The organism is Sulfitobacter sp. M85 (assembly GCF_029285915.1).
Classification (GTDB): Bacteria; Pseudomonadota; Alphaproteobacteria; order Rhodobacterales; family Rhodobacteraceae; genus Sulfitobacter; species Sulfitobacter faviae.
The window spans coordinates 393,794-492,276 of the sequence record NZ_JABECQ010000002.1 but is presented as its reverse complement, the minus strand read 5'-3'; the positions used below and the strand labels follow the sequence as shown (position 1 = coordinate 492,276).

Genomic DNA, 98,483 nt, shown 5'->3' with positions numbered 1-98,483 from the left:
TCTGCTCGTTCTCATCGTCCAGCTTGGGGCTGTACCGATAGCACGTCTCACTGACGTCGAACGCCCGGCACGCCAGCGCAATGCTGACCCCCTTCATCGCCACCGCTTTCACGGCCAACTCTCGGCGTTGAGCTGGCCGCTTCATTTTTTTCCGAGCGCCTCCTTCAGCAGGTCGTTTTGCATGCTGACATCAGCAAACATACGCTTCAGGCGGCGGTTCTCCTCGGCCATCGCCTTCATCTCGCTGATCAGGCTCGCATCCATACCGCCATATTTGGCCCGCCATTTGTAAAGCGTGGCACTGCTCATGCCATGTTCACGGCACAACTCGGCAGCAGGAACGCCGCCTTCCATCTGGCGCAGCACGCCCATGATCTGGGCCTCCGTAAAACGTGTCTTCTTCATCGGAATCTCCTCGTTCATCCTGCCGAGAAAATTCTACTTCCGCATCCCCTTAACATCGGGGGGGATTACCCCCTCTGGCCGGCATGGTGCAATTGGCTACCGAGTGCTGCGTGGGGAAACCGGTAAGAACGCCGCTGACATACTTGTGGCACTGGATGCGCTGGAATTGGTGCTATCCAAAGATATACGTTGTTTCGTAATCGCATGTTTTGATGGTGGTTTTACCCAACTTACCGCCAGACTTCAGTAGCACGGAACAAAGGTCATAGGGCTGGAGCTGTGCGGGGGATAATCATCTGACCTTCGCTCCAGAACTCTGCTTTACTTTTCTCTCCGAGAGATAGATTTCGAATAGATCGAGAAATTAGTTGTGCTGCCTCATCTAAATCTATTGCGCCGGTAAGAATATGGGCTACGTCAATATCGATACTCGCGCCCCAATCCTCTAACGTCCGTGTATTGCCACAGATTTTGATGGTCGGCGCAAGCGGCATTCCTGAAGGATTAAAGACGCCCATAGCAAACAAGGAAACCTGTGCACCTCCCAATATCATTCCAGACAATGACACTGGGCTAAAGAACGGGGTATCCATAAAGAATAACCCCTGCCCTTCTGGCGCTTCGGCGAAATCAAGACAGCCAGAAAACCGATTTTTACCGATTTTACACAAGGCGCCCATAGTCTTTTCTGTAAGCGTAGTCAGACCAGCTTCGATATTTTCCTGCGTAGGATTTACACCTCTATAATCGTGTCCATCGGCCAGCATCAGATTCTCAACAGATTGAATTCGCGCGATTATTTCCTTAGCAATAGCAGGACTATCGCAAGACTGCTCAACCACATGTTCGCCACCTAAGAACTCGGCTGTTTCTGACACTATCGCGCGACCACCTCTGGACAAAAGATGGTCGACAAAACGCCCGATAGCAGGATTGGCGCAAATCGCAGAAGTGGCATCCGACCCACCGCATTCCAAAGCAACAGTCAAATCTCTCCATTGAAGTTCGACCTTTTCATTCTGTGCTGCCTGATCAGATAGAAATTCCAGCAAATTCGCCATTTCAGAAACGGCACTTTCCATACCGCTGAAGCCCATTAACGCACAAACTTTTATAGGCTTCGGAAGGACTGAAAACTCAGCTTCCAACGCAAGTGCAGCAGCGCGATCATGAGTGACAACGAGAGCGGCGCCAACATTGGGATGCTGCACAACTCGTTTTATGACCTCCGCCTGCAGTGTTGCATCATTTCCACGAAGCCCTCGTTCAAATTGTGGCAGCAGTTCAAGCGACCCGGGAACCCTCTCCGCGGCCATCGCCACCGCACGGTCAGCCAGTGCCACCGTTGAGAAAGCAATGACATGATTTCTGATACCTGGCGCGCTATCGGTTCGCGCCCAACCCAAACCGGGTTCAGGCCACATTATGGACATGCACGTGCTCTCCAATGCAGATATCTTCGCTCGCGGTACCAATGGTGATACCGTACTTAATGATCGGTTCTCCCTTCCGAATTGCGCAGATTGCGACTTTGTGACCAAAGGGGACACCTAATGCACAGTCTTTACCGTCAGCCAAACGGTTTACCGTCTCTTTCGCATCAAGCACTGTCGTCACATTATCTGCGGTATGCACAGTTAAGGACATACGCCCCCCCCGAGTGATTGCCCGTTCTTCAGTCATGCGCGGTCTTTCCGGTAGACAGCATGCTCAGTAGTATAGAATTGAATGGTCGATGCCCCGTTTGATCCACCCACGCCGAGAGCACTGTCCTTGACACCCACAAACGGCATGTGGTTTTCGGGAAAGCTTCCAGCATTAACGTGGATCATTCCGCTTTCGCTACAATTAACAAATGCTTCGATCACTGGGCTCTGTTCGGAGTACAGACACGAAGATAGACCGAAAGCAACGCCATTGGCGATTTGGAGAGCCTCGTCGATATCTTTATAGCGAAGTACAGCGACAACCGGCCCAAAAACCTCATCGCGGGCGATCTCCATATCGGGCGTCACGCCCGAAATCAAAGTCGCCGGGTAGTAATGGCCGCCGGAGTTCGTATCTACTAAGGTTCCGCCGACTTCTATTGTTGCACCGGCAGCACGGGCTCGATCGACAAAACCAGCAACATCCTCCAGGTGTTGGCCTGAAGACAAGGGTGCGAGGCCGCTATTCGGGTCGGTACCATCGCCGGGTTTGAGAGCGCTAAAGCGGCGTGTCAGCCCGTCGATAACTGAATCAAAAATTTCCTCACGTACAATGACTCGGCTGATTGCTGTACACCTCTGACCCGACACTGCCATAGCTGCAGCAGTTATCTGGTCCAGCGCAGATCCAATATCCGAGGTGTCATTTAGGATGACTGGGTTTTTCCCCCCAAGCTCCAAGCTTACTTCGGACAAATGCGATACTGCCGCGATCGCAACTTTCTTGCCTACTTCTACGGAGCCGGTAAAGCTGACCGCATCAATACCTGGGTGCTCGCAAAGAAACTGTCCCATTCGTCCGGGACCAATTACAACTGTCAGTAATCCCTGAGGGAGAAAATCACGCGCGACTTCTTCGATGAGGACCACTGCCCCAGGGCATAGGCTGGCTGGTTTTAATATGATCGCATTACCATAGAGGAGCGCGGGCGCCAATTTGCGTATTGGAGTAGAGAATGGAAAATTCCATGGGTTAATTCCAAGAACGACACCGCGTGGCCGTCGAGTTGAATATGCTCCCACGCCGTGGGTTTGTGACGGCAGCACCTCTCCCAGAGGAGCGCCAGCTCGTGAAATCGTTGCACGGGCCTCTGCGAGACCCTTACCAATCTCACCTTTGGATTCGCGAAGCAATTTACCCATTTCCAACGTGATCCTCTCCGCAATCTCATCCGTACGTGCCTCCAGTGCATCAAAGAATGCACCCAAGATGCGACCACGTTCAGGTTGAGGAACCCGCGCCCAAGTCAATTGAGCTTCCCGAGCTCTATCTACTATTGCGTCAAGTTCACTGGCTTCGGTTTCGTCGTAATGCGCAACAATTTTTTCGGGGTGCGCTGGATTAGAAATTTTAAGTTTAGACATAACCTACCTGAGAGATCTAAGGGTTTCTGGCAGCCACAGACTGATCTGGGGAATGATAATTAAGATCAGCATGGCGATGACCAATGTTGCCACGTAGGGCAAAATTGCTACGGCGACCTTTTCAAACCGGATTTTGGCCAGCGAACTCGCAACGAAAAGATTTACGCCGAGGGGAGGAGTTAAGAACGCGATTTCGACTGTCACGATCAGAATGATTCCGAAATGAACAGGATCAATCCCATAGCTTTTTACCAGCGGAACGAGAATCGGCGCCAAAATGATGATAGCACTCATGGTTTCCATGAAAGTACCAATTACGATTAGTAACGCACAAATCAGGATAAGCAGTTTTACCGGACTATCAGTGAGGCCTCCAAACACATCCACCACGTCCTGCGGTATACGCTCCAAAGTTATTACTGTCGCAAAAAGTGTGGAACATGCTACAATGATCATCAAGGCGCCGGAAAGGCGCACCGCATTTTCGAAAGCTTCCATCAACCGCGCCCAAGTTAACTCGCGATACACTACAACACTTACAATCAGGGCGTAGACTACGGCGCAAACTGCGGCTTCGACAGGTGTGAAAAGCCCAAGATAAATACCGCCGAGGATAAAAAGTGGTAGAAAAAGCGCGAATTTCGCATTCCAGACAAGCTTGAGGATACGAGGTTTCGGTTCTTCGCCCGGTTCGTCAACTGGCGCCTGCATAACAGCCCCCGTACGGAGCGCCATAACATAAGCTACTACGGCAAGGAGTAGTGCAACCAGGATACCTGGAATGAGCCCGGCAGCGAAAAGATCCGCAATTGAGACATTAGCAATAATACCGTAAATGATCAGGGGGTTCGAAGGTGGGATCATTACACCGAGTGTCCCGCCAGTAGCCGAAACGCTCGCGGCATATGCAGGCGGGTAGCCGTACTTGACCATCGCCGGAATCATGATCGCGCCAATCGCTGCAACTGTTCCGGGGCCTGAGCCCGATATTGCCGCAAAAAACATACACGAAAAAATCGTTACCAGACCGAGACTGCCTGGAATATGGCCAAACGCGCTTCGGAATAGGCCGATGATGTCTCCAGTGATTCCACCCCTTTCCATGATGTTACCTGCAAGGATAAACCCTGGAATGGCGAGAAGCGGAAATTTATCCAATCCATTTAGTACATTCTGGGTGGCAAAGACCAATGGCGCATCGGTCATGTAGCTGATTACCAATCCTGTAATCCCAAGCCCGGCATAAATCGGTAGGCCGATCAGTAGTAAAATCGGGAACAGTGTCAGAAGCACTATGACGACATCACTCATGAAGAGTACCCCCAGTCATAAGTACCAATAGGTCTCTAAGGTGGATAAGGAATATGACAACGAACCCAGTACACATCGCCACGAATAGGTGGTTTTGATTGAACCCAATGGCCGGAGAAATATTGGGATACTTTAGCCCATCAAGGAAATTGAGCCCTGAAAATACCACCATAACCCCGGCGAAGCAGAGTAAGATGATTGTGTGCACAAATTGAATTGGACGCTTACCAATCCACTTTATCATTAACTCTGCGAATACGGTCACACGAAGGTGCGAGCGAGTCAGCGTGCTGTATGCAGCTGCAAAAAATACCATGGATATAAAGGCGAACCGGCTAATCTCTTCAGTCCAGTCAACTGCCAAATTTAATTCTCGCGCCGACACTTGCAGAAAAAGAGAAGCCACCATTAGGGCAATCCCAGCTGCAGATATTATGAACAAGATTGTCCTCAGGATTGCCATTTAGCAGATCTCCATCATTCGAGTTCCCGTCAGCCCGGATGGGCTGACGAAATTTCGTTTATGTAGGCTTCATTCGTCGCCGGGGTAACCGTCGAGGATTTCGCGTGCCTTCTCGACAACTTGTTCGCCATCCGGTCCGATCGCGTCATAGTAATCCGGCCAGATGGCCCGAGCCTTCTCCATCCACTCGGTCTCATCCTCAATCTTTGTTATTTCGATCCCGGCCTCGCGTGCCATGTCCCAATAACGCTCGGCATCTAAAGGTTGCCACCAGCGAATATACTGCGTTGCCTCTTCACCCGCTCGCAAGATTGCCTCTTGATGGTCTTCTGACAGACCTTGGAACCACCGTTCAGAAACCATGATGGGGTGAGTTAAGATTGTGTAATGAAAGGTGGTCATACGGTTGACTACCTCATTGAACTTCATGCCCATGACGTCGGGCACCGGGTTGTCTCCCCCTTCGACGACACCCTGTTGAAGGGCACTATACAGCTCCGACCACGCGATTGGCGTTGGTTTGCCGCCCCAAGCCTCATACGAGGCAATCATAATCGGGTTAGGGGGTACACGCATCTTCAAGTCGGCAAGGTCAGCGGGCTTTTCTATTGGATTGTCGGACTTGTAAAAGAACGACCGCCAGCCCGAATTTTCCCATCCGACGATGCGAACACCTGCCTCTTTAATGACGCGCGGCACGAGATAGGGCGTCAACTCGTCCTGAAGATAGTTTACTTGGTCAGTTGACGTCGCGAGATACGGCAGAATGAACACGTTAAGTGAAGGCGCGAGAGCTGCCGCGTTGTTGGTCGCGGGTAAGGTAACATGCAATGCACCTTGACGTGCCTGTTGCAACATTTCGCGCTCTCCACCCAACTGTGCGCCGGGGTAAATTTCGCCGCGAATCTCGTTGTCGGTATAGATTGCTACCAATTCTGCAAACCTTTTCAGCGTTGCAGTATGTGACGACCATTCCATGTTTACCGAATGGCCAATCTTCATTGTGATCTGATCTTCCTGCTCAGGGATCGAGCGCCAGTCGAACGGATTGTGCTCCTGAGCCATAGCTGGCAGCGCGAATATCGCTCCCGCAAGACCAACTGCCGCAGCATTAAAGAAATGTTTCATTATTTTCCTCCTCCTGTTAAATTTTACTGGGCAAATGGGTTGCTCCAGCTTCTCCCAGAATGATTGCGGCTCCCTTCTCCGCGATCATGTACGTCGGCGCATTGGTATTTGCGGAAGTGATTTTCGGCATGACTGAGGCATCCACAACGCGGAGCCCTCTTACGCCCCGCACTCTGAGCTGAGGATCAACGACCGAGCAATCGTCTGAGCCCATGCGGCAAGTGCCAACAAGATGGTATACCGTACCAGCCATACGCCGGACCGCTGCCAAGATCTCTTCGTCAGTCTGGACCTCAGACCCCGGCACGACTTCATTTTTCCAACGATCGCGGAAAGGCTGCTCATTATACAGCTGTCGAACGATCCGGACACCCTCGACTATGACATCCCGATCACGCTGGGTACTAAGGTAATTGAGTCGTATCTCGGGATCGGCAAACGGATCGGCTGACGTAATTTGGATGCTACCTCGGCTTTCAGGATGACATTGCCATAGCGAAGTGGTGAAACCGGAATAGCGGTGAAGAGGCGCACCCGGTTTATCTACCGACAGAGGCATTACAAACAGCTGAAGATCAGGGCGATCGCCTTGTGCATACTTTGTTCGCACCGCACCACCGACCTGCCCGGCCCCAACAGTCAAGGGCCCCCGCGCATTAAAAAGCCAATCCAGTCCGATGCCCGCAAGCTTAAGCGGATTCCACACATGATCGTTTAGAGAGTCTTTTTTGTCCGATAATTCAACTATGGTACGCATCTGGAGGTGGTCTTGCAGGTTCCTCCCCACCTCTGGCGAGACATGTTGCGGCTTAATTCCCGCCTTTTCGAGAACGGTTTCAGGCCCTATGCCCGAGAGCTGGAGCAGCTGAGGAGTTTGCACAGCTCCACCGCAAAGCAGCACTTCTTGGTCAGCGCGTACCTCATACTCCCTTCCCTCTTTTAAGTAGGCCACTCCAACCGCGCGATCGCCTTCAAATAGGATCCGCGTAACCTGAGCTCGCGTTCGAAGGGTCAAATTTTTGCGGGTTAACGCTGGCTTTAGAAATGCCGTAGCTGCACTATCACGCCATCTTCCCCGCAGCGTCAGTTGATAGCTTCCCACGCCATAGGACTCAGCACCATTAAAGTCTAAATTACTGGGGTAGCCCGCATTTCTTGCGGCTTCGAGCCAGTCATGACAGGCAGGATTCTCATTACGAAGGTCCGAAATGCTTAGAGGTCCATGAGCTCCACGGAACTGGGAAGGCGGACCTTGATAAGACTCTACGCTTCGAAAATAGGGCAGCACGTCTCCGTAGCCCCATCCATCTGCGCCAAGGGCGGCCCAATCGTCGTAATCTTCGCGCTGACCCCGGATATAAATAAGCCCATTTATCGAAGAGGAGCCGCCTACCACCCTACCACGAGGGCAATCCATTTGCCGTCCAGCGATCCCATCATCAGGTTGGCTTCGGTAAAGGTGTGAAACACGCTCATTATATATTGAACGAAAATAGCCAACTGGAAGTTTGAGCCAAAATCCGCGATCCTCCCCACCCGCTTCAAGAACGAGGACGCTGAAGTGACCGCCTGCGGAGAGGCGGTTCGCAAGGGTGGAGCCTGCGGTACCCGACCCAACTATGACATAGTCATATCCCTGCACTGCCTCGACCCCGCGATTAATTCTAAAGTTCTACTTATAGACATAAGTGCGATTCGGGGTTGCATACAAGCATAAAGTGCTAACAATAGGACTATACAACTTTTTTGACCACGAGGCCTCTTTGAAATGAGCCAAACGCCATTGAGACAGGGACGATCCCCTCTCTATCTCCAACTGACAGAAGTATTGCGACAGCGGCTTGCTCGCGGCGTTTGGGCGGAAGGCGAAAAGCTGCCAACCATCGAACAGCTTACCTCAGAGTACAAAGTCTCGAGAGTTACAGTACGCCAAGCAATTAAAATACTTGAAGAAGAAGGACTGGTTTTTGCACAACGTGGCCGCGGGACTACCGTTCTCGCGAGACCAGATGGCCTTCGCCCACTCAAGGTCGAAACCAGCCTAACAGACCTTGTAGAGATGTATCGCGGTGACGAGGCCGACCTTATCCTCTTGGATGACACAGAGGCAAACCTTCCAGAAGGTGACTACGATGGGTCAATATGCGATAGCGGATATCACATGCTGCGCCGCGTGCATGCGCGTAAAGCAAAGCCATATTGCATTATTACCCTCTACTTCGCTAAGCCCATTTTCGAAAAGCATGAAGCTCGGTTGCGGAAAGACCTTGCTCTACCAGTGCTTTGGGATGAACCCGAAATTAACGTCGCAACAGCGCGTCAAACGCTGCTCATCGATCGGTGTGACATGGAAACCGCGAAGCTGATCGATCTGGAAATAGGTGCGCCGATCGCCGAAGTACGCCGAGTGTTGTGTGACAACGATGGAACCATAATATATTTGGCAGATGTGGTCTATCGAGGCGACTATATCCGCTTAGATATGGACCTCTTGGCATGAATACGGGAATGTCTATTACCCGGATTAATGCTTTCGCATATCGCGCTCCGATCGACACTCCCGTGGAGACTTCATTCGGAATCATGCGGGACCGGCCGGCTGTCTTTGTTCGCCTTGAAACGGAAGATGGGGCATTCGGCTGGGGAGAAGTCTTTGCAAACTGGCCGTCTGCGGGAGCCGAACACCGGGTCAACTTGTTACGCGATGATATCGCGCCGCTTATCATGGGGCGACGATTTGAAGCGCCAGGGGACCTGTTCAAGTTTTTGGATCGCGCAACCCAAATAAGAGCCTTGCAATGCGGCGAGGAAGGGCCGTTCAGACAGGTGATTGCCGGGCTCGACATAGCGATGTGGGATCTGTTTTCAAGAAGGGCAAGTTTGCCAGTCCGGGAACTATTGAACGGTAATGCGCCCGCTGCTGTTCCAATTTACGCCAGTGGAATACACCTACATGCAGCTCAGGAAATTATCCAGAATGCTGCTTCCAACGGTTTCAGCATCTTCAAAGTGAAAGTTGGGTTTGGGCCCGATGAGACCGCTGCCGTTAAGGAAATCCTGTCGGAGCTTGCTTCGGACCAAACTTTAGCCATCGATGCGAACCAGGGATGGTCAATTGCTGAAGCAAGTGCCTTTTTGCAAAGTTTCAGCGCAGATGAGCTTATGTGGGCAGAGGAGCCTATGCCAGCTTACGCGCCGCTTTCGGACTTGGATCGGTTAGCGGATATGATTGATGTTCCGCTTGCGGGCGGTGAGAATATTTCGGGTTATCGAAATTTCGCACATGCAATTACGAAGAGTCCCATGGCCGTGCTTCAGCCGGATGTCATCAAGTGGGGCGGCCTTAGCGGATGCTACCGAATCGGATCAGCCACGTTAGCCTATGGCAAACGGTACTGCCCTCATTACTTAGGCGGCGGAATTGGATTGGCGGCCTCAGCAGAGCTGCTGGCCAGCGTGGGTGGAGATGGAATTCTGGAACTTGATGTTAATCCTAACCCGTTACGGGAAGAGATCGTGTCGACCACCCACCATGTGAAAGATGGAAAATGGAAACTGCAACATAGCCCTGGATTAGGGATCGATGAACTTCCTAAATCCCTTCTGCGCTACAGGACTTCGTCTATAGAGCTAACTAAAGGCGGTTAAGGTAGGTTTGGCAGCGTTTATACTTCGGCGTCGCAGTGAGAGATGATCTCGTCGGCCCATCGGGCGAAACACACTCAGCTGCCTTTATAGCACCCGGACGACCGAAGCCTTGGTGAATGACACTTCAAGGACACACCCAGCGGCGTGGGACACCCATCTCATAGACCATTGAATTCTATAGGCTTCGTTAAGGGAGGGCGTGGGACACTGTGTTGTTAAAAATCAGCTACTTATGCTCAGGGTTCGATTCCCCTACGGGCTGCCACTTTTCTTCTCCAGAATTCAAAGACAAGCCTCCAGAGGCACTAAAGAATCCCCTCGGAATCGCGCAGCTGATCCGGGGTTTTGGCGCTTGCCCGCCTGCGCCCTGCGCCCAACTGTCGCCCATTTATCGCCCTGACATTATTGTGAGAATTGCGCGATGGCTGGTGGCTTGTGCCTCTGCAACCTCGCTATCCGAAGGCACATAAGCTTAGTGGCCGACACCTAAGACAGATGATTACCCGGAACTTCAGAACCCTATAAGTCTCATATTTATTAACGACTTAATATCTCATCTACGCCTGCGCACGCCCTCCCCTCCACCATCGAACGCCACACATCTGCACCCCATGGCGCCCCCATAAGGCCCTCAACTCACTCCTAAATTCCCACCTGCCCGCCGCCCCGCGAAACAGTCTGTTTCTGAGAAAAAGGATCGAATAAGGCGAAAAGGTGGTAACAAATGATACATATCCTACCTGAACGTATAGGCCGGATAGGTCGTTGAGACGGAGCGGTGCGAAGGCGCCGTGGCCGAAACGGTCCGAATGAATGCGATTGAACCCTGGGGGGTTTGGAATGAAGTACTTTGACGCACACAGCCATGCCTATGGCTCGATGGAAGTGATCGCCGGTCCTGTGCTGGGCCGTGCACAGCCCGCCATGGCGGGGACTGCGGTGCTGCCCGCGCCGCGGGCGCTGGCGGCCCTTCGTCTGCGTTCGACCGGCCTTTATGGCCGCTACGCGAAACCGCTTCTCGACCGGCTGCTGATCCTCGCGTCCCTGCCCATCGCCCTGCCGATCATCGCGCTTTGCGCGCTGGCGCTGTGGATCGAAAGCGGTCAGCCCTTCTATACGCAAAAGCGCCTTGGCCGGGGGGGCAAAGGATTCTCCATCCTGAAGCTGCGCACCATGGTGCGCGATGCCGACGCGGTGCTGGAGAGCTACCTTGCCGCGAACCCCGCGATACGGGCCGAATGGGACGAGATGCAAAAGCTCAAGGACGATCCGCGCATTACGCGGGTCGGCGCTTTTCTGCGCGCCACCTCGCTGGATGAGCTGCCGCAGCTGTGGAACGTGTTCAAAGGTGACATGAGCCTGATCGGCCCGCGCCCGATGATGCCCGACCAGCTTGAAATGTACGGCGATGCGAAAGCCTATTTCGCGCTGCGCCCTGGCATCACTGGGCTGTGGCAGGTCTCGGCCCGTAACAACAGCCGTTTCACCTATCGCAATGAGGTCGACGCCGCCTATCGCCGCAATCTGTCGCTGCCGATGGACCTGACCATTTTGCTGAAAACCGTCGGCGTCGTCTTGCGCCGAACCGGGTGCTGAGCGATGCTCGCCGCGCCCGGCAATTACGAGAAATCCAGCGCCTCATGTTCAAGAAATCGAAAGGGAAGACGATGAGAGACCTCTACGCATCCGATGCCCTCGGCGCGGACAACAGCGATGTGACGGCGCAGTTCGGCGGCCCGGGGATGCGCCACAGCATCCGCCCGCGCCGCACCGTGATCGACCATGAAGATGAGTTCGACGGCGATTTCTCCGAAGGCGACCTGACCTTTGAAGACAGCCTGCCCGCCGCCCCTGCCGTTTCCCGCTACATCGGTGACGACCGCGCGCCGCGCTGGCAAGATTTGCCCATCGCCACCCCCGGCCCCGGCGGCGACATGCCGCTGGTCGACGATCATCGCAACAGCGCCGCCGCGCGGGCCTTTGACCTGCTGCGCACGCGCCTGCGTCAAACCACGTTAGAGCATCGCTGGCTCAATATCGCCATCACCGCCCCCACCTCGGGCTGCGGCAACAGCTTTTCGGCCACCAATCTGGCGCTGAGCCTGTCGCGCGTGCCGGGATCGCGCACCGTGCTAATGGACATGAACATGCGCAGCCCCGGTCTGGCCCGTGCGTTCGACATGCAGGCCCCCGGCGCGATGAGCGATCTGCTCAGTGGCCGTGCCGACCTCGGCAAGGGGATGCTGCGGGTAAGCGATACGCTTGCCCTCGGCCTGAACGACCGGGCCGAAGTGAACGCCGCCGAAATCTTGCAAGACAGCGCCACGGCGGAGACCCTGCTGCGCCTGCGGGCCTCCCTCCAGCCGGAAATCGTCCTTTACGACATGCCGCCGATGCTGGAGCATGACGATCTCTCGGCCTTCTTGCCGCAACTAGACGGTGTTTTGCTGATCTCAGACGGCAGCCAGACCATGGCGCGTCACCTGCGCGAGTGCGAACGGATGCTCGAAGGTCAGGTTCCGCTTTTGGGCATTGTGCTGAACCGGGCGCGGGCCTCTAGCCTGCCGAAATATGCCTGACACCCCCTGTCGCCGTCCTTGCTTGCGCCCTATTATCGCCCAAGTCATCTGATCTAGGCGGGGAAACTCCGCCGGGCAACGGTCGGGGGCTTTGGGCAGGTTGGAAAGAGGCACATGGGACCGATCTATACATTCGATGACTTCATCGACATGATCCGCCGCCGCGCGGGCGTGATCATTTTGATCACGCTTCTGGGCTGTATCGCCTCGGTCTATTGGGCGCTTGCGACGCCGCATGTCTACCAATCCTCCGAAGTCATCCAGATCGAGCAGCCCAAGATCGCCAATGATCTGGCCCCCTCTACGGTCGAAGGGTCTTCGGCGCGGCGTTTGCAATTGATCGAACAGCAGTTGATGGCGCGCGGCACTTTGGTCGATATCATACAACGCTTTGATCTTTATGACGATCTGACCGCATTGCGCATGTCCGAAAAAGTCGATCTGCTACGCCGTTCGGTCACCATCACCGGCGTCGCCGCCCCGCGCGAAGGCTATGCGGATGACGGGACCATCTCGGTCATGACCTTCACCGCCGAGATGGACAACCCCGCCGATGCGCAGGCCGTGGCCCGCGAATTCGCCGACCGCACGCGTCAGATGTCCGCCGCCCGACGCCAGAGCCAGACGCAAGAAACCTTGGAGTTTTTCCAGCGCCAAGAGCAGAACCTGATCCGCGACATTTCGGAGCTTGAGGCCGAACTGGCCGATTACCGGGCCGAAAACGACCTGTCGCTCGAAGGCAGTCTTGAGTTTCGCCGCGGCGAGATCAGCAGCCTCAATGACGCCATTCTTGAACTTGACCGTGAAATCATCGCCACGCGGCTGGCGCGCGATCGGGTCAACCCCGATGCCCGCGCCGCCACCATCGCCCGCGAACAGGCCGAGCTGGATGCCACGCTCGAAAGCCTGACCACGCAGCGCGATCTGCTGCAAGAACAGCGCGAGACCCTGACCGCCAGCCTACAAACCTCGCCCGAGGTCGAGCGGGAGCTGGCCCGGTTCGAACGCCGTCTGACCCAGTTGCAAGACCAGTTGGAGGTGATCACCGCCCGCCGGAATGAGGCGGAGGTGGGATTCTCTCTCGAATCCGATCAGCGGGGCGAGAAGCTGATCACCTTGGAGCAGGCCGAACTGCCTGATTACCCCGTATCGCTCAGCCGCAAGAAACGCGCGGCGGTGGGCGGGATGGCCAGCTTGGCGCTGGCGCTGATCGTGGCCTTCCTGCTGGAACTGCGCCGCCCGGTGATCCGCTCAGCCCGGCAAATGACGCGCGAGACGGGGTTGATCCCTGTCGTCTCGATCCCCGACCTCAGCCCCCGCGAAAAGCGCCGCACCTTGGGCAAGGTATGGCAGGAACGCTTGAAGGCCGGCAAAGAGGGCCGCGCCGCGCGCATGGCCCGCAAACAAAAGGGCTGAACCGCTTAGACTGTGGCGCTCAGCCCCAGCACCCGATCCCAATGCAACCAAAGCGCCAGCGCACCGAGCGCCAGCCCTAAGAGGGCGAAGGTCAGATCATGCCGCGCGTCCCAGACGCCATGCGCCCTTGCGAGCCAGATCAGCACTAGATGCGACAGCACCATCGCGGCCCCCAACCCGATCAGCGCTCCCGGCAGACCGGCGGTGATCACCCCCGCCAGCAGTAGCCCCACTTGCAGGCTGGCCCTTGAGGCCGAAGAGATGAAGAACCGCCGCGAATCCCCCGCGGCCAAAGCCGCTTGATCATAGGTCATCCCGATCACCTGCGGCATCAACGCCAGCGCCAGCATCACCAGAATCGCGCCGCTTTGCAGATAGCGCGGGTCATAGAGGATTGAGACCAACCAAGGCCCCGCCAGCGCCATGACCACCAAAAGCGCCAGTAACCCGCCGCTTAGCCCATAGCGCATCCGCTTGAGCTTGGGATGATCGCCGCCCCCCGCCTCTCGGTAGATTGGGATCATCACCCGCCCGGTGACATTCTGGCCCAGCAGCAGCGGAAAGCTGGCCAGAAAATAGCCGATATTGTAGATGCCCAACCCTTCGAGCGAGAGGAACTTGCCCAAGATCGCCTTGTCGCCCTGACTGGCAAAGAACCAGAACATGGTCGACAGGAAGATCCATTTGCCGAAATGCACCAATTCGCGCACCGCCGGACGCTCCCAGCGAAAGCGGTTGCCCGGCCCCGGCAGGAAGGCATGGGTCAGCGCCAGTTTCGCCAAGGCGCTCACCACACCGCCGACCACCAGCGCCGCCACCGATTTATAGAGCGCCGCGCCCAAGATCATCACCGCGATGCCCATTACCTGCGATGTCAGGTCCAGCAGCGTCAGCCGCCCCATTTGCAGATGCCGATGCGCCGTTTCGATCCGCGTTGGGTTGAACCCGGCCACCACAAGGCTCAGCGCCGCGATGGGGAGATAGGTCAGCAGGAGCGGCTCGTCGTAACCCGCCGCCACTGGCCATGCTAATGCAGAGGCGGCCAGCCACAGACACGCCCCCCGGATCGCTTGGATTGTCCAAGCGGTGTTCAGGAAATCCGGATCATCGCCACGCTTGCTCTGCGCGATGGAGGGGGCGATGCCCACGTCCGAGAACAGCGTCAGCCCGACAATCACCACCTGTATCAGCGCCATCAGGCCAAAGGCTTCGGGGAACAGCAGCCGCGTCAGGATCAGGTTCGACGCCAGCCGGATCGCCTGCGACCCGCCGTAGCCCAAGATGATCCACGAGGTCGAGCGCAGCGCCCGTGCCATCAGGCGATTGCCCGTTACCGCTTGGGAAAGCTTGGAAAACACCCGTTGCTGCGCCTCTGCCAGTTCTCTGCGAGAGCCTAAAGCCTTGCCCGCCCTTGTGCCAGTGGCAAGCGGGCGGGTAACAAGGTTTATCAGCCCCAAGCCAAGGCCGCACCGCCCGTGAAGATCGCCTATATTCTGAACACCTATCCGCAGCCCTCGCATTCCTTCATCCGGCGCGAGATCGCGGCGCTGGAAGCGGCAGGCCATGAGGTGAAACGTTTCGCCATGCGTGGCCCCGATGTGCCGCTGGTCGATCCACAAGACAAGGCCGAGATGGCAGCCACGCACTATGTGCTGGCCGCCGGTGGCAGCGTCCTCGCCCGTGCCAGTTTGCGCATGATGCTGCGCGCGCCGCGGCGGTTCGGCCAAGCGCTGCGCGATGTCTGGCAAGCCGCCCGGCGGGCCGAGACGGGGCGCGCGCGCCATCTGATCTATCTGGCCGAGGCCTGTTATCTGCGCGCCCGGCTTGAGGGCAGCGACATCCAACATCTGCACGCCCATTTCGGCACCAACGCCGCGATGGTCGCGATGCTTTGCCACAGGTTGGGCGGGCCGCGCTATAGTTTCACCACCCACGGGCCCGAGGAATTCGACAGCCCGCGCGCCCTTTCGCTCGGTGCGAAAACCCACCACGCGGCCTTTGCCGTGGCGATCAGCCAGTTCGGGCGCAGCCAGCTGTGCCGTTGGGCCGACCCGGCGGATTGGCCGCGCATCAAGGTCGTGCATTGCGGCATTGAGCCCGCCAAATTCACGGCCCCCGCCCCCCTGCCCGATGGCCCGCGCCGCCTCGTCTCCATCGGACGTTTCGTGGAACAAAAAGGCCAGCTTGCCTTGATCGATGCCATGGCCCGGCTCCGCGAGAGCCACCCCGCTCTGCATCTGACCCTGATCGGCGACGGCCCCCTGCGCGGCGCGATCGAGGCCGAAATCGCCCGCCACGGCCTGCAAGAACGCGTCACCCTGACCGGCTGGGTCGATGAAGCCCGCGTGACGGCGGAACTCGGCGCCGCCCATGCGCTTGTGATGCCCAGTTTCGCCGAAGGCCTGCCCATCGTGGTGATGGAGGCGATGGCCGCCGCGCGCCCGGTGATCGCTACCTATATCGCAGGCACGCCGGAATTGGTGCAGCCGGGCGAGACCGGATGGCTGGTGCCCGCAGGCGATGTGGCGGCCTTGGCCGAGGCGATGGCCGCCCTGCACGACGCCCCCCTCCCCGCGTTAGAGGAAATGGGGACGAAAGCCCGCACGCGGGTCTTTGCACGCCATGATGTCGCCCGCGAGGCGGCGAAACTCGCCCAGCACATGCAAGAAGCCGCCCGCTAGCGCCCCCGCACCCAACGGTTGGAGCTGCGCAAAACCGGCGCATGGATCGTAAGCCGCACGGCAACAAAGACCAGCGCGCCCAAGGGATCGGCCAGCGCCCGCCGCCAAAAGGGGTGCAGTCGGTCATGGGGATCGTCATTGCGCATCAATTCAGGGAACAGCCGCGCGACCTCGGCCACGCCTGCATCCTGCCGCCGGCGCACCAGCACCAGTGGCGCGAAACCTTCGATCATCGGCCAGTCATAGCGGGCGGGCACGGCGATACGCTCCTCGGGGCGAAAGTTCAGCCGCGCGAAAGTGTCGTCCGAGATGATATCGGGCCACGCCCCCCACCGCGCCCGCCCGGCGCGGTTCATCGCAAAGACACCAAAGCCCGGCACGCCATGGGTCATGAAACCGGTCGTCCGCCAGAACCGCGTGTAATGGCGCGTCACCCAATCGCCCAAGGTCGTCACCCGTGGCACCCCGCTGCCATAGCGCGGCGCGTCCCCCGCCAGCGCCTCTTCTAACTGGCTCAGCAAGGGCGGTGACACCAGCACATCGGCGTCGAGATAGACCAGAACCGCCCCCCGCGCCGCCGCCTCGCCCGCGTTCCACGCGCCCAGCTTGCCGCCTTGGGCTAGTTCCAGCACCCGCAACACCCAGCCCCGCACCTCGAATGACGGGATCGCCGCGCGGGCAAGTTCGGCAGTGTTGTCCGAGCAGCCATTGGCCACGACGATCACCTCAACCGGCCCTGCCAGCGGCGCGGAAGCGCAGAGCGCATCAAGGCAGGCGGGCAGCCAGTCGGCCTCATCATGGGCGGGGATCAACACGCTCACCCCGTGGAACGCGCCGTTGTTCAATTCCATGCGGCCAAAGCGTGCCAACGCGGATTGTCGTCCGCCAGATAGCGCAGCGCCCCCCAAGAGCCCCATTTCGTCGGGGCGTAGACGTCGGAGTAATGGGTGAAAAGCTGCCCGCCAACAGCCCGCCAGCCCGCCATCAGATCGGTATAGAGCGCGCCCATCTCTGCGGAGTAATTCAGATGGTGAAAGAACTCGGTCAGTCCTTCGTCATTCACCTGCGCCCCAAGGCCAACCACATGGCTGCCGCCTTCGTACATCACCAGATCGAGGTCATGCGCCCGCGCCACGGCAGCGTGATGGGGCCAAACGCGGCCAATGAGATCGGCCAGCGTGTCGGTCTCCAAACCGCTGGTGCCCCCGTTGCGCAGGTCCTGCGCCGCAAGGGCTGTTGCCGCATCAAAGCGGTGGGCCGCGATATAATCGGCCAAAGCCGCGCCGCTCAGCCCCTGCGCCTCCCCCTCGGCGCGGGCCTTGGCAAGGCTATCGGCCAGCCAGCCGCTGACCAATTCGGCATTCTCCTCCAACCCCAGCACGCCGCCGAAATACCCGGTGATCGCATAGGCATCGAAGGCCGTGGCGGGGGCGCTGTTGCCCGCCTGCTCGGCCACGTAAAGCGGCGCGTCCAAGACTTCGCGCTCAAGCCCTAACCACCCGGTTTGGCTCGCGATCACATTGCGCAACCGCGCCTCGGCCTCACCGCCGAAAACATCCGTCCAGATGCGCGCCACTTCGGCGGCCCGCAGGCCGTAGAACTGCATCCCCTTCTCGGCCTCATCCCAGCGGGCCTGCGCCATCTCATCGGCCCATTGGGTCTGGGCGAATTGCCAGTTCCACACCTCGTTCGAGAACTCCACATAGGCTTTGCGCTCGCCCTCCAACGCCTCTTCGACATAGGTCGCAAAGGCGGTCACATAGCCATCATCCGCCAGATGCGGCATGTTGAACCACGGGTCGATCCCCAGTTCATTGGCCAATGCGACCATCACCTCCACCGGGACGCCGCGCAGGGCATAGGTTACGTCCTCGGGGCGCGGACTGTCCTCCCAAGTGGCGATGGGGCTGTCGTTGGTGGCCATCCAATCCATGAAGCGCAGCACCTTCATCCCCGTCAGATGCCGCGTCCAATCAGGGTTGAAACGCGCCCCGGCGTCGTAATCGGCGACGCGGTCTTCGCGGACCACGGTGATCTCACGCGGCGGGTCGCTGCGGTGCATGCGTTGAATGCGAATGTCGACACTGCCCGGCCCCGGCGCATAGTCGAACCGCACCTCGTTCTTGCCATAGCGTACATTCTCGGCCCGGCCCGTGACCTCAATCACGCCTTGCCCTTCGAAGCGCAGCAGATAGCGGCCCTTGAGCGTCGTCGCCTGTGCCGGCATGTCGGTGAGGATCAGCGTGCCGATGCTGCCAAGTTCGCGCGGCATCTTCACCGGCCAGCCCTCGGCATCGAGATAGCCGCCTTCGACCAACTGCGCATATTCCATCCCGCCAAAGCGCCCGGCCACATGGCCAAGCCACGGGCGGGCGGTTTTCATCAGGTCGAGGAAAGGCGCCTGCACGCTCCAATCCGCAATGGCGGCGAGGCCGATGCCCATGTCGCGGGTGCCCGCAACGGCCTCTTCCGGGGTCGTAATTTCAAATGGCGTTGGCGGATCGAGGGGCTTCGCGGTCTTGGGCGCATCGCTGACCGGGGTCTGCGCAGGCGGGCCGGTCGGGGCAATCGGCGCGGTCTGCGCGTTGTCCTCGGCGACGGGCCGCGTCGCGGGGGGCGCTGGCATCACGGCACCGCCCTGATAGTCCTGCACCGCCTCCCAGGCCACCCGTTGCAGGGCACGGGCAAGATCAGGCTGGGGCGTGTCGAAAGCCTTGCCCCAGCGATCGTTAAAATCCGTCGGGAGACCCAGCGGGTCTTTGCCCGTCAGCGTGGCATATTGCACCATGGCGACGAAGTAGTGGCCGAGGTCGTTCAGATGGATGTCATCCGCGAAGAGCGCGTCGATCCCGGTCAGCCCGGGGAGGTTTTCGGCAGCGAGCTCATCATACAGCCGGGCCATCGCTTGCCCGGCTGGGATCACCTCGATCGTCGCTTTCTCCGAACTGCGCCCCGCGCGCACCGCCGATGCGATCCCCTCCCACGCGGGCAGATCGCTCTCCAACCTCTCGCGCCACGGGATATGGGCGTGATCGTCATAGGCCACCGCCTCCCCGCTGCCGCTTTTCAGCGAATGCCATGTCTCTTGCAGATAGACTTTCACTTCCGGATTGGCCGCCGCCGCAAGATCAAAGAAGGCCTGCGCATAGACTTCGGTGTCCGACCAGCGGGTGTGATTGGCCAGCGGGATCGCCTCGGTCAGGATGAGATGGGTGATGTCCCCCTCGGGCAGCAGCGCACGGGCATCTACCCCCTCGGCCCGGTCCGATTCATCCCAATTGTAGCGCAGGGGCGCGCCGTTGATGATCTGCGCGCGCACTTCGCCTTGGCCCACCCCGGCGCGCAGCGCCTCTTGCAGCATATCCGGCCCGTCGGCCCCGAAAAGACTGTGGCCCACCATCAAGACCGAGAACAGCCCGCCCAGACCGCTCATGCCGCGACCCCGCTGTCTGGATGGGCGCGGACCACGTCCCAGACCACCCGCTGCATCAGCCGTGCGGCCTCCGCGCTTGGCGCCTGCGCCGGGGTGCCATCGGCGCGCAGCAGTTCGTGCGGCAGCCCCGCCGGGTCGCGGTGATAGAGGGTCGCGTAATGGGTCAGCGCCACGAGGTAAGCCCCCTGATCGTTAAAGTGGATCGTATCGGGGCGGCCATTCTCATCGCGCGAAAAGAGGTCATGCAGGCTGATGATACCACCCACCCCGCCAGCGGCGTCGACCGCCCGGACAAAGGCCGCCATGACCTGCCCCGCGGGGATCAGATGAATGGGCACCTCCGCTTCCTGCAAGGCGGGGTAGATCACCTGCCGCCGCCAGTATTTCTCCAAGTCCCGGTCGATGCGCTTCAGCCACCCGTAGCCGTCATCTGTATGGTGCCATGTCTCATAGAGGTAAACGCGGGTGTCGGGCCGGGCGGCATGGGCCAGCCGCGCCCAATGGGCAAGGTAGTCGGGGCTGTCGTGATAGCGGATGGCATCGGCAATTTCGACCATCTCGGTCAGCACCACCGCGTCGTAATCGCCCGAGCCGATGGCCGCCCGGGCGGGCCGATGCTGCGCGTGATCGTTGGACCGCGCGAACCCGTTCACAGGCACATCCGGCTCCCAATGGTCGCGCAGCGAACTGCCCCACCCGGTCTGGCTGTGATAGCTATGCCCCGCCCCCGCCAACTGCGCCAACATCGCGGGCATGTCGCGGCCCACCAGCGAATGCCCCAGATGATAGACCTGCATTGGCCCCGAAGGCGCGCTCAGCGGCGGGGCATAGAGTTCCTCCGCCCGGCCCTGCAACTGTGCCCGGCGAAAGACCCAAGACCCGCCGCCGAGGCTGGCAAGCGCGGCGCCCCCCAAAAAGAGACGGCGTGAGAGTGCGACCATGAGATCAAGCTCCTTTGCGATCAATCTGCCCAATCGCCACCCCGCTGACAAGGTGGCCCGCCACCGACGCGATCCGCCCCCGCAGCTTATCGCCGCGGCTAAAGCCCTCTGTGTCTTGGGTAAATCGCGCGTCGAAGGTGGTATTACCGCCAGATAGGGTGACCTCAAGCCGATCAAAGCCAAAAAGCGCCTTGGTCGCTGGGTACTGCGCCTTATAGGCCGCCTCCTTGGCGCAAAAGATACGTTTCGCAGCCGCTAGGTCCGCACCGCCGAGGCGGGTGATTTCCGCCGGAAGGCAGATTTCGGTGAGCAGGTCTGCGGCCAGCGGGCTGTCGTCTTCGATATCGACGCCGAGGGTCTCCACCTCTGCCCTGCGCGCCAGAACCGCGATGCACCAATCGGCACAGTGGCTGATTGAGCCGGTCAGGCCGGGTGGCCAAATCGGCGCGCGGTCGGGGCTGGCCAGCACCGGCGCGGGCGGATGGCCAAGCGCCTGCATCGCCTCCCGCGCGGCGTGGCGTCCGGCGGTAAACTCGGCGACCCGTTTGGGCTGTGCCCGTGCGATGAGGGCGGCTTCGCCCGCCAGCAAGGGCGGATAGGCTCTGCCGGGGCGGGTCACGGCGACGGCGACCGGCAGATCGAAAAGAGCCTGAACGGCCGTCCTGATCTCGCCCTCCGCCGTCACCTCAACCCCGCCCGCGGCCACGCGCGGCCCGCATGAGGCGACGTTTCGACATGGTCTCGGACCGCGCGGGGGGCTCGGCGGCAGAAGGCGTCTTGGCCGGTGCGGCGATCTTGCCCCCCAGCCCGTCGATATGTGCCGCCAGTCCGGCAAGGGTCGGGAAACGGAAGATATCGGTGATCGACAGCGCGCTGACGCCCAAAGCCGCCTTGATGTCGCGATGCGCCTGTACCGCCAGCAGCGAGTGGCCGCCGAGGGCAAAGAAGTTATCCTCGTCGCGAATGTCCCCTACCCCCAAAAGTGCGCTCCAGACCTGCGCGATCGCCGCTTGGCTGCCGACCGCGGGCGTCTCGGCCTGCGGCGTGGCATTTGTGGGCGCGCTTTGTCGGGTCGGGGCGGGCAACGCCTTGCGGTCGATTTTCTTGTTCGGCGTCAGTGGCATGGCAGAGAGTGTGACGATGGCCTGCGGCACCATGATATCAGGCAGATGCGCGGCCAATTGCCGCCGCGCGGCGTCGCTATCAACCGTCTTTTCCGCAACCACATAGCCGATCAACTGCGCGCTGCCCTGCCCGGCATCCTCGCGCAGCACCGCCACGGCTTGGCGCACGCCCGGCAATTCGGCGAGACGCGCCTCAACCTCGCCCAGCTCAATCCGGTGGCCACGGATCTTGACCTGCGCATCGGCGCGGCCCTCGAAATGCAGCACGCCCTCGGCGTCCATCCGCACCAGATCGCCCGTGCCGTAAAGGTGGCCCCTGCCGGTGAAAGAATCGTCGATGAAACGCGCCGCCGTCATCTCGGCCCGTTGCCAATAGCCCTGCGTGACGCCATCGCCCCCGATCCAAAGCTCCCCCGAAGCACCGATGGGCAGCGGCTGCCGCGCGGGGTCGAGGATATGAACCCGCGTATTGGCAATTGGCCTGCCGATGGGCGCGGTGCTGGCCTCGGCACTCTCGAGCATATGGGTCGTGGACCAGATCGTCGTCTCAGTCGGGCCATACATGTTCTGGATCTGCGCCGGGGTCGCCGCGCGCAGCCCGCGCAGCAGGGTGCCGGGCAGCGCCTCCCCCCCGATCATCAGCGACTTGATCCGCGCCAAAGCGCCGCGCGCCTCGTCGTTCATCACCATCATCTGCGCCATCGAAGGCGTGCATTGCAGATGGGTCACCCCGTGGCGGATGATCTGCGCGGCGATGGAGTGGTCATCCGCCGCCGGTTGCCCGCCCGCATTGGCGCGGTGCAACACCTCGGCCAAGGGCGCAAGCCCCGCCATCACCTTGTCGGTCGGAATGCCATAGTCGATCAGACAGGCGATCTCATCCACGCCGATGCGCTTGAGTTGCTCGGCCCGCGCCAGACCATCGGCCACGGTGCCGAACATGCCGCTGTCGTTGAAATAGCGTTGAAAGGCAAACTCGAGGATCGCGTCCATTTCCTCGGACGAGAGGCCATCGAGGTCGATCTCAAACGGGTTCGTCGTGCCCGCCGGTTTCTTGAAGGCCGGGAAGGCCCAAGCGTATTGTTTGATCAGCCCCGCCGCCGAGCGCAGGTAGTCCTTCATCGGCTCGCGCGCCGTCTTTTCAGCCTCGGCGCGGGTCTCGGCGAGATAGCTGTGCAGCATGACGGTAACCCGATGGTCCGCCGGATCATGGCCCGCCGCGCGCAGGGCGTCATGGTAAATCTTGATCTTCTCGGCAACCTCTTCCACGGACTGGCCCAGTAGGTGGGTCAGCACATTGGCCCCGATCTCCCCCGCTTCCTTCCACGTCTGCGGATTGCCCGCCGTGGTCACCCAGATCGGCAGTTTGTCAGAGACGGGGCGCGGCTGGGTCACCACCGCGTGGGGCGTGCCATCGGCGCGGGGAAACTCTACCGGCTCCCCGGCCCAGAGCCTGCGCAACTGGTCAATGGCGTCATACATCGCGGGCTTGTTTTCGGGCGGCGTGTTCTCGGGGCGCAGCACGAAATCGTCGGGCTGCCAGCCGCTGGCGATGGCCAGGCCGACGCGCCCATTGGTCAGATTGTCGATCACCGCCCATTCCTCGGCAATCCGTGCGGGATGGTGCAGCGGCGCCACGCAAGACCCCGCCCGCACGTCGAGGTTTTGCGTCACCGCCGCCACCGCCGCGCCGGTGACGGAGGGGTTGGGGTAAGGGCCGCCAAAAGCATGAAAGTGCCGCTCGGGCGTCCAGACCGCGTTGAACCCGTGGGCATCGGCGAATTTCGCCCCTTCAAGCAGCAACTCGTATTTCTTGGGGCCGACGCCATCGTCATTGCCCCAATAGAACAGGTTAAAGTCGATCCTACGGTCGCTCGTGGCAATTGGGCCGTTCGACATGAGCGCCCGGCTGTCATCGCCCGCCAGCACCAGTTTGAAGCCTCGCGCGAGGGTCCAGAAAAGCTCCAAGACCGAAATATCGAAGCTGAGGCTTGTCACGGCGAGCCAGACCGCCCCCGCCTCATGATCGATCCGGTCGTCCATCCCGGCAAAGAAATTCGCCACATTGCCATGGCTGACCATCACCCCCTTGGGCGTCCCGGTCGAGCCGGAGGTGTAGATCAGATAGGCGAGGTCATCCGGCCCGGCGATGGCGGCGGGGTTCGCCGTCGGTGCCGTGGCAAGGCGCTTGTCGCGGTCGATCTCAACCACCTGCGCGTCATGCGACGGCAGGCTGGCGATGAGGGCCGATTGCGTGACCACAATAGATGCGCCGCTGTCCGAGAGGTAATGCGCCAGACGGTCCGCCGGATAGGCTGGATCAAGCGGCACATAGGCGGCCCCGGCTTTCAGGATGCCAAGCGTGCCGACCAGCAGGTCTACGCCCCGTGCGACGCAAAGCGCCACCGGCATCCCCGGCCCCGCCCCCCTATCACGCAGCAGATGCGCCAATTGGTTGGCGCGGGCGTTCAATGCGGCGTAGCTCAGCGTCTCACCTTCAAAGACCAGCGCGAGCGCGTCGGGGGTGCGCTCCACCTGCGCCTCGAAAGCGGCGTGGATGGTGTGGGGGGCATAGTCGCGCGTCGTCGCGTTGACGCGGGTTAGAAGCTGCGCCTCGGTATCTGGAAGCGCCCAGACGGTGCTGCAGTCCGAGGCGTCGGTGATCTTGGCAAAGGCCGCCTCAAAGCGCGCGGCAAGGAGGTCGACCGCGGCGTCGGACAGCCGCGCACCGTCGGCACGGAGCCGCGCGCCCTGTGGGGTGAGGCAGAGGGTCAGCGCCGCCCCCACAAGCGGTTCATCGCTAAAGGAGATCGCGAAATCCGGGGCGGCAGCCATATCAATTGCCGGATCGCGCAGCGGCAGGTCGCGGGCAAAACCCGCGGCATCCTTCGCGCGGGTGAGTTGCGGGTCCAACTGAGCCAGTAACTCCGCCACCGGTGTCTCCGCCTCTGCCGAGATGGTGATCGGCAGCCAATCGGCGATGAGCGGCGCGGGCGCGCCTTCACGCAGCATCGCGATACCGCCTTCGGTGGCCCCGGCGCTGCGCAGCGCGACGAGGGCTGCGGCGGCGACTTGGTGCAACGGGTCGCTTCCCTGCGGCAAGGTGATCTCTCGCGCCCCCCCTGTCTTCGGCGATTCGCTTGCGGTGGCCAAGGGGACCGGCAGCGCGTCGAAGCTGGTGAGAGCGCGCCGCCAATATGCCTCATCAGCCGGAGCCGGAACCGGGCCTGCCGTCTGGGGCAACATATCCCCGAGGGCGAAAAACTGCGCAGGTGCAACGCTTTCGCCCGCCATATCGCGCAGATCATGGAGGGCGATATGCCCGTCCTGCGCCGCCACGATCACCCGCGCCTCGTTGACCTCAACAACCTCGCCGGGCGTGCCGCCCTGCCCCGCCGCGCGTTCCACGCGGGGCACGGAGAGCACCGCGCCACCCGTGCCCAGAATTTTCGCCGTGGTCAGCGGGTTCCAATAGCTTCCGAAATCAAGGCCGCGGACCAGCGCGCCGATCTCCTCCGCCGTTGTGGTAAAATCGATCAGCCCGCCGTTCTCGGGCCGTTTGTCCTTCGCGAAATAGCTGCGCTGGCTCAGGTCTTGGGCGGTGCCTTGCAGGCTGCCGCTTTCCAACTGGGCCAGAACCTCGCCAAAGCTTTCCATCCCGGCGGCGTAGCATTTGGAATTGAGGCTAAAGGCCGTCTCATCGGCTGCGATATCAACCTCCCGCTGCGCCAGCAGGTCGCCGGTATCGACGCCGGTCTCGATCAGATGCCAACTGACCCCATGCCGCGCCTCGCCATTGATGATCGCCCAAGCGGGTGTGTTAAGCCCGGCATAGCGCGGCAGCGGACCATCGTGAAAGTTGACCGCCCCGCGTTTGGGCAGCGCCAGAACCGTCTCGGGGATCAACCGCAGGTTGGCGATGCTCAACAGCCAGTCGGCGGACAGCCCCATCGGCAAGAGTTCCTCGGCATCGCGGCAAAGCGCCACCCCCTGCCCCTCGGCCCAAGCACGCACCGCGTCGTCGCGGGTGATCACGGCAGCGATCCGGTGTCCGCCCGCCAGCAGCATGTCGCCGCAGGCGATGGTCAGGGATTCGTCGCCCATCAAGAGGGCGGTGAACGGGTCTGTCTTGAAGCTGACGGTCATCAACGGTCCTCCGTGGCGGGGCTACGGCTTGGGTCTTGAACGGCGGGGGCCGCGCGCCGCGCGGTGAGCGCATGGGCCGCAAGGTCGCGATAGAAACCCGGCGCGTCTTCCGGGCGGCGCCCGGTGAGCAGGCAGCGCAGATGGTGCGACCCGCCCCCGGCAAGCCGCGCAAGCGTGGCCAGTGCGGCATAGGCGCGGCCATGGTTCTTGGCGAAATAGCGGTGGCGGCTGTCGAACCAATAGCGCGGCATGCGCCGCCATTCCTTCATCCCGGTCGAGACTGAGCCGACATGCACGCAGCGCGCCTGCGGCACATACCAGCAGTCCCAACCCGCCCGCGCGGCCCGCAGACAAAGGTCGGTTTCCTCGTAATAGAGGAAATAGGCTTCGTCGAAGAGGCCGATCTCGGCCAGCATGTCCCACCGCATCATGACACTGGCCCCGGCCACCCAATCGACCTGCGCCGCCTTTTCAGGCAGAGGCGGCGCCACGACCGAGGCAGAGAGCAGCCGCGTCAGCGGGCCAAAGCGCGCAGCGGCCTCCAACTCTCCGGCGGCAGAGGGAAAACGAAAGGCCGTGGCATGGGGCAGATCATCCTCCCCGCGCACATGGCTTCCGGCCAATCCGGCGCGGGGGTGGTTTTGCAGATGATTTAAGAGCGCCCCGATACAGCCGCGATCGAGGAAGGCATCCGAGTTCACCACATGCACGAAATCCGGCGCGGACCCGTCCGACATCCCCGCCCGCATGGCCAAGTTGTTGCCCGCGCCAAAGCCGCCATTGCGGGGCGAAGCGATCAGCCGCACCCGGTTGCCCGCGCCCCAGCCCCGCGCGGCGATCTCCTGCGCCAGTAGCGCGGCAGAGCCATCGCCGCTGTCATTGTCGACGATCACCAATTCGGCACCCGCATCGGGCATATCGGCCAAAGCGGCCTCAGCCGCGCGCAGGGTCATCTCTGCGGTCCGGTAATTGAGGATGACGACCAACAGGCGGGGCGGTTGTTGCATCATTCCGCCGCCGTGGCTTGGGTGTGGTCTTGGCCTGCGCCTTCGGGCAGGGCTGCCGCAATCACCTCGGCCAGTTCTTGCGCCAGCACGGTCACATTCGGGGCCAGCACCATGCTGACGTGATCGCCCGGCACTTCGATCACCTGCAAGCGCGGCGCATATTGCCGCCACTGGTTGTCCTCATAGACATATTCCTTTTCCGCCGTGACATACTGCCCGTCAGAGACCGCCCAATGGCGATCCAGCGGCGGGCGGAACAGGGTCATCGGCCCGTCCCACTGCGGGGTTTCATACCGTCCCACCGCGCGGAGGAACGCCGCCTGAATGCGCAGACTGTTGAAGGACACCCCCTCACCTTCGCCGCTCGTCTCTTGCGGCGCCCGACGCCGCTCACGCTCCCACGCCCAGCGGTTGCGCGCCCATTCCAGCAGATAGGCCGGGCCTTTGCGGCGCAGTTCGGCCAATTTGATATGCGCCTTGTCGATCTTGCTGAGCGACGGGCGTACGGGCAACGGCGTGTCGAGCATCGCAAGAACGGCCACCTCCTGCCCCGCGGCCTTCAACTGCTGCGCCATCTCATAGGCCGTGATCCCACCGCCAGAGTATCCAGCCAGCAAATAAGGCCCTTGGGGCTGCAAGGCGCGGATTTCGGTGATGTAATCCGCCGCGGCGGTCTGCACCTCTTCATGGGGGGCCGCGTCACCGATCAGCCCACGGGCCTGCACCCCGTAGACCGGCCGCTCATTGCTAAACGGCAGGGCAAGATGGCGTAGGTTCAGCACATTGCCGAACATCCCCGCGACCACGAACAGCGGCGTCGCGTCTCGCGAGGACTGGTTGAGCGGCACGAGGTAGTCAAAGCGCTGTTGCGAGCCCGCCGCGTCTGTCTCGACCGCCTCCGCCTGCGCCACATCCCCGCGCTCCGCCGCGATGAGCGCTGCGCATTTGGCGATGGTCGGCGCTTCGAAAAGGACGGAGATCGGGAACTCCACCTTGAACTCCCGTTTGACCGCCGCGAAGAGGCGCACCGCGATCAGGGAATGGCCGCCGAGGTCAAAGAAACTGTCCTCGACCCCCACGGGGCTGACGCCCAAAAGGTTCGACCAAATCTCGGCCAATCTCTCTTCGATCCCATTGCGCGGGGCCACGAAGGAGCCGTCGAGATCGGGCCGCTCAAAGCTCTGCCCTTGGGTGGCGGCATCGGTCAGCGGCGCATCGGCCTGCGCGATCAGCCCTTGCAGGGGCAGCGAAGAGACTATGACCTGCGGCGCCTCCAGCGCCAGCGCGCGGCGCAGCGCCTCTGGCCCCTCCTGCGTGCGGATGCCTTGGCGCACCAGACGGGCCAGACGCTCTTCGGCGGGGCTGAGGCTCCCGCTGCTGTCAGCATCTTCAAAGGTCACTTCGCGGGCGTCAGGCGGGGGCACATCGGCAAAGGCCCCTTCAAGCCGCTTCATCGCGAAATCGCGGACCTTGACCAGAACCGTGCCCTGCGGATCGGTGATCGTGACGTCGAAACGGGCCAAACCCTCGGCCCCCGTGCCCTCGGCCAGCCGGACATGCGAGCGGACTTCGGCAGGCAGCGGCGCGTGGAGCGTGATTTCCCCATAGGACAGCGGCACCCAGAGGTGGCGCGCGGCATAGCCGGGGATCAGCGCCATGGCCCAACCGGTGGCGATATCCATCAGACCGGGGTGCATCAGGTAGCCATCGGTCAGATCAGCCTGTGCTGCCTCGGGCAGGTGCAACGTGGCGATGCCCTCACCCTGCCCGAGGGAAGTGCATTGCAGCACATGCCAGCGCGGGCCGAACTTCAAATGCGCTTCTTGAACCGCGGGCAGATGGCGCCCGGGGGCGGCCTCGGCCACATCCTCGCAACGGGCGGCGATGGCCGCGAGGTCAAGCGGTTCGGCACTGCCGTCTGCCGGAGACAGCCGCGCTTGGACATGCAACTGCCACGCAGGCTTGCCGTTGACCACACAGGCGCTGTGCAACTCGGCGGCGAAACCTTTGCCCTCCGGGGTCAGGGTGATCTTGATTTTGCGCCGCGCCCCATCGGCCAGCGGCAGTGGGCGCAGGAAGTAGAGGTCTTGAAGGGTGAAGCCGTCTAGCCCTTGGGCCGCCGCCGCTTCGGCCAAAAGCTCGATATAGCCCGTGCCGGGCATGATCGCGCGGCCATCCAAGGTGCGGTGTTGGGCGAGCAGCCAATGCGAGGCTGCAACCTCGGTCGTGAATTCGGGCGCGCCGCTCTCGCCCGACCCGGCGGTTTCCAGCAGCGCCGCCTTGATCGGGCGGGCGGGCAGCGCCACGGCACCGCCGCCGCCAAGGCTCTCTGCCGCCATGCCGACATCGCCCCAAACGCCCCAGTTCACCGCCACCACGCGGGTCTGCGCCGCGCGCCGCGATTGCGCAAAGGCGTTGAGCCAGGCATTGGCCGCCACATAATCCACCTGCCCCGCCGCGCGGGTCGCGGTGGAGGTCGAGGAGAAGAGCACCATGAGGTCGAGCGTGCCATCGGGCAGCAGTTGATCCAAGACCCGCAGCCCCTGCACCTTGGGCGCAAGCACCGCGTCAATATCCGCATCCGTCTTGGCCAAGAGCGGCGCGTCATCCAGCACCCCCGCGGCATGAATCACCCCCGTCAGCCCGCCGTGGCGCGCGGTCAGGTCCTCGATCACCCGGCGCATCTGCGCAAGGTTGGCGACGTCGGCCCGGGCCACTTCGACCGCGCCGCCGGATTGCGCCGCCTTGGCCTCAAGCCGCAGGACAGCCCGCAGACGCCGCGCCGTGGCATCCGCCGGGCCGTGGCTGGCAAGGTAGCTGTCCCATTCATGGCGCATCGGGAGGGCCGCGCGGCTCAGCAGGATCACGCGGGTGCCGGGCGTCTCCAAAATATCCGCCGCGAGGGTCAGGCCGATGCCCCCGAAACCGCCGGTGATGAGGTAGGTGCCCTGCGACTTCCAGCCCGGCAGATCAGCCTCGGGCAGCGCGGCGGCGCGGTAACCCAGCTCATAGCGCCGGCCAGCACGGTGGGCGACTTGGAGGTTGGCGGGGGTCGCCAAAAGCTCTTCGATCAGGTCCGCGGGGTCAATCACCGGCGCGGGCGCCACCGGTTTCGCGAACCACCCGGAAGGCGCGGCAGGGGCGGCCTCGGGCAGGTCAATCTGCGCCGCCGTCAGCTCCGGCACCTCGCGCGCCATGGCCCCGACGGGGCCGGAAATGAGGGCTTTTTCGGGATAGGCCAGCCCCTCCTCTGCCACCAGTGCCGCGCCGGTGGTGAAGACGCTGAGGTGCAGCGGCCCGGGGTTCTCGGCCTCGGCCAAGGACTGGGCGAGCCACGTCAGGCTCCAGAACCCCTGTTCGACATTGCGGTCAAACCGACTGGAGCCGGGGCGCGGGGCGGCCTGATCATCGGTCAGCCAGAAATGCGCGATCCGGTCGGGCCTCTGCCCATCGGCGTCAAGCGCCGCGATCAACTGGTCATAGCCCGACCGCCCCTGTTCGGCGGCCAGCGTGAAATGATCGGCGCTGACGCAGTCAAAGGCATCCCCCGCCGTAACCTCGACCACCCGGTGCCCTTCGGCCCGCAACCGTGCCGCGGCCTCGGCCCCCAGCCCCGCCGTGTCGGAAAAGACGAGCCAGTTCAACGGGCCGGAGAGGTCCAAATCCCGTTCGGCATAGCGCGGTTGCCAATGCGGCAGCGCGCCCCAGTCGCCGATATCGTCTATCCGTTGCAGCGTTTTTTCGGCAGGGCGCGCCGCCGCCTCACCCGGCGCGATGAAATAGCGCGCGCGTTGGAATTGATAGGTCGGCAGCACCACGCGGTTGCGCCGTGCCTCGCCCCAAATCTGCGCCCAATCGGCCTCGGCCCCGCAGGCCCAGAGCCGCCCGATCACCCCGAGGAAATAGGCATCATCCGCGATCTCTTGCTCGGGGTGGCGCAGCGAAGACATCACCTGCCCCGGAGCCACATTAGCGTGCATCTGCGCCAAGGCGGAAAGCGCCTTGCCCGGCCCGACCTCAAGGAAAACCCGCGGCGCATCGCGGCTCAAAGTGTTGATGCAATCGGCGAAATTCACCGTGTGGCGGAGCTGTTCAACCCAATAGTCGGGGTCCATCGCCATCTGCGCCGTGATCACCTCGCCACTGCGGTTCGACAGGAAGGGCATCTGCGGCGCGCGCAGGTCAAGCGTGGCGAGGAAGGCGCGGTATCGGTCAAGGATTGGGTCCAACATCCGCGAGTGCGCGGCGATGTCGATGGCGATGCGCTGATGGTCAAGACCGGCGGCGTCGAGCCGCTCTTGCAGCGCCTCCAGCGCGTCTTCGGGGCCGGAAACGGCGATCAGTTCCGGGCCGTTTACGCTGGCGATATCAAGGGCCTCGCCCAGAAGCGGCGTGATCCGCTCCAGCGGCGCGGCGATACTAATCATCCCGTCCGATGGCACCTCATCAAAAAGCCGCCCGCGCAGCAGAACGAGGTCGATACAGTCTTCAAAACGCATCACCCCGGCAAGACAGGCGGCGACATTCTCGCCCATGGAATGCCCGACCATTGCGGCGGGTTTCACGCCCCATGACAGCCAAAGCTGCGCCAGCGCATATTCGACGATCATGATTAGCGGCAGTTGCACCGAGGGGCGTTTCAGCTTGGCTTCGGCTGCTGCGCGGCCCTCAGGCTCCGGCAGCCAGATCGCGCGAATGTCGTAGTCGAGTTGCGGGGTCAGATGGGCCAGCCCCCGGTCCATCCATTCGGCAAAGACCGGCTCAGTCTCGTAAAGATCGCGGGCCATATCGGCATATTGCGCGCCGCCGCCGGGGAACATGAAAACGACCTCGGGATCGGGGCCGAGGTGGTCATGGGTAAAGACACGGCGGCTGTTGCCCGCCTCTAGCAGGGCCGCGGCTTCCTCATGGCTTTCGGCCACCAAGACGCGGCGTTTGTCAAAACCGCGACGGCCCTCTTTCAGGGTGAAGGCCACATCGGCCAAGGGCTGTTCGGGATGCGCGCGCATATGCGCCGCGAGCGCGGCGCTATTGGCGTCCAAGGCCGCCTTGCTGCGCCCCGAGAGGCAGAGCACATGGAAAGGGAAATCGCTGTCTTCCGAGGCCGCGCGGGCCGGTGCCTCTTCCAAGATCATATGCGCATTGGTGCCGCCCACGCCAAGCGCATTGACGGCGGCGCGGCGCGGGGTGCTTTGGCCGGGCCAGTCGTAAAGCCGGTCATTGACGCGGAAGGGCGAGCCCTCAAAAGGGATCGCGGGGTTCGGCGCCTCATAGCCCAGCGAGGGCGGGATCTGTTGGTGGTGCAGCGACAGAGCCGCCTTGGCCAGCCCCGCCACCCCCGCCGCGGTGTCGAGATGGCCGATGTTGGTCTTGACCGATCCGATGCGGCAGAAATCTTCGGCCTGCGTCTCGGCGCGGTAGGCTTGGGTCAGCGCGGCCACCTCGATCGGGTCGCCCAGATAGGTGCCGGTGCCGTGGCATTCGACCATGCCGATGCTCTGCGCCGCCACGCCCGCATCATCCAGCGCGCGGGCGATGGCGGCGGTCTGCCCGTCCACGGAAGGTGCCAGATAGCCCGCCTTGGCCGCCCCGTCGTTGTTCACCGCCGAACCTTTGATGACCGCCCAGATGTGGTCACCATCCGCGACTGCATCCTCCAACCGCCGCAGCGCCACGGCGCCTGCGCCAGAGCCAAAGACGGTGCCCTGCGCGCGGTGGTCGAAGGCATGGCATTCGCCGTCGGGCGAGAGGATCTCGTTTTCCTTGAATTCATAGCCGCGCCCCTGCGGCAGTTCGATCGTCACCCCGCCTGCCAGCGCCATGTCGATCTCACCCGCGCGCAGCGCTTGGGCCGCGTAGTGAATTGCCACCAGTGAAGTCGAACAGGCGGTTTGCAGGTTGATCGACGGGCCTTTGAGGTCAAGCACATGGCTCACCCGGGTCGAGAGGAAATCCTTGTCGTTCCCGGTATGGCGCAGCAAAAACATGCCCACATCGTCGACGAGGTCCGGGTTCGAGCAGATGTTGAAATAAAAATAGCTCCCCATGCCGCAGCCGGCATAGACACCCACCGGGCCGGAGAGGCTTTCGGGCATATGCCCCGCCTGTTCCATCGCCTCCCAAGCGATCTCAAGAAACTTGCGGTGCTGCGGGTCAAGGATGGCGGCGTCTTTTGGCGAAAAGCCAAAGAACTCCGCATCGAACATGTCATAGCCGGGCATATCGGCGGTGACGGGCACATAGTTTGGCCGGGCCATCCGCTCGGCGCTCTCTCCGGCGGCGCGCAGCTCTGCCGCGTCGCGGCGCTTGAGCGCGCTCACCCCATCGCGCAGGTTCGCCCAATAGGCATCAATCCCTTCGGCGCCGGGCACCGTCACCGACATGCCGACGATCGCGATGTCACCGCGCGAAAGAGTGTTGTCCGTGCTATTCATTGCGACACATGTCCCACCGCCCGCTTGGCCAGAGTGCGGCACCCTTGAGGTTCAATTTAAGCTTCGGGTGAAGCATACAACAGGCAAATCTGGCGAAAATGAGCCGATAACGTGCCCTAGGGTCACTTTCGGCCAAAATCACTTCACAGCGCCGTGAATGGGTCGCGGTTTAGAAAACCGTCCGCTTTGCGTTCAACGCGGGGGCGTCGATCCTGTTCCGCCCCTTGCGCGCCGCCGCCAACCCTTCGGCATGGCCAAGGATCGCCCCAGCCGTGAGCCAAGTAAGCGGCGTCAGCGTGGCATTAAGCAACATGTCCATCATGGTAATCCCAAGGATCAAGAGCAACGGTGCGAGCCATGGGGATAGGGCCGCATCGCCCTTCCGGTAGAGGTGCAGCCCCACAAGGATGATCGGCAGCGCCAGAAGGCCCATCTCACATAGGTAGCCCAGCCAGCCGAACGTGCCGAAAACGATGATCCAGCGCCCATCGGGGATCGACAGTATATTGCCGTTCGTCGCATCGCGGATCAGGTTGCGCCCCCATCCACCCCAGCCGAACCACGGTTTCTCGGCGGCCCGCGCCAGCAGTTGCTCTTCGTTCATGAAGCGGTAGCCAAGCGATTGTGCCCGGTCCGCGCTGATCGCCTCGGCCTGTGCAAGGATCGCATCGAGCGGCACCAGACCGGCGTTGCGCAGCATCGGATAGATCACCGCCACGATGGCAAAAACCACCGCCAGCCGGATCTGCCACCGCGCCGGGGTCAGCAGCACCATCGGCACCAAAAGCAGCGCATAGGCCAGCGAGGCAAGGCTTTTGCAAAGCAGCAGAACCACGGCGAGATAGCCCGCCAGCAAGAGCATCTTCCAGCGGTCGATCACCGGGGTCTGCCGCGCCAGCGCCACCGCCGACAGCAGCGCGATACACATAAACAGCGCCAGCCACAGCGCATGGGGCAGGAACACGATGGGGCGAAAGCCCCCATTGCGCATCATCTGTTCAAAGGAGTGCTGGAAGAACCCGTAGATCCATGTGTTGAGCTGCGGTGAGAAACGGATCTCGAACAGCGAAGGCACCGAGTAGATCACCCCGCCTACCATGAAGGCCAAGAGCAATTCCCGCAGCCCCTTTTCATCCGCAAGGAACTGCCGCGCCAGCAGGAAGGGCACCAGCATCAGCACCTGCCCGATCAGCACCGAGCCGATGTCCCGGATCGAAAGCCCCGGCAGCGTGTCGACGGGGAAAAGGATCGGCTCAAAGCCGCGGATCGACTGGAACAGGATCGGATCGCCATTGGTCAGCACCGTGGGCACCGCCGAAAATACCAGCCCCAGCACCAAAAGCCCCGCCAGACGGGAGGCGGGCCAAAGCTGCAGTTTCTCTTGCGTGCCCAGCCAGATGATCAGCAAGACACTCAGGTTCGGGATCGACACTTTGTCGAGCCCCGGCACCAGCGGCAGGTTGAACTCCGCCAGCGGGGGCAGGAATAGATAGCCGCCAAGGATCGACCAGATCAGCGCCCGCTGGAGCGGCAGGTTGCGAAACAGGGCCAGACAGACGATGGGCCAGATCAGCAACATCAGATAGGCGACGGGATTTGGCATGACGTCCTTCGCGAAAGCCGCCTCGGGGCGCGGCAGGATGGGGCCGGGCGAAAATACCATCTGGCCCCGGCCCTGTCATCCCGCTAGTTTTGCCGCAGGTTCACTTTGGCGCGGGCTTGTTTGATAGATGGCACATGAAATCAATGGCATAGAGCGCGCAGCTTATGTTCCTTCGCCTGCCAGCGTCGGCGTGACAGCGGAGGGCGCGGCATGAAGTATGGCACGGGCACTGCCGCCGTGGAGGTCAATGTGGCGACGCGGGCCGCATTGTTTCAGGCCCTGCGCGCGCGCTTTGCCACGGATCAGGGATTCGCCCTTGCTACGCTCAACCTCGACCATCTGACCAAATTGCCCCGCGATGCGGGCTTCGCCGCCGCCTATCGCGCGCAGGATTTCATCGTGGCCGATGGCCGCCCCGTGGTCTGGCTTTCGCAACTCGCCAACCAGCCGGTCGAGCTGATGCCCGGCTCCGATCTGATTTTGCCGCTCTGCGAATTGGCCGCCGCACACTCGCTGCCTGTCGCCTTTTTCGGCAGCGATGAGGGCGCGCTGCAAGGGGCCGCAGCGGCCCTGCGGACCCACCTGCCGGGGTTGGAGATTTGCCATATCGCCGCCCCGCCCATGGGCTTTGACCCCGAAAGTGCCGAGGCGGATACCGCCCTGTGGGAGATCGCCCAAAGCGGCGCGCGTCTTTGTTTTCTGGCCCTTGGCGCGCCCAAGCAAGAGATCCTTGCCGCACGGGGGCGCGACATAGCGCCGGGGGTGGGCTTTGCCTCGATCGGGGCGGGGTTGGACTTCCTCGCCGGGCGGCAGCGCCGCGCGCCGAAATGGATGCGGATGCTGGCTTTGGAGTGGCTTTGGCGGGCTATGCAAAGCCCGCAGCGGATGGTGCCGCGCTATGCCCGTTGTTTCGCGATCCTGCCGCGATTGACGCTGGCGGCATGGCGCGCGCGCTAGCCCTCAGCGGTATTCGATGATCCGCCCGTCGCGGCGCATGTGGTATTTGAGCACGCCCAAGGCTTCGGGGAATTTGCCCAGCAGGGTGAAGAAGCCCCAAGCCACCCCGCCCCGCCGCATCAACCGCAACAGTTGCAGCGGATAAAGCAATGCCAGCCCAAGCCCGGCCCAAGGGAGCACCAGCGCCAAGAGCAGGATCACGGCGGGCAGAAGCGCCCCCCAGAGCAGCGCGCGGCGCGTTTCGGCCACCCAATGCCGATCCGGCCCGCGGCCATGTAGCGCGGCTCCTTCGGCAAAGGCATGGCCCGCCCGCAGGCTGCGCCGCCACCACTGACCGACCTTAGTGATCTGCGCGTCGTGCCATGTCATCTCGGCGTCGAGCCGCCATATCTGCCAGCCCGCGCGGCGCAGCCTTTGGCAAAGCTCCGGCTCTTCCCCGGCGATCATCTCGGCCCGGTAGCCGTCCACGGCGCGCAGCGCGTCCAAGCGCATCAGCGCGTCACCGCCACAAGCAAGCGCCTCGCCCACGGGCGTATCCCACTCGCGGTCGATCAGCCTGTTGTAGACGGAAGCCTCGGGGTTTTCCTCACGTCGTCTGCCGCAGACCACGGCGACCTGCGGATGGGCGCTCAGATGGGCCTCCGCCACCGCCAGCCAACCGTCTCGAAGGATGCAATCCCCGTCGAGGAACTGCACCAGCGTGATCCCCTCACCCAATGCCGCCATGCCCGCATTGCGCGCCCGCGCGGCGGTGAAGGGCTGCTGCATGTCAAGCTCGATCACCTCGGCCCCCAGCCCCCGCGCCATGGCGACCGAGCCATCGGTCGAGCCGCTGTCGACATAGACGATCTGCGTCACCTGCCCTGCCAGTCCTTGCAAGGACCGCTCCAACCGCGCGCCCTCATTCCGGCCGATGACGACAGCACCGATGCTCATGCGGCATGCTCATCACGCCAAGCGGCGACATGGGCGCTATAGGCCTCCGACGGCACCAGAAAGCCCGCACGATAGAGAAGTTCGACCCGGTTCCAGCGCCGCGCGTCCAGCGAGAAGAGCGACACATCAGGGTTCTGCCCGATCACCGCCATGCGCCGCGCGTCTTCGCCATGAGACAGGTTGCCCGCGCCCAGCGTCTCGGCATCCCGCGCGGCGGCGTCATTGGCGAAATTATAGTGCTTGATCACCGCCGTCATATCCGCCACCCGCACCCCCGAAGAGAGATGCGGATGCGGCGCGGGCGTGACCTCTGGCCCATTGAAAATCAGCGGATGTTTCGTCAGGCAGCAGTCTTCGCCAAAGACCTTGCCACGCACGCCGCCGAAAGCGAATTTCACCGCCTCGTTAGAAAGCGCATTGTCGGCCAGCAGGGCGGAGAACGGAATCTCCGGGCTGTGGTAATCGATTTTGCGCACCGCGCTGATGTCGTAATACAGGAAGGATTGCAGCGCCTGTTTGTAGGGCATCCCCGCCGCCGCCGCGAGGCTGGTTTTGGGAAACATCTCAAGCATCTGCGCGGCCAAGGCGGTATAGCCTTGCCGGTCGAGATAGGTGGTCAGCCCCTTGATGCCGATCTGGCTGCGCCCTTCGAAATCGAAAATCTCGTCCATACCGACATAGAGACACCAGCGGTCCTTGCCATAGGTCTGCGCGGGGTATTGGCGGATCAGGTCTTCGTATTCGGCCAACGGCAGAGTGCAACGGTCGATCACCGTGCCCTTTTGGGCCTTGACCCGGGCGATGGTGTCATCACGTGAGCCGTTGTCGATAAAGACGAAATGCTGCACCCCCATCGCGCGGTAATGGCGAAAGAAAGCGTCGAGGTAATAGCTGCCGTCGCGCACCAAGGCGATCAGCACCACCTCGGCCGGGGCGGTGTCGAGTTTGCTCGGCCCATGCAAATGCTGCAAGGAGGCGGCAAAACGCGCGCGACGGCGGGCGTTGTGCAGGCGTTGGCGCAGGCGGCGGAACAGATGCAGGGGCGATTTCATGCCCTTGTGATACGCCAGCCGCTCTGCGCGGTCCACTGCCCCCGTGCCCTTCCGCCCTGCCCCGCAGCGCCCCCGAGCGATTAGCCGCCGCCCTTTTCGACAGGTGCGGCGACCATCCCGCCCCCCGCGCGCAGGGCGGGGTCAAAGAAGGTATGCCGCGCCCGGCCTGCGTGTTTCGAGGCATAGAGCGCGGCATCGGCATTGGCCAAGACCACGTCGCGCGATCGCCGGTCCCCCCGCTGAATCCAGACCGTGCCGATGCTGGCAGAGACTTTGCAGACCTCGCCCTTAAAGTGAATGGGCTCTTCGAGCCGGTCGATGATCCGCTGGCCGATCCCGCGCAGGATGCCCTCGCTGCGCACATCGGGCAGAACCACGGTGAACTCATCCCCGCCCAAACGCACCACCATGTCAGAGCTGCGCGTCTCTTGCTGCATGATCCGGGCGACGACTTGCAGCACATGATCGCCCGCCGCATGGCCCAATCGGTCATTCACCGCTTTGAAATAGTCGAGATCGACATGCATCACGGCAAACCCCTCACCGGCGGTGATCAACCTCTCCAGCACCGCGTTGAGCGCGCGCCGGTTTTTCAGCCCCGTCAGCGTATCGGTAAAGGCCTGTTCCTCCGCCGCGATCCGCGCCTCTTGCAGGCGCAGGTTCAAACGGCGCGAGGCTTCCATCGCGGCGGATTTCGCCTCCATCAGGTACAACATCTCGATCGCCAGATCGGTGGCGGCGAAATCCGCATTGGTCAGCGCATAGTCCTGCACCCCGTCGAAAATCGAAATCCCGAAAGAGAGGTTCACGATCAACCGCCGATCCCCCAGCGGCACCAGCAGGCCCTTCAACTCGGTCCGCGGCGCATCGCGAAAAGCGAGGTGCAGCTTGACCCCTGCCGCCCGGCGCAGGTCCTCCATCCCCGCTATGCCACGGGGCCGTTTGACGGTGACCGTATCCAGAAACCGCCGCCCCGCCAGCGGCGTCCGCGGGCGCAACTTCTGGATCGTGGGCCCAGCGTGGCGAATTCTGCCGCTGGCTGAGAGCAGCAGATGCATCGGGCAAAGCTTGTCCAGAACCGCCGGATCGTGGCCTGCGCCACTCATGCCCGCGCCCCAAGCTCAAACCGGCGCCCTTCGGAGAATTCGGCCACGACCAGAATGATTTTCAACGCTTCGACGCCTTCGGATCGCCCGCAATGCTCCAACAGCACCAGCGCGCCATAGTCGTCGGCCATAGCACGCAGAACCCCCATCATCAGATAGCCGTATCCCACGAGCGGCGCCTCACAGATCAGGGAATACTGGCCATCGGGGTCTTCGCGCAGTTCGACCGGGGGCAGATGCAGTTCCGACAGGGCAAGGCGGGTCCGGTCCGGCAGATCGTCGAGCGATTGCAGGAAATCGCTGAAGCTGACCCCGCCGAACCGCAGCAAGCGCCGCACGGCCTCATAGCCCGGCTGCGCCACGAGGAAGGTGCCGACATCCTCCATCACCTCGGCCAGGGGCCGGTCCAGCACGGCACAGACCGCTTCGAGCACCGCCGGGGTGACGTGATCCGGATAGGTCATCATCGCCTCGAATTCGGTGAAATCCAACCCGGCCCGCGCGGCCACATCGGCCCAGAGCCTCTGCCCGTAGTTCGCGCAAAAGTAGTTTTGAATGCTGCGGTTGATAAGCCCGTGCATGATTGCCTCATTCCCATTTTCCCAACCCCAGATTGCGGGGGCAGTGGTTAAGATTGACCTGATGAATACAGTTGTCGGGAAATTGCCTTGGCCCCGCCCCGCCCCGCCCCGCGCGCGGAACCGCCGCCATATGCTGCGCGTTCGGTAAAGGAAGAAGAGGCGATGCCCCGTCTCTCCCCAGCCTGAGGAGACTTTCCATGAGCGATGATCCCAAACACCCCAAGGACGAGAACAAGACACCGCCCAAGAAACCTCAAGAAGACCTGCACCGCCCTGAGGCCACATTGGACGAAGCCCCCGCCGGCAGCCCCAACGCCGAAGAACGCTCACGACTTTCGGATTGATACTTTGGGTCCGACCACGGGGTCGGACCTTTGACCGACTAAGGCGGCCAAGAAGGGTTACGCAACATGAACAATGACGTCACAGCACCCCGGCAGCACAGCGCGCCGGGGTTTATGGTCTGTCTGGGCTGGGTGGCCATTCTTGGCTGTGTGATATTCGCCGTATCGATCCTGATCGCGGATTTCGTCGTGCCGGATCACGATTGGATCGCCGACACGATCAGCGATTTGGGCGCGGGACGGTATGAGTTCATTGTCGACATCGGCATCTATGCCTTCTCTGCCGCGCTCATCGCCTGCGCCCTGCTTTGCGCCCATGTGCATTTCGGCGACCGCTGGTGGAGCATCGCCACCATCGGGCTCGCCCTGCTGGGGCTCATCGTCTTTCTGGTCGGCGCGCGCAACGAATACGGAGACCGCGATTCCGATGGTGTGGTGATCCATATCTATCTGGTCTACGCGCTCGGCCTGATCATGCTCACCGTGCCTTGGCTGCTGTCGAAGGGGTTCGCCGATATATCAAGCTTTCTTGCCAAATCGCTCAAGGTGATCTCGCTCCTCTGGCTGGTCTCGGCCCCGCCGTTCTTTTTTCTGCCCACCGGCATTGATGGCGTCTATGAGCGCTATCTGGGCCTGATTGCCATGGCGATGGTGGTGCTTCTGGGGCGGTTCTTTATCCAACGGGGCCGGGCATTGAATGGGGGGCATGGCTGATGTTCTTTGATCACCTCTCGCTGGATATCCTCGCCCGGGCGCTGCTGCTTTCGGCCATTGCGCTGACTTGGGTGATCATCGTTGTCCGGGTCATCGGGCTGCGCACCTTTTCAAAGATGACCGCTTTTGACTTTGTCGCCACGGTCGCCACCGGCTCGCTGCTAGCCGGCGCCTGTCAGGCCACCACTTGGCCGGAGTTTGCGCAGCCGACCTTGGCCATCTCCGCCCTGCTCGGCGCGCAATTCGTCATCGCGAAAATACGGCAGGCTTCCGACAGCTTTGAGCAGGCCGTGCAGAACGAACCCGTGATCCTGATGCGGGAGGGTGAGATTTTCGATGCCGCCCTCAGCGAGACCCGCGTCGCGCGCGCCGATCTGATCGCCAAGTTGCGAGAGGCCAATGCACTGCGCTTCTCGGATGTGCGCGCGGTGGTCTTGGAGACCACGGGCGATATCTCGGTCCTGCATGGCGATACCCTTGAAGAGGGGCTGCTCGAAGGCGCGCGCATGGTCGAAAAATAAAGCGTCCTCAGGTCAAGCGCTCCGCCAAATGGCTGATATCCGGCAAGACCAAATCAGCATAGGGGGCGAGGTCTTCCGCCGTGGCGGGGCCGGTCAGCACCGCGACCCGCAGCATCCCCGCCACCCGCGCGGCTTCCAGATCGTGAACACTGTCTCCGATCATCGCGACAGAGGCGGCGGGAAGGTTCACATGGGCGGCAAAGGCGTGCAACTGCCCCGGCGACGGCTTGCCCCCATGGCCGCTGTCAAATCCTGCGATAAAGTCGAACATATCGACCACCCCCGCGGCCAGCAGATGGGCCCGCGCGGGGTGTTCGGCATCATTCGTCGCCACGCCAAGGCGCAGACCCCGGTCGCGGAGCCCTTGCAGAAACGGTTTCAGCGGCACCGCCTCGCGCTGTGGCGCGGCGCTGGCTTCGGCGTTGATGATGTCCAACAGATCCGCTGGCAGCAGGTCTGGGAAATGCGGGACCAAGGCATCGACCACCTCATGCGGCGTGCCGGCGATGGCGATGCTGTCCGGTGCGAAACGGCGCGTGGCGAGGTCAAAGCCGATGTCCGCGCCCACCCGTGCGGCCAGCCCGCGATCCCCCTCGCAGACCCGCAGCAAGAAGGCCTCGGCCCAAGGCTCCCAAGTCGCGGCGAAGTCGAAAAGCGTGCCATCCTTGTCGAACAGCAGCGCTTTAACATTTCTTAAGTCCAATGCACCTGCTCCCCCCCGGGCAGCGCCGCGCGGGCTTGCATGATCCGCTCATAGGGGATCGCCAGATGGTCGCAAAACCCGATCACCCACGCGTCGTCCATCATCAGGAAATCCAGCACAGCGCCCAGAAAAATAGGGTCGCTTGCCTGCGTTTTGAGGTCCGCTTCGGAGGCACCGGTGCTGCCCAGAAACACCGGCAACAGATCACCATTCGCCGCCAGCCAGCCCAGCGCCTGAAGCGCCAAAGTCTCGGCGGTGTCTTGGGTATAGGACATTGGAAAACCGTCTTTTGCTGAAGGTTGGAAACCCTTTGTTAACCATTAGGGGGCAAAGACTCTCGCATCAAACTGATTTGTACGGTGAAGGAGTTGTCGTGCAAGGGACCATCCTTATTGCAGATGCGATCGCGACCAATCGCATCGCCCTCAAGGTCAAGCTTTGTGCGGCATACTATCACGTCGTTCAGGCCGAAGACATGGAAGAGGCTTTGGCCTGCCTGCGGGAAAACCCGCCGGATCTGGTGATCTGCGCGCTGACATTGCCGGGTGGCGGCGCGGCGGACCTCTGTCGCGTGCTCAAAGCCTCTCCCGATACCGCGCAGCTACCGGTCTTGGCCATCGGGAATAGCGATCAGGCCGTCGACCGCTTTACAGCACTCGAAGCGGGGGCGAGCGATGTGCTGCTGAAACCGCTTGATTGCACGTTGCTGTTGGGCCAGACCCGCAGCCTCATCCGCGCCCGCAACGCGGCGGACGAATGGGAAATGCGCGAGGATACGACCCGCGCGCTAGGGCTGGCGGAGCCTGCGGCGGAATTCACCGCCCGCAGCCACTGTGTGATCATCCATTCCGACAGCGCGGTAAGCGTGAATTGGGCCAAACAACTCCGCCCTCAGTTGCGCGCGCGCCTCACCCTCGCCAATCCGGAAGAGGCCATTCGCGCCGCCGCCAATGGACCGCCCGACGCATTCGTTTTGGTTCTGCCCAAAGACCCTGTGCCCGCCACGGCAGCCTTGCGTCTGATCTCGACCCTGCGGGCCAACGCCCAGACCCGCCACACCGGGCTGCTGGTGGTGCAGCTGGCCCCGGATGCAGCGCTTGCTGCCACCGCCCTTGATCTGGGGGCGGATGATTTGATGACCGAAGGTTTCAACCCGGCGGAAATGGCGCTGCGCCTGCATGCGATCTTGCGCCGCAAGCGAATGACGGACCAACTGCGCGACACGGTGCGCACGGGGCTGAAGGCCGCCGTTTTCGACCCGCTGACAGGGCTGCACAACCGCCGCTATGCCCTGCCCCATCTGGACCATATCGCGGAACATGCCGTTGCGACCGCCCGCCCCTTTTCGGTAATGGTCGCCGATCTGGACCACTTCAAAGGCATCAATGACCGTTACGGCCATGCCGCGGGGGATTCCGTTCTGGTGCAAACGGCGGAACGGCTGCGCAACAACCTGCGTGGCATGGACCTTGTGGCCCGGATCGGGGGGGAGGAATTTCTGATCGTCATGCCCGGCACCGGCCTTGCGGATGCAGAGAAGACGGCGGCGGCCATCTGTGCCGATATCGGCAACCGCGGCTTTGTCGTTCCCGGCACGCCCCAGCCGATCCATGTGACCATCAGCATCGGTCTTTCCGTCGGCCCAGTGGAAGAGGAAGGCCACCCGCTGTCAGCCGAAGCCTTGATGGCGCGGGCGGATCGGGCGCTTTACACGGCAAAAACCCATGGCCGGAACCGGGTGAACCTGAGCCGCCCCGCGGCCTGAGGTTCGGACAGGCGGGGCGCGTTGCCGCTGGAAGTTGGGCAAGGTCCTCTGCCTTCAAGAGCGAGGTGTTGATCGTGCCTTTGCCTCTGCCTCTGCCTCTGCCTCTGCCTCTGCCTCTGCCTCTGCCTCTGCCTCTGCCTCTGCCTCTGCCTCTGCCTCTGCCTCTGCCTCTGCCTCTGCCTCTGCCTCTGCCTCTGCCTCTGAGAAAAAGCACGAGACAACAGCAATCAAACTTCAACCAAAGATTGCATTTGCACCAAAGCTTCCTTAGCGTAACGCAATGCAACAGGATCGGCCCCTCATCGGAATAGCCCTCATGATGGGCTTCTGCATCGTCGCCCCCGTGGGCGATGCGGTGGCCAAATTACTGGGCGCTTCGGTCCCCTTGGGGCAGGTGGTGCTGCTCCGCTTTGTCATTCAGGCGCTGATCCTGATCCCCATCGTCTGGTACTCCGGGCGCATCTGGCGGATGCGGGGCCGGGTGTTACGGCTGACCTTTCTACGCTCCCTTTTGCATATGGCGGGCATCGCGGCGATGTTCACCGCGCTGAAATACCTGCCCCTCGCCGATGCGGTTGCCATTGCATTCGTCATGCCTTTTTTCATGCTGCTGCTCGGCAAGTTCATCCTGAACGAAGAGGTCGGCCCCAGACGTTTGGGCGCGAGCATCGTGGGCTTTCTCGGCACGCTTTTGATCGTGCAGCCGAGCTTTGCCAATGTCGGCTGGCCCGCGCTGCTGCCCGTCGTCGTGGCGGTCGTCTTTTCTTTCTTCATGCTGGTGACGCGCCAAATCGCGAAAGAGACCGATCCGATCAGCCTGCAGGCCGTCAGCGGGGTCATGGCGGTGGTGATGATCCTGCCGCTCCTTGCGCTTGGCACCATGACACAGATTGCGCCGCTTCGGCTCATCCAACCCGATGCGCTCGACTGGACCCTCCTGCTCGGCATCGGGGTGCTCGGCACGGTGGCGCATCTTTTGATGACCTGGTCCCTGCGCTTTGCCCCCTCGGCCACTTTGGCGCCGATGCAATATCTGGAAATTCCCTTTGCCACGCTGCTTGGGCTGTTGATCTTCTCCGACTTGCCCAACCCATTGGCGGGCCTCGGCATTCTGATCACCGTGGGCGCGGGGCTTTACATCGTCATGCGCGAGCGGGCCACGGCGCGTGCTCTGGCCGCAGCAGTTGCGCCGCCAGTGGCGCCATAAGACGGCGCGGCAGAATCAGCAGCATATCAGGGCCATCGATCTCAAGCGTGACCGGCCCCAAGGCGCGGTTCGACGTGCCGGTCCGGCCACCCGGCGCGAAATCCAGCCCGTCGATCGGCCATTCCAACCCTTGGCTGCGCCCCGTCACCGGGGTCAGAGGCATGAGTGAGACCACATCCCCCGCCGCCGTCGGCAGCGTGATCCGCGGCGGGGCCAGCAGCACGATCTCATGCGCACCCAGCAAGATGCAGGAGCGATGTGGATGGGTGGCGAGCGTGTTAAAAGCCGCAAGCTGATGATCCAACCGCGCCCCGGTAAAACCGACCCCGAGCACCAGCGGCGCGTCGATCCGCGTCAGCGCCTTGTCGAAATCGGTGCTCTCTTGCTCGGCGATGCGGTGGCGCCGCGCGGCCGGGATTTGGGCCAACACCTCTGCCGGGGCGGAATCAAGATCGCCGATAACCGCGGCCAGTTCCACCCCCGCCGCCACGCCCACCGCAGCCCCGCTGTCTGCCGCCACGCAGGTCGGGGCCAGCGCCAGCGCCGCCTCAATGTCCCCCGCGAAGACCTCTCCGCCGCCCAGCAGCGTAACTGGCCCCTCCTCCCTTACGATATGCTCTGAAGTGGTCAATTAATGCCCCTTTTGGAAATCTGCCTTAATCTTGCCTTGAAATCATACGTTGAATGGCACAGATTCGAGCCGCTTTGGTCTTGGACATCGTGGTAAACGATACCTGCAACACCGCAGAGGACGAGCATCCGATGATGAACAGCAACAAAATCTTGACGGTCTCCTATGGCACTTTTTCGTGCACGCTGGAAGGCTTCGACGATTCCTTCGGCACGATGAAGGCCATTGCCGAGTATTTCCGCGATCTGGCCTCGGATGACCGCTACTTCGGTGCCGAACCACCGCAACCCGATGCCGAGATGCTCGCCCGGATCGCGCAGCGCGAAGTTTCCCGCCGGGTGCAAGCCCGCGAGCAAGAAGGCAAGATCGTACTGAGCGCGCTGGAGAACCAAAGCGCCGAAGCTCCGGCCCAAGCGCCTCCAGCGGCGGCCCCCGCCGCCGTGCCGGCTCAAGCTGAGGCCGCAGCGCCGCAAGCCCCCGTCGCAGCACAGCCTGCACCGGTAGAGGAAGAGGCCCCCGCCCCCCTCAAGGCCGAGATCGCCGACACCGCCGCCGTGGAAGCGCCCGCCACACCGGAACCCCAGATCGCAGAGACCGCTGAAGAGCCCGCGCCTGCCCCAGAGCCTGCACCGGCTGCCGAGGCCGAGGACACCAGCGAAGCCGAAGCCTTCTTTGCCGCCAGCCCGCAGCCGCAGACTCATTTCGAGGACGAAGCGCAGGAGGCCAGCGTCGAAGAGCTGCCCACCGCAAGCGCCGCCCCTGCCGACAGCATCGCCGCGAAGCTGCAGCGCATCCGCGCCGTCGTCGCCCAGCAGGACGAAGACGAAGCGGCTGGCTATGACGAAGAAGAAGCCGCGCCCGTGGCCCGCGCCACCGCTGAAACGCAAGCCGCGCCGGAAGAGAGCCAAGCCGCCATCGCCGCCGCCCGCCGTGACATCGAAGACGCGCTGGAGGCCGATGAAGCGACCGAAATGGCGCAGGAGGCTGCGGAGGATGAGGACGACGATCTCGCCGATATCCTCTACCGGCTTGAGGCCGAAGAGGAGGATGAGGCCAAAAGCGCCGAGACGGACGAGAGCCTGTTCGACGCCGAGGCCGATGAGCAGCCTGAGTCCGAAGCCCAAGCCGAAGCCGCACCGGAAATCGACGCCGCCGACCTGCCGCGCAAAGGGCGCGTGATCAAGGTCAAGCGCGCGCATCTCGAAGCTGCCGTGGCGCGGGGCGATCTTGAAGAGGTCTCGGACCCTGCACCGCAAGAGGCACCTGCCGCGAAGACAGAGGAAAAGCGCAGCTCTTCCCTGTCGCCCGAGGATGAAGACGAGCTGGCCCGCGAATTGGCCGCATTGGAAGCCGAACTCGGTGCCGCCGCTCCGCAAGAGGCCGAAGAGACGCCTGCGCCTGCGGTTGAAATGGCCGAGCCGGAAGCGGCGCCCGCTCAGGAAGAGCCCGAAGAGGTCGAAGCCGCCGCGGAGCCAGTCGAAGAGCAGCCCGAGCCTGCGCAAGCGGCCCGTCACAGCCTGCCCACCATCGACGATGAGACCGGCCCCGACATGTCGCGCCTGATGGCGGAAACCGACAGCAAGATGGATGAGGCCGAAAGCACCACGCGCCGCGATGCCTTTGCCCATCTGCGCGCCGCCGTGGCCGCCAAGAAAGCCGACGAAGCAATGGGGGGCCGCGCCACCACCGCGACCTCGGATGACGCCTACCGCGAAGACTTGGCCGATGTGGTCCGCCCGCGCCGCCCCGTCACCCGCCCGGCCCGGACCGAGCGGCCCAAGGCCGATGCCCGCTCCGCCCCGCTGAAACTGGTGGCCGAACAGCGCATCGATGTCGACAAGCTGCGCAGCGCGGGCCCCGTGCGTCCGCGCCGAGTGGCCGCCGTGGTGGAGCCGGTCAAAACCAACCCCGATGCCGAAAGCTTTGCCGATTTCGCCGCCGACATGGGTGCCACCAAGCTGCCCGAACTGCTTGAGGCGGCGGCATCATACATGTCTTTCGTCGAGGGACGTGACCAATTCTCTCGCCCGCAGTTGATGGGCAAGGTCCGCTCGATCGGCCTGCCGGATTTCACCCGCGAAGACGGGCTGCGCTCCTTCGGTCAACTGCTGCGCGCAGGTAAAATCGAAAAGATCAAAGGCGGGCGTTTCACCGTCTCGGATGAGATCGGTTATCGCCCCGATCACCGCGCCGTGGGTTAAACCACGGCCCACCGCTGATTACGAAAAAGCGCCCCGCGGGGCGCTTTTTTATTGGGTTTTAACGATCGTCTTCCGCATCGGGGTCGGCCTGTCCGATGCCCCGAAAGACAAATTTGAACGGCAGCGCCCAAACGATGCCAAGGGCGACATAGATGCCAAGCTCAAGCAGCACCGGCGGGCGGTCGAACTGGGCCACCGTCCAGACCGCCACGGCGATATAGCTCGGCAGCCCGATCAGCAGGATCACCAGCGCCCAACGGCGACGCGCCTTGTAGCTCAGCGCCATCAGATCAATCCGCGAAAGGGTCGGTCACCAGAATGGTGTCCTCCCGCTCCGGCGAGGTCGAGACGAGGGCCACGGGGCATTGGATCAACTCTTCGACCCGGCGCACATATTTGATCGCATTGGCCGGAAGGTCGGCCCAACTGCGCGCGCCTTCGGTCGATTCGGACCAGCCCGGCAGTTCTTCGTAGATCGGCGTGCAACGGGCCTGCTGTTCGGCCGCGGTGGGCAGATAGTCGAGCCGTTCACCGTCCAACTCATAGCCCACGCAGACCTTCAGCGTCTCGAAGCCGTCAAGCACGTCAAGCTTGGTCAGACAAATGCCAGTGATGCCGGAGGTGGCGCAGGTCTGGCGCAGCAGCGCCGCGTCGAACCAACCACAGCGGCGTTTGCGCCCGGTGGTGGTGCCGAACTCATGGCCGCGCTCGCCCAGACGTTGACCGTCCGCATCTTCAAGCTCGGTCGGGAAGGGGCCTTCGCCAACGCGTGTGGTGTAAGCCTTCACGATGCCAAGCACGTAGTCGATGGCGGTGGGGCCGAGGCCCACACCGGTCGCCGCTTGCCCCGCGATCACGTTTGAGGAGGTGACGAAGGGATAGGTGCCAAAGTCGATGTCCAAAAGCGCGCCCTGTGCGCCCTCAAAAAGGATGCGCTTGCCCGCTTTGCGCTTCTCTGCCAGCACCTTCCAGACGGGGGCAGCGAAACGCAGGATTTTCGGTGCGATTTCTTGCAGTTGCGCGATCAGCGCGTCGCGGTCGATGGCCTCGACACCCAGCCCCTTGCGCAGCGGGTCGTGGTGCTGCAGCGCGCGGTCGACGCGGGCCTCCAATGTCGCGGCGTCGGCCAGATCGGCCACGCGGATGGCGCGGCGGCCAACTTTGTCCTCATAGCACGGCCCGATGCCGCGCCCGGTGGTGCCGATCTTGGTGCCCTTGCTCGCCGCCTCTTCGCGGGCGCGGTCAAGCTCACCGTGGAAGGGCAGGATCAGCGGCGTGTTTTCCGCGATCATCAGGTTCTCGGGGTTGATCTCAACCCCCTGCCCTTCGATCGTCTCGATCTCTTTCAGCAGGTGCCACGGGTCCAGCACCACGCCATTGCCGATGACAGACAGCTTGCCGCCGCGCACAACACCCGAAGGCAGCGCATGCAGCTTGTAGACCTTGCCGTCGATGACCAGAGTGTGGCCCGCGTTATGCCCGCCTTGGAAGCGTGCGATCACATCGGCGCGTTCGCTGAGCCAGTCAACGATCTTGCCTTTTCCCTCGTCACCCCATTGGGCGCCGACAACGACGACATTGGCCATGATATATTCCTTTGCGATGTCCCGCGCCCGTATAGCGACAGTGGCAGGCGTGTGAAACTCGAAAAAACGCGGGAGCGGATTTAGACGCTTTGCCCCGCCTTCAGATGCACCGGCTCGCCATGCGGGGTGCTGAGATAGGCGGCCTCCCACCCGTCGCGCAGGGCGCGCAGATCACCGGGGCGGGCATGGCCCGCGTCGATCAGCAGGGTTTCGAGGGTTTCGAGCCAAGCGTTGAAATAGTCCTCCCCGCCGTTCAACGCGCGCGCCAGCCCGTGGCGCGCCAAAGTCGCGCCAAAGCGGGCGGCCCAGAAGGGCCAGTCGAAAAGGCCGCTTTCGTTAAGATGCACCGTCAGCGCGAAAAGCTGCGCGTGCCATGGCGCCTCGAACACGGGCTCCGGGGCGCTCATGGGGCCTCCAGATAGCTTTGCCAGAGGTCGAGCACGACCTCATCGCGGGGATGTTCAGGGTGCGCCCAAAGCTCAGAGGCCGGGAAGGCCACCGCGTAAAGCGGCTCAGGCGCTTCGCCCAGATCATGGGCGTTGCTATCAGGCAGAACATGGGTGCCATGCAACCGCAGCACCCGCCCCGAAGCACCCGCGGCATAGGCGGGCAGCCGGGTGTGCCCGCCCGGAACAATGGCGTTTTCCGGCTGCTTGCGGGTGACGACCCTGTCGCCCGGCGCAAAGAGCGGCGTGACGTCCGAGGGGCGATCCGCCGGACCACCACGGGCCAGCACCCCGGCCACCTGCGGCGCTTTCAGCGCCTTTTCCGCCAGCGGGCTGGGCGTGGGCGCGGTTTCGCCCGAGAGTTCCTCGCGGCTGACCACCCCGCGCGCGACCAGCATATCAGCCACCCCGGCGATCCATTTCTCGTAATAGCTGAACCGCATGTAATCGGTCGGGGCCAGACATTCGCGTGCGTGGCGCGACACGTCGATGTTCCATTGGCCCAACGTCCCCGTGGCCAAGGTCAGCGCCAGCGCGCGGCGGTGCCAATCGGCGTGAAAGACCACGTCTTCGCCCTCAGGCGTCACCGCGCCATCACCGAAACGCCCGCCCATGTCATGCACGCGGGTCATGGCGCTTTGGCCAATCCGGTGCCGATCATACTGTCGCGGGTGACAAGATCAGCCAGCGCGGCGACATCCATGCCGTCGCTCCCCGCAGGGCGTTGCGGGATCACCAGATAACGCACCTCAGCCGTCGAATCCCAAACGCGCACGGCGGTCTCTTCAAGCAGGTCGACGCCGAATTCAGCCAGCACTTTGCGCGGCTCGCGCACCACGCGGGCGCGGTAGGCATCGGATTTATACCAGCCCGGCGGGATGCCTAAAAGCGGCCAAGGGTAGCAAGAGCACAGAGTGCAAACGACGATATTATGCACCTCATCCGTATTCTCGACCGCGACCATATGCTCGCCCTGCCGCCCGAAGAACCCCATCTCGGCCACCACGGCGGTCGCATCCTCGAGCAGCGCCGCGCGGAAATCAGGATCGCTCCAGGCGCGGGCGACGACCTCGGCCCCGTTGCGCGGGCCGATGCGGTTTTCATAGGTGTCGATGATCTCATCCAAGGCGGCGGGGTCGATAAGCCCCTTGGCCGTCAGCAGTGTCTCCAACGCTTTGACCCTGAGCGCGGGCTCGGGCGGCAGGAGGGCATGGGGGTGGTCGTGGTCCGAATGATCATGTGGCATGCCGGCAGACTGCCCCAGCGGCACTCGGCTGTCCATCGCCGATCACGGGCAATCCCTTCATTTCTCTGCAAAGAAAATGGGCGAATTTACCCGCATTTCATGCTATAGTATTCCTACGAAGCGAGTCTGCACCACCTTAATTCCAGGATAACCCTCTTACATATTGTGGTTGAGTACTGCTTCAAAAGACCGTCGCCCCCATGCGGCGGTCTTTGCTCGTGCCTTTGATCCCTTAGGCCGCCCCCTCCCGATCCGATCATCACCCGGCGGCAATCCACCCTTGCCCCCATGGGCAAAGACGAATAGATACCCGCCAACCAAAACCGAAAGCTGTCGTACCCATGGAAAATGTCGTTCTGATCATTCACCTGATTCTGGCTCTTGGCCTGATCGCCGTGGTACTTCTGCAACGGTCCGAGGGCGGTGGCCTTGGCATGGGCGGTGGTGGCGGCGGTGCCGTTTCGGGCCGCGCGGCGGCCACGGCATTGGGCAAAGTGACATGGGCGCTCGCCGCCGGTTTCATCGCCACATCGATCACGCTGACCATCATCGCGGCGGAAAAATCCGCAGGCTCGTCGGTCATCGACCGGCTGAGTGCTACACCGCCCGCCCAGAGCCAAGATGGCAGCCCGGCCCTGCCCGCGGGCGACGACCTGCTGCCGCCTTCCGCGGATGGCAACACACCGCTGGTCCCTGCGGCCGATTAACCTAACGAACACAAAACCTTGAGGCACGGACCGGTTCCGCAACTGTATGTTGCGGCGGGCCTTGCCTCAAACGCACGAATCCTGTAAGGCTTAAATCCCGTGGTGTTGCGGTTTTCCGCAGCGCGTTTGGCTGGTTTTTGCCTGCAACAAACTTTGAATTCACGGGGGTCTCCGATCACATGGCACGCTATATCTTCATCACAGGCGGTGTGGTCTCGTCGCTGGGCAAGGGTCTGGCCTCGGCGGCTTTGGGTGCCTTGCTTCAGGCACGCGGTTTTTCGGTGCGTCTGCGCAAGCTGGACCCCTATCTGAACGTCGATCCCGGCACGATGTCGCCTTTCGAGCATGGCGAAGTCTTCGTCACCGATGATGGCGCAGAAACCGACCTCGACCTTGGGCATTACGAACGTTTCACCGGTGTTGCTGCGCGCAAGACCGACAGCATCAGCTCGGGCCGGGTTTACTCCACCGTGCTAGAGAAAGAGCGCCGCGGCGATTATCTGGGCAAGACCATTCAGGTGATCCCCCACGTTACCAATGAAATCAAAGACTTCATCGACATCGGCGATGATGAGGTCGACTTCATGCTTTGCGAAATCGGCGGCACCGTGGGCGATATCGAGGGGCTGCCCTTCTTCGAGGCAATCCGCCAGTTCAGCCAAGACAAGCCGCGCGGCCAGTGTATTTTCATGCACCTCACGCTGCTGCCCTACGTCAAAGCCAGCGGCGAATTGAAGACCAAGCCGACGCAGCACTCGGTCAAAGAACTCCGCTCCATCGGCATCGCGCCCGACATTCTGGTTTGCCGCTCCGAAGGGCCGATCCCCGCCAAAGAGCGTGAGAAGCTGGCGCTCTTCTGCAACGTGCGCCCGGATTCGGTGATCGCCGCGCAGGATTTGAAATCGATCTACGAAGCCCCGCTCGCCTATCACCGCGAAGGGCTGGATCAGGCGGTTCTGGATGCCTTCCAGATCACACCCGCGCCCAAGCCGAACCTGTCGCGTTGGGAAGATGTGGCCGACCGCATTTACAACCCCGAGGGCGAAGTCAAAGTTGCCATCGTCGGCAAATACACCCAGCTTGAAGACGCCTATAAATCCATCGCCGAAGCGCTCACCCATGGCGGCATGGCGAACCGGGTGAAGGTCAAGGTCGAATGGGTCGACGCCGAGATTTTTGACAGCGAAGACCCCGGTCCGCATCTCGAAGGGTTCCACGCGATCCTCGTCCCCGGCGGCTTTGGTGAGCGCGGGACCGAGGGCAAGATCAAGGCCGCGCAATATGCGCGCGAGCATAAGGTGCCCTATCTGGGCATCTGCCTTGGCATGCAGATGGCCGTGATCGAAGCGGCGCGCAACGTGGCGGGCCTGAAGACGGCGGGGTCGGAGGAATTCGACCATGAAGCCGGGAAAAAGCGTTTTGAACCGGTGGTTTACCACCTCAAGGAATGGGTTCAGGGCAACCACAAAGTGGCGCGCAAAGTCGATGACGACAAGGGCGGCACCATGCGCTTGGGCGCCTATGACGCGACGCTGGTCGAAGGGTCGCGCGTGGCCGAAGCCTATGGAACCACCACCATCGACGAGCGTCACCGTCACCGCTACGAGGTCGACATCGCCTATAAGGACCAGCTTGAGAAGGCCGGGCTGAAGTTCTCGGGCATGTCCCCCGATGGCAATCTGCCTGAGATCGTCGAATGGTCGGATCACCCGTGGTTCATCGGCGTTCAGTTCCACCCTGAGCTGAAGTCCAAGCCCTTCGACCCGCACCCCCTGTTCAAGGATTTCGTGCGCGCCGCCAAGGATGTGTCGCGGTTGGTATAAGCTTTTGAGGCCCGTGCGTTTTGCGCCGGGCCTTTTTTCTGCCGGGCAACCACTAAAAGGCCCGGAATCAAGCCGCAGGCGCCGGGCCATCGCCTGCCCGCCCGCCACGCCGTAGGCGTGCCATCATTCATTCGGCGCACCTGCGTTGCGTCGGGTAGGCGATTTCGCGACGGGCGCGTACTTCTGCGAGAACACATCATGGTAGCACCATAAAGTGGCATGGATCGCGGTTTGGTTCGCCCACCCGCGGACAGGCGCTGGCCCTCCCCCCTCTTTCACGTTGCACCCGCCAACCACTCCGCTACAGCTAGGCCATGCTGAGCTATCAACACATCTACCACGCCGGAAACCTTGCAGACGTGCAGAAACACGCGCTTTTGGCGTGGATGCTGTCTTATCTTACCCGCAAGGACAAACCGCTCACCTATCTGGAAACCCATGCAGGGCGGGCGCTTTATGACCTGTCGGATGCGGCGGCGGAAAAGACCGGCGAAGCGCGGCAGGGCATCGACAAGGTGCGCGATTGGTTCGCTGCCAATCACCCCTACAGGCAGGTTCTGGAAGCGCTGCGCGAGGCCCACGGCCCGCGCGCCTACCCCGGCTCTCCCCTGCTGGCCGCCAAACTGCTGCGCCCCGATGACCGCATCCATCTGGCCGAGTTGCACCCGCAAGAACACAGCGCCCTTGATTTGGCGATGTCGCCCTACCCGGCGAAATGCCACCTCAGCGACGGGTTCGAGATGGCCTTTGCCCTCACCCCGCCAACACCGCGCCGGGGGATGCTGCTGATCGACCCCTCTTACGAGATCAAAACCGATTACGAGACCATTCCGCGCCAGATCGCCAAACTCAACCGCGCTTGGAACGTGGGCATCATCGCGCTGTGGTATCCGATCCTGACCAATCGCGCGCATGAGCCGATGCTCGACACGCTCACCGCCAACCACCCCGATGCGCTGCGCCACGAAGTGCGCTTTCCGCCCGCGCGGCCCGGGCATGGCATGGTCGGCTCGGGCATGTTCGTGATCAATCCCCCCTACGGGCTCGACAATGAGGCACAGAACCTCACCGCCCGTTTCGCCACCTTGACCCAACAGGAGAGATAACAAATGCCAAAGGGCTATTGGATCGCCACCATGGATATCCACGACACTGCGATTTACGACAAATACCGTGCTGCCAATGCCAAACCCTTTGCGGATTACGGCGCGCGCTTCCTTGTCCGCGGCGGCACCCAGCAGATCCGCGAAGGGCAGATGCGCGCCCGCACCGTTGTTTTGGAATTCGACAGCTACGCCGATGCGGTCGCCTGTTACGAAAGCCCCGGCTACCAGCGGGCAAAAGACATTCGCCTGAACGTGGCGGACGGGTCTTTGGTCATCGTCGAGGGCTATGACGGCTAAGCCCATGTGGCCCCTTGCAGGAACCTGCGCCCCCGATGCGCAGTTTCCTCTATGGCGACCCTGTTTCCTGCGATAAGTGAGCCCCATGCTGAACCGACTGTTCCCCCGCCGCAAGGCACAGCCGAAACCCTTGCCGCAGCCCAATGCCCAACTGGCACTTGGCGCGCTTTTGGTGCGTGTGGCCTTTGCCGATCGCAACTACCGCGCCTCCGAGATCGGCCAGATCGACCGCATTCTGGCGCAGACCTTTGGCCTCAAACCCATCGAGGCGGCGAAACTGCGCGCCACTTGCGAAGCGCTTGAGCGCGACGCCCCCGGCACGCCGGAGTTCACCCGCATCCTGCGCGAAGAGGTCGACTATGCCGACCGCAAGGCATTGGGCGAAGCGATGTGGCAGGTGGCCCTTTCGGACGGGGCGCGCAACGATGACGAGGAAATTCAGCTTGTCGCCATCGAAACCGCCCTTGGCCTGTCGGATGAGGATATGGCCGCAGCCCGAGCTAACGCTTTGAACACGCTATGACATTCCCTTTTCCCGCAGCAGGATGATGACGCATATATGTTTGGTGACTTTCTCAGACGGCTGACCCAGCCCGAACCCGATCCATTGGCCGATAATGACGCCCGCCTTGCGCTGACCGCGCTTTTGGTGCGCATCGCCCGGTCCGACAATGACTACGCAATGAGCGAGCGGCGCCTGATCGACCGGATCGCCGCCGAGCGCTACGGCCTGAACGAGGCCGACGCCATCGCCCTGCGTAAAGAGGCCGAAGAGCTTGAGGCCCAAGCCCCCGACACCGTGCGCTTTACCCGCGCGATCAAGGATGCGGTGCCCTATGAGCACCGGCTGGAGGTCATCGAGGCACTTTGGCAGGTGGTTCTGGCCGACGGCAGCCGTTCCGACGAAGAAGACGCGCTGCTGCGGCTGGTGTCGAACCTATTGGGCGTCACCGATACCGACAGCGCCATGGCGCGCCAGCGTGTTGCCAAAGAAAACTGACCTAGCGTCAGCACCGGGACTGTGATGCAACGCGGGGCAAACTCTGCGTTGCAATTTCCGTCGATTCGTCGCTTTATAGCGCACTGAAATGACAGATTGGCGACAGTTTCCGTGACCACAGACACCCCGGTTATCCAGATCAAGAACCTCCACAAGGCCTATGGCGCGCTGGAGGTTCTCAAAGGGGTAGATCTGACCGCCCCGCGTGGCCATGTGATCTCGCTCATCGGGTCGTCCGGCTCGGGCAAATCGACGCTTCTGCGCTGCTGCAACCTGTTGGAAGACAGCCAACAGGGCGAGGTGATCTTTAAGGGCGAACCGGTGCGTTGGAAGGGCGACGGCCACCAGCGCTGTCCGGCGGACGCCAAACAGGTGCTGCGCATCCGCACCAACCTGTCGATGGTCTTCCAGCAGTTCAATCTCTGGGCGCATATGTCGATCCTACAAAACGTGATGGAAGCGCCGCTGACCGTGCTGGGCCGCGACCGGGCGGAGGTGGAGCGCGCCGCGCGTGGCTATCTGGAAAAGGTCGGCATCGGCGACAAATGCGATGTCTACCCTGCCCAGCTTTCTGGCGGGCAGCAACAGCGCGCCGCCATTGCCCGCGCGCTCTGCATGGAGCCCGAGGCGCTGCTGTTCGATGAGCCCACCAGCGCGCTCGACCCCGAGTTGGAGCAGGAAGTCGTCAAGGTTATCAAGGATCTGGCCGCAGAGGGGCGCACGATGGTGATCGTGACCCATGACATGAAACTGGCCGCCGATGTCAGCGATCATGTCGTCTTTTTGCACCAAGGTCTGATCGAGGAACAAGGGACGCCCGAAGAGGTCTTCGGCGCGCCCAAATCGGAACGTCTGCGTGGGTTCCTTTCGGCAACCCAGCCTGCGTAAACAAGAACCAAAGGGAGTTACCAAATGAAAAAGATCCTACTGGCAAGCGTCGCGCTCAGCATGACCGCTGGCTTCGCGATGGCCGAAGCCCATGGCAAAACCATCCGCATGGGCACCGAGGGCGCCTACCCCCCCTACAACTTCATCAACGACGCCGGCGAAGTCGACGGGTTCGAGCGTGAGCTGGGCGACGAGCTGTGCGAGCGCGCCGAGCTGACCTGCGAATGGGTCAAGAACGACTGGGACAGCATCATCCCCAACCTCGTGTCGGGCAACTACGACACCATCATGGCGGGCATGAGCATCACCGACGAGCGTAAGGAAGTCATCGCCTTCACGCAGAACTACTATCCGCCCACCGCCTCGGCCTATGTCGCGGCTTCTGAGGACGCGGACCTCGAAGGCGGCGTTGTCGCCGGTCAGACCGCAACCATCCAGGCGGGCTATGTCGCCGAAAGCGGCGCCACGCTGATCGAATTCGCAACCCCGGAAGAGACCGTCGCCGCCGTGCGCAACGGTGAGGCCGATGCGGTCTTCGCCGACAAGGATTACCTCGTGCCGATCGTCGAGGAATCCGGCGGTGAGCTGATGTTCGTGGGCGACGATGTGCCGCTCGGCGGTGGCATCGGCATGGGCCTGCGCCAGTCCGACACCGAACTGCGCGACACCTTCGACGCCGTCATCACAGAGATGAAGGAAGACGGTACGCTCAACGAGATGCTCAAGAAGTGGTTCGGCGAAGACACCACCACCTACGAGTGATTCCATCTCAGGCGCGCCCGTCGCGGCGCGCCTGACCACGCCTGCGCGGGCCCCGCGCGCAGATCAGCCCACGGGGGCCCATGTTCTCTTTCTGCACCGATCCGTCGACCCTGAATGACTGGCTCTGGACCGCCTGTTACCTGACCACCGGCGTCCATATGTCCTTCTACCTGTCCTTCCTGAAGGTCCTGCTGCTTTTGGCGGTTACCGCCCCCGTGGCGCTGGCCTTCGGCTTTGGCGGGGCCATGATGGCACGCGCGCGTTTCGCGCCGCTCAGCTGGGTCGGCAAGGGCTATATCGCGCTGGTGCGTGGTGTGCCGGATATCGCCTTCTTCCTGTTTTTCGTGATCGCGCTCGATCAGGGCATCGAGTACCTGCGCCACAAGGTGCTTTGCCCCGATTGGGATATGCCGATCCGCCAAGGCAGCGACTTCGTCGTCTGCCAAGAAGCCAAGATGCCCTTGGGCAATGCCGCCCAATGGGTGCATGAGACCTATGGCTTCGGCCTCGCCGTCTTTACCTTTGCCATCGTTTTCGGGGCCTTCGCGGCCAATGTGCTTTTCGGGGCCATGCGCGCCGTGCCGCGCCCGCAACTCGAAACCGCCGAAGCCTATGGCATGACCCACCGCCAAACCTTCTGGCGGGTGCTGGTGCCGCAGATGTGGGTCTATGCCCTGCCCGGCCTCAGCAACCTGTGGATGGTGCTGATCAAGGCCACGCCGCTGCTGTTCCTGCTAGGCGTCGAAGACATCGTCTATTGGGCGCGTGAGTTGGGCGGCACCAAGACGCCGCGCTTTACCGATTACCCGCACCCTGACTGGCGCATGTGGTACTTCCTCGCGCTGCTGGTGTTCTACCTGCTCTTCACCCGCATTTCCGAGATCACGTTGGACCGTCTGATGAAACGACTGACACGCGGCCAAGCCACCACCGGCGGCGAAGCCCAGCGGAGGGCTGGCGCATGAGCTGTCTGCAAACGATTCAGGACTACGGCCTGCGGTCCTTGGGCTATGGCGAGCGGCTGCTGCCGCGCGAAGGTTTCACGCTTTGCGAGCAGTTCACGCTGATTGGCTCGGGCATGATCTGGAACGTATATTTTGGCGTCGTCGCTTTGCTGACCGGCTTTTTCTTTGCGACGGCGCTCGGCGTTGGCAAGGCCAGCGCGAACCCGTGGTTCCGCAAACCGGCGGAGTGGTTCATCTTTATCTTCCGCGGCTCGCCGCTCTTCATTCAGTTCTTCTTTGGCTACTTCCTGTTTCTGTCGCTGAAATCGGAATACGCCTTCTTCGCCCCCTTCACCGCGGCATGGCTGGGCGCGTTGATCGTGCTCTTTCTCAACACTGCCGCATATTCGGGCGAAATTTTTTACGGCGCGCTGCAATCCATCCCCAAGGGCGATGTGGAGGCCGCGGATGCCTATGGTCTGTCCGGCTGGTCGCGCTTTCGCCGGGTGATCTGGCCCACCTCGCTGCGGCTCGCTTGGCCCGCCTATACGAATGAGGCGATTTTCCTGTTTCACGCCACGACACTGGTGTTTTTCAGCGGTTTCCCGGCATGGCAACAGCGCGGTGACGCGCTCTATTACGCCAGCTATTTCGCGGATAAGACCTTCAACCCCTTCGTCCCCTATCCCATTCTTGCCGGTTATTTCATCCTTCTGACGCTCTGCATCATCGGCGTCTTCGGTTTGATCAATTCCCGCCTCAACCGCCACCTGCCCCAAGCGCAACGCCGTAAAATTCGCTTGCGTCCTAATTTGATCCGGTAGTATCCATTATTTGATCAAATTACGCGGCGCGTGGGCGCCTACCGCTTTTGCCCCCGGGCGAACCGCTTTGTGACATGCCCACCGCCCATTCAGGTGATGTATGAACAACTGGCTTCGCAAAAATCCTCAGGTCCGCACCATTCGTGTGGCCGCTGCCGACCTCAATGGCCAAGCGCGGGGCAAGCGCATCCCCTCGCGCTTTGCCGATAAGGTCACGACCGAAGGCACCCGCTTTCCCGTCTCGGTGCTGAACCTCGACATCTGGGGCGAGGATATCGACGACAGCCCGCTGGTGTTTGAAACGGGCGATGCGGATGGCGTACTGAAACCGACCGAACGGGGCTTCATGCCGATGCCATGGCTCGACGCGCCCTCGGCCCTGTTGCCCATCTGGATGTTCCGCGAAGATGGCCGCCCCTATCCCGGCGATCCGCGCCATGCGCTGCGCGCGGTGCTGGATCGCTACAAGGCGCGCGGGCTGACGCCGGTCTGCGCCGTTGAGCTGGAATTCTTCCTGATCGACGATTCGGGCCGCAACCTTCAGGTGCCCGTCTCCCCCCGGTCGGGCAAGCGGCGCAAGGCGGCCGAAACCATGTCGATCCGCGCGCTCGACCAGTTCGATCTGTTCTTCACCGATCTTTATGACGCCTGCGAAGAGATGGACATCCCCGCCGACACCGCCATTTCCGAGGCGGGTCTGGGTCAGTTCGAGATCAACCTCATGCATTGCGATGACGCCCTGCGCGCCGCCGATGACGCATGGCTGTTCAAGATGCTGGTTAAGGGTCTGGCACGGCGGCACGGCTTTGCCGCAAGCTTTATGGCGAAACCTTACGAGGATTACTCCGGCTCCGGCCTGCACACGCATTTCTCGGTATTGGATGAGAAGGGCGACAACATCTTCGACGATGGCGGGCCGAAAGGGACCGACACATTGCGCCATGCAGTGGCGGGCTGCATGAACGCGATGCAGGGCTCGGCGCTGGTCTTCTGCCCGCATGCCAATAGCTTTGACCGGATGGTGCCAGAATCCCACGCGCCTACCGGGGTTTGCTGGGCCTATGAGAACCGCACCGCCGCGATCCGCATCCCCTCGGGCAGCCACAAGGCGCGGCGCATCGAACACCGCGTCTCGGGCGGGGATGTGAACCCCTATCTGATGCTCGCCGCCGTGTTGGGTGCCGCGCTCAACGGGATCGAAGACGCGCTTGAGCCGCCCGCCCCGATCACCGGCAACGCCTATGCCGCCGAATTGCCGCGCATGCCGAGCGATTGGAAAACCGCCATCGACCTGTTTGAAAGCTGCCCCCATGTCGCGCGCATCTTCGCCCCCGAGATGATCCGCAACTTCGTGCTGACCAAACGCCAAGAATTGCATTACATGCAGGAATTGACCCCAGAGGAACAGGTCGAGATCTATCTCGACACTGTGTAACAGGTGACACATGAAAATCGGCATTCTGCAAACCGGCCACTCCCCCGATGACTTTCGCGAACAGCTCGGCGACTATGGGGAGATGTTCACCAAACTGCTGGATGGTCACGGGTTTGACTTTCAAATCTGGTCGGTCGTCGATGGCATCCTGCCCGACAGCGTGACAGAGGCCGACGGCTGGCTGATCACCGGATCGAAACACGGCGCCTATGAGGATCACGATTGGATCCCGCCGCTGGAGGAGTTCATCCGCCAGACCTATGCCGATGGCCGCCCCCTGATCGGCGTTTGTTTCGGGCATCAGATCATCGCCCAAGCGCTTGGCGGCAAGGTTGAGAAGTTTACCAACGGCTGGTCCATTGGTCGCACTGAATACGATATGGACGGTGACAAACTGGCGCTGAATGCATGGCATCAGGACCAGATTGTGGAACTGCCCGAAGGGGCCCGCGTCGTTGCCTCGTCGGACTTTTGCGCCTATGCGGCGCTGGCCTATGACGACCGCATCTGGACAGTGCAGCCACATCCCGAATTCGGCCATGACTTCATCGACGGCTTGATCAAAACCCGTGGCAAGGGCGTGGTGCCCGAGCATCTGCTGGAGCAGGCCACCGCCGCCTTGGGCGGCCCCATCGACAACCAAAAAATCGCGGACCAAATGGCCGCATTCTTTAAAGACAACAGGAAAGAGAGGGCCTGATGGCCGAGGATTGGACAGAAGCACTACCCGAAGCGGCGCGCGCCTATCTTGAGGGCCGGCGTCTGGACGAAGTGGAATGTATCATCCCCGACCTGCCCGGCATCGCCCGGGGCAAGGCCGTCCCGGCGTCGAAATTCGCGCGGCAAGAATATTTCCACCTGCCCGACAGCATCTTCTACCAGACCATCACCGGCGAATGGGGCGAAGCGGCGGGCGATGACGGTTTCATCGAAAAAGACATGATCCTGCGCCCGGATATGGACACGGCCACCGCCGCACCTTGGACCGGGGACTGGACGCTTCAGGTCATCCACGACGCCTATGACCGCAACGACAAGCCGGTGGCCTATTCGCCGCGCAATGTGCTCAAACGCGTGGTGCAACTTTACCGCGACAAGGGGTGGGAGCCGGTCGTGGCCCCCGAGATGGAATTTTTCCTCGTGGCCCGCAACATCGACCCGGCCAAGGAAATCCTGCCGATGATGGGCCGCTCGGGCCGCCCGGCGGCGGCGCGTCAGGCCTATTCGATGACGGCGGTGGATGAATTCGGCCCCGTGATCGACGACATCTACGACTTTGCCGAGGCGCAGGGTTTCGAGATCGACGGCATCACCCAAGAGGGCGGCGCGGGCCAGCTTGAGATCAACTTGCAACATGGGGATCCGGTGCGGCTGGCCGATGAGGTGTTCTATTTCAAACGGCTGATCCGCGAAGCGGCGATGCGGCATGAGTGCTACGCCACCTTCATGGCCAAGCCCATCGCTGATGAGCCGGGCAGCGCCATGCATATCCACCATTCGGTGCTGGACGTGAAAACCGGCGAGAACATCTTTGTCGATGCCGAAGGGGAAGAGACCGCCCCCTTCCGCCATTTCATCGCCGGTTTGCAAAACCACATGCCAAGCGCGCTCGCCGTGATCGCACCCTACGTCAATTCCTACCGCCGCTACGTCAAGGATCACGCCGCGCCGATCAACCTTGAATGGGGCCGCGACAACCGCACCACGGGCATTCGCGTGCCGCTCTCGGGGCCCAAGTCGCGCCGGGTGGAAAACCGTCTCGCCGGGATGGACTGCAATCCCTACCTCGGCATCGCCGCGAGCCTCGCCTGCGGCTATCTGGGGCTAATCCAGCAGAAAGACCCGCTGCCCGAATTCAAAGGCGATGCCTATGTCGGCGAAGGGGATATTCCGCAGGTTCTGGGCCAAGCGCTTGATCTCTTTGAAGAAGCGACGGAATTGCACGAGGCGTTGGGCCCCGATTTCGCCCGCGTCTACTCCATCGTCAAACGGGCGGAATATGAGGAGTTCCTACAGGTCATCTCGCCTTGGGAACGTGAACATCTGCTGATGAACGTCTGAAGCCCGGAGGCCCGATGAACCTGCTCTACGCCAATGACACGCCCGGCCAGTACCCTACCAGCTGGTACGCCGCCACCGCCACGAAACATGCGGCCTACCCGCCGCTTCAGGGCGATACCAAGGCCGATGTCTGTGTCGTTGGCGGCGGCTACACCGGGCTTTCCGCCGCTCTGCATCTGGCCGAGGCGGGCTATGACGTGGTGCTTTTGGACGCGCAACGCGTCGGCTTTGGCGCCTCGGGCCGCAATGGCGGACAATTGGGCTCGGGCCAACGGGTCGAGCAAGATGGGCTCGAAAAGATGCTGGGCGAAGACCATGCCGCCAAGCTGTGGCAGATGGGCGAAGAGGCGAAGGAACTGGTCAAATCCCTCATCGCGAAACATGAGATCGATTGCCACCTGAAGCCCGGCGTGGCCTGGACCGGCTCCACCACATCTGACGTGCGGCATCTGCATGATTATGCAGAGCATCTGCAAAAGCGCTATGGCTATGATGAGATCGAAGTGTTGGATCACGCCGCGCTGCAATCGGTCTGCCCCTCGCCCGACTACAAGGGCGGCGTGCTCGACATGGGGGCCGCGCATTTGCACCCCTTGAACTACGCCCTCGGCCTTGCCCGCGCCGCTGCCGCCGCAGGTGTGCGCATTCATGAGACAAGCCCCGCCGAGAACATCGTCGAGGGCAGCAAGGCGCTGGTGCAAACCGCCACCGGCAGCGTCAGCGCCGATCATGTGGTGCTGGCTTGCAATGGCTATCTGGGCAAACTGAACGGTGACGTGGCCGCCAGGGTCATGCCGATCAACAATTTCATCGCCGCGACCGAACCTTTGGGCGACCGCGTGAACGATGTGCTGCCCCGCGACGTGGCCGTGGCCGACAGCCGGTTTGTGGTGAACTACTTCCGGCTGTCCCACGACGGGCGGCTGCTTTTCGGTGGCGGCGAAAGCTATGGCTATCGCTTCCCGCAGGACATCGCCGCCAAGGTGCGCAAACCGATGTCGCAGGTCTTCCCGCAGTTGAAGGACGTCAAGATCGACTACGCTTGGGGCGGCACCCTTGGCATCACGATGAAGCGCCTGCCCTATGTGGCCCGACTCGCGCCGAACATCTTCTCGGCCTCGGGCTATTCTGGTCACGGGGTTGGTACGGCGTCCCATGCGGGCTATCTGATGGCCAAGGCGATCGAAGGCGATGCCGCGGGTTTCGACACGATGGCCGCAATCCCGACACAGGCCTTCCCCGGTGGCGCCTCTCTGCGCAGCCCGCTTTTGGTGCTTGCGATGCTTTGGTATGCGACGCGGGATCGGTTGGGGCTGTGATTTTGCTCTGAGCGGTGTTGCGGGTTGGCTGGTTGGTGGAGTGCGGGGGCGCTGCCCCCATCGCGCCTTAGGCGCGATTCCCCCGAGGGTATTTAGGAAAGGATGAAGGGGAAGAGGGGGTGGCCTGTTGTGGGGGCATCCCCCTTGGTTTGCGCGGGCGTTTGTTTTACTATTCTGGAAATAATTATTCAGGATTTTGAAATATGGCTTTGCCCGACATGCACTGTGCCGAACCGATCCCTGCCGAAGCGGAAGCCGCCATTGCGGAGCTTTTGCAAAGTGGCGATCTTTTTCGCTATACTGCGGCTAAGGACGCGCCTGTTTCCCTGTTGGAGGTCGAATTTGCGCAGATGATGGGCAGTGAATATGCGCTGGCCGTGTCCTCCTGCTCGGCCGCGCTGTTTCTGTCCTTGCTTGCTTTGGACTTGCCGGATGGGGCGCCGGTGTTGATCCCGGGTTTCACCTTTGCTGCCGTGCCTTCTGCAGTGATCCACGCAGGCTGCAAGCCGGTGCTTTGTGAGGTGGGCGAGAATTACCGTGTGGATTTGGAGGATTTCGCCGCCAAACTGCCGAGCGTTCGGGGGGTGATCATCAGCCATATGCGGGGGCATACTTCGGATATGGATGCGATCATGGGGCTTTGCGAGGCCGCTGGCGTGCCGGTGATCGAAGACGCGGCCCATTCGCTGGGCACGCTTTGGCGGGGGCGGAAAATCGGGACGATTGGCAAGATCGGCTGTTTTTCCTTCCAGTCCTACAAGATGATTAACGCAGGCGAAGGCGGCATCCTGATCACCGATGACGCCGATCTGGTGGCGCGGGCGATCATCATGTCGGGCGCTTATGAGCATAATTGGAAGAAACACGCGGCCCTGCAAGACAGTTTTGCCAAATGGCAGAACCGGCTGCCGCTGTACAATCTGCGCATGTCCAACCTCTCGGCTGCGATCATCCGGCCGCAATTGCCGCATTTGCCGCGCCGGGTGGCCGATGGGCTGCGCAATCACGATCACATGGCGGCGCGGCTGGCGGCCTCCCCCTTGATCGAGGTGCCGAGCCCCCTGCCCGGTGAGACCCGCGCGCCGGATTCGATCCAGTTCAATCTGGTGGGCCTCTCTGATGCCAGCATCTGCGCTTTCGCGGCGGCGGCGGAGGCGGTGGGGGTGAAGGTGCAGGTCTTTGGCCAAAGCACCGACAACGCCCGCGCCTTTTGGAACTGGCAATTCATCGAAGACCTGCCCGAGCTGCCGCGCACCCGCGCCATGCTGATGCGGGCCTGCGACGTGCGGCTGCCGGTACAATTGACGCTGGAGGAGATCGACGCCGTGGCGGATGTGATTTTGGGCGCGCTGAGGGATGTGGCCGAGGCGCAGGCGGCCTGAGGCGGGCGCGCGACGCCCGCTTCTTCTGGGGTTAGTTCAGCTTTGACAGTTTATCCTGCAATTCTGCCAACTGCTTTTTGATCGCGTCCAGATCGTCGCCCTGTTCGGCCTGTTGTTTGGGCGGCTCTGGCGTGGTTGATTTGGCCCAGCCACCGGTCATCGCCTTCATAAAGGCTTCTTGCTGCGCCTGCATCGCTTCCATGCCCGGCATCTTGGCCATCGGGTTCATCGCGCTCATGTTTTCGATCGCCTTGGACTGGCCATCGCGCAGCATGTCGAAGGAGGCTTGCAAGAACTGCGGCACCACCGAGACATTGCCTGACATATAGCTGCGCACCAGATCGGTCAGCACATCGACCGGCAAGACGGCCTCGCCCCGGCTTTCGTGTTCGGCGATGATTTGCAACAGATATTGCCGTGTCAGGTCATCGCCGGACTTCAGATCGACGATCTGAACCTCGCGGCCATCGCGGATGAAACCGGCGATATCTTCCAGCGTGACATAATCGCTTGTTTCGGTGTTGTAGAGCCTGCGGCTGGCGTAGCGTTTTATCAGCAAGGGCTTCGGTTTGTCCGCCATGATGTTACTCCCGACCAATGGTGCTGCATCGCAGCTTAGGACAGGGATTGGCAAATAGAAAGAGCGCATGACAAAAGGGCAGGCCCGTCTGGACCTGCCCTTTCTTTAAGCATTCCTTGGCGCTGGAGAGCCCAGCGTCAAATTTACTTCACTGTCGCTTTTTTGGCGGCAGCCTGTGCGGTGGCCACGCCTTCGGTGGTGGCGGCTTTGGCGTCGCTTTGCAGGTCTTTACCAGCCGACATCATCAGCTCGACGGTGTCCATCTGAACCTTTTTCGCGATCTCGGCGAAGGCAGCCATATGCTCGGCCGCGGATTCGGCGGAGGCGGAGGCGAAATCGGTCATCGCTTTGGCATAGTCTGTGGGCTCGGCTTTGACCTTGGTCATCTCGGTCAGGCGGGCCAGCGTCTCTTTGGTCCAAGCGGTGGAGATGTCGGCGGATTTTTCAGCCGCGTCGAAGGCAACGCCGGAGAGTTTTTCGTTCAGGGTGGCGGTGTTTTTGAATGCGTCTTGCATGGCGGCGTTATCCACCGGGAAAGCGCCCAGAACGTCTTTGAACATCGCGGTCATGTCAGGTGTCTTGGTCATGTCTCAATCCTTTTAATGCTACTGTGGCAAGGGAGCGGGGAGACCCGTCCGTTTCGCGTCTGACCACAACATAGATGCCGCAGCGCAGCATTTCAAGGTTTTTTCTGCATTGCAGCATGAGCCCGAAGGGTGTTTGGATTACCCAAGGTAATCAGTCGTTTGCCTTGCGGGTCACATAGCTGCCCGGGGCATCGGCGAGAATTTCCCGGCCATCGTCGCCGGGAAACCGTGCGGGAATCATTGCCCCTGCCCGTTTGGTGAGCCACTTGCCCCACCGTGGCCACCATGACCCTTCGTGAAAGGCGGCGGCCTCGCGCCATGCGGCGTAGTCCTGCGTGAGATCGCCGTTCACATAGTGGCCGTATTTCTTCCGATTGGGTGGATTGACGATGCCCGCGATATGGCCCGATTGCGCCATGATGAAGGTCTTGTCCTTCGACCCCATCTGCTGCACCCCGCGGTAGCAGTCTTTCCACGGCGCGATGTGATCCGTCTCACAGGCCACGGCGCAGAGCGGCACCTCGATATCATCCAGCGTCAGCCGCTCTCCGAGCAGTTTGAAACCGCCCTCGGCCAATTCGTTTCGCTGGCAGAGACCGCGCAGGTATTGCATTGCCATCTGCCCCGGCAGATTGGCCCCGTCGCCGTTCCAATAGAGCAGGTCAAAGGCCGGGGGCGTCTCGCCCATCATGTAGCTGCGCACGGCGGGGCCATAGACCAGATCGTTGGAGCGCAGGAATGAGAAGGTGCGCGCCATGACGACCGAGGGCAGAATGCCCTTATCCGCCGTCTCGGCCTCGATTCCGTCGATGAAGTCATTGGTGAGGAAGGGCTGAAACTCCCCCTGATCCGAAAAATCGGTGAGCGCGGTGAAGAAGGTGGCGGATTTGATCGAGCTATCGCCACGTTTTTTCAACAGCGACAGGGTCAGCGCCAGCGTGGTGCCGGCGATGCAATAGCCCACCACGTTGAGGCGCTTTTCCTGAGTGATCGCCTTCACCTCTTCAATCGCGGCGAGGTAGCCCTCTTCGACGTAATCCTCCATGCCGATTTGGGCATAGCTGGCATCGGGGTTCACCCATGAGACGATGAACAGCGTGTGCCCCTGATCGACCAGCCATTTGACGAGGCTGTTCTGCGCCTTGAGGTCGAGAATGTAGAACTTGTTGATCCACGGCGGGAAGATCAGCAGCGGGGTTTTATGGACCTCTTCGGTGCTGGGGGTGTATTGGATCAACTCGAACATGCGGTTGCGAAACACCACCTTGCCCGGCGTGGTGGCGATGTTGCGGCCCAGCTCAAAAGCGCTGTCATCCGCCAGTTTCACGACCAACTCGCCATTGTTGGCCTCCAGATCCGCGATCAGGTTTTCTAGACCTTTCACGAGGCTCTCGCCCTCGGTCTCAACCGCGCGTTCCAGCACGTCGGGATTGGTGGCGAGGAAGTTGGTCGGGGACATCATCGCGATGATCTGCTGGCTGAAATAGACCAGCCGCTTTTTCTCGGCCGGGTCCATGTCTTGGGCATCTTCGACCGCTTGGCGCAGCGCCTCGGCGTTGATCAGATACTGCTGTTTGATGAAGTTGAAATAGGGATGCGTCTGCCACAGCGGATTGACGAAACGTTTGTCGGTCGGCGCGTCCTTTTCAACCGGGGCCAAACCGCCCTTGGCCAGCGCCTGCTGCGCCTCGACGAAATGGGCGACCGATTTGGTCCAATAGCCCATCTGATGCTCCATCAAACGGGCCGGATTGGTCATCGCTTCGGCCCAGTAAGACTGTGCCGCCTTGGCGAAAAGCTGTTGGTTCGGACCGTCGAGCGCGGGCTGATGGCCCTCGCGCTGCGCCATCACACGGGTCAGGCGCTGGCTTAATTCTTCAACCTTTTTCAAGTTTTGCGCCATACGAGACAGGGCTGGAGGCTCGGCAATCTCGGGATTTTCGGATTCTGTTGTCATCTTAACCCTTACCTCCTATCTTCGCAGGTGCAGCATAAAGGAGCCCCCACATGCGCTATATGGCCACCTACGACATGATGGAGTCCATCCGGAACACCAATCAATGGCTCGGCGCTTCTGCGCTTGCTATGGCATCCTACCCGGCTTTCTCTCTGTTTCCAAACCCTGCGATGGAATGGCTCGCCGCTTGGGGTGAGGTGACGGAACGGACCTTTGCCCGCATGGTCGTCAAACCCGATTGGGACATCCCGCCGGTGGTCGGCCCCAAGGGGCAGGACTGTCTGGTCAGCATCGAGCCGGTGATGGAACGGCCCTTTGGCGATTTGCTGAAATTCTCGGTCCAAGGCCGCGAAGAGACGGGCCGCAAGGTTCTTTTGGTCGCGCCAATGTCGGGTCATTACGCCACGCTGCTCCGTTCCACTGTGATCTCCCTGCTGCCTGATTGCGACGTCTATGTGACGGACTGGCACAATGCGCGTGATATTCCAGTTAGTGCGGGCAAGTTCGACATCGAGGATTATACGCTCTACCTCGTTGATTTCATGCATCACCTTGGGCCGGACACCCATGTGATCGCGGTCTGCCAGCCTGCGCCGCTGACGCTGGCCGCCACCGCCTATCTGGCCGAGGAAGCGCCCGAAGCGCAGCCGCGCACGCTGACGCTGATCGGCGGGCCGATTGATCCCGATGCCGCGCCCACGGATGTGACCGATTTCGGGCATAGCGTGACCATGGGTCAGCTTGAGCAGATGATGATCCAACAGGTCGGCTTCAAATACGCGGGCGTGGGGCGCAAGGTCTATCCGGGGCTGTTGCAGCTTACCTCTTTCATCTCGATGAACAATGACACCCACCGCGATGCCTTTGCCAATCAGATCACCCGCGTGGCACAAAAGACGGCGCATGAGCATGACAAGCACAATAAGTTCTACGACGAATACCTTGCCGTGATGGACATGCCGGCGGAGTTCTACCTCTCGACCGTGCAACGCATTTTCAAAGAGCGCGAGATCGCGCGCAACGTCTTCACCGTGGCGGGCCGTCAGGTCGACATCGGCAAGATCACCACCGTCGCCGTCAAAACGGTCGAGGGCAGCAAGGACGACATTTCGGCCCCCGGCCAGTGCATCGCCGCTCTTGATCTGCTGACTGGACTGCCGGATGCCAAGAAGGCCAGCCATCTTGAGCAGGGCGCGGGCCATTACGGGATCTTCGCGGGCAAAAGCTGGCGCAACAACATCCGGCCCTTGGTGCTCGACTTTATCGACGCGAACAACGGCACGCCCGCGCCACAAAACCCCGAGCCGCAGAAGCCTGCGCCTCAGAAATCCGAGACCAAGAAGACCGGTAAACCGGCAGCGGCCTGACCCGCTGCCCTATTGCAGTACCAGAGGTTGATGTAGCCAGTCGCGCAGCGCGGCTGTGGTCGCCTCTGGCTGCTCTAGGCTGGGCAGATGGCCCGCGTCTTCGAGCACCGTCAGCTTGGCATAGGGGATCATCTCGGCCATGAAGGCATGGCGTTTGACCGGGCAGAGCGTGTCATGCTCCCCACAAAGCACCAGCGCGGGCACCTTGCACTTGCGCAGCACCGCCTGTTGATCGCGCCGCCGTTGCAGGGCGCGGGATTGGCGGACGAAGACATCGCCGCCCAGCGTCTCGGCCATCTCCATCGCGCGGGTCAGCACCTCCCCCCGCCCCTTGCCGGGGGCGAGGAAACCATTGGCCATCCGCGCCTGCATCGCCTCCCCCAGCTTGCCCGACTGCGCCATGATGATCTGCGGTTCACGGTCCGCGGCAATGGCGGGCAGTTCGGCCAGCACATGGGTCGCCAGCAGGGCGATGCGGCTGATCCGGTCGGGCGCGCGGCGCAGCAGTTCCAGCGCCACCACACCGCCCATGCCCTGCCCCACCAGCGCGAAACGCGGCGGCAGTTGATCCAACAGGCCCGAGGCGATCTCTTCGATCCGTTCGCCTTGGGTGATCGGGGCCAGCACCACGGTCCCGCGCGGCGAGAGCGCTTGAATCTGCGGCGTGAAGACACGCGCGTCGCACATCATGCCGGGCAGCAGAACGATCGGCTCAGCCATTGGCCAGGCTCCGGTGCGGTATGCGGTTGAAATGACGTGGTTTCATGCCGTCCCCCTTGGGTTTGGCAGTCTCTTAGCATGGGCGGTTTCGGGGGACAGCGGGGCGCAGGCGCGTCGGCGGTTCCATGCCCGCGCCCTTGGTCACTCCGTGTCGCCGGAGACCGCGTTGATCGCCTCGACGATCATCGCCAGACAGCCCGCGTCCGAGAAACGGTGATCGGCATCCTTGACCAGCGTCAGTTGCATGTCGGGGCTTTGCGCATGCTCCAACAGCCGCACCGCCGTGGCCGTGCTGACGGCGGTGTCCGCCGTGCCCTGCAACAGCCGCACCGGGAACGGCAGGTTCAGCGGATCGCGCAGCACCAACCGCTGGCGCCCGTCCTCGATCATCCGGCGGGTGATGACATAGGGCTCCATATAGTCCGACGGCAACTCGACCTGCCCGACCTCTTCCAAGGTCTGTTTTTGCGCCTCGGTAAAATTCGCCCAATAGCCATCCTCGGTGAAATCGGGGGCCGCGGCGATACCGACCAGCCCGGCGACCCGCTCAGGCAGATGCCGCGCCAAGAGCAGCGCCTGCCAGCCGCCCATGGAGGAGCCGACGACGATCAGCTGCCCCTCGGTCAGCGCCGCGACCGCGGCCAGCGTGTCTTCGTGCCAATCGCCGATGCACCCTTCGGTAAATAGGCCCGACGATTCCCCATGGCCCGAATAGTCGAAGCGCAGAAAGGCGCGCCCCTCGGCCCGCGCCCAGTCTTCGAGATAGACCGCCTTGGTCCCCATCATGTCGGACTTCAGCCCGCCCAGAAACATCACGCAGGGCCCCGCCCCTTCGGTCTTGTGATAGGCGATACGCCGCCCTTGCGGCGTGTCGATGTATTTGCTGTCTGCCATGCTGCCTCCGTCTTTTGTCCAATCATGAGCATCGCGGCGGATGAGGGCAAGTCAGTCCTCGGACAGATGCTCAACCTCCGGCAGCCAATGGGCCAACACGGCGGCGGCCAGCGCCATGACGGTAAATAGGATCAGCGTCGCCTGCGCCCCGATCAGCGCGGCCCCGCCGCCCAGCACGCCCGCCAGCAGCAAGAGCAGCCCGATCACCGTATTGCTCACCGCCGCATAGGCGGCGCGCTGGTCTTTCGGGGCCATGTCGACCAGATAGGTCGACCGCCCCTGCCGCACGCCGTGATAGGCGATCATCAGGATGAAGAGCACGGCAGGCATCGCCCAGACCGCCTGCGCCAGATTAAGGAACCACAGCCCCACCGCCAGCGCCATCGACACTGCGCCAACGACACCGGTCAGCATCAGCACACGGCGGCTCGACATATCCGACAGGCGCCCCCAGACGTAGGAGCTGACCAAAGACGCCAGCGCCGAGGCCAGCACCAAGGCGCCCAATTGCCCCGACTGCCCGCTCTCTGACGAACCGGCAAGCACCACCAAATAGGGCGGCGCCAGCGCGGTAGAGACCAAGAGCCCGCGCACCAGAATGAAAAGCCACAGATCGCGGTTGCCGCGCAGCAGTTTAAAATCCACGCCATCGGCCTCTTCGGTCTCGCTCGGCGTTTCCATGATCGTCGAAAACAACAGCGCCGCGCCGATCCACAGGGCCGCCGCCAGCGCGATGGCTGCCACGACGACACCCCGACTTTGAAACAGCCCCGACATCAAAAGCCCGGCGAAAATCACCACCCCGACGGAGGAGACCGACCCCGCCAAACCGGTCACCGATCCGCGCCGGGTCTTGCCCACGGTCTTGCCCAGAATTTCCTTGAACGACACCGAACAGGCCGCGCGGCAAACGCCGAGCAACGCCAGCGCGGCGCAGACCGCATAGCCCGCCGTGGCCCCCTCAAGGCTCAGCGCAGCAAGGGCGATCAGCCCCGCCGCCACCCCCTGCCCGACCGAGCCCCAGACCCAAGCCCATTTTCGCCGCGCCATGCGCTGCACCACGCCCGCCAGCGCGATCTGCGGCAAAAGCGACCCGGCCTCGCGGATCGGCACCAAGGCGCCCGCGAAAACCGCAGGCGCGCCAAGAGCGCTCAACAGCCACGCCAAGACCAATTTCGGGTCGATCAGACCATCGGCCACTTTGGTCATCGACAGCGACACGATATGGCGCAGTCCGTTGCGCGCCTCGGCCCGCTGCGCCTTGTCGTCCAACCCCGGTGCCGGGTCGTCCGCCCCCGAAATCGTCTCGAATGCGCGCTGCGCCGTGTCGTCTTGCATCTGACCGATCCTCATTGTTGCCCGCCTGACATAGCGCGCCATCGCCCTGCCGCAACTTTCCCGAAGCGGCCCCGCTTGCATTGACAAGCCGCGCCTGCCCCGCCACATAGGCCCAACACATAACCCGCAACCGGGCGTCTCGTAGGCGCCAAACCGACGAGGAGCGCCCCTGATGGCCCAAATCTCCCTCACCCTTCCCGATGGCAACAGCCGGCAGTACGACGCCGGGATCACCGCTGGTGAAGTGGCTGCCGACATCTCTAAATCGCTCGGCAAAAAGGCCATCAGCGCCACCGTGAACGGCGCGCATTACGATCTGGCATGGCCGATCGAGAGTGACGCCAGCATCGCCATCCACACCATGGCCGACGAAGAACAGGCCAACGAGCTGGTGCGCCACGACCTTGCCCACATCATGGCCCGCGCCGTGCAGGAAATCTGGCCCGACACCAAGGTCACCATTGGCCCGGTGATCAAGGATGGCTGGTATTACGACTTTGACCGGGAAGAGCCCTTCACCCCTGAGGATCTCGGCCTCATCGAGAAAAAGATGAAGGAGATCATCAACAAGCGCGACCCCGTCCGCACCGAGGTCTGGGACCGCGCCCGCGCGATCAAACATTACGAGGACCTGAACGAGCCCTATAAGGTCGAGCTGATTGAGGCGATCCCCGGCGACGAGCCCTTGCGGATGTATTGGCATGGCGATTGGCAGGATCTCTGCCGTGGTCCGCACCTGCAACACACTGGCCAAGTGCCGGGCGATGCCTTCAAGCTGATGTCCATCGCCGGCGCCTATTGGCGCGGGGACAGCAGCCGCGCCATGTTGCAGCGCATCTACGGCGTGGCCTTCACCGGCAAGGAGAAACTGCGCGCCCATCTCAACATGCTGGAGGAGGCCGCCAAGCGCGACCACCGCAAGCTGGGCAAGGAAATGGGCCTGTTCCACATGCAGGAAGAGGCGCCCGGTCAAGTCTTCTGGCACCCCAACGGCTGGCGCATCTACACCACACTGCAGGATTACATGCGCCGCATGCAGGACCGCGACGGCTATGTCGAGGTCAACACTCCGCAGGTCGTTGACCGCAAGCTGTGGGAAAAATCCGGCCACTGGGACAAGTATCAGGAAAATATGTTCATCGTCGAAGTGGACGAGGACCATGCCCGCGAAAAGGCGGTGAATGCGCTGAAGCCGATGAACTGCCCCTGCCACGTGCAAGTGTTCAATCAGGGTCTGAAATCCTACCGCGACCTGCCGCTCCGGATGGCCGAGTTCGGCTCCTGCGCGCGTTATGAGCCGTCGGGCGCGTTGCACGGCATCATGCGGGTGCGCGGCTTTACCCAAGACGACGGCCATATCTTCTGCGCCGAGGATCAGATCACCTCGGAAACAGCGAAGTTCATCGCCTTCCTGTCCAAAGTCTATGCCGACCTCGGCTTCCATAACTGGACCATCAAACTCTCCACCCGCCCCGAAAAGCGGATCGGCTCGGACGAGACATGGGACCATATGGAACAGGCGCTTGGCGATGCCTGCAAGGCCGCGGGCTATGACTTCGAGGTGCTGGAGGGCGAAGGCGCTTTCTATGGCCCGAAGCTCGAATTCACCCTGACCGACGCCATCGGGCGCAACTGGCAATGCGGCACCCTGCAAGTCGACGCGAACCTGCCTGAGCGGCTGGAGGCGAGCTTCATCGGGCAGGACGGCAACAAGCACCGCCCCGTGATGCTGCACCGCGCCACCTTGGGCAGCTTCGAGCGCTTCATCGGCATCCTGATCGAGGAACACGCCGGCAAGCTGCCCTTCTGGATCGCGCCGAGGCAGGTCGTTGTGGCCTCCATCACGTCCGAGGCTGATGACTATGTGGCAGAGGTCGTGGAGACATTGCGCGCCGCCGGCGTCCGCGCCGAGGCGGACATGCGCAACGAGAAGATCAACTACAAGGTCCGCGAGCATTCGCTGGGCAAGGTGCCGGTGATCCTCGCCGTAGGGGCGCGTGAAGTCGAAGAGCGCACCGTTTCCGTGCGTCGTCTGGGGCAGAAGCAGACCTCGGTGCAGCCGCTGGATGCGCTCACCGCCGAGCTGGCGCAGGACGCAACCCCGCCTGACCTGCGCTAACGCGCTGTAACAAAACTGCGCTCCGGCGGGCTTGCGGGCAATATGCCCCCTGCCTGCCGGAGCGTTTTTGTAACAAACCCTTCCTTCCTACGCGGGATAATTACAACTTTCGCCGGTTTTTCGCGTATATTCTGACAGGACTGTGACACACTCGCTCGTGACTGGCTTGTGAGCGAACGGGCTGCTCTAGTAAGCCTGTCAACACCATCAGGAAGGAAACGACAATGTCCAACACACTCAAAACAGCCGCCATCGCAGGGGCCGTCGCCGCCGCACTCGGCAGCCACGCCACCACCGCAACTGCCGCCTCACAAGAGAAATGCTATGGCGTATCGCTGGCCGGTGAGAACGACTGCGCCGCGGGCCCCGGCACGACCTGTGCCGGCACATCCGTGACCGATTACCAAGGCAACGCATGGACCCTCGTCGATGAAGGCACCTGCGCCGAGATCGACCTGCCCGACATGACAGACGGGACCGAGCGGACCGGCTCTCTGGAACCGCTCGACCGCGACCTGCCCGCTTGATCAAAGCGGTCCGGGCGGCACCCGCCCGGACCCTGCCCCGCCCCATGCCGGAGGCCGATATGCGCGACGATACCCCCCCTCTCACCACGCTGCCCAATGCCCCCGGGGTCGGATATAAATCCCGGCATCTCGATGGTTTGATGGCCGATCCCGGCCCGGTTCGTTGGATCGAAGTGCATGCCGAGAACTACATGGGCGACGGTGGCCGCCCCCATGCGCAGCTGCGCGCCTTGCAAGAACGTTTCGCCCTGTCGGTTCATGGCGTCGGCCTGTCGATCGGCGGCGAAGGCCCCCTCGACACAGACCATCTCGCGCGGCTCAAGGCCCTCTGTGACCGAACCCAGCCTGCGTCCTTCTCCGAACATCTGGCGTGGTCGACCCATGGGATGGAATATCTCAACGACCTCCTCCCCCTGCCCTATACCGAAGAAACGCTGACCCGCGTCGCCGCGCATATCAATCAGGTGCAAGAGGTCTTGGGGCGGCAAATGCTGCTTGAAAACCCCTCAAGCTACCTCGCATTCGAAGAATCTGACTTGTCCGAAACCGACTTTTTAGCAGAGATCATCGCACGAACCTCCTGCGGGCTCTTGCTGGATGTCAACAATGTCTTCATTTCAGCCACCAACCTCGGGCTATCGCCGCAGGGCTACATCGACGCCTTCCCGACAGACCATGTGGGGGAGATCCATGTGGGCGGCCATGACGACGACACCGACGATCACGGCGCGCCACTGTTGATCGACAGCCATGGCAAAGAGGTCGTCGATCCGGTCTGGGACTTGCTCAGCTACACGCTGGCCCAAACCGGTCCAAAGCCGGTACTGGTCGAGTGGGACAATGACGTGCCCGACTGGCCCGTCCTCCGGGCCGAAGCCAATCGCGCCGCCGAGGTTCTGGCGTGACCGACCAGCACAGTTTTCGCGCGGCGCTGCTCGATCCCGCACGCCCCGCCCCCGCGGGGCTGCGCGATGGCAAGGGGCAACCGGCGGGCGCGCGCTATGGCGTCTATCGCAACAATGTCACCCATTCCCTGATCGCGGCTCTCGAAGTGGCCTTTCCGCTGGTGCGCAAGCTGATCGGTGCCCGCAATTTTGCCGAACTCGCGCCGCTCTATGTCCGGGCGCATCCACCGAAATCGCCGATGATGATGCATTATGGCGCGGATTTCCCGGGGTTCATCGCAGGTTTCGCGCCACTGGCGAAAATCGGCTATCTCGCCGATGCCGCAAGGCTCGACCTCGCGCTGCGGTCCTCCTACCACGCCGCCGACGCGGCACCGCTGGATCCGCAGATCTTCGAGGCGCTCCCTCCCGATGCGCTGATGGGGGCCAAGCTCACCCTCGCCCCCGCGACCCGCCTTCTGCGATCAGATTGGCCGCTTTTCGACATCTGGCGCTATAATTTCACCGATAACGCGCCCAAGCCGCGTAACGTGGCGCAGGACGTGGTAATCACCCGCCCCGCTTATGATCCCGCCCCGCATCTGGCGCCGCCCGGCGCGGCGCAATGGTTCGGTCACCTTGCCGAGGGGCGGACCTTCGGGGCGGCCCATGAAGCCACAGTCAGTGCCGCACCTGAGTTCGACCTCGCCGCCGCCCTAGGCTTTGCCCTGAGCCACGGCGTCTTCAGCGCGATTTCCGTGGAGGAAAGCAAATGACCCGATTTCTGCCCCTTTACCGCACCGCCGCCGACCGACTGGAGCGTGCCGACTGGCTGCTTCCGACCCTCGCGCGTTTCCTCTTTGCCGCGGTGTTGCTGGTCTACTTCCTGAACGCCGGTCTAACCAAACTCGGCCCCGGCCCTTTGGGCATCTTCACCCCCTCCACCGGCGCCTACGCCCAGATCTTCCCCCGCGTTTTCGAGGCGGTCGGCTATGACAGCGACGCGCTTGGGCTGTTTCATTGGCTCGTCGTCGTCGCCGGAACGGTGGCGGAGTTCATCCTGCCCCTGCTCATCGTCATCGGGCTGCTGACCCGGCTGGCCGCGCTGGCAATGGTAGGCTTTGTCGTGGTGCAATCGCTGACCGATCTCTACGGCCACGGCAGCGCCCTCGGCGCGTGGTTCGACCGTTTCCCCGACGCCCATATTCTCGACCAGCGGGCGCTCTGGGTCTTCTTGCTTTTGGTGCTGGTCATCAAAGGGGCCGGCCCCCTGTCACTGGACCGGCTGATAGCAGGCCGCGGTTAAAGCATCGCTTGAACGTCAACTTCTATCTCTTTGTTCCAGCCCAGAAACAGCCGATCACCCACCGCAATCAGGGGGCGCTTCATCAGGGCCGGATGGGCTTTAATCAGGGCCAGCGGCTCTTCCTTGCGGGCCGCGTCATCCAGCCCGCGCCAGGTTGTCGAACGGGTGTTGAGCAAGGCCGCACCAAACTGCGCGTGGGCCTTTTCCAAGACCGCGGTGGGCACGCCCTCCTCCCGCACGTCGACCAATTGCGCCTCTGGCAGCGCCTTTTTCGCCTTACGACAGCTGTCACAATTTTTCAGCCCATAAATTAGCACATCCGTCTCCCTCAGCCTCGCGATCCCACGCCCAGTTGCGGTTCTCGCAGCTGATCGCTTGATTTTTTTCCAGTCCGCGCGATCTTTCTATTATGGCGGGTCGCAATTCAATCGCTTTCGCCATTCTGCTGGACGCAGAGACGCAAAGACAAAGGAGGCGCGGAGATTATGCCAACTGGCACCGTGAAATGGTTTAACACCACCAAAGGCTACGGGTTCATCGCCCCCGAAAGCGGCGGTAACGATGTATTTGTTCATATTTCGGCGGTCGAACGGTCTGGCCTGACCGGCTTGGCGGACGATCAAAAGGTCAGCTATGAACTGACCGAAGGCCGCGACGGACGGCAGATGGCCACCGACCTCGCGCTGCTCTAGCCACGATATTGCAAGAAAACACCCGGCGTCCCGCGCCGGGCGTTGCTTGAAAGATCAGTTATACGAACAGCCTTTGGCCCCAACCGGGCAAGGCACGCGGGCTGAACGGCGCGGTGTGACCACGCGGTGACGGCGCTGCACGGGGTGCGCCTTGACCTCAGCATAGGTCATGGTCTGGTTCGGCGTGCCACAACAGATCGCCCCGCCAAGGGTCACCGGTTGCAGCCCCGCCGGGCAGTAATTTGCGGAACTGGGATAGGCGTAGACCTTGGGCTCTGCCGAGACCTGACTGGCCAGCCCGGCTGAAAGCAGCCCTGCCGCCGCTGCGATAGCTGACATTACACGCATGATAACCCTCGTAATTATGTATAATATCAACGAAGATTGCCGGGGCGATTTCTTTTAGTCCAGTCTTTTATGGCAGGCTCGCTTTAGTTCAGCCGCGCCGGGAGCGTCGCATAGCCGTGAAAGCGGATGCGTCCGCCCCCCTGCCGAGCCGCGCCGATTTCATAATCCGGGTAGCGATTTAGGAAGCGTTGAAGCGCGATCTTCCCTTCCATCCGCGCCAAAGTCAGCCCCACGCAGACATGCGGGCCACCGGCAAAGGCCAGATGCCGATTGGGCTTGCGCCCGATATCGAATTTTGTCGGCTCCTCAAAGACTTCCGGGTCTCGGTTCGCAGCCCCGATACAAAGGTGCAGGTTGCTGCCCGCGGCGATCTCGACCCCGCCGATGGTGACCGGGCCCGTGGTTTCCCGGTTGCCGAATTGATTGGGCGAGCGGAAGCGCAGCACCTCTTCGATACAAGGCCCGATCAGAGCAGGCTCGGCCAGCAGCCGGGCCTTTTGGTCGGGATGGTCATGCAGCAGCGCAAGGGCGCTGCCGATCAGATTGGTCGTCGTCTCATGGCCCGCGTTCAGGATGAAAATACAGTTTTGGATCAACTCGATCTCGGTCAGCTGCCCCCCATCATCCCCCGCGATCAACCGGGTCAGCACATCGGTTTCAGGATCCCCCGGCGCGGCCCGGCGCCGCGCGATGAGGTCTTGCAGATAGGCTTTGAACTCCCGCACCGCGGTATGGCCTGCGTCGAGCGCCGCATCGCTCAAGGTTGGCTCCAGCGCGCCGAGGATCGCCAGCGACCAATCGCGAAGCGGGCCGCGCTCTTCCATCGGCACGTCCAGCAGGTTGCCGATGATCTGCACCGGGATACAACTGGCATAGTCCTCGATCAGGTCCGGCGTGGGGCTCAGCCCCTCAAGCAGTCGGTCCACCGTATCGATCAACCCTGGCTCCATCCGCGCCAGCGCCTTGGGCGTAAGGGCCGAGGTCATGATCCGCCGCACGCGGGTGTGCAGCGGCGGGTCATTGAAAACGAGGCTGGTGGTGTGATGTTCGAACAAGGGGCTGCCGGGGCCGAATTTCGGGGCAAAAGCGAGTTTCTTGTCCGAGATATAAAGCGTGGTGTCGCGGTAGATCGCGTTCAGATCCGCATGGCGGCAGATCAGGACCGAGCCGTCAGGCTGGCGCAGCACCGGGGCGTCGCGCAGAAGGCGGTCGTAATGGGGGAACGGGTTCTCGACAAACCCTTCGGGCGGGGCGGATAGATCAAACATGGCCCGCAGTGATGCCCGCCGCGCGGCCTATGTCAATGGCCGGTCAGCAGCGGCGCAACCACTCCCGCGCGATGGCACGCGGACCCGATGTGCGCAGGCAAAGGTTGCCCAATTCGATCCATTCGTCGGGGTCGAATTGGGGAAAGAACGCATCGGCGCCGTCGATTTCCACATCCACTTCGGTCACCAAAAGCCGGTCCGCGAGGGGCAAAAGCGTACGGTAGATGCCTTCGCCGCCGATGCCGTAGACCCGGCGATAGCCCTCTGCTGCGCAATAGCCCAAAGCGGCTTGCGGGTCGCGCGCCACTTGGATGCCCTCGACCTCGCTGCTAGAGACAACGCAATTCAACCGGTTTTTCAGTGGCTTGAAGGGCAGGCTCTCCCACGTTCGGCGCCCCATGATGATGGCCCCGCCGGTGGTTTCACGCTGAAAGAATTTCAGGTCTTCGGGCAGTGACCAAGGGATATCCCCGTCTTTGCCAATGGCGCCGTTGCGGGCGCGGGCGACAATCAGGCTCAGCATCAGACGGCCACCGGCGCTTTGATCGCAGGGTCGGGATAATAGCCCTCAAAGGTGAAATCCTCATAGCGGAAATCAAAGATCGAACTGACCTCGCGGTTGATCCGCAGTTTCGGCAGCGGCTTGGGCGTCCGCGCAAGCTGGGTTTTCACCTGCTCCAGATGGTTGGAATAGATATGCGCGTCACCCATGGAATGCACGAAATCACCCGGCGCATAGCCAGTGACATGGGCCAGCATTTCCAAGAGCAGCGCGTAGGAGGCGATGTTGAACGGTTTTCCGGTTAGGTCATTTTTATGCGAAAACGTTATTATGTCGCCTCGGTTGGCGGCTCTTTCTATCAGGGCCATAGTTTCAATCTCCGTTCGTCTGTTCCAATACGTTCGATGACGCTGGAAGGGTATGATATTGTCGCGCACGGAGAACGAGAAAGAGGCCCGATGCGGCGAAGCCCTTATATAGCGCAGCCGCATCGGGCCTCTTTCTCGTTCTCCGTGCGCCTCGCCTTTTTGGGCTGTAGGCCTCTTTAAGAGACATAGAGCAAATATTTCTCTCAGATGCCAGAACGCCAGCAATTAAGCGGCAGTCCCATTGCCAAGGCTGAGCATGTTGCCAAAGGCATCCTCGGCGCTTCTGACTACGCTCAACGTCCTCAGTTTCTGAGGCTTAGCCAAGGCACGACGTGTGTAGCTCAGAACCACTATAAGCATTTGGTCGGTTTCATAGCCGATGTGTTATCCTACACCTTAGCAGCAAAAGGCTTGAGTATGTCTAAGGATAGCAACTTCCTCCAGAAAGCGCTCCATCGCGCGCATCCGCAGCTCGCGGGGCACCAAGCCAAAAATTCCCGTAAGCGTGAGATCGCTATCAAATTGCGCGCTCTGCGCGATAAAAGAGGAATGAGCCAGGAGGAAATTGCAGCGGCAGCAGGTATGACCCAATCAGTGATTGCAAGGCTGGAATCACTGTCCGGGTCAATCCCAAGTCTTGGGTCCATTGAGCGCTACGTGGATGCGTGTAATGGCGATTTGGCGCTACTTATCTTAGACAGGAAACTCGACAAACAAGATACGCTCAATGATGCTTTCGTGAGAGCCCGCGGGCGCGTCAGTTCGGATATCGACCTTGATGGTGAGTAGCGCCTGCCACCGAGCAACTCCTCGACAAAGGGGTAAGCGAGGAAGATAGGCGCGCAATCAACATTATTTGACCGCCCGCAATCTACTGTTGCGCCACGTCAGTCACTGACACGATGAACCCATGTAGGACTTCCTTCGATGTCCATAGCCGCTTCTCCTGTTCAGTCCATCGCCCGCAAACTCGTGAATAGCTCGTCGTCAACATCTTCGATATTCATGGCCTGGCCTGAGCCGAAGTGTTGGAAGCTCTTCGAGACGTGGGACACATCCTTGACTTAGCAGATGGCGGCGCTCCAGAACATCGCGGCGCTCTCCCGCGCAGAGTAATTTTTGACGGCAACACCTTGCAACATCAGCAGCGGTCCGAGAATTTACCCGGACCCGCAAATTCCATCCTCAAAAACTTGGACCACCTAAAGAATATCCCGCGCGCCTGCGAACGCTGGCTTTGGCTCGGCATTCCCCATTACATACCGGCAATATTGAGCCGATACATACCAGCCGAACGAGCCAGTCCGCGCTGCTGGCAATATCGGCTGGTGGCAGAATTGTGGTTGGAGATACTGCTCGAGAGGCGCGTGAGTTTCGCGGCGCGAAATTTTCCGCAGATGCCCCGGCAGAACATATTTTTCTTCGCAGGCAGCGGCGAGATCAATAGCGTTCGCGGTCGGTTCATTCCGGAACCTCATGATACCCGTCACTTTCGCCGCGCGCCGCTGAATAGTTGCGTTCAGGATCGCTCAGGGCCCGGGGACCACCTTTCGAGCGAGGATAGGGGTTCGCTCCGATCCTGGTTTTTTCGTTCTGATGAGAAAGACCAATCTCCTAAACAACAAAGAGGAGAAACAACGTGAACGCCACACAACAACTTGACCTTATCGACCAGACCTTAGCCGGTCCCTACGGAGCACTACCTCTCACAGACTACCTTCGCCGGAACGGGAACCGCTGGGTGGGAAGCGCTCAACCGCCCGAAATGAAGGAGGGGCTCCAAAAACAGTGTTTTCGTAATGCTTGGCAACTACGCTTGTCCCATGGGTTTCCTTACTGTGAAGGCTATGGATGGGATATCAAGTTGGGTGCACTCCCTTTCTCGCACGCGTGGAACCTCTGCCCAAAGACCGGGCGTGTCATCGACGCGACTTGGAATATCGGAAGCCGCGCGATCTACCTCGGAATCCAACTATCGCCGAAGCAACTAATGAATATTATTGATTTAACCGAGCGTTTCGGGGTGCTGCAAAATGGCCGAGAGGAAGACCTTAAACTCGTCGAGCATGTCTTGGCATCGCGGCCAATAACAGCTGAGTAGGCTACTTTCGGTCGATCAGAACGTGCGAGAGAGCGGACCAAGTGCGACAGACCCTCGCTTGTCGGCCGCCTGTCGCTACCGGCACACAACGGACATTGATCGTTCTCCTAAGCAAAGTCCCAAGATGACGCGAACTAACCGAAAACATAGCACATTAAAGTGCCAGCCTATGTTCCCGTTTGGATCGCATTCATTGCAGAAATCTAATCTCAAAAACCGCCCCTGGGCAATTGTCCGACACAATCATCTCAGCGCCATGCAAGTCGCAGATCGCTTTAACGAGAGCCAGCCCAAGACCATTTCCAGGACTGTTTCGACTTTTCTCGCCCCTAAAGAACCGTCGGAAAATACGTTCTCTGTCCGCGCATTCAATTCCCGGCCCATTGTCGGAAATGCGCAATGTCGGATTGGCAAGGCTCATGTCACCCGAGACCGAAACCATAGTTCCCTCAGGGCAATGTTTGATCGCGTTCTCAACGAGGTTCGACAGCAATTGCGTAATTAGATTGCTGTCTCCAAAAACCTCAAGCTGTTCGTCTGGCACCTTTGAGGTTAACCTAATGCCAGCATCTTCGGCGGCAGGCTCGAAGACCTCCGTGACATTAACTATGACGCCACACAGGTCGACCCAAGCAAACCTTTCGCGACGGTCACTCCCCTCAATCTGAGCGATGCGCAAGAGGGCGTTAAACGTCGATATGATTTCTTCTGTTTGCTCAAGACTGGTAGAAATGTCATCTGGGCGTATAGCCTGACTGTCTCGCAGTTTTTCTAATCTTTGTCTGAGATGCTGAAGCGGCGTGCGCATATCATGGGCAATATCGTTTGAGATTTGCTCCTGGCTTTCGAGCAGGCGCGTAATCTGGCCAAGCATGCTGTTTATTTCAGCAGACAACCGCGATAGGTCATCGCGCGGGTTGCTGCTGATCGGAATACGTGATGCGAGGTTGCCCGATGAAACTTCGGAGAGGGTATTTGATATCGCTGCGATACGTCGCTCAGTGATGCGACCGATCCAGACACCGGCAATTAGACCGATTGTCACGACTGCCAGATACCCCACCACCAAAGCTATGCCGAGAGCTTCAAGAATTTCTAAAACGAGATGGTCGCCAGTTCCTTGTATCAACAAATAAGGTCCAATTTCATCCACGCGCAGCCAATAGCCTGAGACCTCGTCATGGATGTCCCCCGCAAGTGGCAATTCCTCCGCCGGAACAAAATCGGGCAATGGAATCTCCAAGGTCGATGCCAGGTTCCCGGACATGATTACGCCGTCGACGTTCAAGAGTTGATAAACCCGGGCATTCTCGAAACTCACTTCAGCGAGGGCGTCGACGCGTTCGAACAGCGCCTCTTTACCGCTCGCCTCAAAAGTTTTGGCGAGCGTGCCCGCATCGCTGCGCATTTGATCGAGGACCCAATCTTGAACTTCATATTGCGTGAACCAATAAGCCAATGCGAAGACGAACGCAGAAAGCACCGAATAGAGAAACGAGTATTGCAATGACAGCCGTATGGATGTCCGCAACGCTGAAGGACCTGTGGGCATGGGGTTATCCATGAAGACTGTATCCGGCGCCGCGAACGGTATGGATTAGTGGCTGCGCAAAAGGCTTGTCGATCTTGTTGCGCAGACGGCTGATATGCGTTTCGACAACATTGGTGTTTGGATCAAAGTGAAAACCCCAAACGGCTTCAAGCAGCATCGTTCGGGTTACAACCCGGTCTGCATTTTTCATCAGATAGCTAAGCAAGCGAAATTCGCGCGGCTGCACGGCGATCTCTTGGCCCGATCTACAGACAGTATGGCGCATCAGGTCGATCTCGAGGTCGGCGACCCGAAGTCGCGTTTCTTCAGTCTGCATCGGAGGACGGCGTGCAAGTGCAGTCAGGCGTGCGGAAAGTTCAGAAAACGCAAATGGCTTTACAAGATAGTCGTCCGCTCCGGCCTCCAATCCATCAACACGGTCGTTCAAACCACTAAGTGCGCTTAGGAATAGGATCGGCGTCGGAACATTCGCACCGCGCACTGACTTGACAAGGGTCAACCCATCCAAGCCGGGCAGCATTCGGTCGACTATGATCACGTCAAAGTCATCGTCCAGAGCGTCGAGGAATCCCTGTTTGCCATCAGACGCATGTTTCGTCACATGACCGAGCGCCTTGAGGCTGTCGCAGATATACTCCGCCGTCTCACCATCATCTTCTATGACCAGCACCCGCATCTGCACCCCAGCTCCATATGGTGTTAAGAAAATAGCCTGCTTTGCCGCTTTGCACCATCGCTGTAATGTTACGGATCGGTATAGTGCTGACCATCTTTCGCAGACCACCACGGTCTTATGCCCTGAGAAAAAGGATGGGGCATCATGGTCGCAATAGAACCGAAATTCGATACAGCCGGTCGACAAGAAGTCCCGGGACGCTTCGCTTTAACCTTTAGTGACCAGAGGTTTTTTATCCTTGCGATTTGCGCATTCTTTGCCGTGCGCCTGCTTGCCATCCTCTGGTGGCCTTTCACGGATTCTACGGAAGCCCGTTATGCTGAGATCGCACGGAAGATGGTTGAAACCGGGGATTGGATCACGCCGCAGTTCGATTACGGCATCCCTTTTTGGGGCAAACCCCCCTTACATACTTGGCTTTCTGCTTTAGGCATGAAGCTCTTTGGCGTTGGAGCGTTTGGTGCACGGGTGTTCATCTTTACCGCCTCACTCGGGGTGTTGAGCCTTCTTTTCTCTTGGGTGCGTCGGCACCGGGGCCCGGATCAGGCTCTGGTCGCGACAACGGTTCTCGCTTCGTCCTTGATGTTTTTCGGCGCGTCGGCGTTTGTGATGACAGACATGGTCATGTTGCTCGGCACTACCCTCAGCATGATCGCCTTCTACAACTATATGGTGGACGGTCCCTCTCGCAGCACATGGGGACAGTGGTTCTTCGTCGGCATCGCAATCGGCCTTTTGGCGAAGGGACCGGTCGCGCTCGTAATCACGGTGATAGCGCTTGCTCCGTGGCTCGCGGTTACCGGACGTTGGCGGGAATTGCGTGGATTTCCCTGGCTGTCAGGAATGTTTATCGCCGCAGCGCTGACCCTCCCTTGGTATATTTTGGCCGAGATCAAGACCCCGGGATTTCTGCACTATTTTCTTATCGGAGAGCATTTCCAACGCTTCGTCGTGCCGGGTTGGCAGGGTGATCTATACGGCTCTGGTCATGAGCAGCCCAAGGGCCTGATCTGGCTTTATGCCGGGGCTACCTTTCTACCATGGAGCCTGTTTGCCCTGCCCGTGCTTCCTCGGGCAGCAGCTTGCATCAGGAAAATGACAGAGAGCGATCGAGGCTGGCACAGCTATCTCGCGCTTTGGACCGTCGCGCCGCTGGTTCTCTTCACTCCCGCCGCAAACATCTTGCCTGCCTATGCCCTCCCGGGACTTCCCGCAGCTGCGGCCCTCCTGGTCTCGCTTTGGTCTCAAGTTATGGGCCGACCGGGCTGGTGGGCGCGGTGTGCGACCATCGTGGCCATTGTCTTTGTGGGCTTGGCATTTCTATCTGTGACCATCTTGGCGCGCTACCAGCCCGAGGCAATTACCCATCGGTCCGAGCGCGCATTAGTAACAGCAGCGCAAAGCTATGATCCCGATATTCAAATTACCTATTGGGGTGGTCGAAGCTTTTCAGCCGAGTTTTACACTCGGGGCCAAGTCCAATTCACCGAGCGAACCGCGGCATTCGATAGACTGCAAGATAATGGGACGCATGACGCGGTAGCCATTCCGGCATCGCGCGCCTCGGAACTGGCGCCTTTTTTGGGGCCCCGGTTCGGCCCTGCCGGGCGGTTTGGGCCTCGCGTTTTGTTCGTTGAAGATTTCGGGCGGGAGAAAACGCAATGAGCCGCCAACCCGAAAGCTTCGCTAAACCTCAAATTGTTCCAACTCCGAAACCTGTTCTCGATCTTTCGTTTGTGATCCCCGCCTACAATGAGGCAGGCAATATCACTAAAACGGTGGCCCAGGTGGATGCCCACGCCCGCAGGCTGGTGAGCAGTTTCGAGATTGTCATAGTGGATGATGGCAGCCTCGATGCCACCTTCGAGGAAAGTCAAGCGCTCTGCGCCCAATATCCGCTTCGCGTGCTACGGCTGTCGCGGAATTTTGGCAAAGAACAGGCGATCATGGCCGGTTTGGAGCGCAGCATTGGAGCGGCGGTAGTCATCCTGGATGCTGATCTCCAAGAACCCCTTTCTCATCTCGGAACCATGTTGGAACATCGCGCGGAGGGGTATGAAATGGTCTATGCCGTCCGCGCGCAACGCCGGGATGAGACATGGCGCAAACGGCTTTTCACCCACGCATTTTATGCACTGCTGAATATCGGTGGCGACACCGCGATACCAGCGAATGCCCGCGATTTCAGGCTCATGGATCGACGGGTCGTCGATGCGCTATGTGCTTTGCCTGAGCGCAATCGCTTTATGAAGGGGCTGTATGGTTGGGTCGGTTTTCGCACCAAGGCTGTGGCGATTGAGCTGGTCCCACGTGCGACCGGGGCCTCTAAATTCGGCTTTGCAGGGTTGTTTAAGTTAGGTTTGACGGGCCTTACATCCTTCACTGCATGGCCACTAAGGGTTTGGACGGGGATTGGTATGAGCATTGCTGCTTGTTCAATCCTCTATGCCCTGTGGATTGCCGTTCGCACACTAATCTTCGGTATCGAGGTGCCGGGTTGGTCGACCCTTGTGGTGGCCGTCATGTTGCTGGGCGGCGTGCAACTTATTTCCATCGGTGTGTTGGGCGAATACCTCTCGCGGGTCTTTACAGAAGTCAAAGGCCGTCCCGGATTTATCATCGCGGAAGACTTTTCCGTTGATCGGGAGCATCTATGATGTGGGGCCAGTTGTTGCGGTTCGGGATTGTCGGCCTGCTTGCAACCTTCGTTCACATGGTAATTGGCTTTCTGTTGATCCAGTCGAACTGGCTGCCGGTCATGGCGAACCTACTCGCCTTTATAATTGCCTTTCTCGTCAGCTTTGTCGGACATCTCGGCTTTTCCTTTGCCGATCAAGTGGTCAGCCTATCAAGCGCGCTATGGAAGTTTGCACTCGTCGCCCTGATCGGCTTTGCATGTAACGAAGTGCTGCTGATCCTGTTGCTATCCGAAGGGGAGCTTACTGACACGGTGAGCCTGTGGACCTCAACCGGATGCGCGGCGATTTTGACTTTTGCACTCAGCAGAGTGTGGGCATTTCGCGCTGCACGAGGGACGGACGAACCAATAGATGCGGACCCCTCTGCCAAACTAACCAATCAGTAATCAGGCGGAGACCTTACCGACCGCACGAGTCGGTTATGACCTAAAGTGAGGCTCCAGTTGGGGGTCGCGCAAAGAAGGAAGACCACGATGAAAAGTTTAATTTCTCTTACCGCACTGATTTCAGCAGGTGCAGTCGCGATGGCCGGTGCGACGTGGGCCGAAACGGGAAATTCAGAAGAATTGACCCTATTCTCTGAAGCACAGATCGACATCCAGAGAGCACTTGCGGTGGCTTTGGAAAGCGCGAATGGCAAGATCGCCTCAATTGAATTCGAAAATGAGGCTGGCAAGTCTGTCTACGAGGTAGTTGCCGTCGCCCCGGATGGGGCGATGACCGAGATACTCATCGATGCCAATGATGGCACCGTAATCGGCCAGAGCCCCTACACGGACGATGACGACGAGGAAGATGACGGCAACGACTGAATCTACCCCGGCGCGGCACAGGATCATCTTGGTGCCGCGCCGGAAGTTTATCATTCCCCCATGCCGCGCTTCCCACCGATTAGTCGCACCTTACCGATCGGTAATCTTTTGGTAAAACCTTGATAAAACAACAAACCTTAAAGGTGGTCATGAGGAGAACCAGATGAAAAAAACTGTCTTTCGAACCCTTTCAGTCGCATTGGCGGCCATCGTGCTCGTCGCTGCGACGGAAGGACAGGTTTTTTCAATGGCGGCTTCCGGCATACGTTCACTGGCAAGTCCTCTTCGATCAAGCATGTTCGACACCAACCGGGTCCACAAGTTGGATGTGACCGTGCCTTTCTCCATTCTCGCGGCAGGGGATATCGCAGCTTGCGCAAACGGAGGCTACTTTGGAAGAACGGGTAAGAACCTGCGCTATGCATTCGGTCTTCCCCGGACAGAGGCCACCCCGAACAAGGGCATGTTACAAACTACCAGTATCTTGGAACAATATCCCGAGACAACGGTGTTCGCACTGGGGGATCTGGTCTACAAACGGGGCGAGGCTGTCGGCTTTGAAGATTGCTACGACCCGTTTTGGGGCACGGTCTGGGAGCGCACATGGCCAACCCCAGGCAACCATGAATACCAATCGCCTTTTGCGTATGCATACTATGACTATTGGCAAGATCGGGCAGGTCCAGATCGCAATGGGTATTACGCTTTGCAAGCCGGGAACTGGCTCTTCCTGTCCCTCAACAGTGAGATCGACGCGTCGCAGGGCTCTCCTCAGGATAAATGGCTTACGGAAGTGCTCGCGGCGCACCCCGACAGCTGCATCGCAGCATATTTTCACAAACCCGCATATTCGAGCGTTGCGCGCAGCCGGACTGACGACGCTCGAGCACTATTCCAGCGCGTTGCTGAGGCAGGCGCTCGCTTCGTATTGCATGGACACAACCACTTTTACGAACGCACTGCACCGCTTAATGCAAGAGGCCAACCCGAACGGGGCGGAACGATCGCCTTCGTGGTGGGAGCCGGCGGCAAATTAACGCGTAGCAAAATCGCGCCCGCGGCGTTCGCCGCCCGTCTCATCACAGGGACGACAGGCGTGCTGAAACTGACATTCACAAATAAAGCCGCCGAATGGACCTATCTCACTGGACCAGGATCGACGGAAGCGGACAGGGGCACGATCCATTGTTGAATTTCGCCATCCGGCGCGCCTTACCACAAAGTTTTGCCAATGTTTGACTTCATCACATCGCTGCTGGCTTCCATGGGCAGCCTTGGCGTCGCGGCCCTCATGCTTATCGAGAACGTTTTCCCACCAATCCCTTCAGAAGTCATCATGCCGTTCGCAGGCTACCTTGCGGCAAGCGGTGACTTTTCCTTCGTCGGTGTAGTGATTGCCGGCACGATCGGTTCAGCGGCTGGAGCCTTTCTGTGGTATTGGATCGGCACATTGGTATCCGAAGCACGAATGCGCAGAGTCATTGCCCGGCATGGCAGGTGGCTGACCATTTCAGAACAAGACCTCGATCGTTCCCTTGCGTGGTTTCGGCGCAATGGCGGCAAAGCGGTCTTTCTGGGCCGAATGGTGCCCGGCGTCCGAACACTAATATCCGTCCCCGCCGGAATGACACGGATGCCGCTGTTACCATTTCTTCTTTACACTGGGTTGGGTAGTCTGATCTGGACAGCCGCCCTCACCGTTTCAGGCTACCTCCTGGAAGCGCAGTTTGCCAAGGTTGAAACGTGGATCAATCCGGTTACGAACGTTTTGCTTGGAGGGCTACTTGTCCTTTACGTCTGGCGGTTGCTCCGCCCCAGAGTAGAAAGGTGACGTGGTGACACAGCATGGTTCGAAAAGCTTGAATCACCGCTTATTTGCGGTGACCCTTTTTGCAAAAGCAGCCTTAGGCGTTCTTCAGTTGGCGACGGCTGCGGCGATCTTCGCGGGGGTCGCAGCACACCTTCCCGCCCTCGTCCAATGGCTTTTTCGCGCAGAGCTCGCGGAAGACCCGAGCGATTTCCTCGCCACCCGCGCCTTATCGCTCGCCGGTCTTATCCCAAAGTCAGATCTGGCGTTCTATACCACTTACTTTTTGGCGCATGGTGGGTTGCATATCGCGATTGTCGTGGCCCTGCTCTACGGTGCGCCATGGGCGTATCGCGTGACAGTTTTCGTGCTTTGGGCGTTTGTGATCTATCAACTGTTCGAATGGCTCACTGTTGGCGGCGTGGCTCTGCTGGTTCTAACTGCAATTGATCTAACGGTGATCTTCATCACGGTCCGCGAACAGCACAGTCGCTCTCAGTTAGGACCTTGACGAAAAATCAAGCCAGTTTTGGCTTTCCCGTTTATGAGTTCGAGGACCGCCCCGGCCCTGTTCAGCTCTTCTGCTTGGGTTGCAAAATTGGCGACGGCCTTCGACGGGGCGGATCTCTCAACATGTTGGCAAACGCGGCAATGTCCAGCGTTCGCCCGAAATGCCCCAAGGTCGTGGAACGGAATTGAAGAGCTGCTGCGCCCTGCGAGGTATTCTACAAAAGCTGGAGTAGGAGCCAGCCGAGCCGCAGGTTGGTCGAGACCGCACCGACTGCCACAGGGCTGCCGGTCAGCTGGAAGACCAACCCCGACATCACCGTGGCGCTGCCCACCGCCGCCGAGCCAGGCTGGAACGCAGTGCCCCCGCCCGCGACGCGCCAGCACCGGCGGCGGGGGACTCCCCTGCCACTCCAGTCTGCCAGGGACGACGAACAGCCCGAAACGGATCGACCACCAGCCCAGACGACGCCGAGCGCCAGCAAAATAGATCGATCCGTAATCTCCATGTCCTTCGTCTTATTCGGTTTCTCGGTCGACGTTCGGGCAATCCGGCCAGTAGGCCACCGATCAAAACATCGACCCGATGTCGGATGCCCCTGTCGGGTAGGCTGCGGCCATCGACTTCACCCGGGCCGCCGCCAGCCCAAGCTTGATCGGAAGAGAAAAGACATTGATCACTTCGGCGCTTTTGTAGGTGAGCGCATATTTAATCGCGGCGCGCATATTTTTTCGCGGCGCGAGAAGCCCCTTTCCGATAAAGCAAAAACAATTTCAATGGGTTAGATTCACGACCCCGCAGTTAGGTTCGATGGAGATTTTGTGATACTGTTCCCCCGTGGAGCCATGACGGAGCGTCCAGTTTCGACCGATGCTGTGCGTCGAAAGTCTCATTGCCCACCATCAGCCTACCGGGCCTCTCATAGGCGAAGATATCAGGGCGTGCGGTCGGGTTTGGCAGCCTTGGAACGCTGCGATTTAGCATGGACGGGCTAAACCCACGTCTTCGAATTTCCGCTACCCACATGTAATCAGCGTGGGTGGGGAGCAGTCATTCAACTATTGTGCAAACCCATATTTGTTTGGACACACGAGCGGACAGTCAGACAGGCGCATGGGGCTGGGCCGCAGTGATCTACAATCAAAGCAGACTTTTTGACGGTCATTGCCAGACCGAGTTGCAAAAAAGGCACCGCGTCGGAATCCGACATGGATGTCCTTACCGTCTAAGTTCAGCACCTCCACTGGTGCCGTTTGCCTTTTTGACGATTTACCAGTCTGCCTAAGTAAACTAAGTTCGCCTTGGGCGTGTATTGGCGGGTGTATAAATTGACGAACTATTGGGACGGCGAGCCGGTAGGAAGAAAAGAGTTGCTGCGCCTGTTGACACGCGGTGGCAAATGGCTCCGCTGGGAGGAAGAGAAGGCAGACCCGAACGACCCTACCATGAAGCCCAAAGCCGGCTGCAAGGATCAGGTCGAAGAAGCCCTGCTCGAGGCGCTGCATTCGACCAATGTCGTGGTGTTGCTGGGGTCCGGGGCATCCTTCTCCGCTAAAAACGATGGCGGTCCGAATGCGCCGGGGATGGGTGACCTTTGGCATGCCGTGCGCGATGCTGTATCGGAAGACAATTTGGTTGACCACAAAGAGTTTGACGATCTGGCTAAGAAAGTCATGGGCGGCTTGCCGCAGAGAAGTAGTGATGGGAAGCACAAAGCTGGAGATATCGAAAGTCTTTTGAGTCTCTGCAAGATGCAAATCGAGTTGCTCAGCATTCGATCAGTAAACGATCCGGATTTCACTGATCAGCTTTGGTTAGAAGAGCTGAACGAGTTCGTTCGAGTCGCTGAGAACACGATCTTAGGCAAAGTGGGTTTTGTCGGCTTGAAAACTGATTTGCCAGCACACTGGGCATTCTTAAAGAAGTTCGCCCGCCGATCACCAGAAAAGCCCAGGGTGAAACTGTTCACCACGAATTATGATCTGTGTATCGAGACCGCAGGCCTTCGCCTTGGTGTGGTGCTGATCGACGGGTTTTCCCGCAGTGCAGAACAGCGGTTCAACCGAGATCACTTCGACCATGATATCGTTCGGCGGGTAGCATCCAGCACGAAGGCAGACTACCTTGATGGTGTGTTCCACCTATACAAGCTGCACGGTTCAGTGGACTGGCGGCGACGTTCGGATGAGGTCGTTATTCGAAGCGTGGAAGACCCAAGCGAGGACCTTAGGCCCGTCCTGATCTATCCTCGATCTTCGAAGTATCAGGAGGCGTTCGAAAGCCCCTATCTCGACATGTTTGCCGCCTTGCAGGCTGCTTTGCGGGAACCCGACACGACGTTGATCGTCTCCGGGTTCGGTTTCGCGGATGATCACATCAGCGCCCCAATCTGGTCAGCTATTGAAACTAACCTTTCGCTGCGCCTCGTGCTTTGTGATCGTGGGTTCGTGAATCAGCAAAAACTCTTCGATGACGAATTGCAGGAAATCGACGTCGATCTGGCTGAACAGCGCTTATACCAAAAAAAGATAGCACAACTTGTGCAGCAGGGCGATACACGCATCACGATGTTGAATGGCCGCTTCGAAGACCTTGCCGACGCCTTGCCGATGATATCGGGCAAAACAGATCGTCAACTCTTGCGAGATCGGCTTGAAAAGCTGCGCGAGGGCCACGGCGCATGAGTGATCTTGCCTCCCTGATTGATCCGTCCAAACGCATCGGGACGGTCACAAGGGTGACGGCAAGTGCCGTGGAACTCACCTTGCCAAATGCTCTTGCAGCCCTGGGTCGGCGCGGGCTGGCCCAAGGCTCCGTCGGTGATTTTGTGTTTGTCGATTGCGACCGCTCAGCGATCTTGGGGCGCGTAACAGAAGTTGGCATTCCAGACAGGCAGCGGAATATCCTTGAGCACCAAATCGAAACCGATCCTACAGTAGAACCGCAGGGACGTATCCAGTTGCTGGCAACCGTAAGCAAGATAACTCGGAAAGTAACGCGCGGTATTAACACGCAGCCGAGGGTGGGTGATGGGGTCTACCTCGCAGAGGGCGGAGCGCTGTCAAACTCCATTAGGGATGCCTTGGAAGGAAACTTGAAAGGAAGCAGTGAGTCCTTACTCGTCGAGTTAGGGCAGCTTGCCGGGCTGAATGATGCTTCCCTCAGTATCCCGCCGGAGAAACTGTTCGGTCGTCATTGTGGAGTATTCGGTGCGACAGGTGGGGGCAAGAGCTGGACAGTTTCTCGCCTCGTCAACGAGATCGTTCGTATAGGTGGAAAGTGTATCCTGTTTGATCCCACCGGAGAATTCACAGGAAAAGTTGCGACGGCCCGGCAACTCGCCTTCGGTCCAGTCGATGTAACAGAAGCGGAAGAAGTTCACTTTCCCTATCAGAACTTGTCGGAGATTGACCTGTATTCGCTATTAACACCTTCACCACAAGTTCAAGGACCGACCCTGAGGAGCGCAATTAGAAGCCTGCGCTTGGCGAAGGCGCTTTTGGCTGGGCATGGTGACTACGCTTGCAAAGAAGATAAGGGGCGAAAACAGTTCGATATAGATGGGAAAGGATATGTCGAAGTGTTGGAAAATGGCGCGATCAGGAAAGCAGGCAATAGCCGTCATGCATTTTCGATTGCGCAGATTGCCTTAGCAGACCAGATTAACAGCGACCTCTGTGATTTTGACCTATCGATACTTGCAGAACAAATCCGGTATGAATGTGTCAAGCAAGGAAGCAATAGCGACCACAGCGTCCTGGGAAATTTTGGTAAGCCAGATGACTTCGCGCTTGGAGCTTGTAATCACTTAAACGTGCGCATAGAGACGTATCTTGGCGCCACCGAACTTGGATGTATATTCAGATCCGACGGCCAAGACATCGCAAGTGTCGTAGAAGAATTTATCGACGATGATACTCAAAGGGCCTTAGTGGTTTCCTTCCGTAACGTCTCCTTCAAATACAATGCTCGCGAACTACTTCTGAATGCGCTTGGCAGGTATTTGCTCGAAAAATCCCGGAGAAATAGGTTTGTCGAGAAACCGCTGGTTTGCGTCTTGGACGAAGCTCATCAGTTCATTGGTCGCTCAATTGGCGACGAGCAGAATAGCGTTACGCTTGATGCCTTCGGACTGATAGCCAAGGAAGGTAGGAAATACGGCCTCACCACTGTTATCGCGACCCAGCGTCCCAGAGATGTGCCGCAAGATGTTCTCAGTCAGCTTGGAACGTTGTTTGTCCACAGGCTTACGAATGACCGAGACCGGGAGACAATCGAAAGAGCTTGTGGCGATCTGGATCGCAGCGCAGCTGCTTTCATCCCATCACTGTCACAAGGCGAAGCCATTATTGTTGGGCCCGATTTGCCCGCACCTTTGCCAATCATTATGAGCAAGCCCGAAAAGGGACAGCGACCAGAAAGCCATGGCCCGAATTATCAGGTGTTTTGGGGCGGCCGGCAAGTTGGCGACGTGATCGATAGCTAATTTCGGCTTTCTTGACCTCCCCTATGCAAGGGCTGGTTATCGCCGGATGGCGTCAATGCCGACGCCGCCCTTTGCTCCGGTGGGCGGTCCCCCAGCCGTTCTGGTTCATGTGGTCGAATCCTGCCCGACCCAAGGCGGCTGAATAAGGGCTCCGTCGATTAGATTAGCTTCCACATATCATTCGGTAACCACGAATTTAGCCCATACCTGCGCAGTTCAACGTCATCAGCCTGTTTGGCACCCCTTATCGAACGTGCGCAATAGATCGTTCTCCGTAGGAAGCCCTCTGCCAAAAAAATTCAGAATGGGTATCCTCTCCCATAAATAGGGTTTGGAATAACTCTTCCTTTGCCATTCTCCATTATTTGTTCCGATGTGAACATGTAGCACTCTGCTAAGCCAAACGAAGGGTATTCATTTACGCAAGTGAAATCTGAAATGCGCGAGTGAGTTCGGATAGCAGGCCAGCCGTAGCTGGCACACAACAACGCTATTATGCCTGCCGTTGCATTCAGCGCATTTCCAAGATTTCCCTCAGCCACATTAGAAATCCGATCATGCTTGGTATGGTTGTATGACGTATACCAGGGCAACCGTCCGTCTGCGGTCGGGTTAGCCCAACTTAGGAAGGGTTTCACCGGTGATAGGCCCGGAAAGCGAATAAATGAAACTGAGTATTCAGATAACCTACAAGCCCTTTCCAGTTTGAAAAAGTCAAATATATTTTTTGCCGATATTCCATTGGCAGACAATATAGATTTGGAGATGGCCTCAATCTCGGTGCAGCTCAGAATAAGAACGTTTCGGATTTCATCACCAAAGGAATCCAATGTCCTATCATCGAGCTGGATAACTTGAGAAATGGCCCGAATTCTCTCAATAAGAACTTCACACTGATGCAGAAAGGCGACTCTTTCTTCCGCCTCTCCGGGAAACATCGGCGTCGAGAAGTTCAAGATATTTGCGTCTTGGTCTGTATTGCGACATAGCCTCCTGTAAATAATATTCGATGGAAGTTCTCTTTTTGCCACCAAGAATGACGCTTCTGGAATGTCGTTTATGTCCTTGCAATGTTGTGAAAGCATGTCTGCCAGTTCCGACTCATTCTTTGCCGCCGACGCGCGGGAAAAGTCAAATTTCCCAATCGGACGACTTGCGATATGCGTCGTTGGACTTGGTGCAGATCCAATGTGCCATTCAAGATCGCAGATTTTTTTCCGGGGCTCCGCACCCAGAGTATCCCAAAATATTGAATGAGTATTTTTCATAGCACGATCCATCTAAAGTAGTTGACGGAAAACAGTCTATAATAAGAGCAGATGCTGGAGCGTTGAGTAGAATACATTTCGTAGGACCTATAAATGGCAATTAGAATGCACATGGCAATACTATCTTTGCCTGATGGTGTTGTCCCAATCAATCTGACACACGCGCTTTTGCCTGTCGGTTATGCAAGCTGTCCGCCTCGGTGGCCGCCGCAAGATTCCATCTATTTCGCTGCTTTTGGTTGAGTGGCATTCCAGAACCGCGCCCCTACTGTGAGGGTATATTTCGCGCAGTAGCATTTGCAAGAAGAGCATTGCTACTTAAACGACAATACATCACGAACATAGACCTTGCCTTTAGCGACACCGATCTTCATCGCAGGCGTCTGACGTTCAGCCTTCGGTTTGCCGCTTTCCGCGGACTCTGGAAGCATGTAGTTGCAATAGAAGCGAAAAATTGTAGCGACCTTTTCGATCAATATGGGATCATAGAATGCGTTTACATACCAAGTTGTTTCACCCGAGGTCGGGCGCGCGCCCCTATCAAAAGCCTTGATTCGCCTGCGGATTAGAGCGAATTACTCATCAACTGGAGCCATCGAGGCTCTGGTAAGAACGATAGCAAGATCACCAAAAGAAAGGTCACCTCGATCCGTCAGAAGACGGACCACTTGGTCTGGTTCTTCTTTGCGATTATACTTCCAAACATAGCCTGAACTGGCAAGGTCTTGCCGCGGAAGGTCTGTATATGATGCGCCATATTTTGCAAGTAAGCGTGCTGCGACCAGACGTGTAGTTTCCGTTTTCAGTCCATAGTTGGAGCCAGCGAGGTTCATGAGGCCTTTATGCGCTGCGATATCCAGTTGCTTCAACACTTCCCCTTCATTCGTAAGGGTTACTCGCTTCCGGTTACCTAATCCTTTCCTAAAGCGAACATCCGCAACGTGAGTCTTCCCAGCGATTACCTCCCTGGGCAAATAAGATACTTGCAAGATGCGCAAGGCCGCTGTCACCATCAACACAAAGAAGTAGTCGACGGAAATCGGTGCCAATAAGGTTCTTTACCATCATGACGTGAGCGGCTTGGAATATGTCCCCGCGGACACGGGAGCCATTGCCAGGCAAGTCGAAGGTATTGCCAGACAGAATCTTCTCTTCTTTGGTCAAGAGGTTGTTGACGCCATGC

The 98,483-nt window shown here is 60.7% G+C and carries 91 protein-coding genes and 2 pseudogenes (1 of these 93 cut by a window edge); 47 read left to right on the top strand and 46 right to left on the bottom strand.

What is annotated here, in order from left to right:
• Window positions 1–405, bottom strand: a pseudogene (locus HKX24_RS06210) (transposase); the annotation flags it as partial.
• Here HKX24_RS06210 and HKX24_RS17625 point away from each other — a divergent pair.
• On the top strand, window positions 308–655 hold the full coding sequence (locus HKX24_RS17625; RefSeq protein WP_346428853.1) for an NYN domain-containing protein: 348 nt from the start codon (window positions 308–310) through the stop codon (window positions 653–655). The pseudogene HKX24_RS06210 and the gene HKX24_RS17625 sit on opposite strands and share 98 nt — an antisense overlap.
• A 13-nt stretch (window positions 656–668) precedes the next feature.
• Here the strand turns inward: HKX24_RS17625 and HKX24_RS06205 are convergent, their stop codons facing one another.
• From HKX24_RS06205 to HKX24_RS06180, 6 genes are all read right to left on the bottom strand, one after another.
• The gene (locus HKX24_RS06205) at window positions 669–1,838 is read right to left on the bottom strand and encodes a UxaA family hydrolase (protein ID WP_276153884.1); all 1,170 of its coding nucleotides are present in this window, start codon (window positions 1,836–1,838) and stop codon (window positions 669–671) included.
• Window positions 1,819–2,088: a UxaA family hydrolase gene (locus HKX24_RS06200; RefSeq protein WP_271693321.1), complete on the bottom strand. Its 270-nt coding sequence runs from the start codon at window positions 2,086–2,088 to the stop codon at window positions 1,819–1,821. Before HKX24_RS06200 ends, HKX24_RS06205 begins: the two co-directional genes overlap by 20 nt.
• The gene (locus HKX24_RS06195; protein WP_271693320.1) at window positions 2,085–3,476 is read right to left on the bottom strand and encodes an aldehyde dehydrogenase family protein; all 1,392 of its coding nucleotides are present in this window, start codon (window positions 3,474–3,476) and stop codon (window positions 2,085–2,087) included. The genes HKX24_RS06200 and HKX24_RS06195 overlap by 4 nt, the downstream gene beginning before the upstream one ends.
• A 3-nt stretch (window positions 3,477–3,479) precedes the next feature.
• Window positions 3,480–4,787 (bottom strand): TRAP transporter large permease, encoded by a 1,308-nt coding sequence (locus HKX24_RS06190; RefSeq protein ID WP_271693319.1) that lies wholly within the window; start codon window positions 4,785–4,787, stop codon window positions 3,480–3,482.
• Between the two features lie 532 nt (window positions 4,788–5,319).
• Entirely contained in the window at window positions 5,320–6,378 is a 1,059-nt protein-coding gene (locus HKX24_RS06185; protein WP_271693318.1) for a TRAP transporter substrate-binding protein, read from the bottom strand.
• Window positions 6,379–6,394: 16 nt separating this feature from the next.
• On the bottom strand, window positions 6,395–8,020 hold the full coding sequence (locus HKX24_RS06180; RefSeq protein WP_271693317.1) for a GMC family oxidoreductase N-terminal domain-containing protein: 1,626 nt from the start codon (window positions 8,018–8,020) through the stop codon (window positions 6,395–6,397).
• Between the two features lie 126 nt (window positions 8,021–8,146).
• Between HKX24_RS06180 and HKX24_RS06175 the strand changes: the two genes are divergently transcribed.
• The 5 genes from HKX24_RS06175 (at window position 8,147) to HKX24_RS06155 (ending at window position 14,021) form a co-directional block, all read left to right on the top strand.
• Window positions 8,147–8,878 carry a GntR family transcriptional regulator gene (locus HKX24_RS06175; protein WP_271693316.1) on the top strand — a complete coding sequence of 244 codons (732 nt, stop codon included), beginning with the start codon at window positions 8,147–8,149 and terminating at the stop codon, window positions 8,876–8,878.
• Window positions 8,875–10,026 (top strand): mandelate racemase/muconate lactonizing enzyme family protein, encoded by a 1,152-nt coding sequence (locus HKX24_RS06170; protein WP_271693315.1) that lies wholly within the window; start codon window positions 8,875–8,877, stop codon window positions 10,024–10,026. The genes HKX24_RS06175 and HKX24_RS06170 overlap by 4 nt, the downstream gene beginning before the upstream one ends.
• A gap of 840 nt (window positions 10,027–10,866) precedes the next feature.
• Window positions 10,867–11,622 carry a sugar transferase gene (locus tag HKX24_RS06165; protein WP_276153883.1) on the top strand — a complete coding sequence of 252 codons (756 nt, stop codon included), beginning with the start codon at window positions 10,867–10,869 and terminating at the stop codon, window positions 11,620–11,622.
• Window positions 11,623–11,693: 71 nt separating this feature from the next.
• Window positions 11,694–12,605, top strand: a complete 912-nt coding sequence (locus tag HKX24_RS06160; RefSeq protein WP_276153882.1) for a CpsD/CapB family tyrosine-protein kinase — start codon at window positions 11,694–11,696, stop codon at window positions 12,603–12,605.
• A gap of 114 nt (window positions 12,606–12,719) precedes the next feature.
• Window positions 12,720–14,021: a chain-length determining protein gene (locus tag HKX24_RS06155; RefSeq protein ID WP_067266217.1), complete on the top strand. Its 1,302-nt coding sequence runs from the start codon at window positions 12,720–12,722 to the stop codon at window positions 14,019–14,021.
• A 5-nt stretch (window positions 14,022–14,026) separates the two neighbouring features.
• On the opposite strand, the gene HKX24_RS06150 is transcribed toward HKX24_RS06155, so the two are convergent.
• Window positions 14,027–15,337 (bottom strand): oligosaccharide flippase family protein, encoded by a 1,311-nt coding sequence (locus HKX24_RS06150; RefSeq protein WP_271693312.1) that lies wholly within the window; start codon window positions 15,335–15,337, stop codon window positions 14,027–14,029.
• Between the two features lie 159 nt (window positions 15,338–15,496).
• Between HKX24_RS06150 and HKX24_RS06145 the strand changes: the two genes are divergently transcribed.
• The gene (locus HKX24_RS06145; protein WP_271693311.1) at window positions 15,497–16,702 is read left to right on the top strand and encodes a glycosyltransferase; all 1,206 of its coding nucleotides are present in this window, start codon (window positions 15,497–15,499) and stop codon (window positions 16,700–16,702) included.
• Here HKX24_RS06145 and HKX24_RS06140 read toward each other — a convergent pair.
• The 8 genes from HKX24_RS06140 to HKX24_RS06105 form a co-directional block, all read right to left on the bottom strand.
• A complete protein-coding gene (locus HKX24_RS06140) occupies window positions 16,699–17,553 on the bottom strand; it encodes a glycosyltransferase family 2 protein (protein WP_276153881.1) in 855 nt (284 codons plus the stop codon). The genes HKX24_RS06145 and HKX24_RS06140 overlap by 4 nt on opposite strands.
• Entirely contained in the window at window positions 17,544–20,135 is a 2,592-nt protein-coding gene (locus tag HKX24_RS06135; RefSeq protein WP_271693309.1) for a hypothetical protein, read from the bottom strand. Before HKX24_RS06135 ends, HKX24_RS06140 begins: the two co-directional genes overlap by 10 nt.
• Complete coding sequence (locus HKX24_RS06130) at window positions 20,132–21,076, bottom strand: hypothetical protein (RefSeq protein WP_271693308.1); 945 nt, start codon at window positions 21,074–21,076, stop codon at window positions 20,132–20,134. Before HKX24_RS06130 ends, HKX24_RS06135 begins: the two co-directional genes overlap by 4 nt.
• Window positions 21,077–21,080: 4 nt before the next feature.
• Complete coding sequence (locus tag HKX24_RS06125; protein ID WP_271693307.1) at window positions 21,081–21,782, bottom strand: 4'-phosphopantetheinyl transferase superfamily protein; 702 nt, start codon at window positions 21,780–21,782, stop codon at window positions 21,081–21,083.
• Window positions 21,763–26,346, bottom strand: a complete 4,584-nt coding sequence (locus HKX24_RS06120; protein ID WP_271693306.1) for a MupA/Atu3671 family FMN-dependent luciferase-like monooxygenase — start codon at window positions 26,344–26,346, stop codon at window positions 21,763–21,765. The genes HKX24_RS06125 and HKX24_RS06120 overlap by 20 nt, the downstream gene beginning before the upstream one ends.
• Window positions 26,346–27,353, bottom strand: a complete 1,008-nt coding sequence (locus HKX24_RS06115; RefSeq protein WP_271693305.1) for a glycosyltransferase family 2 protein — start codon at window positions 27,351–27,353, stop codon at window positions 26,346–26,348. The genes HKX24_RS06120 and HKX24_RS06115 overlap by 1 nt, the downstream gene beginning before the upstream one ends.
• Window positions 27,353–33,787: a type I polyketide synthase gene (locus HKX24_RS06110; protein WP_276153880.1), complete on the bottom strand. Its 6,435-nt coding sequence runs from the start codon at window positions 33,785–33,787 to the stop codon at window positions 27,353–27,355. The genes HKX24_RS06115 and HKX24_RS06110 overlap by 1 nt, the downstream gene beginning before the upstream one ends.
• Window positions 33,788–33,956: 169 nt before the next feature.
• Complete coding sequence (locus HKX24_RS06105; protein ID WP_271693303.1) at window positions 33,957–35,450, bottom strand: hypothetical protein; 1,494 nt, start codon at window positions 35,448–35,450, stop codon at window positions 33,957–33,959.
• 150 nt (window positions 35,451–35,600) lie between these two features.
• Here HKX24_RS06105 and HKX24_RS06100 point away from each other — a divergent pair, with 150 nt between their 5' ends.
• The gene (locus tag HKX24_RS06100) at window positions 35,601–36,347 is read left to right on the top strand and encodes a WecB/TagA/CpsF family glycosyltransferase (protein ID WP_271693302.1); all 747 of its coding nucleotides are present in this window, start codon (window positions 35,601–35,603) and stop codon (window positions 36,345–36,347) included.
• A 3-nt stretch (window positions 36,348–36,350) separates the two neighbouring features.
• On the opposite strand, the gene HKX24_RS06095 is transcribed toward HKX24_RS06100, so the two are convergent.
• The 4 genes from HKX24_RS06095 to HKX24_RS06080 are packed head-to-tail and all read right to left on the bottom strand — an operon-like array spanning window position 36,351 to window position 40,022.
• Window positions 36,351–37,283: a glycosyltransferase family A protein gene (locus tag HKX24_RS06095; protein ID WP_271693301.1), complete on the bottom strand. Its 933-nt coding sequence runs from the start codon at window positions 37,281–37,283 to the stop codon at window positions 36,351–36,353.
• Window positions 37,280–38,371 (bottom strand): glycosyltransferase family 2 protein, encoded by a 1,092-nt coding sequence (locus HKX24_RS06090; protein ID WP_276153879.1) that lies wholly within the window; start codon window positions 38,369–38,371, stop codon window positions 37,280–37,282. The genes HKX24_RS06095 and HKX24_RS06090 overlap by 4 nt, the downstream gene beginning before the upstream one ends.
• 44 nt (window positions 38,372–38,415) lie before the next feature.
• Window positions 38,416–39,441, bottom strand: coding sequence for a GGDEF domain-containing protein (locus HKX24_RS06085; RefSeq protein ID WP_271693299.1), 1,026 nt, complete (start codon window positions 39,439–39,441; stop codon window positions 38,416–38,418).
• Window positions 39,438–40,022 (bottom strand): heme NO-binding domain-containing protein, encoded by a 585-nt coding sequence (locus HKX24_RS06080; protein WP_271693298.1) that lies wholly within the window; start codon window positions 40,020–40,022, stop codon window positions 39,438–39,440. Before HKX24_RS06080 ends, HKX24_RS06085 begins: the two co-directional genes overlap by 4 nt.
• A 197-nt stretch (window positions 40,023–40,219) precedes the next feature.
• On the opposite strand from HKX24_RS06080, the gene HKX24_RS06075 reads away from it, so the two are divergent.
• The 3 genes from HKX24_RS06075 (at window position 40,220) to HKX24_RS06065 (ending at window position 41,601) form a co-directional block, all read left to right on the top strand.
• Window positions 40,220–40,366, top strand: a complete 147-nt coding sequence (locus HKX24_RS06075) for a hypothetical protein (RefSeq protein WP_156505607.1) — start codon at window positions 40,220–40,222, stop codon at window positions 40,364–40,366.
• 114 nt (window positions 40,367–40,480) lie between these two features.
• Window positions 40,481–41,080: a DUF998 domain-containing protein gene (locus HKX24_RS06070; RefSeq protein WP_271693805.1), complete on the top strand. Its 600-nt coding sequence runs from the start codon at window positions 40,481–40,483 to the stop codon at window positions 41,078–41,080.
• On the top strand, window positions 41,080–41,601 hold the full coding sequence (locus tag HKX24_RS06065) for a YetF domain-containing protein (RefSeq protein WP_271693297.1): 522 nt from the start codon (window positions 41,080–41,082) through the stop codon (window positions 41,599–41,601). Before HKX24_RS06070 ends, HKX24_RS06065 begins: the two co-directional genes overlap by 1 nt.
• Before the next feature lie 7 nt (window positions 41,602–41,608).
• On the opposite strand, the gene HKX24_RS06060 is transcribed toward HKX24_RS06065, so the two are convergent.
• Together HKX24_RS06060 and HKX24_RS06055 are read right to left on the bottom strand one after the other, a co-directional pair.
• The gene (locus HKX24_RS06060) at window positions 41,609–42,304 is read right to left on the bottom strand and encodes an HAD family hydrolase (RefSeq protein WP_271693296.1); all 696 of its coding nucleotides are present in this window, start codon (window positions 42,302–42,304) and stop codon (window positions 41,609–41,611) included.
• Window positions 42,295–42,579: a DUF3572 domain-containing protein gene (locus HKX24_RS06055; RefSeq protein WP_271693295.1), complete on the bottom strand. Its 285-nt coding sequence runs from the start codon at window positions 42,577–42,579 to the stop codon at window positions 42,295–42,297. The genes HKX24_RS06060 and HKX24_RS06055 overlap by 10 nt, the downstream gene beginning before the upstream one ends.
• A gap of 98 nt (window positions 42,580–42,677) precedes the next feature.
• Between HKX24_RS06055 and HKX24_RS06050 the strand changes: the two genes are divergently transcribed.
• Window positions 42,678–44,069: a diguanylate cyclase gene (locus HKX24_RS06050; protein WP_271693294.1), complete on the top strand. Its 1,392-nt coding sequence runs from the start codon at window positions 42,678–42,680 to the stop codon at window positions 44,067–44,069.
• 54 nt (window positions 44,070–44,123) lie between these two features.
• Here the strand turns inward: HKX24_RS06050 and HKX24_RS06045 are convergent, their stop codons facing one another.
• Window positions 44,124–44,300 carry a hypothetical protein gene (locus tag HKX24_RS06045; protein ID WP_276153878.1) on the bottom strand — a complete coding sequence of 59 codons (177 nt, stop codon included), beginning with the start codon at window positions 44,298–44,300 and terminating at the stop codon, window positions 44,124–44,126.
• 49 nt (window positions 44,301–44,349) lie between these two features.
• On the opposite strand from HKX24_RS06045, the gene HKX24_RS06040 reads away from it, so the two are divergent.
• The gene (locus HKX24_RS06040) at window positions 44,350–45,276 is read left to right on the top strand and encodes a DMT family transporter (RefSeq protein ID WP_271693292.1); all 927 of its coding nucleotides are present in this window, start codon (window positions 44,350–44,352) and stop codon (window positions 45,274–45,276) included.
• On the opposite strand, the gene HKX24_RS06035 is transcribed toward HKX24_RS06040, so the two are convergent.
• The gene (locus tag HKX24_RS06035) at window positions 45,212–45,907 is read right to left on the bottom strand and encodes a thiamine diphosphokinase (protein ID WP_333909706.1); all 696 of its coding nucleotides are present in this window, start codon (window positions 45,905–45,907) and stop codon (window positions 45,212–45,214) included. The genes HKX24_RS06040 and HKX24_RS06035 overlap by 65 nt on opposite strands.
• Before the next feature lie 53 nt (window positions 45,908–45,960).
• Between HKX24_RS06035 and HKX24_RS06030 the strand changes: the two genes are divergently transcribed.
• Window positions 45,961–48,108, top strand: a complete 2,148-nt coding sequence (locus HKX24_RS06030) for a hypothetical protein (RefSeq protein WP_276153877.1) — start codon at window positions 45,961–45,963, stop codon at window positions 48,106–48,108.
• A 58-nt stretch (window positions 48,109–48,166) separates the two neighbouring features.
• Here the strand turns inward: HKX24_RS06030 and HKX24_RS06025 are convergent, their stop codons facing one another.
• From HKX24_RS06025 to nthA, 5 genes are all read right to left on the bottom strand, one after another.
• Window positions 48,167–48,394 (bottom strand): DUF2842 domain-containing protein, encoded by a 228-nt coding sequence (locus tag HKX24_RS06025; RefSeq protein ID WP_067262328.1) that lies wholly within the window; start codon window positions 48,392–48,394, stop codon window positions 48,167–48,169.
• Window positions 48,395–48,398: 4 nt separating this feature from the next.
• On the bottom strand, window positions 48,399–49,694 hold the full coding sequence (locus tag HKX24_RS06020) for an adenylosuccinate synthase (RefSeq protein WP_067262332.1): 1,296 nt from the start codon (window positions 49,692–49,694) through the stop codon (window positions 48,399–48,401).
• 80 nt (window positions 49,695–49,774) lie between these two features.
• Window positions 49,775–50,101: a nitrile hydratase accessory protein gene (locus tag HKX24_RS06015; protein WP_271693290.1), complete on the bottom strand. Its 327-nt coding sequence runs from the start codon at window positions 50,099–50,101 to the stop codon at window positions 49,775–49,777.
• Window positions 50,098–50,772 carry a nitrile hydratase subunit beta gene (nthB, locus tag HKX24_RS06010; RefSeq protein ID WP_271693289.1) on the bottom strand — a complete coding sequence of 225 codons (675 nt, stop codon included), beginning with the start codon at window positions 50,770–50,772 and terminating at the stop codon, window positions 50,098–50,100. Before nthB ends, HKX24_RS06015 begins: the two co-directional genes overlap by 4 nt.
• The gene (gene nthA / locus HKX24_RS06005) at window positions 50,769–51,386 is read right to left on the bottom strand and encodes a nitrile hydratase subunit alpha (protein ID WP_271693288.1); all 618 of its coding nucleotides are present in this window, start codon (window positions 51,384–51,386) and stop codon (window positions 50,769–50,771) included. Before nthA ends, nthB begins: the two co-directional genes overlap by 4 nt.
• 341 nt (window positions 51,387–51,727) lie before the next feature.
• On the opposite strand from nthA, the gene secG reads away from it, so the two are divergent.
• The 15 genes from secG to HKX24_RS05930 all read left to right on the top strand — a co-directional run bounded on the left by secG (window position 51,728) and on the right by HKX24_RS05930 (window position 65,934).
• Entirely contained in the window at window positions 51,728–52,093 is a 366-nt protein-coding gene (secG, locus tag HKX24_RS06000) for a preprotein translocase subunit SecG (protein WP_067262351.1), read from the top strand.
• Window positions 52,094–52,272: 179 nt separating this feature from the next.
• Window positions 52,273–53,916, top strand: a complete 1,644-nt coding sequence (locus HKX24_RS05995) for a CTP synthase (protein WP_271693287.1) — start codon at window positions 52,273–52,275, stop codon at window positions 53,914–53,916.
• A gap of 314 nt (window positions 53,917–54,230) precedes the next feature.
• A complete protein-coding gene (gene rlmJ / locus HKX24_RS05990) occupies window positions 54,231–55,022 on the top strand; it encodes a 23S rRNA (adenine(2030)-N(6))-methyltransferase RlmJ (protein WP_271693286.1) in 792 nt (263 codons plus the stop codon).
• Between the two features lie 3 nt (window positions 55,023–55,025).
• The gene (locus HKX24_RS05985) at window positions 55,026–55,319 is read left to right on the top strand and encodes a DUF1330 domain-containing protein (protein ID WP_067261008.1); all 294 of its coding nucleotides are present in this window, start codon (window positions 55,026–55,028) and stop codon (window positions 55,317–55,319) included.
• An 85-nt stretch (window positions 55,320–55,404) separates the two neighbouring features.
• On the top strand, window positions 55,405–55,842 hold the full coding sequence (locus tag HKX24_RS05980; protein WP_209219000.1) for a TerB family tellurite resistance protein: 438 nt from the start codon (window positions 55,405–55,407) through the stop codon (window positions 55,840–55,842).
• Window positions 55,843–55,878: 36 nt separating this feature from the next.
• On the top strand, window positions 55,879–56,319 hold the full coding sequence (locus tag HKX24_RS05975; RefSeq protein ID WP_271693284.1) for a TerB family tellurite resistance protein: 441 nt from the start codon (window positions 55,879–55,881) through the stop codon (window positions 56,317–56,319).
• A gap of 111 nt (window positions 56,320–56,430) precedes the next feature.
• Window positions 56,431–57,207: an ATP-binding cassette domain-containing protein gene (locus tag HKX24_RS05970; RefSeq protein WP_209219002.1), complete on the top strand. Its 777-nt coding sequence runs from the start codon at window positions 56,431–56,433 to the stop codon at window positions 57,205–57,207.
• A gap of 24 nt (window positions 57,208–57,231) precedes the next feature.
• Window positions 57,232–57,969 carry a transporter substrate-binding domain-containing protein gene (locus tag HKX24_RS05965; protein ID WP_271687868.1) on the top strand — a complete coding sequence of 246 codons (738 nt, stop codon included), beginning with the start codon at window positions 57,232–57,234 and terminating at the stop codon, window positions 57,967–57,969.
• An 80-nt stretch (window positions 57,970–58,049) separates the two neighbouring features.
• Window positions 58,050–58,934, top strand: coding sequence for an ABC transporter permease subunit (locus tag HKX24_RS05960; RefSeq protein WP_209219004.1), 885 nt, complete (start codon window positions 58,050–58,052; stop codon window positions 58,932–58,934).
• Window positions 58,931–59,737 (top strand): ABC transporter permease subunit, encoded by an 807-nt coding sequence (locus HKX24_RS05955; RefSeq protein WP_271693281.1) that lies wholly within the window; start codon window positions 58,931–58,933, stop codon window positions 59,735–59,737. Before HKX24_RS05960 ends, HKX24_RS05955 begins: the two co-directional genes overlap by 4 nt.
• Window positions 59,738–59,837: 100 nt before the next feature.
• Window positions 59,838–61,172: a glutamine synthetase family protein gene (locus HKX24_RS05950; RefSeq protein ID WP_067260995.1), complete on the top strand. Its 1,335-nt coding sequence runs from the start codon at window positions 59,838–59,840 to the stop codon at window positions 61,170–61,172.
• 10 nt (window positions 61,173–61,182) lie between these two features.
• Window positions 61,183–61,872 carry a type 1 glutamine amidotransferase gene (locus HKX24_RS05945; RefSeq protein WP_271693280.1) on the top strand — a complete coding sequence of 230 codons (690 nt, stop codon included), beginning with the start codon at window positions 61,183–61,185 and terminating at the stop codon, window positions 61,870–61,872.
• Complete coding sequence (locus HKX24_RS05940) at window positions 61,872–63,233, top strand: glutamine synthetase family protein (RefSeq protein WP_067260991.1); 1,362 nt, start codon at window positions 61,872–61,874, stop codon at window positions 63,231–63,233. Before HKX24_RS05945 ends, HKX24_RS05940 begins: the two co-directional genes overlap by 1 nt.
• Window positions 63,234–63,247: 14 nt before the next feature.
• Window positions 63,248–64,552 carry an FAD-binding oxidoreductase gene (locus HKX24_RS05935; RefSeq protein WP_271693279.1) on the top strand — a complete coding sequence of 435 codons (1,305 nt, stop codon included), beginning with the start codon at window positions 63,248–63,250 and terminating at the stop codon, window positions 64,550–64,552.
• A gap of 203 nt (window positions 64,553–64,755) precedes the next feature.
• The gene (locus HKX24_RS05930) at window positions 64,756–65,934 is read left to right on the top strand and encodes an aminotransferase class I/II-fold pyridoxal phosphate-dependent enzyme (RefSeq protein ID WP_271693278.1); all 1,179 of its coding nucleotides are present in this window, start codon (window positions 64,756–64,758) and stop codon (window positions 65,932–65,934) included.
• Window positions 65,935–65,965: 31 nt separating this feature from the next.
• Here HKX24_RS05930 and phaR read toward each other — a convergent pair whose 3' ends face one another.
• From phaR to phaC, 3 genes are all read right to left on the bottom strand, one after another.
• Window positions 65,966–66,514: a polyhydroxyalkanoate synthesis repressor PhaR gene (gene phaR, locus HKX24_RS05925; protein ID WP_271687875.1), complete on the bottom strand. Its 549-nt coding sequence runs from the start codon at window positions 66,512–66,514 to the stop codon at window positions 65,966–65,968.
• Between the two features lie 143 nt (window positions 66,515–66,657).
• Complete coding sequence (locus HKX24_RS05920; RefSeq protein ID WP_067260985.1) at window positions 66,658–67,101, bottom strand: phasin family protein; 444 nt, start codon at window positions 67,099–67,101, stop codon at window positions 66,658–66,660.
• A gap of 151 nt (window positions 67,102–67,252) precedes the next feature.
• Window positions 67,253–69,058, bottom strand: coding sequence for a class I poly(R)-hydroxyalkanoic acid synthase (gene phaC, locus HKX24_RS05915; RefSeq protein ID WP_271693277.1), 1,806 nt, complete (start codon window positions 69,056–69,058; stop codon window positions 67,253–67,255).
• Window positions 69,059–69,108: 50 nt separating this feature from the next.
• Here phaC and phaZ point away from each other — a divergent pair, with 50 nt between their 5' ends.
• A complete protein-coding gene (phaZ, locus tag HKX24_RS05910) occupies window positions 69,109–70,425 on the top strand; it encodes a polyhydroxyalkanoate depolymerase (RefSeq protein ID WP_271693276.1) in 1,317 nt (438 codons plus the stop codon).
• 9 nt (window positions 70,426–70,434) lie between these two features.
• On the opposite strand, the gene HKX24_RS05905 is transcribed toward phaZ, so the two are convergent.
• The 3 genes from HKX24_RS05905 to HKX24_RS05895 all read right to left on the bottom strand — a co-directional run bounded on the left by HKX24_RS05905 (window position 70,435) and on the right by HKX24_RS05895 (window position 73,377).
• The gene (locus HKX24_RS05905) at window positions 70,435–71,145 is read right to left on the bottom strand and encodes an alpha/beta hydrolase (RefSeq protein WP_271693275.1); all 711 of its coding nucleotides are present in this window, start codon (window positions 71,143–71,145) and stop codon (window positions 70,435–70,437) included.
• A 141-nt stretch (window positions 71,146–71,286) separates the two neighbouring features.
• Window positions 71,287–72,039, bottom strand: a complete 753-nt coding sequence (locus HKX24_RS05900; RefSeq protein WP_271693274.1) for an alpha/beta hydrolase — start codon at window positions 72,037–72,039, stop codon at window positions 71,287–71,289.
• Window positions 72,040–72,090: 51 nt separating this feature from the next.
• A complete protein-coding gene (locus HKX24_RS05895) occupies window positions 72,091–73,377 on the bottom strand; it encodes an MFS transporter (RefSeq protein WP_276153876.1) in 1,287 nt (428 codons plus the stop codon).
• Between the two features lie 172 nt (window positions 73,378–73,549).
• Between HKX24_RS05895 and thrS the strand changes: the two genes are divergently transcribed.
• The 5 genes from thrS to HKX24_RS05870 all read left to right on the top strand — a co-directional run bounded on the left by thrS (window position 73,550) and on the right by HKX24_RS05870 (window position 78,213).
• Window positions 73,550–75,496 (top strand): threonine--tRNA ligase, encoded by a 1,947-nt coding sequence (thrS, locus tag HKX24_RS05890; protein ID WP_271693272.1) that lies wholly within the window; start codon window positions 73,550–73,552, stop codon window positions 75,494–75,496.
• Between the two features lie 224 nt (window positions 75,497–75,720).
• Entirely contained in the window at window positions 75,721–76,023 is a 303-nt protein-coding gene (locus HKX24_RS05885) for a DUF2282 domain-containing protein (protein WP_271693271.1), read from the top strand.
• A gap of 59 nt (window positions 76,024–76,082) precedes the next feature.
• Complete coding sequence (locus tag HKX24_RS05880; RefSeq protein WP_271693270.1) at window positions 76,083–76,928, top strand: DUF692 domain-containing protein; 846 nt, start codon at window positions 76,083–76,085, stop codon at window positions 76,926–76,928.
• Window positions 76,925–77,683, top strand: a complete 759-nt coding sequence (locus HKX24_RS05875) for a DNA-binding domain-containing protein (protein ID WP_271693269.1) — start codon at window positions 76,925–76,927, stop codon at window positions 77,681–77,683. Before HKX24_RS05880 ends, HKX24_RS05875 begins: the two co-directional genes overlap by 4 nt.
• Entirely contained in the window at window positions 77,680–78,213 is a 534-nt protein-coding gene (locus HKX24_RS05870) for a DoxX family membrane protein (protein WP_271693268.1), read from the top strand. The genes HKX24_RS05875 and HKX24_RS05870 overlap by 4 nt, the downstream gene beginning before the upstream one ends.
• On the opposite strand, the gene HKX24_RS05865 is transcribed toward HKX24_RS05870, so the two are convergent.
• Complete coding sequence (locus tag HKX24_RS05865) at window positions 78,210–78,530, bottom strand: ArsC/Spx/MgsR family protein (RefSeq protein ID WP_271693267.1); 321 nt, start codon at window positions 78,528–78,530, stop codon at window positions 78,210–78,212. The two genes, HKX24_RS05870 and HKX24_RS05865, sit on opposite strands and share 4 nt — an antisense overlap.
• 168 nt (window positions 78,531–78,698) lie before the next feature.
• Here HKX24_RS05865 and HKX24_RS05860 point away from each other — a divergent pair, with 168 nt between their 5' ends.
• Window positions 78,699–78,905 (top strand): cold-shock protein, encoded by a 207-nt coding sequence (locus tag HKX24_RS05860; protein WP_067262111.1) that lies wholly within the window; start codon window positions 78,699–78,701, stop codon window positions 78,903–78,905.
• A 54-nt stretch (window positions 78,906–78,959) separates the two neighbouring features.
• Here HKX24_RS05860 and HKX24_RS05855 read toward each other — a convergent pair whose 3' ends face one another.
• The 4 genes and pseudogenes from HKX24_RS05855 to thyA all read right to left on the bottom strand — a co-directional run.
• Window positions 78,960–79,244, bottom strand: a complete 285-nt coding sequence (locus HKX24_RS05855) for a hypothetical protein (RefSeq protein ID WP_271693266.1) — start codon at window positions 79,242–79,244, stop codon at window positions 78,960–78,962.
• Between the two features lie 92 nt (window positions 79,245–79,336).
• Complete coding sequence (locus tag HKX24_RS05850; protein WP_271693265.1) at window positions 79,337–80,521, bottom strand: cytochrome P450; 1,185 nt, start codon at window positions 80,519–80,521, stop codon at window positions 79,337–79,339.
• 43 nt (window positions 80,522–80,564) lie between these two features.
• Entirely contained in the window at window positions 80,565–81,044 is a 480-nt protein-coding gene (locus HKX24_RS05845) for a dihydrofolate reductase (RefSeq protein ID WP_271693264.1), read from the bottom strand.
• Window positions 81,044–81,316, bottom strand: a pseudogene (thyA, locus tag HKX24_RS05840) (thymidylate synthase); the annotation flags it as partial. The gene HKX24_RS05845 and the pseudogene thyA, both read right to left, overlap by 1 nt.
• Before the next feature lie 282 nt (window positions 81,317–81,598).
• On the opposite strand from thyA, the gene HKX24_RS05835 reads away from it, so the two are divergent.
• Both HKX24_RS05835 and HKX24_RS05830 read left to right on the top strand, forming a co-directional pair.
• The gene (locus tag HKX24_RS05835; RefSeq protein ID WP_276153875.1) at window positions 81,599–82,180 is read left to right on the top strand and encodes a helix-turn-helix transcriptional regulator; all 582 of its coding nucleotides are present in this window, start codon (window positions 81,599–81,601) and stop codon (window positions 82,178–82,180) included.
• A gap of 850 nt (window positions 82,181–83,030) precedes the next feature.
• Complete coding sequence (locus HKX24_RS05830) at window positions 83,031–83,492, top strand: hypothetical protein (protein ID WP_276153874.1); 462 nt, start codon at window positions 83,031–83,033, stop codon at window positions 83,490–83,492.
• A 190-nt stretch (window positions 83,493–83,682) separates the two neighbouring features.
• Here the strand turns inward: HKX24_RS05830 and HKX24_RS05825 are convergent, their stop codons facing one another.
• Both HKX24_RS05825 and HKX24_RS05820 read right to left on the bottom strand, forming a co-directional pair.
• A complete protein-coding gene (locus tag HKX24_RS05825) occupies window positions 83,683–85,056 on the bottom strand; it encodes an ATP-binding protein (RefSeq protein ID WP_276153873.1) in 1,374 nt (457 codons plus the stop codon).
• Window positions 85,049–85,720, bottom strand: a complete 672-nt coding sequence (locus tag HKX24_RS05820) for a response regulator transcription factor (protein WP_276153872.1) — start codon at window positions 85,718–85,720, stop codon at window positions 85,049–85,051. The genes HKX24_RS05825 and HKX24_RS05820 overlap by 8 nt, the downstream gene beginning before the upstream one ends.
• 144 nt (window positions 85,721–85,864) lie before the next feature.
• On the opposite strand from HKX24_RS05820, the gene HKX24_RS05815 reads away from it, so the two are divergent.
• The 7 genes from HKX24_RS05815 (at window position 85,865) to HKX24_RS05785 (ending at window position 91,549) form a co-directional block, all read left to right on the top strand.
• Window positions 85,865–87,385 (top strand): glycosyltransferase family 39 protein, encoded by a 1,521-nt coding sequence (locus HKX24_RS05815; protein WP_276153871.1) that lies wholly within the window; start codon window positions 85,865–85,867, stop codon window positions 87,383–87,385.
• On the top strand, window positions 87,382–88,377 hold the full coding sequence (locus HKX24_RS05810; RefSeq protein ID WP_276153870.1) for a glycosyltransferase family 2 protein: 996 nt from the start codon (window positions 87,382–87,384) through the stop codon (window positions 88,375–88,377). The genes HKX24_RS05815 and HKX24_RS05810 overlap by 4 nt, the downstream gene beginning before the upstream one ends.
• On the top strand, window positions 88,374–88,805 hold the full coding sequence (locus HKX24_RS05805) for a GtrA family protein (protein WP_276153869.1): 432 nt from the start codon (window positions 88,374–88,376) through the stop codon (window positions 88,803–88,805). The genes HKX24_RS05810 and HKX24_RS05805 overlap by 4 nt, the downstream gene beginning before the upstream one ends.
• An 87-nt stretch (window positions 88,806–88,892) precedes the next feature.
• On the top strand, window positions 88,893–89,231 hold the full coding sequence (locus tag HKX24_RS05800) for a PepSY domain-containing protein (RefSeq protein ID WP_276153868.1): 339 nt from the start codon (window positions 88,893–88,895) through the stop codon (window positions 89,229–89,231).
• A 163-nt stretch (window positions 89,232–89,394) separates the two neighbouring features.
• Window positions 89,395–90,423 (top strand): metallophosphoesterase, encoded by a 1,029-nt coding sequence (locus HKX24_RS05795; protein ID WP_276153867.1) that lies wholly within the window; start codon window positions 89,395–89,397, stop codon window positions 90,421–90,423.
• A gap of 39 nt (window positions 90,424–90,462) precedes the next feature.
• Window positions 90,463–91,062: a DedA family protein gene (locus tag HKX24_RS05790; protein WP_276153866.1), complete on the top strand. Its 600-nt coding sequence runs from the start codon at window positions 90,463–90,465 to the stop codon at window positions 91,060–91,062.
• A 4-nt stretch (window positions 91,063–91,066) separates the two neighbouring features.
• The gene (locus tag HKX24_RS05785) at window positions 91,067–91,549 is read left to right on the top strand and encodes a DUF2127 domain-containing protein (RefSeq protein WP_276153865.1); all 483 of its coding nucleotides are present in this window, start codon (window positions 91,067–91,069) and stop codon (window positions 91,547–91,549) included.
• A 566-nt stretch (window positions 91,550–92,115) separates the two neighbouring features.
• On the opposite strand, the gene HKX24_RS05780 is transcribed toward HKX24_RS05785, so the two are convergent.
• Complete coding sequence (locus HKX24_RS05780) at window positions 92,116–92,271, bottom strand: hypothetical protein (RefSeq protein ID WP_276153864.1); 156 nt, start codon at window positions 92,269–92,271, stop codon at window positions 92,116–92,118.
• A gap of 603 nt (window positions 92,272–92,874) precedes the next feature.
• Here HKX24_RS05780 and HKX24_RS05775 point away from each other — a divergent pair.
• Together HKX24_RS05775 and HKX24_RS05770 are read left to right on the top strand one after the other, a co-directional pair.
• Window positions 92,875–94,230, top strand: coding sequence for an SIR2 family protein (locus tag HKX24_RS05775; protein ID WP_276153863.1), 1,356 nt, complete (start codon window positions 92,875–92,877; stop codon window positions 94,228–94,230).
• The gene (locus HKX24_RS05770) at window positions 94,227–96,032 is read left to right on the top strand and encodes an ATP-binding protein (protein WP_276153862.1); all 1,806 of its coding nucleotides are present in this window, start codon (window positions 94,227–94,229) and stop codon (window positions 96,030–96,032) included. The genes HKX24_RS05775 and HKX24_RS05770 overlap by 4 nt, the downstream gene beginning before the upstream one ends.
• 299 nt (window positions 96,033–96,331) lie before the next feature.
• On the opposite strand, the gene HKX24_RS05765 is transcribed toward HKX24_RS05770, so the two are convergent.
• The 3 genes from HKX24_RS05765 to HKX24_RS05755 form a co-directional block, all read right to left on the bottom strand.
• Window positions 96,332–97,300 (bottom strand): hypothetical protein, encoded by a 969-nt coding sequence (locus tag HKX24_RS05765; protein ID WP_276153861.1) that lies wholly within the window; start codon window positions 97,298–97,300, stop codon window positions 96,332–96,334.
• A 575-nt stretch (window positions 97,301–97,875) separates the two neighbouring features.
• Complete coding sequence (locus tag HKX24_RS05760) at window positions 97,876–98,169, bottom strand: hypothetical protein (protein WP_276153860.1); 294 nt, start codon at window positions 98,167–98,169, stop codon at window positions 97,876–97,878.
• A 52-nt stretch (window positions 98,170–98,221) separates the two neighbouring features.
• Window positions 98,222–98,483 carry the 3' end of a hypothetical protein gene (locus tag HKX24_RS05755; protein ID WP_276153859.1) on the bottom strand. Its footprint extends 311 nt past the window's final position, so the window shows 262 of its 573 coding nt (coding positions 312–573); its start codon lies off the right edge, out of view — the gene reads right to left on this strand; it ends in the stop codon at window positions 98,222–98,224.

Coding starts and splice junctions, on each gene's coding strand:
- HKX24_RS05820 (WP_276153872.1), bottom strand. CDS start 85,720: ATGCGGGTGCTGGTCATAGAAGATGATGGTGAGACGGCGGAGTATATC.
- HKX24_RS06160 (WP_276153882.1), top strand. CDS start 11,694: ATGAGAGACCTCTACGCATCCGATGCCCTCGGCGCGGACAACAGCGAT.
- HKX24_RS06020 (WP_067262332.1), bottom strand. CDS start 49,694: ATGGCCAATGTCGTCGTTGTCGGCGCCCAATGGGGTGACGAGGGAAAA.
- HKX24_RS06085 (WP_271693299.1), bottom strand. CDS start 39,441: ATGAGTGGCGCAGGCCACGATCCGGCGGTTCTGGACAAGCTTTGCCCG.
- HKX24_RS05940 (WP_067260991.1), top strand. CDS start 61,872: ATGGCCGAGGATTGGACAGAAGCACTACCCGAAGCGGCGCGCGCCTAT.
- HKX24_RS05855 (WP_271693266.1), bottom strand. CDS start 79,244: ATGTCAGCTATCGCAGCGGCGGCAGGGCTGCTTTCAGCCGGGCTGGCC.
- HKX24_RS06030 (WP_276153877.1), top strand. CDS start 45,961: ATGGCACAGATTCGAGCCGCTTTGGTCTTGGACATCGTGGTAAACGAT.
- HKX24_RS05795 (WP_276153867.1), top strand. CDS start 89,395: ATGAAAAAAACTGTCTTTCGAACCCTTTCAGTCGCATTGGCGGCCATC.
- HKX24_RS06155 (WP_067266217.1), top strand. CDS start 12,720: ATGGGACCGATCTATACATTCGATGACTTCATCGACATGATCCGCCGC.
- HKX24_RS05835 (WP_276153875.1), top strand. CDS start 81,599: ATGCCAGAACGCCAGCAATTAAGCGGCAGTCCCATTGCCAAGGCTGAG.
- HKX24_RS05955 (WP_271693281.1), top strand. CDS start 58,931: ATGAGCTGTCTGCAAACGATTCAGGACTACGGCCTGCGGTCCTTGGGC.
- HKX24_RS06105 (WP_271693303.1), bottom strand. CDS start 35,450: ATGGTATTTTCGCCCGGCCCCATCCTGCCGCGCCCCGAGGCGGCTTTC.
- HKX24_RS06040 (WP_271693292.1), top strand. CDS start 44,350: ATGCAACAGGATCGGCCCCTCATCGGAATAGCCCTCATGATGGGCTTC.
- HKX24_RS06200 (WP_271693321.1), bottom strand. CDS start 2,088: ATGACTGAAGAACGGGCAATCACTCGGGGGGGGCGTATGTCCTTAACT.
- nthA (WP_271693288.1), bottom strand. CDS start 51,386: ATGCCACATGATCATTCGGACCACGACCACCCCCATGCCCTCCTGCCG.
- HKX24_RS05850 (WP_271693265.1), bottom strand. CDS start 80,521: ATGTTTGATCTATCCGCCCCGCCCGAAGGGTTTGTCGAGAACCCGTTC.
- HKX24_RS05805 (WP_276153869.1), top strand. CDS start 88,374: ATGATGTGGGGCCAGTTGTTGCGGTTCGGGATTGTCGGCCTGCTTGCA.
- HKX24_RS06065 (WP_271693297.1), top strand. CDS start 41,080: ATGTTCTTTGATCACCTCTCGCTGGATATCCTCGCCCGGGCGCTGCTG.
- HKX24_RS06070 (WP_271693805.1), top strand. CDS start 40,481: ATGGTCTGTCTGGGCTGGGTGGCCATTCTTGGCTGTGTGATATTCGCC.
- HKX24_RS06100 (WP_271693302.1), top strand. CDS start 35,601: ATGAAGTATGGCACGGGCACTGCCGCCGTGGAGGTCAATGTGGCGACG.
- HKX24_RS06185 (WP_271693318.1), bottom strand. CDS start 6,378: ATGAAACATTTCTTTAATGCTGCGGCAGTTGGTCTTGCGGGAGCGATA.
- HKX24_RS05950 (WP_067260995.1), top strand. CDS start 59,838: ATGAACAACTGGCTTCGCAAAAATCCTCAGGTCCGCACCATTCGTGTG.
- HKX24_RS06130 (WP_271693308.1), bottom strand. CDS start 21,076: ATGGTCGCACTCTCACGCCGTCTCTTTTTGGGGGGCGCCGCGCTTGCC.
- HKX24_RS05815 (WP_276153871.1), top strand. CDS start 85,865: ATGGTCGCAATAGAACCGAAATTCGATACAGCCGGTCGACAAGAAGTC.
- HKX24_RS05845 (WP_271693264.1), bottom strand. CDS start 81,044: ATGCTGAGCCTGATTGTCGCCCGCGCCCGCAACGGCGCCATTGGCAAA.
- HKX24_RS06095 (WP_271693301.1), bottom strand. CDS start 37,283: ATGAGCATCGGTGCTGTCGTCATCGGCCGGAATGAGGGCGCGCGGTTG.
- HKX24_RS05790 (WP_276153866.1), top strand. CDS start 90,463: ATGTTTGACTTCATCACATCGCTGCTGGCTTCCATGGGCAGCCTTGGC.
- HKX24_RS05965 (WP_271687868.1), top strand. CDS start 57,232: ATGAAAAAGATCCTACTGGCAAGCGTCGCGCTCAGCATGACCGCTGGC.
- phaR (WP_271687875.1), bottom strand. CDS start 66,514: ATGGCGGACAAACCGAAGCCCTTGCTGATAAAACGCTACGCCAGCCGC.
- HKX24_RS05985 (WP_067261008.1), top strand. CDS start 55,026: ATGCCAAAGGGCTATTGGATCGCCACCATGGATATCCACGACACTGCG.
- HKX24_RS05920 (WP_067260985.1), bottom strand. CDS start 67,101: ATGACCAAGACACCTGACATGACCGCGATGTTCAAAGACGTTCTGGGC.
- HKX24_RS05900 (WP_271693274.1), bottom strand. CDS start 72,039: ATGGCAGACAGCAAATACATCGACACGCCGCAAGGGCGGCGTATCGCC.
- HKX24_RS05765 (WP_276153861.1), bottom strand. CDS start 97,300: ATGAAAAATACTCATTCAATATTTTGGGATACTCTGGGTGCGGAGCCC.
- thrS (WP_271693272.1), top strand. CDS start 73,550: ATGGCCCAAATCTCCCTCACCCTTCCCGATGGCAACAGCCGGCAGTAC.
- HKX24_RS05870 (WP_271693268.1), top strand. CDS start 77,680: ATGACCCGATTTCTGCCCCTTTACCGCACCGCCGCCGACCGACTGGAG.
- HKX24_RS05980 (WP_209219000.1), top strand. CDS start 55,405: ATGCTGAACCGACTGTTCCCCCGCCGCAAGGCACAGCCGAAACCCTTG.
- secG (WP_067262351.1), top strand. CDS start 51,728: ATGGAAAATGTCGTTCTGATCATTCACCTGATTCTGGCTCTTGGCCTG.
- HKX24_RS17625 (WP_346428853.1), top strand. CDS start 308: ATGCCATGTTCACGGCACAACTCGGCAGCAGGAACGCCGCCTTCCATC.
- HKX24_RS06115 (WP_271693305.1), bottom strand. CDS start 27,353: ATGCAACAACCGCCCCGCCTGTTGGTCGTCATCCTCAATTACCGGACC.
- phaZ (WP_271693276.1), top strand. CDS start 69,109: ATGCGCTATATGGCCACCTACGACATGATGGAGTCCATCCGGAACACC.
- HKX24_RS05800 (WP_276153868.1), top strand. CDS start 88,893: ATGAAAAGTTTAATTTCTCTTACCGCACTGATTTCAGCAGGTGCAGTC.
- HKX24_RS05885 (WP_271693271.1), top strand. CDS start 75,721: ATGTCCAACACACTCAAAACAGCCGCCATCGCAGGGGCCGTCGCCGCC.
- HKX24_RS05975 (WP_271693284.1), top strand. CDS start 55,879: ATGTTTGGTGACTTTCTCAGACGGCTGACCCAGCCCGAACCCGATCCA.
- HKX24_RS05960 (WP_209219004.1), top strand. CDS start 58,050: ATGTTCTCTTTCTGCACCGATCCGTCGACCCTGAATGACTGGCTCTGG.
- HKX24_RS06120 (WP_271693306.1), bottom strand. CDS start 26,346: ATGACCGTCAGCTTCAAGACAGACCCGTTCACCGCCCTCTTGATGGGC.
- HKX24_RS06140 (WP_276153881.1), bottom strand. CDS start 17,553: ATGGAATTGAACAACGGCGCGTTCCACGGGGTGAGCGTGTTGATCCCC.
- HKX24_RS05945 (WP_271693280.1), top strand. CDS start 61,183: ATGAAAATCGGCATTCTGCAAACCGGCCACTCCCCCGATGACTTTCGC.
- HKX24_RS05995 (WP_271693287.1), top strand. CDS start 52,273: ATGGCACGCTATATCTTCATCACAGGCGGTGTGGTCTCGTCGCTGGGC.
- nthB (WP_271693289.1), bottom strand. CDS start 50,772: ATGACCCGCGTGCATGACATGGGCGGGCGTTTCGGTGATGGCGCGGTG.
- HKX24_RS06135 (WP_271693309.1), bottom strand. CDS start 20,135: ATGAGCGGTCTGGGCGGGCTGTTCTCGGTCTTGATGGTGGGCCACAGT.
- HKX24_RS06165 (WP_276153883.1), top strand. CDS start 10,867: ATGAAGTACTTTGACGCACACAGCCATGCCTATGGCTCGATGGAAGTG.
- HKX24_RS06080 (WP_271693298.1), bottom strand. CDS start 40,022: ATGCACGGGCTTATCAACCGCAGCATTCAAAACTACTTTTGCGCGAAC.
- HKX24_RS05825 (WP_276153873.1), bottom strand. CDS start 85,056: ATGGATAACCCCATGCCCACAGGTCCTTCAGCGTTGCGGACATCCATA.
- HKX24_RS06175 (WP_271693316.1), top strand. CDS start 8,147: ATGAGCCAAACGCCATTGAGACAGGGACGATCCCCTCTCTATCTCCAA.
- HKX24_RS06110 (WP_276153880.1), bottom strand. CDS start 33,787: ATGAATAGCACGGACAACACTCTTTCGCGCGGTGACATCGCGATCGTC.
- HKX24_RS05880 (WP_271693270.1), top strand. CDS start 76,083: ATGCGCGACGATACCCCCCCTCTCACCACGCTGCCCAATGCCCCCGGG.
- HKX24_RS05935 (WP_271693279.1), top strand. CDS start 63,248: ATGAACCTGCTCTACGCCAATGACACGCCCGGCCAGTACCCTACCAGC.
- HKX24_RS06015 (WP_271693290.1), bottom strand. CDS start 50,101: ATGAGCGCCCCGGAGCCCGTGTTCGAGGCGCCATGGCACGCGCAGCTT.
- phaC (WP_271693277.1), bottom strand. CDS start 69,058: ATGACAACAGAATCCGAAAATCCCGAGATTGCCGAGCCTCCAGCCCTG.
- HKX24_RS05895 (WP_276153876.1), bottom strand. CDS start 73,377: ATGCAAGACGACACGGCGCAGCGCGCATTCGAGACGATTTCGGGGGCG.
- HKX24_RS05860 (WP_067262111.1), top strand. CDS start 78,699: ATGCCAACTGGCACCGTGAAATGGTTTAACACCACCAAAGGCTACGGG.
- HKX24_RS05780 (WP_276153864.1), bottom strand. CDS start 92,271: ATGCGCGCCGCGATTAAATATGCGCTCACCTACAAAAGCGCCGAAGTG.
- HKX24_RS06055 (WP_271693295.1), bottom strand. CDS start 42,579: ATGTCCTATACCCAAGACACCGCCGAGACTTTGGCGCTTCAGGCGCTG.
- HKX24_RS06075 (WP_156505607.1), top strand. CDS start 40,220: ATGAGCGATGATCCCAAACACCCCAAGGACGAGAACAAGACACCGCCC.
- HKX24_RS06190 (WP_271693319.1), bottom strand. CDS start 4,787: ATGAGTGATGTCGTCATAGTGCTTCTGACACTGTTCCCGATTTTACTA.
- HKX24_RS05930 (WP_271693278.1), top strand. CDS start 64,756: ATGGCTTTGCCCGACATGCACTGTGCCGAACCGATCCCTGCCGAAGCG.
- HKX24_RS06025 (WP_067262328.1), bottom strand. CDS start 48,394: ATGGCGCTGAGCTACAAGGCGCGTCGCCGTTGGGCGCTGGTGATCCTG.
- rlmJ (WP_271693286.1), top strand. CDS start 54,231: ATGCTGAGCTATCAACACATCTACCACGCCGGAAACCTTGCAGACGTG.
- HKX24_RS06205 (WP_276153884.1), bottom strand. CDS start 1,838: ATGTCCATAATGTGGCCTGAACCCGGTTTGGGTTGGGCGCGAACCGAT.
- HKX24_RS06195 (WP_271693320.1), bottom strand. CDS start 3,476: ATGTCTAAACTTAAAATTTCTAATCCAGCGCACCCCGAAAAAATTGTT.
- HKX24_RS05810 (WP_276153870.1), top strand. CDS start 87,382: ATGAGCCGCCAACCCGAAAGCTTCGCTAAACCTCAAATTGTTCCAACT.
- HKX24_RS06150 (WP_271693312.1), bottom strand. CDS start 15,337: ATGGCACGGGCGCTGCGCTCGACCTCGTGGATCATCTTGGGCTACGGC.
- HKX24_RS05770 (WP_276153862.1), top strand. CDS start 94,227: ATGAGTGATCTTGCCTCCCTGATTGATCCGTCCAAACGCATCGGGACG.
- HKX24_RS05905 (WP_271693275.1), bottom strand. CDS start 71,145: ATGGCTGAGCCGATCGTTCTGCTGCCCGGCATGATGTGCGACGCGCGT.
- HKX24_RS06170 (WP_271693315.1), top strand. CDS start 8,875: ATGAATACGGGAATGTCTATTACCCGGATTAATGCTTTCGCATATCGC.